The 114612-nt window shown below is 58.7% G+C and carries 109 protein-coding genes, 1 tRNA gene, 5 pseudogenes and 1 riboswitch (1 of these 116 only partly in view); of the genes and pseudogenes, 65 read left to right on the top strand and 50 right to left on the bottom strand.

All coding sequences use genetic code 11. From position 1 onward, the window contains the following. On the bottom strand, positions 1–168 hold the 5' end (the start) of the coding sequence (locus tag ACTJKS_RS19160; RefSeq protein WP_262949116.1) for a fatty acid--CoA ligase. It extends 1515 nt beyond the left edge of the window; 168 of the gene's 1683 nt are visible here — the first part of the coding sequence; its start codon is at positions 166–168; its stop codon lies off the left edge, out of view. A 147-nt stretch (positions 169–315) separates the two neighbouring features. Continuing rightward, a complete protein-coding gene (locus ACTJKS_RS19155) occupies positions 316–1500 on the bottom strand; it encodes an MFS transporter (RefSeq protein ID WP_108183758.1) in 1185 nt (394 codons plus the stop codon). A gap of 100 nt (positions 1501–1600) precedes the next feature. On the opposite strand from ACTJKS_RS19155, the gene ACTJKS_RS19150 reads away from it, so the two are divergent. After that, a complete protein-coding gene (locus tag ACTJKS_RS19150) occupies positions 1601–2365 on the top strand; it encodes an AraC family transcriptional regulator (RefSeq protein ID WP_108183759.1) in 765 nt (254 codons plus the stop codon). A gap of 117 nt (positions 2366–2482) precedes the next feature. Here ACTJKS_RS19150 and ACTJKS_RS19145 read toward each other — a convergent pair whose 3' ends face one another. Continuing rightward, on the bottom strand, positions 2483–3112 hold the full coding sequence (locus ACTJKS_RS19145) for a LysE family translocator (RefSeq protein ID WP_041072405.1): 630 nt from the start codon (positions 3110–3112) through the stop codon (positions 2483–2485). 243 nt (positions 3113–3355) lie between these two features. Between ACTJKS_RS19145 and ACTJKS_RS19140 the strand changes: the two genes are divergently transcribed. From ACTJKS_RS19140 to ACTJKS_RS19130, 3 genes are all read left to right on the top strand, one after another. After that, positions 3356–4321, top strand: a complete 966-nt coding sequence (locus tag ACTJKS_RS19140) for a 2-hydroxyacid dehydrogenase (RefSeq protein ID WP_262949117.1) — start codon at positions 3356–3358, stop codon at positions 4319–4321. Between the two features lie 33 nt (positions 4322–4354). Continuing rightward, complete coding sequence (locus ACTJKS_RS19135) at positions 4355–5353, top strand: class I SAM-dependent methyltransferase (protein ID WP_003228088.1); 999 nt, start codon at positions 4355–4357, stop codon at positions 5351–5353. A 39-nt stretch (positions 5354–5392) separates the two neighbouring features. Next, a riboswitch (yybP-ykoY riboswitch) is annotated at positions 5393–5532 on the top strand. 72 nt (positions 5533–5604) lie between these two features. Continuing rightward, positions 5605–6189, top strand: a complete 585-nt coding sequence (locus ACTJKS_RS19130; protein ID WP_108183761.1) for a TMEM165/GDT1 family protein — start codon at positions 5605–5607, stop codon at positions 6187–6189. 123 nt (positions 6190–6312) lie between these two features. On the opposite strand, the gene ACTJKS_RS19125 is transcribed toward ACTJKS_RS19130, so the two are convergent. Further along, on the bottom strand, positions 6313–7131 hold the full coding sequence (locus tag ACTJKS_RS19125; protein ID WP_025109318.1) for a M48 family metallopeptidase: 819 nt from the start codon (positions 7129–7131) through the stop codon (positions 6313–6315). Between the two features lie 185 nt (positions 7132–7316). Here ACTJKS_RS19125 and ACTJKS_RS19120 point away from each other — a divergent pair. Beyond that, positions 7317–8681: pseudogene (locus tag ACTJKS_RS19120) on the top strand (HAMP domain-containing protein); the annotation flags it as partial. Between the two features lie 336 nt (positions 8682–9017). After that, a pseudogene (locus ACTJKS_RS19115) lies at positions 9018–9536 on the top strand (methyl-accepting chemotaxis protein); the annotation flags it as partial. An 87-nt stretch (positions 9537–9623) separates the two neighbouring features. Here ACTJKS_RS19115 and ACTJKS_RS19110 read toward each other — a convergent pair. The 3 genes from ACTJKS_RS19110 to ACTJKS_RS19100 are packed head-to-tail and all read right to left on the bottom strand — an operon-like array spanning position 9624 to position 10736. Continuing rightward, positions 9624–10247 (bottom strand): SOS response-associated peptidase, encoded by a 624-nt coding sequence (locus tag ACTJKS_RS19110; protein ID WP_108183763.1) that lies wholly within the window; start codon positions 10245–10247, stop codon positions 9624–9626. Positions 10248–10283: 36 nt separating this feature from the next. Continuing rightward, positions 10284–10544: a putative signal transducing protein gene (locus ACTJKS_RS19105; protein WP_003228093.1), complete on the bottom strand. Its 261-nt coding sequence runs from the start codon at positions 10542–10544 to the stop codon at positions 10284–10286. Between the two features lie 9 nt (positions 10545–10553). Then, positions 10554–10736 carry a CPXCG motif-containing cysteine-rich protein gene (locus ACTJKS_RS19100; RefSeq protein WP_108183764.1) on the bottom strand — a complete coding sequence of 61 codons (183 nt, stop codon included), beginning with the start codon at positions 10734–10736 and terminating at the stop codon, positions 10554–10556. 142 nt (positions 10737–10878) lie between these two features. Here ACTJKS_RS19100 and ACTJKS_RS19095 point away from each other — a divergent pair, with 142 nt between their 5' ends. Beyond that, positions 10879–12042, top strand: a complete 1164-nt coding sequence (locus ACTJKS_RS19095; RefSeq protein WP_262949119.1) for a 1-acyl-sn-glycerol-3-phosphate acyltransferase — start codon at positions 10879–10881, stop codon at positions 12040–12042. 88 nt (positions 12043–12130) lie between these two features. Here ACTJKS_RS19095 and ACTJKS_RS19090 read toward each other — a convergent pair whose 3' ends face one another. Next, positions 12131–12409, bottom strand: a complete 279-nt coding sequence (locus ACTJKS_RS19090) for a hypothetical protein (protein ID WP_198760052.1) — start codon at positions 12407–12409, stop codon at positions 12131–12133. Between the two features lie 194 nt (positions 12410–12603). Here ACTJKS_RS19090 and ACTJKS_RS19085 point away from each other — a divergent pair, with 194 nt between their 5' ends. Then, positions 12604–12810: a hypothetical protein gene (locus ACTJKS_RS19085; protein ID WP_047296561.1), complete on the top strand. Its 207-nt coding sequence runs from the start codon at positions 12604–12606 to the stop codon at positions 12808–12810. A 178-nt stretch (positions 12811–12988) separates the two neighbouring features. Here the strand turns inward: ACTJKS_RS19085 and ACTJKS_RS19080 are convergent, their stop codons facing one another. After that, on the bottom strand, positions 12989–13573 hold the full coding sequence (locus ACTJKS_RS19080) for a YajG family lipoprotein (protein WP_025109324.1): 585 nt from the start codon (positions 13571–13573) through the stop codon (positions 12989–12991). A gap of 203 nt (positions 13574–13776) precedes the next feature. On the opposite strand from ACTJKS_RS19080, the gene ACTJKS_RS19075 reads away from it, so the two are divergent. Together ACTJKS_RS19075 and mqo are read left to right on the top strand one after the other, a co-directional pair. Further along, positions 13777–14010, top strand: coding sequence for a hypothetical protein (locus tag ACTJKS_RS19075; RefSeq protein WP_262949120.1), 234 nt, complete (start codon positions 13777–13779; stop codon positions 14008–14010). A 707-nt stretch (positions 14011–14717) separates the two neighbouring features. Beyond that, positions 14718–16226 carry a malate dehydrogenase (quinone) gene (gene mqo / locus ACTJKS_RS19070; protein WP_041072424.1) on the top strand — a complete coding sequence of 503 codons (1509 nt, stop codon included), beginning with the start codon at positions 14718–14720 and terminating at the stop codon, positions 16224–16226. Between the two features lie 160 nt (positions 16227–16386). Here mqo and ACTJKS_RS19065 read toward each other — a convergent pair whose 3' ends face one another. The 3 genes from ACTJKS_RS19065 to ACTJKS_RS19055 form a co-directional block, all read right to left on the bottom strand. After that, the gene (locus ACTJKS_RS19065) at positions 16387–16674 is read right to left on the bottom strand and encodes a PA4642 family protein (protein ID WP_041072426.1); all 288 of its coding nucleotides are present in this window, start codon (positions 16672–16674) and stop codon (positions 16387–16389) included. A gap of 63 nt (positions 16675–16737) precedes the next feature. Continuing rightward, complete coding sequence (locus ACTJKS_RS19060; protein ID WP_262949121.1) at positions 16738–17223, bottom strand: hypothetical protein; 486 nt, start codon at positions 17221–17223, stop codon at positions 16738–16740. Positions 17224–17358: 135 nt separating this feature from the next. Next, positions 17359–17916, bottom strand: a complete 558-nt coding sequence (locus ACTJKS_RS19055; RefSeq protein WP_041072430.1) for a hypoxanthine-guanine phosphoribosyltransferase — start codon at positions 17914–17916, stop codon at positions 17359–17361. 162 nt (positions 17917–18078) lie between these two features. Here ACTJKS_RS19055 and upp point away from each other — a divergent pair, with 162 nt between their 5' ends. Next, complete coding sequence (gene upp, locus ACTJKS_RS19050; RefSeq protein ID WP_041072432.1) at positions 18079–18717, top strand: uracil phosphoribosyltransferase; 639 nt, start codon at positions 18079–18081, stop codon at positions 18715–18717. 2 nt (positions 18718–18719) lie between these two features. Continuing rightward, complete coding sequence (locus tag ACTJKS_RS19045) at positions 18720–19994, top strand: uracil-xanthine permease family protein (protein WP_007951684.1); 1275 nt, start codon at positions 18720–18722, stop codon at positions 19992–19994. A gap of 111 nt (positions 19995–20105) precedes the next feature. Here the strand turns inward: ACTJKS_RS19045 and hemH are convergent, their stop codons facing one another. Both hemH and ACTJKS_RS19035 read right to left on the bottom strand, forming a co-directional pair. Beyond that, positions 20106–21131, bottom strand: coding sequence for a ferrochelatase (hemH, locus tag ACTJKS_RS19040; protein ID WP_086791609.1), 1026 nt, complete (start codon positions 21129–21131; stop codon positions 20106–20108). 13 nt (positions 21132–21144) lie between these two features. Beyond that, entirely contained in the window at positions 21145–22047 is a 903-nt protein-coding gene (locus tag ACTJKS_RS19035) for a TIGR01777 family oxidoreductase (protein WP_086791607.1), read from the bottom strand. A gap of 197 nt (positions 22048–22244) precedes the next feature. On the opposite strand from ACTJKS_RS19035, the gene ACTJKS_RS19030 reads away from it, so the two are divergent. From ACTJKS_RS19030 to ACTJKS_RS18975, 12 genes are all read left to right on the top strand, one after another. Then, entirely contained in the window at positions 22245–23231 is a 987-nt protein-coding gene (locus tag ACTJKS_RS19030) for an NAD(P)/FAD-dependent oxidoreductase (RefSeq protein WP_041072440.1), read from the top strand. Further along, positions 23228–23443, top strand: a complete 216-nt coding sequence (locus ACTJKS_RS19025) for a TIGR02450 family Trp-rich protein (RefSeq protein ID WP_108183771.1) — start codon at positions 23228–23230, stop codon at positions 23441–23443. Before ACTJKS_RS19030 ends, ACTJKS_RS19025 begins: the two co-directional genes overlap by 4 nt. A gap of 166 nt (positions 23444–23609) precedes the next feature. Beyond that, positions 23610–24572: a YbgA family protein gene (locus ACTJKS_RS19020; protein ID WP_262949122.1), complete on the top strand. Its 963-nt coding sequence runs from the start codon at positions 23610–23612 to the stop codon at positions 24570–24572. Continuing rightward, the gene (locus tag ACTJKS_RS19015; protein ID WP_041072446.1) at positions 24572–25513 is read left to right on the top strand and encodes a MerR family transcriptional regulator; all 942 of its coding nucleotides are present in this window, start codon (positions 24572–24574) and stop codon (positions 25511–25513) included. Before ACTJKS_RS19020 ends, ACTJKS_RS19015 begins: the two co-directional genes overlap by 1 nt. A gap of 11 nt (positions 25514–25524) precedes the next feature. Then, a complete protein-coding gene (gene phrB, locus ACTJKS_RS19010) occupies positions 25525–26970 on the top strand; it encodes a deoxyribodipyrimidine photo-lyase (protein ID WP_198758712.1) in 1446 nt (481 codons plus the stop codon). After that, entirely contained in the window at positions 26963–27385 is a 423-nt protein-coding gene (locus ACTJKS_RS19005) for a nuclear transport factor 2 family protein (RefSeq protein WP_041072450.1), read from the top strand. The genes phrB and ACTJKS_RS19005 overlap by 8 nt, the downstream gene beginning before the upstream one ends. Next, the gene (locus ACTJKS_RS19000) at positions 27382–28164 is read left to right on the top strand and encodes an SDR family NAD(P)-dependent oxidoreductase (RefSeq protein ID WP_108183774.1); all 783 of its coding nucleotides are present in this window, start codon (positions 27382–27384) and stop codon (positions 28162–28164) included. The genes ACTJKS_RS19005 and ACTJKS_RS19000 overlap by 4 nt, the downstream gene beginning before the upstream one ends. Then, positions 28161–29408, top strand: coding sequence for an NAD(P)/FAD-dependent oxidoreductase (locus tag ACTJKS_RS18995; protein ID WP_198758713.1), 1248 nt, complete (start codon positions 28161–28163; stop codon positions 29406–29408). Before ACTJKS_RS19000 ends, ACTJKS_RS18995 begins: the two co-directional genes overlap by 4 nt. Then, complete coding sequence (locus ACTJKS_RS18990; protein WP_262949123.1) at positions 29405–30220, top strand: DUF1365 domain-containing protein; 816 nt, start codon at positions 29405–29407, stop codon at positions 30218–30220. The genes ACTJKS_RS18995 and ACTJKS_RS18990 overlap by 4 nt, the downstream gene beginning before the upstream one ends. After that, the gene (locus ACTJKS_RS18985; protein ID WP_262949124.1) at positions 30207–31472 is read left to right on the top strand and encodes an SAM-dependent methyltransferase; all 1266 of its coding nucleotides are present in this window, start codon (positions 30207–30209) and stop codon (positions 31470–31472) included. Before ACTJKS_RS18990 ends, ACTJKS_RS18985 begins: the two co-directional genes overlap by 14 nt. After that, positions 31465–31956, top strand: a complete 492-nt coding sequence (locus ACTJKS_RS18980) for a DUF2878 domain-containing protein (RefSeq protein ID WP_086791601.1) — start codon at positions 31465–31467, stop codon at positions 31954–31956. The genes ACTJKS_RS18985 and ACTJKS_RS18980 overlap by 8 nt, the downstream gene beginning before the upstream one ends. 53 nt (positions 31957–32009) lie before the next feature. Then, positions 32010–32315, top strand: a complete 306-nt coding sequence (locus ACTJKS_RS18975) for a YkgJ family cysteine cluster protein (RefSeq protein WP_041072462.1) — start codon at positions 32010–32012, stop codon at positions 32313–32315. A gap of 90 nt (positions 32316–32405) precedes the next feature. Here the strand turns inward: ACTJKS_RS18975 and ACTJKS_RS18970 are convergent, their stop codons facing one another. The 6 genes from ACTJKS_RS18970 to hemA form a co-directional block, all read right to left on the bottom strand. Then, positions 32406–32924 (bottom strand): acyloxyacyl hydrolase, encoded by a 519-nt coding sequence (locus ACTJKS_RS18970; RefSeq protein WP_027612230.1) that lies wholly within the window; start codon positions 32922–32924, stop codon positions 32406–32408. Positions 32925–33036: 112 nt separating this feature from the next. Beyond that, positions 33037–33828 (bottom strand): glutamate racemase, encoded by a 792-nt coding sequence (gene murI / locus ACTJKS_RS18965; RefSeq protein WP_262949125.1) that lies wholly within the window; start codon positions 33826–33828, stop codon positions 33037–33039. Next, a complete protein-coding gene (locus tag ACTJKS_RS18960) occupies positions 33821–34576 on the bottom strand; it encodes a molybdopterin-synthase adenylyltransferase MoeB (protein WP_262949126.1) in 756 nt (251 codons plus the stop codon). The genes murI and ACTJKS_RS18960 overlap by 8 nt, the downstream gene beginning before the upstream one ends. Further along, positions 34570–35400 carry a peptide chain release factor N(5)-glutamine methyltransferase gene (prmC, locus tag ACTJKS_RS18955; protein WP_262949127.1) on the bottom strand — a complete coding sequence of 277 codons (831 nt, stop codon included), beginning with the start codon at positions 35398–35400 and terminating at the stop codon, positions 34570–34572. Before prmC ends, ACTJKS_RS18960 begins: the two co-directional genes overlap by 7 nt. Continuing rightward, the gene (prfA, locus tag ACTJKS_RS18950) at positions 35401–36483 is read right to left on the bottom strand and encodes a peptide chain release factor 1 (protein ID WP_262949128.1); all 1083 of its coding nucleotides are present in this window, start codon (positions 36481–36483) and stop codon (positions 35401–35403) included. After that, on the bottom strand, positions 36480–37766 hold the full coding sequence (gene hemA, locus ACTJKS_RS18945) for a glutamyl-tRNA reductase (RefSeq protein WP_007967653.1): 1287 nt from the start codon (positions 37764–37766) through the stop codon (positions 36480–36482). Before hemA ends, prfA begins: the two co-directional genes overlap by 4 nt. Positions 37767–37948: 182 nt before the next feature. On the opposite strand from hemA, the gene ACTJKS_RS18940 reads away from it, so the two are divergent. From ACTJKS_RS18940 to ACTJKS_RS18885, 12 genes are all read left to right on the top strand, one after another. Beyond that, a complete protein-coding gene (locus ACTJKS_RS18940) occupies positions 37949–39673 on the top strand; it encodes a tetratricopeptide repeat protein (protein WP_262949129.1) in 1725 nt (574 codons plus the stop codon). Between the two features lie 3 nt (positions 39674–39676). Next, positions 39677–40294, top strand: coding sequence for a lipoprotein insertase outer membrane protein LolB (lolB, locus tag ACTJKS_RS18935; RefSeq protein WP_041072477.1), 618 nt, complete (start codon positions 39677–39679; stop codon positions 40292–40294). A gap of 3 nt (positions 40295–40297) precedes the next feature. Then, positions 40298–41149, top strand: coding sequence for a 4-(cytidine 5'-diphospho)-2-C-methyl-D-erythritol kinase (gene ispE / locus ACTJKS_RS18930; RefSeq protein WP_003228157.1), 852 nt, complete (start codon positions 40298–40300; stop codon positions 41147–41149). Between the two features lie 37 nt (positions 41150–41186). Continuing rightward, positions 41187–41261: transfer RNA gene (locus ACTJKS_RS18925), tRNA-Gln, on the top strand. Positions 41262–41306: 45 nt separating this feature from the next. Beyond that, entirely contained in the window at positions 41307–42248 is a 942-nt protein-coding gene (locus ACTJKS_RS18920) for a ribose-phosphate pyrophosphokinase (RefSeq protein WP_003171603.1), read from the top strand. A gap of 141 nt (positions 42249–42389) precedes the next feature. Next, positions 42390–42992, top strand: a complete 603-nt coding sequence (locus ACTJKS_RS18915) for a 50S ribosomal protein L25/general stress protein Ctc (protein WP_007967646.1) — start codon at positions 42390–42392, stop codon at positions 42990–42992. A gap of 169 nt (positions 42993–43161) precedes the next feature. Next, complete coding sequence (gene pth, locus ACTJKS_RS18910) at positions 43162–43746, top strand: aminoacyl-tRNA hydrolase (RefSeq protein ID WP_108183779.1); 585 nt, start codon at positions 43162–43164, stop codon at positions 43744–43746. Positions 43747–43768: 22 nt separating this feature from the next. Next, the gene (gene ychF / locus ACTJKS_RS18905) at positions 43769–44869 is read left to right on the top strand and encodes a redox-regulated ATPase YchF (protein ID WP_041072487.1); all 1101 of its coding nucleotides are present in this window, start codon (positions 43769–43771) and stop codon (positions 44867–44869) included. A 121-nt stretch (positions 44870–44990) separates the two neighbouring features. Then, a complete protein-coding gene (locus tag ACTJKS_RS18900; RefSeq protein WP_440828968.1) occupies positions 44991–46253 on the top strand; it encodes a tyrosine-type recombinase/integrase in 1263 nt (420 codons plus the stop codon). Further along, positions 46246–47973 carry a site-specific integrase gene (locus ACTJKS_RS18895; RefSeq protein ID WP_440815738.1) on the top strand — a complete coding sequence of 576 codons (1728 nt, stop codon included), beginning with the start codon at positions 46246–46248 and terminating at the stop codon, positions 47971–47973. The genes ACTJKS_RS18900 and ACTJKS_RS18895 overlap by 8 nt, the downstream gene beginning before the upstream one ends. Continuing rightward, positions 47934–50009, top strand: a complete 2076-nt coding sequence (locus ACTJKS_RS18890; protein WP_440828967.1) for a hypothetical protein — start codon at positions 47934–47936, stop codon at positions 50007–50009. The genes ACTJKS_RS18895 and ACTJKS_RS18890 overlap by 40 nt, the downstream gene beginning before the upstream one ends. Beyond that, positions 49993–50424, top strand: a complete 432-nt coding sequence (locus ACTJKS_RS18885) for a hypothetical protein (RefSeq protein WP_440815742.1) — start codon at positions 49993–49995, stop codon at positions 50422–50424. Before ACTJKS_RS18890 ends, ACTJKS_RS18885 begins: the two co-directional genes overlap by 17 nt. Before the next feature lie 184 nt (positions 50425–50608). Here ACTJKS_RS18885 and ACTJKS_RS18880 read toward each other — a convergent pair whose 3' ends face one another. Then, entirely contained in the window at positions 50609–50827 is a 219-nt protein-coding gene (locus ACTJKS_RS18880) for a helix-turn-helix domain-containing protein (protein ID WP_440815745.1), read from the bottom strand. A gap of 102 nt (positions 50828–50929) precedes the next feature. On the opposite strand from ACTJKS_RS18880, the gene ACTJKS_RS18875 reads away from it, so the two are divergent. The 3 genes and pseudogenes from ACTJKS_RS18875 to ACTJKS_RS18865 all read left to right on the top strand — a co-directional run. Further along, positions 50930–51499, top strand: a complete 570-nt coding sequence (locus tag ACTJKS_RS18875) for a hypothetical protein (protein ID WP_182387397.1) — start codon at positions 50930–50932, stop codon at positions 51497–51499. After that, on the top strand, positions 51496–52881 hold the full coding sequence (locus ACTJKS_RS18870; RefSeq protein WP_440815747.1) for a DEAD/DEAH box helicase: 1386 nt from the start codon (positions 51496–51498) through the stop codon (positions 52879–52881). The genes ACTJKS_RS18875 and ACTJKS_RS18870 overlap by 4 nt, the downstream gene beginning before the upstream one ends. A 960-nt stretch (positions 52882–53841) precedes the next feature. Beyond that, positions 53842–54054, top strand: a pseudogene (locus tag ACTJKS_RS18865) (transposase); the annotation flags it as partial. A 62-nt stretch (positions 54055–54116) separates the two neighbouring features. On the opposite strand, the pseudogene ACTJKS_RS18860 reads toward ACTJKS_RS18865, so the two are convergent. The 9 genes and pseudogenes from ACTJKS_RS18860 to ACTJKS_RS18820 form a co-directional block, all read right to left on the bottom strand. Next, a pseudogene (locus ACTJKS_RS18860) lies at positions 54117–54311 on the bottom strand (hypothetical protein); the annotation flags it as partial. Positions 54312–54460: 149 nt separating this feature from the next. Next, positions 54461–54826 (bottom strand): winged helix-turn-helix domain-containing protein, encoded by a 366-nt coding sequence (locus ACTJKS_RS18855; protein WP_440828971.1) that lies wholly within the window; start codon positions 54824–54826, stop codon positions 54461–54463. A gap of 205 nt (positions 54827–55031) precedes the next feature. Continuing rightward, entirely contained in the window at positions 55032–55664 is a 633-nt protein-coding gene (grxB, locus tag ACTJKS_RS18850; protein ID WP_440815751.1) for a glutaredoxin 2, read from the bottom strand. A gap of 39 nt (positions 55665–55703) precedes the next feature. Beyond that, positions 55704–56456, bottom strand: a complete 753-nt coding sequence (locus ACTJKS_RS18845; RefSeq protein WP_440815754.1) for an SDR family NAD(P)-dependent oxidoreductase — start codon at positions 56454–56456, stop codon at positions 55704–55706. A 59-nt stretch (positions 56457–56515) separates the two neighbouring features. Beyond that, positions 56516–58546: a pyrroloquinoline quinone-dependent dehydrogenase gene (locus tag ACTJKS_RS18840; RefSeq protein WP_440815756.1), complete on the bottom strand. Its 2031-nt coding sequence runs from the start codon at positions 58544–58546 to the stop codon at positions 56516–56518. 11 nt (positions 58547–58557) lie between these two features. After that, complete coding sequence (locus tag ACTJKS_RS18835; RefSeq protein ID WP_440815759.1) at positions 58558–58956, bottom strand: glucose dehydrogenase; 399 nt, start codon at positions 58954–58956, stop codon at positions 58558–58560. A 30-nt stretch (positions 58957–58986) separates the two neighbouring features. Further along, positions 58987–60285 (bottom strand): MFS transporter, encoded by a 1299-nt coding sequence (locus ACTJKS_RS18830; protein ID WP_440815762.1) that lies wholly within the window; start codon positions 60283–60285, stop codon positions 58987–58989. 131 nt (positions 60286–60416) lie between these two features. Further along, positions 60417–61418, bottom strand: coding sequence for a transketolase family protein (locus tag ACTJKS_RS18825; protein ID WP_440815765.1), 1002 nt, complete (start codon positions 61416–61418; stop codon positions 60417–60419). Beyond that, a complete protein-coding gene (locus tag ACTJKS_RS18820; protein WP_440815767.1) occupies positions 61415–62272 on the bottom strand; it encodes a transketolase in 858 nt (285 codons plus the stop codon). Before ACTJKS_RS18820 ends, ACTJKS_RS18825 begins: the two co-directional genes overlap by 4 nt. 149 nt (positions 62273–62421) lie before the next feature. Here ACTJKS_RS18820 and ACTJKS_RS18815 point away from each other — a divergent pair, with 149 nt between their 5' ends. Then, entirely contained in the window at positions 62422–63306 is an 885-nt protein-coding gene (locus tag ACTJKS_RS18815; RefSeq protein ID WP_427603546.1) for a LysR substrate-binding domain-containing protein, read from the top strand. A gap of 126 nt (positions 63307–63432) precedes the next feature. Here the strand turns inward: ACTJKS_RS18815 and ACTJKS_RS18810 are convergent, their stop codons facing one another. From ACTJKS_RS18810 to ACTJKS_RS18800, 3 genes are all read right to left on the bottom strand, one after another. After that, a complete protein-coding gene (locus ACTJKS_RS18810; protein ID WP_440815771.1) occupies positions 63433–64869 on the bottom strand; it encodes an alanine/glycine:cation symporter family protein in 1437 nt (478 codons plus the stop codon). 81 nt (positions 64870–64950) lie between these two features. Next, positions 64951–65760, bottom strand: a complete 810-nt coding sequence (locus ACTJKS_RS18805; RefSeq protein WP_440815773.1) for an alpha/beta fold hydrolase — start codon at positions 65758–65760, stop codon at positions 64951–64953. Positions 65761–65849: 89 nt separating this feature from the next. Continuing rightward, positions 65850–66749 (bottom strand): LysR substrate-binding domain-containing protein, encoded by a 900-nt coding sequence (locus ACTJKS_RS18800; RefSeq protein WP_440815776.1) that lies wholly within the window; start codon positions 66747–66749, stop codon positions 65850–65852. Positions 66750–66856: 107 nt separating this feature from the next. Here ACTJKS_RS18800 and ACTJKS_RS18795 point away from each other — a divergent pair, with 107 nt between their 5' ends. The 4 genes from ACTJKS_RS18795 to ACTJKS_RS18780 are packed head-to-tail and all read left to right on the top strand — an operon-like array spanning position 66857 to position 70017. Then, positions 66857–67519, top strand: a complete 663-nt coding sequence (locus ACTJKS_RS18795) for an RraA family protein (protein WP_440815778.1) — start codon at positions 66857–66859, stop codon at positions 67517–67519. A 1-nt stretch (position 67520) separates the two neighbouring features. After that, positions 67521–68186, top strand: coding sequence for an RraA family protein (locus ACTJKS_RS18790; RefSeq protein WP_045154596.1), 666 nt, complete (start codon positions 67521–67523; stop codon positions 68184–68186). After that, complete coding sequence (locus ACTJKS_RS18785) at positions 68183–68812, top strand: RraA family protein (RefSeq protein WP_440815781.1); 630 nt, start codon at positions 68183–68185, stop codon at positions 68810–68812. Before ACTJKS_RS18790 ends, ACTJKS_RS18785 begins: the two co-directional genes overlap by 4 nt. Further along, positions 68809–70017, top strand: a complete 1209-nt coding sequence (locus ACTJKS_RS18780) for a pyridoxal phosphate-dependent aminotransferase (protein ID WP_440815783.1) — start codon at positions 68809–68811, stop codon at positions 70015–70017. The genes ACTJKS_RS18785 and ACTJKS_RS18780 overlap by 4 nt, the downstream gene beginning before the upstream one ends. A gap of 246 nt (positions 70018–70263) precedes the next feature. Here ACTJKS_RS18780 and ACTJKS_RS18775 read toward each other — a convergent pair whose 3' ends face one another. Then, positions 70264–71829 (bottom strand): IclR family transcriptional regulator domain-containing protein, encoded by a 1566-nt coding sequence (locus ACTJKS_RS18775; protein WP_440815786.1) that lies wholly within the window; start codon positions 71827–71829, stop codon positions 70264–70266. 173 nt (positions 71830–72002) lie between these two features. Here ACTJKS_RS18775 and ACTJKS_RS18770 point away from each other — a divergent pair, with 173 nt between their 5' ends. The 10 genes from ACTJKS_RS18770 to ACTJKS_RS18725 all read left to right on the top strand — a co-directional run bounded on the left by ACTJKS_RS18770 (position 72003) and on the right by ACTJKS_RS18725 (position 81625). Next, positions 72003–72809: a ribonuclease activity regulator RraA gene (locus ACTJKS_RS18770; protein WP_440815789.1), complete on the top strand. Its 807-nt coding sequence runs from the start codon at positions 72003–72005 to the stop codon at positions 72807–72809. A 3-nt stretch (positions 72810–72812) separates the two neighbouring features. Next, complete coding sequence (locus tag ACTJKS_RS18765; RefSeq protein ID WP_440815792.1) at positions 72813–73259, top strand: nuclear transport factor 2 family protein; 447 nt, start codon at positions 72813–72815, stop codon at positions 73257–73259. A 60-nt stretch (positions 73260–73319) separates the two neighbouring features. Beyond that, entirely contained in the window at positions 73320–74726 is a 1407-nt protein-coding gene (locus tag ACTJKS_RS18760) for an aldehyde dehydrogenase (NADP(+)) (protein WP_440815795.1), read from the top strand. 13 nt (positions 74727–74739) lie between these two features. Continuing rightward, positions 74740–75033, top strand: a complete 294-nt coding sequence (locus tag ACTJKS_RS18755) for a Dabb family protein (RefSeq protein WP_427603527.1) — start codon at positions 74740–74742, stop codon at positions 75031–75033. 84 nt (positions 75034–75117) lie between these two features. Next, a complete protein-coding gene (locus ACTJKS_RS18750) occupies positions 75118–76407 on the top strand; it encodes an MFS transporter (RefSeq protein WP_427603525.1) in 1290 nt (429 codons plus the stop codon). A gap of 33 nt (positions 76408–76440) precedes the next feature. Then, on the top strand, positions 76441–77250 hold the full coding sequence (locus ACTJKS_RS18745; protein WP_440815800.1) for an NAD-dependent epimerase/dehydratase family protein: 810 nt from the start codon (positions 76441–76443) through the stop codon (positions 77248–77250). Then, on the top strand, positions 77247–78335 hold the full coding sequence (locus tag ACTJKS_RS18740) for a mandelate racemase/muconate lactonizing enzyme family protein (protein ID WP_440815803.1): 1089 nt from the start codon (positions 77247–77249) through the stop codon (positions 78333–78335). Before ACTJKS_RS18745 ends, ACTJKS_RS18740 begins: the two co-directional genes overlap by 4 nt. Before the next feature lie 82 nt (positions 78336–78417). After that, complete coding sequence (locus ACTJKS_RS18735) at positions 78418–79287, top strand: aldose 1-epimerase (protein ID WP_440815806.1); 870 nt, start codon at positions 78418–78420, stop codon at positions 79285–79287. An 87-nt stretch (positions 79288–79374) separates the two neighbouring features. After that, positions 79375–80607 carry an OprD family porin gene (locus tag ACTJKS_RS18730; protein ID WP_440828966.1) on the top strand — a complete coding sequence of 411 codons (1233 nt, stop codon included), beginning with the start codon at positions 79375–79377 and terminating at the stop codon, positions 80605–80607. A 115-nt stretch (positions 80608–80722) separates the two neighbouring features. Further along, complete coding sequence (locus tag ACTJKS_RS18725; protein ID WP_440815812.1) at positions 80723–81625, top strand: alpha/beta hydrolase; 903 nt, start codon at positions 80723–80725, stop codon at positions 81623–81625. Between the two features lie 15 nt (positions 81626–81640). On the opposite strand, the gene ACTJKS_RS18720 is transcribed toward ACTJKS_RS18725, so the two are convergent. After that, positions 81641–82669 carry a LacI family DNA-binding transcriptional regulator gene (locus ACTJKS_RS18720; protein WP_440815815.1) on the bottom strand — a complete coding sequence of 343 codons (1029 nt, stop codon included), beginning with the start codon at positions 82667–82669 and terminating at the stop codon, positions 81641–81643. 282 nt (positions 82670–82951) lie between these two features. Between ACTJKS_RS18720 and ACTJKS_RS18715 the strand changes: the two genes are divergently transcribed. From ACTJKS_RS18715 to ACTJKS_RS18700, 4 genes are all read left to right on the top strand, one after another. Continuing rightward, complete coding sequence (locus ACTJKS_RS18715) at positions 82952–84337, top strand: MFS transporter (protein ID WP_440828965.1); 1386 nt, start codon at positions 82952–82954, stop codon at positions 84335–84337. A 16-nt stretch (positions 84338–84353) separates the two neighbouring features. Beyond that, positions 84354–85541 (top strand): L-talarate/galactarate dehydratase, encoded by a 1188-nt coding sequence (locus ACTJKS_RS18710; RefSeq protein ID WP_440815820.1) that lies wholly within the window; start codon positions 84354–84356, stop codon positions 85539–85541. Positions 85542–85605: 64 nt separating this feature from the next. Next, positions 85606–87138: a UxaA family hydrolase gene (locus ACTJKS_RS18705; protein ID WP_440815823.1), complete on the top strand. Its 1533-nt coding sequence runs from the start codon at positions 85606–85608 to the stop codon at positions 87136–87138. A 161-nt stretch (positions 87139–87299) separates the two neighbouring features. Next, positions 87300–88544, top strand: coding sequence for an OprD family porin (locus ACTJKS_RS18700; RefSeq protein ID WP_440815825.1), 1245 nt, complete (start codon positions 87300–87302; stop codon positions 88542–88544). A gap of 326 nt (positions 88545–88870) precedes the next feature. Here the strand turns inward: ACTJKS_RS18700 and ACTJKS_RS18695 are convergent, their stop codons facing one another. Then, positions 88871–90190 carry a 2-hydroxycarboxylate transporter family protein gene (locus ACTJKS_RS18695; RefSeq protein ID WP_440815827.1) on the bottom strand — a complete coding sequence of 440 codons (1320 nt, stop codon included), beginning with the start codon at positions 90188–90190 and terminating at the stop codon, positions 88871–88873. Between the two features lie 122 nt (positions 90191–90312). Here ACTJKS_RS18695 and ACTJKS_RS18690 point away from each other — a divergent pair, with 122 nt between their 5' ends. Continuing rightward, positions 90313–91230 carry a LysR substrate-binding domain-containing protein gene (locus ACTJKS_RS18690; protein WP_045154730.1) on the top strand — a complete coding sequence of 306 codons (918 nt, stop codon included), beginning with the start codon at positions 90313–90315 and terminating at the stop codon, positions 91228–91230. 19 nt (positions 91231–91249) lie between these two features. On the opposite strand, the gene ACTJKS_RS18685 is transcribed toward ACTJKS_RS18690, so the two are convergent. From ACTJKS_RS18685 to ACTJKS_RS18640, 10 genes are all read right to left on the bottom strand, one after another. Beyond that, positions 91250–91945 (bottom strand): RraA family protein, encoded by a 696-nt coding sequence (locus tag ACTJKS_RS18685; RefSeq protein WP_045154616.1) that lies wholly within the window; start codon positions 91943–91945, stop codon positions 91250–91252. A gap of 55 nt (positions 91946–92000) precedes the next feature. Then, positions 92001–92615: a 3-isopropylmalate dehydratase small subunit gene (gene leuD, locus ACTJKS_RS18680; RefSeq protein WP_440828970.1), complete on the bottom strand. Its 615-nt coding sequence runs from the start codon at positions 92613–92615 to the stop codon at positions 92001–92003. Further along, positions 92612–94033 carry a 3-isopropylmalate dehydratase large subunit gene (gene leuC / locus ACTJKS_RS18675; RefSeq protein WP_440815832.1) on the bottom strand — a complete coding sequence of 474 codons (1422 nt, stop codon included), beginning with the start codon at positions 94031–94033 and terminating at the stop codon, positions 92612–92614. The genes leuD and leuC overlap by 4 nt, the downstream gene beginning before the upstream one ends. 143 nt (positions 94034–94176) lie before the next feature. Beyond that, the gene (locus ACTJKS_RS18670; protein ID WP_440815834.1) at positions 94177–94923 is read right to left on the bottom strand and encodes a sulfite exporter TauE/SafE family protein; all 747 of its coding nucleotides are present in this window, start codon (positions 94921–94923) and stop codon (positions 94177–94179) included. A 310-nt stretch (positions 94924–95233) separates the two neighbouring features. Beyond that, a complete protein-coding gene (locus ACTJKS_RS18665) occupies positions 95234–97072 on the bottom strand; it encodes an MOSC domain-containing protein (RefSeq protein WP_440815837.1) in 1839 nt (612 codons plus the stop codon). A 125-nt stretch (positions 97073–97197) separates the two neighbouring features. Next, entirely contained in the window at positions 97198–98688 is a 1491-nt protein-coding gene (locus ACTJKS_RS18660) for an aldehyde dehydrogenase (RefSeq protein WP_440815840.1), read from the bottom strand. 13 nt (positions 98689–98701) lie between these two features. Continuing rightward, positions 98702–99595, bottom strand: a complete 894-nt coding sequence (locus ACTJKS_RS18655) for a dihydrodipicolinate synthase family protein (RefSeq protein WP_440815842.1) — start codon at positions 99593–99595, stop codon at positions 98702–98704. 71 nt (positions 99596–99666) lie between these two features. After that, the gene (locus ACTJKS_RS18650; protein ID WP_054884802.1) at positions 99667–100995 is read right to left on the bottom strand and encodes an MFS transporter; all 1329 of its coding nucleotides are present in this window, start codon (positions 100993–100995) and stop codon (positions 99667–99669) included. A gap of 185 nt (positions 100996–101180) precedes the next feature. Next, positions 101181–102500 carry an NAD(P)/FAD-dependent oxidoreductase gene (locus ACTJKS_RS18645; RefSeq protein ID WP_440815844.1) on the bottom strand — a complete coding sequence of 440 codons (1320 nt, stop codon included), beginning with the start codon at positions 102498–102500 and terminating at the stop codon, positions 101181–101183. A gap of 94 nt (positions 102501–102594) precedes the next feature. Then, a complete protein-coding gene (locus ACTJKS_RS18640) occupies positions 102595–103317 on the bottom strand; it encodes a GntR family transcriptional regulator (RefSeq protein WP_054884850.1) in 723 nt (240 codons plus the stop codon). A gap of 339 nt (positions 103318–103656) precedes the next feature. Between ACTJKS_RS18640 and ACTJKS_RS18635 the strand changes: the two genes are divergently transcribed. The 6 genes from ACTJKS_RS18635 (at position 103657) to ACTJKS_RS18610 (ending at position 109313) form a co-directional block, all read left to right on the top strand. Next, on the top strand, positions 103657–104349 hold the full coding sequence (locus tag ACTJKS_RS18635; RefSeq protein WP_440815847.1) for a GntR family transcriptional regulator: 693 nt from the start codon (positions 103657–103659) through the stop codon (positions 104347–104349). Positions 104350–104474: 125 nt separating this feature from the next. After that, entirely contained in the window at positions 104475–105326 is an 852-nt protein-coding gene (locus ACTJKS_RS18630; protein WP_172224969.1) for a glycine betaine ABC transporter substrate-binding protein, read from the top strand. Between the two features lie 74 nt (positions 105327–105400). Next, complete coding sequence (locus ACTJKS_RS18625) at positions 105401–106513, top strand: quaternary amine ABC transporter ATP-binding protein (protein WP_440815851.1); 1113 nt, start codon at positions 105401–105403, stop codon at positions 106511–106513. Next, positions 106510–107367, top strand: coding sequence for an ABC transporter permease (locus ACTJKS_RS18620; protein WP_440815853.1), 858 nt, complete (start codon positions 106510–106512; stop codon positions 107365–107367). The genes ACTJKS_RS18625 and ACTJKS_RS18620 overlap by 4 nt, the downstream gene beginning before the upstream one ends. After that, positions 107354–108205, top strand: a complete 852-nt coding sequence (locus tag ACTJKS_RS18615; protein WP_440815856.1) for an ABC transporter permease — start codon at positions 107354–107356, stop codon at positions 108203–108205. The genes ACTJKS_RS18620 and ACTJKS_RS18615 overlap by 14 nt, the downstream gene beginning before the upstream one ends. A 67-nt stretch (positions 108206–108272) precedes the next feature. Continuing rightward, complete coding sequence (locus ACTJKS_RS18610; protein WP_397462299.1) at positions 108273–109313, top strand: GlxA family transcriptional regulator; 1041 nt, start codon at positions 108273–108275, stop codon at positions 109311–109313. Between the two features lie 43 nt (positions 109314–109356). On the opposite strand, the gene gabP is transcribed toward ACTJKS_RS18610, so the two are convergent. From gabP to ACTJKS_RS18590, 4 genes and pseudogenes are all read right to left on the bottom strand, one after another. Continuing rightward, positions 109357–110763: a GABA permease gene (gene gabP, locus ACTJKS_RS18605; RefSeq protein WP_440828964.1), complete on the bottom strand. Its 1407-nt coding sequence runs from the start codon at positions 110761–110763 to the stop codon at positions 109357–109359. Positions 110764–110908: 145 nt separating this feature from the next. After that, complete coding sequence (locus ACTJKS_RS18600) at positions 110909–111811, bottom strand: DMT family transporter (RefSeq protein ID WP_440815862.1); 903 nt, start codon at positions 111809–111811, stop codon at positions 110909–110911. A gap of 620 nt (positions 111812–112431) precedes the next feature. Beyond that, a pseudogene (locus ACTJKS_RS18595) lies at positions 112432–112764 on the bottom strand (IS3 family transposase); the annotation flags it as partial. 448 nt (positions 112765–113212) lie between these two features. Then, the gene (locus ACTJKS_RS18590; RefSeq protein WP_041072489.1) at positions 113213–114430 is read right to left on the bottom strand and encodes an MFS transporter; all 1218 of its coding nucleotides are present in this window, start codon (positions 114428–114430) and stop codon (positions 113213–113215) included. Positions 114431–114612 lie beyond the last annotated feature (182 nt).

Here is a 114612-nt window from a genome sequence, read left to right as displayed (position 1 = left end):
CAGCCGCGCAACCCGCTCGATCAGGGTCGGATAGCTGTAGCGCAACTGGTCTCGGTAGATGATCTCGCGGGTTTTCTCGTAACGGGCGCCGGACATCAGCAGCCGTTTGATCAGCAATGGATACTGGTAGGCCCCATCGGCCGGGGGAATGACGCGAGTCTGCAACATATGAATCCCTTTTCTGGCTGCACGGTGTTGGCGTTGAGAGCATTACTCTAGAGCCGTTATACCCCAGCCAAATCAGCCGAAGGAATGATTTGCACAGCCGTACAAATGCTAGCCTTGCGCCAGCATTTGCCGGTATTTCAGCGCCGATCAGGCCGTTTGCCCTACAGCCGCTTCGGAAGGCGTCCGTGGGAAAACCAGCGCAGCAAGGAAGGTCAATGCGCCGAAACCCGCCAGAATCAAGTAAAGCCCTACGAAACCATGACGCGGCTCGACATAGGCAATCAGCGGAATCGCTGTCGCACTGGCGCCGAACGACAGGCAGTAACGCAGGGCGAAGACCCGTGACTGCCACTGCGGCGCGACAAAATTGGCGACCATCGAGTCGTTCACCGTGACCTGACCGAACACCACGAACATGAACGCCGCACCGAGCACGATCACCGCCCAGCCATCGACATGGGCCATGCCGTACAGCAGCGGCGCCTGAAACAGCGTCAGCACGAGAAACGGCCATTTCAGACTGATCCGGTGCAGCACTTGACCGATGCTCAACTGCGCCACCGCACCGAAGGCATACGCCAGGCTGACCACCACGCCGAGGGTTTGCGGCGAGGCGAACAAGTCATGCAGACGTTCCTGAAACAGCTTCGGGTAGGTCATGGTGGTGGCGTTGAACACCACGCCGCCGGTGGCCGTCGCCAGTGCCAGCACACCAAACACCATGAGCATCGAAATCCGCTGCCCGGCAGCGCCCTTCAGTGCGGTGTGTGGACGCTGCGGGATCGGCTCTTCACGCACCTGCAAGGCAAAGCCGATTCCCAGCATGATCGCCACCACCCCCGGTAAGACAAAGGCCGACCGCCAGCCGAACCGCGCCACCAGCAACCCGGTGATCAGCGCCGAGAACGCCACGCCGAGGTTGCCCCACATGCCATTGATGCCGATCTCCCGCCCGCGATTCTGCGCGTAGGCCACCAGCATCGCGGTGCCCACCGGGTGGTAGATCGCGGCGAAAATGCCGATCAGGGTCAACCCGATCACCAGCATCGTCGGGCTGGTGCTCAGCCCGGTGAAGATTGCCGAGGCGCCGATGCCGAAGAAAAACACCAGCATCATCTGCCGCCGACTCCAGTGATCGCCCAGCCAGCCGGCCGGTAACGAACAGGCGCCAAAGGCAATGAACCCACCCAGGGACAGACCGATCAGCGCGGCGTAGTCGAGACCAAAGGCCTGGGTCATGCCGAGCACGGCGGCGGGGAAAATCAGCATGAACATGTGATCGATCACATGGGCAGCATTGACGTAGCGGATCACGTTTCGAGATTGATTCATGGCGGCACGCTTGTGTTTGTTATGGGCGGATTGTTGTCAGCGGCTTTATGCTAAGTTGGCGAAAAAGCGCATACCTGCCAACCAGGTCATCGAATCCGACATGTTGATCAGCCACTTCGAACACGGCCCGGTGAGCGCCTATCCCCGGGATTATCTGGACGGTGAACACCAGCCGCTGCACCTGCACCACGAGGCGCAGTTGCTGTATGCCGTCCGAGGGATCATGCGGGTGGTCACCGACCTCGGTGCCTGGGTGATTCCGCCAAGCCGCGCAGTGTGGATTCCGCCGCAAGTCGCGCACGAGATATTCATGTCCGGCGATGTGCAGATGCGCTCGCTGTTCATCGCCCCCGAGCTGTCACCGGCCAGCCTGCAACAGTGCTGCGTGCTGGCGGTGACGCCGCTGCTGCGCGAGCTGATCCTGCGCGCCGTACAAGGCCCGCCGCACGCGGACAATCCGCTGATCCAGCAGTTGATGCTGGAAGAGCTCGCCAGCCTGGAAAACCTGCCGCTGCACATTCCAATGCCCACCGACCGACGCCTGCAGAACATCTGTCTGGCGTTGCTGCACACCCCGGATCACCCCAACACCCTGGAAGACTGGGCGCAGCAGGTCGGCGCCAGCTCACGCACTCTGGCGCGGCTGTTCCAGCGACAATTGAAGATGAGTTTCAACGCCTGGCGCCAGCAACTGCGCCTGATGGAAGCGCTGCCGCGCCTGCTCGCCGGGGACAGCGTGCAGCGCGTGGCGCGAGATCTGGGGTACGGCAGCGCGCGGGCGTTCAGCGCGATGTTTCGCCGGTTGCTTGGGGAGAATCCCCGGGAGTACCTGAATAATCTGAGCAAACTCAGCGAGCTTGTGTAAGGCCCTGTGGGAGCGAGCCTGCTCGCGAAAGCGGTCTTTCAGCCACCAGTAATGTCGACTGATCCAACGCATTCGCGAGCAGGCTCGCTCCCACAGTTTTAAGTCGCGGTTCTGAGATCAATGCATCTCGGTAAACGCGATTTTCACGCCGAGAGCGATCAGCACCGCGCCCATGGTGCGGTCGAACCAATGGCCCATGCGGGCAAAACCGGCACGTACACGTTGCTGACTGAACAGCATCGCCACCAGACAGAACCAGGTCGCAGTCGCCACCGCCAGGTAAACCCCGTACCCGGCCTGCACCGCCAGCGGGGTGTGCGGGTTGATCACCACGGTGAACAGTGAGAGGAAAAACAGCGTGGCTTTCGGGTTCAGGCCATTGGTGACGAAGCCCGAAGTGAAGGCGCCACGCGCGGTACGCACGCCAGCTTCCTTGTGCAGGTCATCGGTAACGGTTTTCGCCGGCTGCGCGCGCAAGGCTTTGAAGCCGATGTACAGCAGGTACGCGGCGGCGGCCCATTTCAAGGCGTTGAACAGCACGATCGACTGCGACACGATCAGGCCGATGCCCAGCAGCGAATAACCCACATGCAGGAAAATCGCCGTGCCCACACCCAGCGCGGTCCAGGTGCCGGCGCGACGACCATGGGTCACGCTCTCGCGCACCACCACGGCAAAGTCCGGGCCGGGGCTGGCCACGGCCAGCAGGTGGATCAGGGCAACGGTCAAGAACTCGGTCCAGTACATGGGGGCTCCTCTTGGGGTGATCATCAGCTTGAACACATCGCCTGAATGCTTTTCCCCTGTGGGAGCGAGCCTGCTCGCGAATGGCGTTGTGTCAGGCAACCTTAATTGGCCTGACACTCCCTCTTCGCGAGCAAGCCCGCTCCCACAGATTTTGTGAGTACCTCAGGCACCGCGTAACGTTTTGTTTCATCTGGTAGGCTCGGCAGATTACGCCTTCCGTTCCAAGCACAAAAGGTACAGTTGATGACGAACCCGCGCCGCGCCGTATTCCTCGATCACCCGTCTCTGGATCTCGGCGATCTCGACCTCAGCCCGTTGCGCGCCTGCTTCAGCGACCTGCAACTGTTCGCCCAGACTGCGCCTGATCAAGTCGCCGAACGCCTGAACGGTGCCCGCGTGGCGATCACCAACAAGATCCGCATCGACGCCGCTGCGATGGCCGCCAATCCGGATCTGCAACTGATCCTGATCACCGCCACCGGCACCAACAACGTCGATCTGGACGCGGCCCGCGCCCACGGCATTACCGTGTGCAACTGTCAGGGTTACGGCACGCCGTCGGTGGCGCAGCACACGATCATGTTGCTGCTCAACCTCGCCACCCGCCTCGCGGATTATCAAAAAGCCGTCGGCGATGGTCGCTGGCAGCAAGCCAGACAGTTCTGCCTGCTGGACTACCCGATCGTCGAACTGGAGGGCAAAACCCTCGGTCTGCTCGGTCATGGCGAACTCGGCGGCGCGGTCGCAAGGCTGGCCGAAGCGTTTGGCATGCGTGTATTGCTCGGGCAGATTCCCGGCCGCCCGGCACGCCCGGATCGTCTGCCCCTGAACGAATTGCTGCCGCAGATCGACGCCCTGACCCTGCACTGCCCGCTCAACGAACACACCCGGCACTTCATCGCGGCCCGCGAGCTGGCGTTGATGAAACCCGGCGCCTTTGTGGTCAACACCGCTCGCGGTGGTTTGATCGACGAGCAAGCCTTGGCCGATGCCCTGCGCAACGGTCACCTCGGCGGTGCGGCGACCGATGTGCTCAGTGTCGAACCGCCGGTCAACGGCAATCCGCTGCTGGCGGGCGATATTCCACGGCTGATCGTCACTCCGCACAACGCCTGGGGCAGTCGCGAAGCGCGGCAACGCATCGTCGGCCAATTGACCGAAAACGCCCAGGCGTTCTTCAGCGGTACAGCGCTGCGGGTCGTCAATTGATAAACTGCGGCACTTTTTTTCCAAGGAGCAGTTATGGATCCGCGCAGTGAAGTACTGCTTCGTCAGGCCGAGTTATTCCAGGGTTCGCTGTTGCTGGCCGGGTTGCCTGCCGACGATTTGCTCGGGCGTTTGCCGAATGCGTTCGGCTGGTGCTGGCACGCCGGCGATCAGGCCGCACTCGATGCACGTTTCGAAGGTCGCAGCCATTTCGGCGTAAACGTGCCGGAGCGCGAGTTCGACAGCGCCGTGGTGTTTTTGCCCAAGTCCAAGGACCTGACCGACTACATCCTCAACGCGGTGGCCGCACGTCTGCCCGGGCGCGAAGTGTTTCTGGTCGGGGAAAAACGCAGCGGAATCGAGGGTGCATCCAAGCAGCTCAACCCGTTTGGCAAACCGCGCAAACTCGACAGCGCCCGTCACTGCCAACTGTGGCAAGTGACCGTGGCCAATGCGCCGGAAGCCAAATCGCTGGAAAGCCTGGCGCAGACGTACGAGCTGCCACTGGCCGAAGGCCCGCTTAAAGTGATCAGCCTGCCCGGTGTGTTCAGTCATGGCCGACTGGATCGTGGCAGCGCCCTGCTGCTGGAGCATCTGGACAAACTGCCGAGCGGTCATCTGCTGGATTTCGGTTGTGGCGCCGGGGTTTTGGGCGCGGCGGTCAAACGGCGTTATCCGCACAATCAGGTGACCCTGCTCGACGTCGATGCCTTCGCCGCCGCCAGCAGTCGTCTTACTTTGGCGGCCAACGGTCTGGAAGCCGAAGTGCTGACCGGTGACGGCATCGATGCTGCACCCATGGGTTTGAACGCGATTCTGAGCAACCCGCCGTTCCATGTCGGGGTGCATACGGATTATTTCGCTACTGAGAACTTGCTGCGAAAAGCAGCCAAACATCTGAAAAACGGCGGCGAACTGCGCTTGGTTGCGAACAGCTTCCTGAAGTATCAGCCATTGATCGAAGAGCATCTGGGCGTGTGTGCGATCAAGGCCGAAGGCAATGGTTTCCGGATTTACCGGGCCAAGCGCGGCTGAAAATTAGCACTTGCCGAATGGATTCTGCCTAGGCAGAATCCGCTCCGTCCTAGGGGAGTAGTCTCCCACGAGCGCCACGCTCGTCCGGCATACGTCAACATACTTGATCCTCAGATCATGGCGTATGCGACCTCAGCGTCCGCACCAGACGGATCGCAGGGTTTGACAAGACCTATGACACGCACACCTTACCCGGGGCGGGAAGGCTGTACGTGTCATAGCCGTGTCGACCCGCCCCTTAGGAAATCCTGATGCTGGACTCGTTACTCGTTCCCACCGCAATCGTTGCCTTGGCCGAAATCGGCGACAAGACGCAACTGCTCGCGCTGATTCTCGCCGCTCGCTTTCGCAAACCCTGGCCGATCATTGCCGGCATCGTCGCCGCGACCCTGGCCAACCACGCAGCAGCCGGTGCGGTAGGCGCCTGGTTCGGCAGCTTCTTCTCCGACGCGGTGTTGCACTGGATTCTTGCCGCGAGCTTCGCCGCCACTGCACTGTGGACGCTGGTCCCGGACAAGATGGATGACGATGAAGCCAGCACCGCGCGCAAGTTCGGGCCATTCCTGACCACGCTGATCGCGTTCTTCCTGGCGGAAATCGGTGACAAGACCCAGATCGCCACCGTGATGCTGGCGGCGCAATACCCTGAGCTGTGGCTGGTGATTATCGGCACCACGGCAGGCATGCTGATCGCCAACGTGCCGGTGGTATTGGCGGGTAACTTTGCTGCGGAGAAATTGCCACTGACGTTGATCCGTCGCCTGGCGGCCTCGGCGTTCTTCATCCTGGCAATCGTCGCGGTATACAAAGCGATGCAGAGCAGTGGCTGGATTTAAACCCGTAAGTCGGTAGACCGAGTTATCGTTCTTCGCGAGCAGGCTCGCTCCCACAGTGGAATGCATTCCAAAGGTGGGAGCGAGCCTGCTCGCGAAGGGGCCATCAGCCTTGCGGCAAAACCATCAGGATTTAGGGGCTTTCTCGTACAACGGCATGACCTTCGGAATTGCCGCCTGCAACGAAGCGATCCGGCTGGACGAGGCCGGGTGAGTGCTCATGAATTCCGGCGGTGCGCCTTCCGAGGCCTTGCTCATCTTGTTCCACAAGGTGATCGCGGCATTCGGGTTGTAGCCGGCGCGGGCGGCCAGTTCGAGGCCGATCAGGTCGGCCTCGTTTTCATTGGCGCGGCTGTTGGGCAAGGTCATGCCGTAGTTGGCCACGGTGTCGGCCAGCGCCAGGCTGTCCTGGCCCAGACCGAACAGCGCACCAGCACCCTGCTTGGCCATTTCAATGCCATAAGCCTTGGACATCGCTTCACGACCATGCTCGCGCAGGGCGTGAGCGATTTCGTGGCCCATGACTGCGGCGATTTCATCGTCGGTCAGCTTCAGGCTGTCGATCAGCCCGGTGTAGAAAATGATCTTGCCGCCAGGGCCGCAGTTGGCGTTGAGCTCATCGCTCTTGATCAGGTTGACTTCCCATTGCCACTGCGCGGCATCCGGGCGGAAATTCGGCGCCTGAGCGATCAGCCGGTTGGCAATTGCCTGAACCCGCTTGGCCTCCGGGCTGGTCTTGTCCAGCACGCCTTTGCTCGACGCCTCGCCGACGGTCTTCTGATAGGACTGGGCATACATCTGGTCGACCTCTTGCGAGGACAGCATGCTGAACATGTACTGCTTGCGCTCCACGCCCACGGCTCCGCCGCTGGTGGTGTTGACCGACTGACAACCGGCCAGCAACAGCGCTGCGCTCAGTGCACTTACAACCAATGTCTTGTTCATTCAAAAGCTCCCTGAAAACCTGCCGCGTATCGTAGGGGGTGAATTGTATCGGCGCCAGATACAACAGACGTGTTGCAGCGTCTTTCGGAAGTTTCCCACGACTGCTGTCGTAAAAAATTCACAGCAACCGGCCTGCCTGCTGCCGCTGCGTCGCGCACCGATCCGTTTGCGACATCACCCGCCGAATGTTCCGCTCGCCACTCATGGCGCAATGCCTGCTGCCGATACAACAACGCAGACGTCCTCTTGCGTGCGGAGCTCCCATGAAGTTCAAGTCGATCCAGTTTTCCGTCGCCGCCCTGGCTGGCGCCATCGTCCTCAGCGTGGTCGCCGCGCTGGTGCTGTACGCGCTGTTTTCCGGCGCCCGCACTCAAGACATGGTGCAACAGCGCACCCAGGCACAGTTCGAGCAGGTCATCGAACAGCGCCTGACCTCGCTGGCGCAGACCCAGGTCAGCCAGATCCAGCGCGAACTCGAAGCGCCGCTGCTGATTGCCGGCGGACTGGTGCGGGTCAATGCGCTGCTCGGCACACCGGGCGCCGACGGCCAGCCGCGACTGAGCATCAGCCGCGAGCAATTGATCAGCCTGATCAAGGAAAACGTCGAGCAGAACCCGAAAATTCTCGGCACCTACATCGGCTGGGAAAAGAACGCACTGGATCACAATGACGCGGCCTACGTCGGCAGCGCCGTGATCGGTATCGACCCTGCCAACGGACGCTTCCTGCCGTGGTGGTTCCACAATACCGACGGCAGTCTGGGCGTGGACAAACTGGCCGATGTCGACGATCAGAAAACCCTGTCCACCGGGGTGCGCGCCAGTGAGTATTACCTCTGTTCCAAGGAAACCAAAAAACCCTGCGTGATCGATCCGGCGCCGTACAAGGTCGGCGACAAGTTCGTGATGCTCGCCTCGTTCATTGAACCGATCATGCTCAACGGCGCATTCCAGGGCATCGTCGGCGCCGACCTGTCGGTGAACTTCATTCAGGACATGCTTCTCGCCGCCAACCAGAAGCTGTACAGCGGCGCCGGGCAAATGGCCCTGATCGGCGGTAACGGGCGGATCGTGGCCTACACCCAGGACCCGAGCAAATTCGGTGAAAAGGTCAGCGACATTCTCGACGCCGAACAGATTGCCAACATGGCCAATCTCAAACGCGGCGAAGTCACCTACTCCGTCAACAAGGACAAGGGCCGTATCGAGTTGTACCTGCCATTCGGCATCGGCCAGACCGACGCGCGCTGGACCCTGATGCTGCAACTGCCGCTGAATGCGGTAATGGCCGATCTGCAGAAACTTCAGGCCGACCTCGATGCCCAGCGCAAATCCGACACCTTCGGCATGGCCATGGTCGGTCTGATCATCGCCGGCATCGGCCTGCTGGTGATCTGGCTGGTGGGCCACGGCATCGCCCGCCCCCTGAAGCAGATGGTCGCCATGCTCGATGACATTGCCAAAGGTGAAGGTGATCTGACCCGCCGCCTGAGCAGTGATCGCAGCGATGAACTCGGCTCGATTGCCAAAGGCTTCAACACCTTCCTCGCCAAGTTGCAGGCGATGATCACGCAGGTGGTGACCTCGGTGCAGAGCGTCAGCGATTCCTCCGAACACACGGCCGACATCGCCATTCGCACCAACATCGGCATTCAGAAACAAATGGCCGAGATCGATCAGGTCGCCACTGCCGTGCAGGAAATGACCGCCACTGCGCAAGACGTGGCGCGCAACGCCACCCAGGCGGCGCAAGCCGCCAGCCATGCGGATCAGGCCGCTGGCCAGGGCATGCAGATCGTCCGTGATACCTCGAATTCGATTGGTGCGCTGGCGCTGGAAATCGGCAAAGCCGTGGGCGTGGTGCAGACCCTGGCCAAGGACAGTGAAAAGATCAACGCGATCCTGACTGCCATTCGCGGGATCGCCGAGCAGACCAACCTGCTGGCGCTGAACGCCGCGATCGAAGCGGCGCGTGCCGGCGAACAGGGGCGCGGCTTTGCCGTGGTGGCGGACGAGGTGCGCAATCTGGCGCAGAAGACCCAGAAGGCCACCGAAGAAATCCAGAGCATGATCCAGCAACTGCAACAGGGCACCCGCGACGTGGTGCGGGTCATGGAGGACAGCCAGAACCGCACCGACGAAAGCGTGCAGCACGCGGCGAAAGCCGCCGAGGCGCTGGAGACGATTACTCAGGCGGTGTCGGTGATCAACGACATGAACACGCAGATCGCCAGTGCCGCTGAAGAGCAAAGCGCCGTCGCGGATGACATCAACCGCAATGTGATCAATATCGGTCAGGTGGCCAATGAAGTGGCGGGCGGTGCGGATGAGTCGAGTTCGGCGAGTGCCGGCCTGACCAAACTGGCGGAGCAGCAGCGGCGCTTGATCAATCAGTTCAAGGTTTAACAGCAAGGTCAAAAGATCGCAGCCTGCGGCAGCTCCTACAGGATCGATGCAGGAGCTGCCGCAGGCTGCGATCTTTTCGCTTTCACATCAACCCGGGGTCAGACACTCCGGCCCATTGAGCTTCGGATCATTCACCAGATTCGCCAGCACCCGCTCGCGCAATGCCGCCGGCTCACTGGCGAGCACGCCCTGCAGCACATGCAGCGGCGTCGCAGGATCGAGCCAGGCCGCCTGCCCCGCCTCATCGAGAATCAACGGTCGGCGCTGACTGGCCGCCGGCTGCGTGATGACGGCGGTGCTCAGCCACACCTGCTCCTGCACCGGATACGCCTCCCAGATCGCCGCGAAAAACAGCGATGAACCCTCACCCGGCGTCAGCCAGTACGGGCGCTTGCGCAGATTACCGCGCCATTCGTAGAAACCGTTGGCCGGCAGCAGGCAACGACGCAGGCGCAGCGCTTCACGGAACATCGGCTGTTCGGCGACCGTTTCCGCCCGGGCATGCGCCGGGGTTTTCGACAGATCGGTCAGCCACGGCGGCGTCAGCCCCCAACGGGCGCGAGCCAGCGTGCGTTGGCCGTCGGCCTCGGCGCGCAGCATCAACACCGAATCATTGGGAGAAATATTCCACTGCGCCTGCTGATCGGCGGGAAATCCGGGCAGGGCCGCGAAGTCGCGGTTCCAGCGAAACAGGGCATAACGTCCACACATGGGGCAACACGACTCAGCAATAAAACGAACGTCAGCCTAACAGACCAGCGTCCCGGGGAAGCTCTCCGGTTCATCGCCGGGCAGCGGCAGCGCGGCATTGTACGCGGTGATCAGCTCGCGGGCGTATTCGGCCTGATCGTTTTCGACCGACAACCCCAGCAGGCCAAAAATCGGCAACTCCCCCGTGCCGCCGAGCAGATCCCGGCCCACCAGGTGCGCCTCGATGCCTTCGCTGGCGAGCATGCCCTTGAGCATCTCGCCTTCCATCAGGTTTTCCGGCTCGTAGATTCGCTGCATGGGCGCCCCTCATTCGTTTTCACTGAACACTTCCAGAAACCAGTCCTCGCCATGCACCTGCAGGACAAAGGTGATCGGTCGACAACACACCTGACAGTCCTCGATGTAGGTCTGATCGCCGTCAGACAAGTCCACTGTTGTCTCGACCTCTTCACCACAATACGGACATTCATACAGTGCGCTTTCCAGCATCGCGGTCTCCCAGGTGACTTGTGCGTATAATCGCCGGTCTATTTGCAGGGCTATTTTTGTCTGGCTACTTTTTCAGACCGTGCCCCGTCGGTTTTCGATCAAAACCTTTACTTACCCTAGCCGTTTCCAACAAGAGAGCATGATGGGCGAATTCGATGCCATCCGACCTTACGACGACAGCGAAGTACCTGTGGTACTGGCAAGACTGCTCGGCGACAAGGCGTTTCTAGATATCCTCACCCACTTCCGCTTCCCGCGTTTTGCCGGTGCCTTCGGCTGGATGCTCAAACCACTTATAGCCCATCGGTTGCGTCGTGAGTTCGCCAGCGTGACCTCGGTGGCGACGTTGCAGGACAAGATCGAGTCCTACGTCGACCACACCATCGAGCGCGCCACCGACGGCGTGACCTACACGGGTGTCGAGCAATTCAAGTCCGGCAGCGCTTATCTGTTTATCGCCAACCACCGCGACATCGTGATGGACCCGGCTTTCGTCAACTATGCGGTGTACCACGCCGGCCTGCCGACGCCGCGCATCGCAATCGGCGACAACCTGCTGCAAAAGCCTTTTGTCAGCGATCTGATGCGCCTGAACAAGAGCTTCATCGTGCACCGTTCGATCACCGGGCGCCGCGAGAAGATGGCGGCGTATCAATTGCTGTCAGCGTACATCAACCACTCGATCCGCAACGATTGCGCCTCGATCTGGATCGCGCAGGCCGAAGGCCGGGCCAAGGACGGCGACGACCGTACCGAGTCGGCGATCCTCAAGATGTTCCACATGAGCCGCAAGGACGAGCCGTTCGGCGAAGTGATCCAGTCGCTGAACCTGACCCCGGTGTCGATCAGTTACGAATACGACCCGTGCGACCAGGCCAAGGCCCGCGAGCTGTATATCCGCGCCACCACCGGCACCTACGCCAAGGCACCGGGCGAGGATGACGTGAGCATCGCCAAGGGCATTACGGGCTACAAGGGCCGGGTGCACGTGAACTTCGCCGCGCCAATCACCGAGCTGTTCGAAGACACCAAGCAATTGGCGGTCGAGATGGACAAGCAGATTCTCGGTGGTTATCGCCTGTTCCCGGTGCATTACCTGGCATACGCGCAGTGGGCCGATGCCGATCCGCAACTGAACGTGCCGAAGGCTGCCGAAGTGTTCCCCGCCGACGAACTGGCCAAGGCGCAGGAAGAATGGCAGAGCCGTCTGGACGCCTGCCCTGAGGAGCACCGTCCTTATCTGGTGCTGCAATATGCGACGCCGGTGCGAAATCAGTACCGAGTGAAGGCCGGGTTACCGTTGTAAAACAAAAGCAAGATCAAAAGATCGCAGCCTGCAGCAGCTCCTACACCAATCTCCTGTAGGAGCTGCCGAAGGCTGCGATCTTTTGCTTTCAGAAGCGGGTGCTGATCCAGGAGACGATCAGGGCCAGGCCGAGGCAGGCAAAACCGAAGCGGTAGAAAAAGCGGTTCATGCGCAAGGTCGCCCAATCCAGAATCGGTTCGGCATTCGGTTGGGCCTGGCGCTGAGCGGCGATGCTGGCCATGGCGCGTTGTTCACGACGGCGAGTCGCATGCAGCAGCCAACTGCCCGGGAAAGCCAGAGCCAGCGCCAGCAGGTTGATCAATTTGGCGGGATGGGTGGTAAACAGCGTCATCAAGTGCAGCGACATCACAGACCTCGGAACTGAATCGGTGTGGCAGGCGCCCGATCGACGACCGCGGCGCGGATTCTACCGAAACACTCCGCCACCGCCCTACCCTTTGCGACAAATAACCTGACAATCGACCGATGGCTGTCTTGTGTCACGGCATCGTCATTTACATCGGCCACCATGCGCGCCTCGAAACACACATGGAACGCGACATGCTTCACGCCGAAAACCAGGATCGCCTGTACCTCATCACCCCGTCCGACGAACAACAAAGCCTCGTCGGCAGTCTCGCCTTCAATGTTCAGGATCGCCACTGGCTGGTGTATTGCGCCCTCGGCGGGCATCAACATGCGGATTTGCCGGAGACTGACCTGCTGACGGGCGTGAGCGTGCTCGACTTCTATTCACAAGCTGCCTGACCCACATCGTCCTCTGCAGGAGCTGCCGCAGGCTGCGATCTTTTGATGTTGTTTTAAAAATCAAAGTCAAAAGATCGCAGCCTTCGGTAGCTCCTACAGGGGATTAGCGTCGTCCTGCAGGCATGAAAAAGCCCGGTGCCATCACTGGCACCGGGCTTTTTCACATCAGCTGAACAGCTTATTCGGCGAGGATCTGACCCACGGTCGGGTCCTTGAACAGGCGAGTCAAGGCGTCGCTCAACACGTCGCTGACCAGCTTGGTGTTGGTTTCCTGGTTCGGCGCCATGCCGAAACGCTGGTCCAGCGAAGCGCCGTAGCGGCCGCTGTAACGACGGTTGCCGCTCTGCACGTCGGAACGGAAGGTCGCGCCGATGGTGGCCTCGGTCACGTACATGCCTTCTTTCGGCGACTGGTACTTGAGCTCGGTCAGGGTCACAGTCAGTTGCGGCGCATTCATCGCGTTGCTGGTCGGGGTAAAGCCGAGCAGACGCACGGCGGCTTCAGCCTGGGCCTGCAACTTCGGCAGGATCTGCTCACGCTGTACAGTGATGGCACTGGTTTCCGGGTACAGGCCGCCACGGGTGCCGAGGGTTGGCGACGGACGACCGTCAACCACGCGCACCACCACTTGCTGGCCATGGCCGACCGGGGCCAACTGCGTGGTCAGCTTCGGTTCCGGGCTCAGTTGTTGCGGGCTGTGGGCGCAGCCAACCAGGGTCAAACTGGTCACAGTGATCAAACCGAACAACAGGCGTTGCAACATGCTCTTTTCTCCAGAATCAGGCACAAACAGGCCGGCAGTATAGCGGTGGGCCACTGCGGGTCACCAGCACTCGACAGTGAATACTCAAATGTCTGACCCAGCCGTGAGAATGCGGTTCCTGTCACAGATTATTCACCGCCCATACACCTTGGCGTCACGGCCGCCTGGCAAGCTTCAAACCAGTCCCCAACAAGGTACTTGCCATGCGTTATCTGATCTCGTTGTTCGCGCCACGTCCGCTGCACCGCAGCTTCGCCCTGCTGGATCGCAACGGTCACTGCCAGGCCTTCAAACAGTGCAGCCTCAAGCCAATGGGTGACGGCTGGGTGGAAATCGAAGAAATCCGCCTCAACTGGTTGCACCAGCCGCTGCCCGCCAGCGCCCTGGTCACCGAGCAACAACCTCGCGCACGTGCCCAGGCGATGTTGAGCATCTGACCGGATGCCTAATAAAAGTCATTAAACTCGACCAACTGCCCGCATTTCTTCGATACAATCTCCCCCCGATTATAAGGACGTCTCCTGATCGGGCCCCGCAACACCGGCAATGCCCTGCATTCGCCATCAAAATCGCCCACAGAGAGCCGCCCACACAGATCGAGTGAAGTTGGCGCGCTTGCCTGTTCTTCCGGCAAAACCCCGCTTTTCGCGAATCTGCAGAGCTGTCATATGCTCGGCCACCGCGTTGTTTTGCCTTTGCGGGCACGGTGCCAGGCCTGGACAGCCCTTTTTTGAGGTTCACGTCTTCAAAAGAGCGTGAAAAAAACGGGTTTTCACAACTTCACAAGAGTGTGGCGAGCAAATGAATAGTTTTGCGTCTGAACATGCACCATTAGCGTCTGTAACAGCCCAACGACACAGGACCGGGGATACCTCGAACATCGGAGCCTGAAGCCTGTCCGCTACGGATTTGGTTGCACAAAACGGATGTCTCGACCATAAGTCGAATTGCCAGCCACGCGCTGAAATGAGTTCATGCAACTCTTGAAGCCAGGCCGCATGCATCCGTCGAAGTTGCGAAAAATTGCGAAGATTCGGACATGACGAACCTGACCATGGGTTATCCGGGGCGCAACTGACCTGCCCCGCCACGCCCTGGCAGCCATGCCGACAATTTGGTGCTGCAGATTTTGGAGACGCGTTAAATGGCGCATAACGAAGCAGTCGACGTAGTTCTGGTTGGGGCCGGCATCATGAGTGCCACCCTGGCAGTACTGCTCAAAGAACTCGACCCGACGATCAAGCTGGAAGTCGTCGAGTTGATGGATTCCGGGGCCGCGGAGAGTTCCAACCCGTGGAACAACGCCGGTACCGGCCACGCCGGCCTGTGCGAGCTGAACTACACGCCGCAGGCCGCCGACGGCAGCGTCGACATCAAGAAAGCCGTGCACATCAACACCCAGTTCGAAGTGTCCAAGCAGTTCTGGTCGTACCTGACCAAAAAAGGCACCTTCGGCTCGTGCAAGTCCTTCATCAGCCCGGTGCCGCACCTGAGCTTCGTCCAGGGTGACAAAGGCGTGTCGTTCCTCAAGGAACGCTTCAACGTGCTGCACAAGCACCACGCCTTCGCCGACATGGAATACACCGAAGACAAGGCCAAGATGGCCGAGTGGATGCCGCTGATGATGCCGGGCCGTTCGCCGGACGAAGTCCTGGCCGCGACCCGCGTGATGAACGGCACCGACGTCAACTTCGGCGCCCTGACCAATCAGTTGCTCAAGCACCTGACCAGCGCACCGGACACCCAGGTCAAATACTGCAAGCGCGTGACCGGCCTCAAGCGTAATGGCGCCGGCTGGACCGTCAGCATCAAGGACGTCAACAGCGGCAACAGCCGTGAAGTCGATGCCAAATTCGTCTTCCTCGGCGCCGGTGGCGCGGCCCTGCCGCTGCTGCAGGCTTCGGGCATCGAGGAAAGCAAAGGTTTCGGCGGCTTCCCGATCAGTGGCCAGTGGCTGCGCTGCGATAACCCGGAAGTGGTCAAGCACCACCAGGCCAAGGTCTACAGCCAGGCCGCGGTGGGTTCGCCACCCATGTCCGTGCCACACCTGGACACCCGCGTGGTCGACGGCAAGAAATCCCTGCTGTTCGGACCATACGCCGGCTTCACCACCAAGTTCCTCAAGCACGGCTCCTTCATGGACCTGCCGCTGTCGGTTCGCGCCGGCAACATCGGGCCGATGCTGGCAGTGGCGAAAAACAACATGGACCTGACCAAGTACCTGGTCAGCGAAGTGATGCAATCGATGGAGCAGCGTCTGGACTCCCTGCGCCGCTTCTACCCGGAGGCGAAAGCCGAAGACTGGCGCCTGGAAGTGGCCGGCCAACGGGTACAGATCATCAAGAAGGACCCGAAAAAGGGCGGCATCCTGCAATTCGGTACCGAGCTGGTCGCGGCCAAGGACGGCTCCCTCGCCGCCCTGCTCGGCGCTTCGCCAGGCGCTTCGGTGACCGTTTCGATCATGCTCGAGCTGATCGAGAAATGCTTCCCGGCCAAGGCCAAGGGTGAGTGGGCAGCCAAACTGGCGGAGATCTTCCCGGCCCGTGAAAAGGTTCTGGAAACCGATGCTGCGCTGTATCGCAAGATCAACACGCAGAACAACATCGCCCTGGAACTGGTTGAAGAAAGCAGCGAGACCCCAAGCTTCGCTTGATCTTGCGACATGAAAAACGCCCCGTACTCAGTGAGTGCGGGGCGTTTTTTATAGCCCTGAAAAACAAAAGATCGCAGCCTTCGGCAGCTCCTACAGGGTAAACACAAATCCAGTGTAGGAGCTGCCGAAGGCTGCGATCTTTTGATCTTGTCTTTTGATCTTAACCGCGAGCCTTGTCGATCAGCTCGATGTACTCGGCCGCGTTACGCTGGTCCTTGATCAGATCAACAAACGTCTGGCCCTGTTCATCCTTGCCATCAACGTCGTAACCGGCAGCCACGAAGAACGTCAGGAAGCGTTCGAAATCGTCGATGCGCAAACCACGATAGGCCTTGATCAGTTTGTGCAGCGACGGCGAAGTGGCGTCGACCGGCTCAAAATCGAGGAACAGCTTGATCTGCTCATCGCCGATCTCGTCACCAATCACCTGTTTCTTATCTTTACGCATTGCCGACTCCAGCTCGCAGACATTACACGGGGCGGGCAGTTTACCCCTGCCCAGCCACAAGGCTCAACGCGCACGAACGGCCCCGGTGTGCAGATCGGCCCAGATGTGGCCGTTGGCGTAACTGAGGAACTGTACATACACGGTGTCGTTGCGCAGCAGATCGACCACCACCCGGTATTGAGTCAGCGGGTAGAACAGGGTCAGGGTCTTGCTCTTGTCGTCATAAACCGGTTTTTTCAGGCTTTTGCTTTCGCCATCGAAATTGACCAGCACCTGGGTGATGGTTGCGCCCTTGTTCAGCGACTTGCCCTTGAGGCGGATCATCAGCGGTGAGGTCACCGGAATCGGCTGCTGATTGGACTGGCGTTGCGCACCGACCACCACCGAATAATCGGTGACCTGCAGCAGTTGTTGCTGCTCGGGTTCGGCATCACGCAGGGTCAGGTCGTCCGGCGGTAGAAACTGACTGTGCATCGGCGCCGGGGCGGCGGCCAGAGGCAGGCTGAGGGTCAGCAACAGGGCGGCAAAGCTGCGGATCAAGAGGCGCATGACAGGCTCCGGGGGCGGGGCCGAGCACTCTAGCATGGGATTAAAAGCAAAAGATCGCAGCCTTCGGCAGCTCCTACAGGGTGTACATCAATCCCCCTGTAGGAGCTGCCGAAGGCTGCGATCTTTTGATCTTGCTTACATGCCTTTAACGGCAAAGATCCCGTTGGCGTTACGCCAGTAGCCTTTGTAGTCCATGCCGTAACCGAAGATGTAGCGGTCAACGCACGGCAGGCCGACGAAGTCTGCCTTCAGGTCAGGACGTGCCTTGCGGTCGTGGTCCTTGTCGATCAGCACGGCGGTGTGCACTTTGCGCGCGCCGGCGTGTTTGCAGAAGTCGATGATCGCGCCCAGGGTGTGACCTTCGTCGAGGATGTCGTCGATGATCAGCACGTCGCGGTCGATGAACGAGACTTCCGGCTTGGCTTTCCAGAACAGGTCGCCGCCGCTGGTTTCGTTGCGATAACGGGTGGCGTGCAGGTAGGAGGCTTCCAGCGGGAACTGCAGATGAGTCAGCAGTTTGCCGGAGAAGATCAGGCCGCCGTTCATCACGCAGAACACCACCGGGTTGCTGTCGGCCAGTTGTTCGTTGATGTGTGCACCGACGCGGGCGATGGCGGCCTCGACTTCAGCTTCGGTGTACAGGCAGTCAGCCTCTCGCATGATTTGACGGATATGCTCGAGATCAGCGGACATGGCGCTCTCCAGGGGTGGCGGAATTGGAAAAGCGGGCAAAGGTACGCATCCCGCGAGGTCGAATCAAGCGTTAATGGACTAACGTACTCAATGTCCTATAGGACATCACCCTCGGATAGATTAATCTAGGCCGGTTTTTTTGCCCGCCGCCGGAGTTTTTCCATGCCCATCCTCGAGATCCGCCATCCGCTGATCCGCCATAAACTCGGCCTGATGCGCCGCGCTGACATCAGCACCAAGAATTTCCGTGAGCTTGCTCAGGAAGTCGGCGCCCTGTTGACCTATGAAGCTACCAAAGACCTGCCCCTGGAAACCTACGATATTCCAGGTTGGTGCGGCACCGTGTCGGTGGAGAAAATCGCCGGCAAGAAGATCACCGTCGTGCCGATCCTGCGCGCCGGCATCGGCATGCTCGAAGGCGTGCTGAGTCTGATCCCGGGTGCCAAGGTTTCCGCAGTGGGCGTCGCCCGCAACGAAGAAACCCTGCAAGCGCACACCTACCTGGAAAAACTGGTTCCGGAAATCGACGAACGGTTGGCGATGATCATCGACCCGATGCTCGCCACCGGCAGCTCCATGGTCGCGACCATCGACCTGCTGAAGAAAGCCGGCTGCAAGGACATCCGCGCAATGGTGCTGGTCGCCGCGCCGGAAGGCATTGCTGCCGTAGAAAAGGCTCACCCGGACGTGACCATCTACACCGCGTCCATCGATGAGCGCTTGAACGAGCACGGTTACATCATCCCTGGGCTTGGCGACGCCGGTGACAAGATCTTCGGCACCAAGCAGAAGGACGCGTAAACATGCAGCAAGAGTTCAACGATCCGCTCTGGCGCACGGTGCTGTCCGGTGCCCAGATGCTGTTCGTGGCTTTCGGCGCCCTGGTGCTGATGCCGCTGATCACGGGTCTTGACCCGAACGTGGCACTGTTTACCGCAGGTCTGGGGACGATCCTGTTCCAGATCGTCACCGGGCGTCAGGTGCCGGTGTTCCTCGCGTCGAGCTTTGCCTTCATCACTCCGATCATTCTCGCCAAGGGCCAGTTCGGCCTCGCCGCGACCATGGGCGGCGTGATGGCGGCCGGTTTCGTCTATACCTTCCTCGGCCTTGCCGTGAAGATCAAAGGCACCGGTTTCATTGACCGTCTGCTGCCACCGGTAGTGATTGGTCCGGTGATCATTTCCATCGGCCTGGCCATGGCGCCGATTGCCGCGAACATGGCAATGGGCAAGGCGGGTGATGGTTCCGAGCTGATCCATTACCAGACCGCGATGATGATCTCGATGCCGGCGCTGCTGACCACGTTGATCGTGGCGGTGTTCGGTAAAGGCATCTTCCGTCTGGTGCCGATCATTTCCGGGGTGCTGGTCGGTTTTGCCATGTCGTTTTATTTCGGCGTGGTCGATACCGCGAAGATTGCTGCCGCGCCATGGTTCGCCCTGCCGCACTTCACGGCACCCGAGTTCAACTGGCAGGCGATCCTGTTCATCGTTCCGGTGGCGCTGGCGCCGGCCATCGAACACATCGGCGGCGTCATTGCCGTGGGCAGCGTGACCGGTCGTGATTATCTGAAGAAGCCGGGCCTGCATCGCACCTTGCTGGGTGACGGCATCGCTACCACGGCCGCCGGCCTGTTTGGCGGCCCACCGAACACCACCTATGCCGAAGTGACCGGCGCGGTGATGCTGACCAAGAACTACAACCCGAAAATCATGACCTGGGCGGCGATCTTCGCCATCACGCTGGCGTTCATCGGCAAGTTCGGCGCGCTGCTGCAAAGCATTCCAGTGCCGGTGATGGGCGGAATTCTGTGCCTGCTGTTCGGCTCGATTGCCGCGGTGGGGATGAACACCCTGATCCGCCACAAGATCGATCTGGGCGAAGCGCGCAATCTGGTGATCGTCTCGGTGACTCTGGTGTTCGGTATCGGCGGTGTGCTGGTCGGCACCGGCACTGGCCCCGACGACTTCGGCCTCAAAGGCATCGCGCTGTGCGCGGTGGTGGCGATTGCGCTGAACCTGATCCTGCCGGGCAATGACAGCTGGAAGCACAAGAAGGCGGATGAGCCGCTGATCTAAGGCTTTAGATCTTTATTGTCTGACAGATAGCTTTCGCGAGCAGGCTCGCTCCCACATTGATCTTCGGTGCGCTGAAGATCCCCTGTGGGAGCGAGCCTGCTCGCGATGCTTTCAGAGGGCCAACGGCGCTCTCTCGCACAGGGTTGCCAACGCCTTCGCCCATTGCGGGTCGTCATTCAGGCACGGCACCAGCACCAACTCCTCGCCCCCCGCTTCGCGGAACTGTTCCTGGCCGCGATCACCAATCTCTTCCAGCGTCTCGATGCAATCGGCGACAAACGCCGGGCACATCACCAGAATCTTTTTCACGCCGCTTTTCGCCAGCTCATCCAGCCGCGCCTCGGTGTAGGGTTCGATCCACTTCGCCCGCCCCAGACGCGACTGAAACGACACCGACCATTTGCCATCGGCAATGCCCGCACGCCTGGCGAACTCGGAGGCGGTGCGTAGGCACTGGGCGCGGTAACAGGTGGCCAGTACAGCCGGCGAGGCATTCTTGCAGCAGTCTTCGTTTTTGAGGCAGTGATTGCCCGTCGGATCGAGCTTGGTCAGGTGCCGCTCTGGCAAGCCATGGAAGCTCAGCAGCAAGTGATCGTAGTCCTGCTGCAAGTGCGGTTGGGCACTGGCGACCAGTGCATCGAGGTATTCCGGCTGATCGTAAAACGGTTGCAGCACCGACAGTTTCACGTCGAGCTTGTTCTCGCGAATCACCCGCTTGGCTTCTTCGATCACCGTGGTGGTGGTGCTGTCGGCGAACTGTGGATAAAGCGGCGCCAGCGTAATGCGCTTGTGCCCGGCGGCGACCAGTTGCAGCAATTTCGTTTCAATCGACGGCTCGCCGTAACGCATGGCCAGCTCCACCGGGCCATGGGTCCACCGGGTGGTCATCTGCTGCTGCAGACGACGGCTCAGCACCACCAGCGGCGACCCCTCCTCCCACCAGATCGACGCGTAGGCATGGGCCGATTGTTCGGGGCGCTTGATCAGGATCAGCGACACCAACAGCCGCCGCACCGGCCACGGCAGGTCGATCACGTACGGGTCCATCAGAAATTGATTGAGGTAGCTGCGTACATCGGCCACCGAAGTGGAGGCCGGGGAGCCCAGGTTGACCAGAAGCAAGGCGTGATCGGTCATGCATCGTCCTATTTCAAAGGCGGCCGGAGAGATCATCCAGAGCCGCGCGCAAATCCGTGAACTGGAAAGTGAAACCCGCTTCCAGCAAGCGTGCCGGCATGGCGCGTTGGCCACCCAGCAACAGCAAAGACATTTCGCCAAGCCCGACCTTCAGCGCCAGGGCCGGCATCGGCATGAACGCCGGACGGTGCAGCACGCTGCCCAGCGTCTTGGCAAACTCGCGATTGCGCACCGGTTTCGGTGCGCAGGCATTATAAGGACCGCTCGCCTGATCGCGGTGCAGAAGAAAATCAATCAGGGCGATTTGATCATCAATATGAATCCATGGCATCCACTGCCGACCATTGCCCAAAGGCCCGCCCAGCCCAAGCTTGAACGGCAGCAACAGCCGTGACAAAAAGCCGCCCTCGGCTGATAGCACCAGCCCGGTTCGTACCAGCACCACGCGCACGCCCAATGCTTCGGCACGCTGCGCGGTTTCCTCCCAGGCAATGCACAACTGGCTGGCAAAATCGTCGATCACCGGCGGTGAGTCCTCGGTCAGCTCGCGCTCACCGCCGTCACCGTACCAACCGACTGCAGAACCGGAAATCAACAACGCCGGTTTCTGTTGTCGTGTTTCCAGCCACGCCAGCAGGGTTTCGGTCAGGGTGATGCGGCTGCTCCACAACAACGCTTTGCGCCGATGGGTCCATGGCCGATCCGCGATCGGTGCTCCAGCCAGATTGACGATTGCATCCAGTGGCTCGTTGCCGAAGTCTTCGAGACGGGCAATACCACGCACCTGCGCACCGCAGATCTGCGCGACCTTCTCCGGACGCCGACTCCACACCGTCAGTTGATGGCCTTGCCTGGACCAATACTGACAGAGCTGACGTCCGATCAAACCAGTACCGCCGGTCAGCAATATGCGCATGACATCTTCCTCGCGTGGCGTTTTACCCGGATCACTAGTCTATTTTTATAAGCAGGGATCTTTTCTATCGGGCAGGCTCTATTGTTTAACCATAGGCCAAGCTGTCAGAACGAGAACGCTAGAAGTTATACCAAAAAACAAAATTGTACAGGTTTCATTGACGGCGTAGTCTGTACAGAAAGGTAAACGAGGCCCCTATGACTGTACCTATCGCAATCATCGGCACCGGCATCGCCGGACTCTCCGCCGCGCAGGCGCTGACAGAGACCGGACACACCGTCCAGCTCTTCGACAAAAGCCGCGGCAGCGGCGGGCGCATGTCGAGCAAACGCAGCGACGCCGGCTCTCTGGACATGGGCGCGCAATATTTCACCGCCCGCGACCGGCGTTTCGTCACCGAGGTGCAACGCTGGCAAAGCCAGGGCTGGGTCGCCGAATGGCAACCGCAGCTCTACACCTGTCAGGGCGGGCAATTGAATCTGTCGCCGGACGAGCAGACCCGTTGGGTCGGCACGCCGCGCATGAGCGCCATCACCCGCGGCTTGCTCAATGGCCTGGAAGTGCACTTTGCCTGCCGCATCACCGAGGTGTTTCGCGGCGAAGAACATTGGCATCTGCAGGACGCCGAAGGCTTCACCCATGGCCCCTTCAGCCACGTGGTGATCGCCACCCCGGCGCCGCAAGCCACCGCATTGCTGGCCGCCGCACCGAAACTCGCCGGCGCGGCCGCCGGGGTGAAAATGGACCCGACCTGGGCCGTCGCCCTCGCCTTCGATACGCCACTGGACACACCGATCGAAGGTTGCTTTGTGCAGGACAGCCCGCTCGACTGGCTGGCACGCAACCGCAGCAAACCGGGACGTGACACGACGTGCGACACCTGGGTGCTGCACGCCAGCAGCGCCTGGAGCCGGCAACACATCGACCTGCCCAAGGAAGCGGTGATCGAGCAACTGCACGGTGCCTTCGCCGAACTGCTGCACAGCGCCATGCCCGCGCCGACCTTCAGCCTCGCCCACCGCTGGCTCTACGCGCGCCCTGCGACCGGCCACGAATGGGGCACGCTGGCCGACGCCGATCTGGGCCTGTATGCCTGCGGCGACTGGTGCCTGTCGGGGCGCGTCGAGGGGGCCTGGCTCAGCGGCCAGGAAGCTGCACGCCGTTTGCACGAACACCTGCAATGAACCGCATCAATCCGCAAAAGCTGCTGCTCTCGAAGTGGACGGCAGCCCACCCGCAAAACCGTGAAAAGCATTTTCTGGTCACCGAGCTGTTCCGTGATGAGGAAGGTACGGTGCTGGAGATCGAGTTGCAGGCAGTTCTGACGCAGCGCAGCGAAAGGCTTGATTGGCAGCGCCTGAAAATGTCGACTGAATGGCTCCAGGGCTGGAAGTAAACACTACCCCCTGATCCGTCGCCTTCGCGAGCAAGCCCGCTCCCACAGTTGACAGCGTTAAACTGAAAAACTTATACAAATGAGTTGACTTGTACACGCATGAATCTATGCTGAGGAAAAGTTGTACAGAAATAAATACCTGTACAGGAATAGATTCGAGGTGTGCATGTCCGATCTTTCTGCTTTGCGGCCCAAAATCGCCATCAGCGCCTGCCTGATGGGCGCCGAAGTGCGCTACAACGGCGGGCACAAGGAATCGCGGCTGTGCAGCCGCACCCTCGCCGAGCATTTCGAATTCGTCCCGGTTTGTCCTGAAGTCGCGATTGGCCTGGGCATTCCTCGCGAGCCGATCCGCCTGGTCGGGGATCCGGACGCTCCTGAAGCGGTCGGCACCGTCAACCCGCAAATCAATGTCACCGAACCACTGGCAGCCTACGGGCAGAAAATGGCCGGCGAGCTCAATGACATCTGCGGCTATATCTTTATGCAGCAGTCGCCTTCGTGCGGTCTGGAGCGGGTCAAGGTCTATCACGCCAACGGCGCGCCGGTGAACGGCGGTGGCCGTGGCATCTACGCTCAGGCGTTCTGTGCGCAGCACCCTGATCTGCCGGTAGAAGAAGCCGGACGCCTGAACGATCCAGTGCTGCGGGAAAACTTCATCACCCGCGTACTCGCCTACAGCGCCTGGCAACAAGTGCTCAAACAAGGCTTGAGCCGCCGCGCACTGACCGAATTCCACTCGCGCTACAAATACCTGTTGATGGCGCACAACCCTGAGCAATACAAAGCCTTGGGCAAATTGCTGGGCAACATGGCTCAGACCAATCCGGTCGAACTCGGCCCGCGCTATTTCAGCGAGTTGATGAGCGCGTTGAAGAAATGTGCCACCCGCCGCACCCACAGCAACGTCCTGCAGCACATCAGCGGCTATCTGAAACAGGCGATCAGCCCTGAAGACAAACAGGAAATGCAGCATGTGATCGGCCAGTACCGTCACGGCATCGTACCGCTGGTGGTGCCGCTGACCTTGCTCAAGCATCATTTTCGCCAACACCCGGATCCGTACATCGCGCAACAGGTGTACCTGCAGCCGCATCCGGAAAACCTCAGCCTGCGAAACGCCATTTGATGAACGACACACTCGACAGCAGCGCCCGGGAAGACCTCGGTGCGGACTTCAAGAAAGCCCTCGACGAGGGCTGGCTGCCCATCCGCGAAGTGGCGCGGCAGACCGGCGTCAACGCCATTACCCTGCGCGCCTGGGAGCGCCGTTACGGGTTGATCGTGCCGCAGCGCACGCCCAAGGGCCATCGCCTGTATTCCAGCGAACATGTGCAACGCATCCTGACTATTCTGACCTGGCTCAACCGAGGCGTGGCGGTCAGTCAGGTCAAACCGTTGCTCGACGCGCCGCAAGCTTTTACCGAGACGGTGGAGAACGACTGGCAACGACAGCGTCAGTCCTTGCTCGGCGCCGTCATCCAGCTCAATGAGCGCAATCTCGACGACAGCATCAACCAGGCCATGGCCCTGTACCCACCACGCACGCTGTGCGAGCAATTACTCCTGCCGCTGCTGGCCGAACTCGAACAGCGCTGGCAAGGACAGTTCGGTGCGCAGATGGAGCGTGTGTTCTTTTATTCGTGGTTGCGCAGCAAATTCGGCGCGCGCATCTACCATAACAATCGGCAATTGCACGCTGCACCGCTGCTGCTGATCAATCACTCGGACCTGGCGCTGGAACCACACCTGTGGCTCTGCGCGTGGCTGATCAGCAGTGCCGACTGCCCGGTACAAGTGTTCGACTGGCCTCTTCCGGCCGGAGAACTGGCGCTGGCGGTCGATCACCTGCAAGCGCGAGGAGTGCTGCTGTATTCCAGCAAGGCAATGAACCTGGCGCAGCTGCCGAAACTGCTGAACGGCATCAGCGCGGCAAAAATGCTCGTCGGACCAACGGTATGCATCCACCAGACCGAGTTGTCCGTAAGAACCCTTGAGATCGCTGATTTGATCCTGGCCGAAGATTCGCTCTCGGCCCACCAGGTACTCGTTCAGCGTGGGCTGATTTAATGGAAACCGCGATGCAATTGATCTGGCTGCGCAGCGACTTGCGCCAACATGACAACACCGCCCTCGCGGCCGCCGCTGCGCGCGGCCCGACGGTTGCCGTGTATCTGTTGAGCCCGCAGCAATGGCTGGAACATGACGACGCGGCGTGCAAGATCGACTTCTGGTTGCGCAACCTGCGTGAGTTGAGTGCCAGCCTTGGTGCGCTGAATATCCCGTTGCTGCTGCGCACTGCCGACCATTGGGATCAGGCCCCGGCGGTGTTGCTTGAGCTTTGCCGGCAACTGAACGTGGAAACCGTGCACGCCAATGAAGAATACGGCGTCCACGAAAGCCAGCGCGACGCCGCAGTCGCCGCGACCCTGAAGACCAGAGGCATTGCTTTTCACAGCTACCTCGACCAACTGCTGTTCAGGCCCGGCACGGTACTGACCAAAACCGAAACTTACTTTCAGGTGTTCAGCCAGTTCCGCAAGGTTTGCTATGAGCGCCTGCATCGCTCGGTGCCAGCGTTGGTAAAAGCTCCCGGCAAGCAAGCGAAGCTGAATATCGACAGCGATCCTGTTCCGGCCTCAATCAAAGGTTTTGCAGCACCGAGCGAGTCATTGCGCGCCCTTTGGCCGGCCGGCGAGCAGGAAGCCCGACGCCGTCTCGACACCTTCGCCGACGCGCAAATCGACTACTACCAGAGCGAACGCGACTTCCCGGCCAAACCCGGCACCAGTCAACTTTCCGCGTACCTCGCCGCCGGAGTGATTTCGCCACGCCAATGCCTGCATGCGGCCCTGCAAAGCAATCAGGGCGAGTTCGACAGTGGCAAGGTCGGCGCGGTGACCTGGATCAACGAGCTGCTATGGCGCGAGTTCTACAAACACATTCTGGTCGGCTACCCACGGGTTTCGCGCCACCGCGCGTTTCGCCTGGAAACCGAGGCCCTGGCCTGGCGTGATGCGCCGGACGATCTGGCCGCGTGGCAAGAAGCGCGCACCGGTTTGCCGATCATCGATGCGGCCATGCGCCAATTGCTGGAAACCGGCTGGATGCACAACCGCCTTCGGATGGTGGTGGCGATGTTCCTGACCAAAAACCTGTTGATCGACTGGCGTGAGGGCGAGCGCTTTTTCATGCGTCACCTGATCGACGGCGACCTGGCAGCGAACAACGGCGGCTGGCAATGGAGCGCTTCGACCGGCACTGATTCGGCACCGTACTTCCGTATTTTCAACCCGATCAGCCAATCGGAAAAATTCGACAGCGAAGGCCTGTTCATCAAGCACTGGCTGCCTGAACTGGCCGGCCTGAACAAGAAGGAAGTACACAACCCGGCCAGCGCCGGCGGACTGTTCGGCGTGGCGGATTATCCGGCGCCGATCGTCAATCTGGGGGCCTCGCGCGAACGCGCGCTGGCGGCCTTCAAGAACCTGCCGGCGCGTTCGTCCATGGAAGATGCCCATGAGTGAATTCCTGCGCCGCTTCGCCCGTCAGTTCGCCGAGTTGAACAAAGACAACTTGCAACGCCTGAGCGACCTGTACAGCGAGGACATTCACTTCACCGATCCGCTGCATGAAGTGCAGGGGCTCAAGCAACTGCGCAACTACTTCAGCGAGCTCTACGCCAACGTCAGCGAATTGCGCTTCGACTTTCACGGTTTCGACCAGATCGCTGACGGCGAAGGCTACCTGCGCTGGGTCATGAGTTACCGCCACCCACGCCTAGCGGGTGGCCAGTTGATTCGCGTCTCCGGGTGTTCACACCTACTGTGGCGCGACAAGGTTTATCGCCACCGGGATTATTTCGATGCCGGGGCCATGCTGTATGAACATTTACCCGTATTGGGCCGGGTGATCGCCTGGCTGAAAAGGAGAATGGGATGAGTCGTACACCTCCACGGCGGTATTGGCTGACCGGTGCCAGCAGCGGCATCGGCGCAGCGCTGGCCGAAGAGATTCTGAAAAGCGGCGCGCATCTGGCGGTCAGCTCGCGTCAGGTGGCACCGCTCAAAGTGCTGTCGCAACGCTATCCGGGGCAAGTGCTGGTGGTGGCGGGCGATCTGACCAACAGTCAGACCGTGCGCGAAATCGGTCAGCAGATCGAACAGGCCTGGGGTTCACTGGACAGCGTGATTCTCAATGCCGGCACCTGCGAATACGTAGACGCCCGACAGTTCGATGCCTCGATCATCGAACACGTAGTGCGCACCAACCTGCTCGCCAGCAGTTACTGCATCGAAGCCGCCCTGCCGTTGCTGCGCAAAGGCACCGCGCCGCATCTGGTCGGGATGGCCAGCTCCGTGACCTACCTGCCGCTACCCCGGGCCGAAGCCTATGGCGCATCGAAGGCCGGGCTGCGTTACCTGTTTGAATCGCTGCGTATCGACCTGGCGGTCGAGGGCATCGACGTCACGATCATCAGCCCGGGCTTTGTCGAAACGCCACTCACCGCAAAGAACGACTTCCCGATGCCGTTGAGCTGGCCTGTGGATAAAGCCGCGCGGCATATCTTCAGCCATCTCGATAACCGGCCTCTGGAAATCGCTTTTCCGGCACTGTTCATGGCGGCACTGTGGCCCCTGTCGAAACTGCCGGCGCGCCTGCAACTGGCGATCGGCAAGCGCATGGTGCGCAGCAACCCACCGCTGCGAGACCCGATATGAAGATTGCCATTGTCGGCAGCGGAATCGCCGGCCTGACCTGCGCCTACCTGCTCAATCGCCGACACGACGTCACGGTGTTCGAGGCCAGCGACTGGGTGGGCGGCCACACGCACACCGTGCAGGTAACCGTCGACGGCCGCGAATACCACGTAGACACCGGTTTCATCGTGTTCAACGACTGGACCTACCCGAATTTCATTCGTTTGCTCGGCCAGCTCGGGGTGTCGTTCAAACCGACCGAAATGAGCTTTTCGGTGACCGACCCGGATTCCGGTCTGGAATACAACGGCAACAACCTCAACAGCCTCTTCGCCCAGCGCAGCAACCTGCTGTCACCGGGGTTCTGGGGGATGTTGCGCGACATCCTGCGTTTCAATAAAGAAGCCCAGCGCGACCTCGCCGAACAGCGGATCGCCGCCGACACCACCCTCGACGATTACCTCAAGGCTGGCGGTTATGGTGAACGTTTCATCCTGCACTACATCGTGCCGATGGGCTCGGCGATCTGGTCGATGCCGATGGCCGAGATGCTCAATTTTCCGCTGCAATTCTTCGTGCGCTTCTTCAAGAACCATGGCCTGTTGTCAGTCAGTGATCGCCCGCAATGGCAAGTGATCGAGGGCGGCTCAAGTGCCTATCTCGCGCCGCTGACGGCTGCATTCAAGGACAAGATCCGCCTCAGTTGCCCAGTGACCCGTATCGACCGCGACGAGCACGGCGTGGTTATCCACAGCCCGGCCGGCATCGAGCGTTTCGACAAGGTCGTGCTCGCCTGCCACAGCGATCAGGCCCTGCAACTGCTGGGCACGCCGAGCCAGGCGGAACGCTCGATCCTCGGCGCCCTGCCCTATGCCGATAACGAAGTCGTGCTGCATACCGATACCCGCTTGCTGCCCTCGCGCAAGCTGGCGTGGGCCAGCTGGAACTATCGCTTGAGCGGCGCCGGCCATACACACGCGGCCGTCACTTACGACATGAACATCCTGCAGGGTATTCACAGCGAAACCACTTTTTGCGTCAGCCTCAATCAGAGCGCCGGCATCAGCCCGTTCAAAGTGCTGGCCAAATACACTTACGCCCACCCGCAATTCAGCCTCGCGGCGGTCGCGGCGCAGAACCGCTGGGCCGAAATCGACGGTCAGCAGCACACCCACTACTGCGGCGCTTACTGGGCCAACGGTTTTCATGAAGACGGCGTGGTCAGCGCATTGCGCGTGGCCGCCGCGTTCGGGGAAAGCTTATGAACAGCGCCCTGTACAGCGGCTGGATCGGCCATCGACGCTTTGCACCCAGACGCCACGAATTCCGCTACCGGATCGGTCTGCTGTACCTCGATCTGGCCGAACAGGACGCCGTGTTCGAACTGTCGCCGTTTGCCAGCCGCAGCCGTTTTGCGCCGTTTTCGTTTCGCGAGACCGATTACCTGAAAACCTTTACCGGCAGCGGCATGCGCCTGATCGACGCGGTGCGCCAGCAGGTCGCAGGCGCCCTTGGCTATCAGCCGCAAGGTTCGGTCTGCCTGCTGACCCAGCCGCGCAGTTGGGGTCTGGCGTTCAATCCGGTGAGTTTCTTTTATTGTCACGAAGCCGACGGGCAACTGGCGGCGATTCTTTGCGAAGTGACCAACACGCCGTGGCGCGAACGTTATCACTACGTTTTGCCCGCCCGCACGCCGACCCACTTGCAAGACTTTCATCAGCATTTCGCCGTGGCCAAGGCCTTTCATGTTTCGCCGTTCCTGCCGCGCGATCTGGAGTACCGCATGAGTTTCAGCCCGGCCGCGCAAAACCTCGGCGTGCACATGGCCGACTGGCAGGGCGACCTCAAGCTGTTCGACGCCACGCTGAACTTGCAGCGCGAGCCCCTTGATCGCCGCAGCCTGCACCGCTACTTGCGGCGTTTTCCGTGGATGACCGCGAAAACCTGTCTGGCCATTTATTGGCAAGCCCTGCGCCTGTTGCTCAAACGCGCGCCGATTTTTGCTCATCAGGCTGCCGACGGCAGCTTCCAAATCGCCACTGTGCCTCCCAAGGAGCACCGCCATGAAATCCTCTAGCCTGACTGTCAGTCGCTTCAGCACCAACGGCTTGACCGGCTCGCTGCTGCGGCGCGGCGTATTGCGGCAACTGAGCCGACTCAAACACGGGCAGTTGTTGGTGGTCGAGGACGGCGAACGCCTGATGTTCGGTACGCCGGGCAGCCACCTGCTCGGTGAAATCCATGTCCAGGATGCAGCAGTGTGGGGCATGGTCGCCGGCAACGGCTCGATCGGTGCCGGCGAAGCGTTTATCCACGGTTACTGGAGTTCGCCGGACCTGACCGCGGTGGTGCGCGTGTTCGTCAGCAACCTCGACGTACTCGACGCCATGGAACGCGGCCTGGCTCGCCTCAGCCGGCCACTGGTGCAAGGCCTGCACTGGCTCAACCGCAACACGCGCAAGGGCTCGCAGAAAAACATCGCCGCGCACTATGACCTGGGCAACGATCTGTTCGAACAGTTTCTCGACCCGACCATGATGTATTCAGCCGCACAGTTCTTCACGCCCGAGGACAGCCTGGAACAGGCTCAACTGAACAAGCTGGAACGGATCTGCCAGAAGCTCGCGCTCCAACCCGAAGACCACCTGCTGGAGATCGGCACCGGCTGGGGCAGCATGGCGCTCTATGCTGCGCAGCATTACGGTTGCCGCGTCACCACCACGACCCTGTCGAAAGAGCAGTACGCGTTTACCGCCAAGCGCATTGAAGCCCTGGGGTTGCAGGATCGGGTGACGCTGCTGCTCAAGGATTACCGCGACCTCACCGGCGAGTACGACAAACTGGTGTCGATCGAAATGATCGAAGCGGTCGGCCATCGCTTCCTGCCGACCTACTTCAAACAATGCGCGCACTTGCTCAAGAGCAACGGCCTGATGCTGTTGCAGGCAATCACTATCCGCGAGCAGCGCTACGAACAGGCCAAGCGCGGCGTCGACTTCATCCAGCGCTACATCTTCCCCGGCGGCGCCCTGCCCTGCGTGCAAAAGATGCTTGAAGTGGTCAGCCGCGAGACCGACATGAACCTGTTGCACATGGAAGACTTCGGCCTGCACTACGCCCGTACCCTGCGCCTGTGGCACGAAAACTTCCGCCGCGCCCATGGCCGTTTGAGCGAATTGGGTTACGACGATTACTTCCTGCGGCTGTGGGAGTTTTACTTGTGCTACTGCGAAGGCGGGTTTCTGGAGCGCACCATCGGCACGGCGCAATTGCTGCTGGCGAAACCGGCGGCCATGCCGGCGCCGTTGCTCGGGCGCTTCGATGCTTGAGCGAGTGGCCAATGCTGTGCTGTTTCAGGTCGGCTGGCTGGCCTGTGTCATCGGCGGCAACAGTCTGTGGCTGCTGCTGGCGCTGGCGGTGCTGGTGATTCACCTGGGCTGGATCAGCAGTTGGGCGGCGGAAGGTCGCCTGATCCTCAGCGTGGTGATTGTCGGCACGGCGGTAGACAGCCTGTTGCGGGCTGCCGGGGTGTTCGAATTCCAGGATCTGTCGCCGCTGATTCCGCTGTGGCTGATGCTGCTCTGGGCCTTGCTCGCCACCACGTTGCGTCATTGCCTGCAATGGAGCGCCCGTCCCTGGTGGCTGGCCAGCGCACTCGGTGCAGTGGGCGGCGCCGTATCCTATTACGGCGGCGGACATCTGGCCGGCGTGCGATTCCCCTACGGTGAAGTGCCGACCCTGATCGGCATCGGCCTGCTGTGGGCCCTGCTGTTTCCGTTGTTGCATGCCATGGCGCGGCGCTTGAGCCACTGAGCGTCTGTCAGACCTTTCACACGATACCCGGCGGCTGCCTTACACTGCCCGGCATGAAAACCATTCCCCACCAGCAAATCACCGAGCCAGCGGTCACCTGTTCGACCTGCGCAGCGTGCTGCTGCCAGCTTGAAGTGATGCTGATCACCGACACCGGCGTGCCTGAGCGCTTTATCGATACCGATGAGTGGGGCGGTGAAGTCATGCTGCGTCTGGACGACGGTTGGTGCGCGGCGCTGGATCGCGACAGCATGATGTGCACGATTTACGAAAGACGTCCGCTGATCTGTCGCGAGTTCGAGATGGGTGCACCGGAGTGCATTGAAGAACGCAAAGGCATTGCCACGGCCTACCGTTGATTAGATGCAAAAAGATCGCAGCCTGCGGCAGCTCCTACAGGNTGGGTTTTCCTGTAGGAGCTGCCGCAGGCTGCGATCTTTTGATCTTGCTTACAGCGGCATCGTGTAATGCAGCGCGTAACTTTCTACACCGTCGTTGCTGCTGGCCAGGCCGGCGTTGGAATAGTGCGTCGCTCGGATCCCGACTTCATGCCCGCCATTGAAGCGCAGGCCAAAACCGATGCGGTCTTCGAACTGGAAAGAGCCGCCGATGTTGTTGCTTTCATATTTGGTGTTGGAGAACGCTGCGACACCAATGCCCGCTTCAACATACGGCTTGACCGACTGACCGGCAAACTCGTAAACGAACACCGGCGAGAACGACAGGCTGTTGTTGCTGGAAGTCTTGTCACCCTCCCAATACGTGTAGGCACCGCTCCAGTAACCGGTCAGGCGACCGACGTCACTTTGCAGCCAGCTCTTGTCCCAATCGAAATTCATGCCCAGGCGATACGTCATTGTCGAATCGCTGGTCGCACCCACTGCAAACTCAACGCCTGCCGCTTGTGCGGTAATACTTTGCCCCATCAGTGCAGCCGCAATCGCGGCCAAGCAGAATAGTCGCTTCACTTTGAAACTTCCTTTTCCGGAACGATCGTTTGGTTTTTTAGTAAACCCAGCGGTATAGAAATCAGCGCTTGAGCAGAAGTTCAGCTGACTTTTTAGATATTTCACATTTTTTTTACAAGGTGAATTTTTCGACGTCGCCGGCTGCCTGGCCCAACAGGGGCAGGATTTTGCGAAAGGACGCCGGATCGGCGCTGGTCCAGAATCTGACTGGTTGGTTCGGTCCGTTGGCGAGCAACTCACGCTCGGCCAACAGCCGCTGCAACTGGCGGGCAACGGCGGCACCGGTGTCGATCAGGCTGATGCTTTCGGGGAGCATCGACTTGAGCATCGGTTTGAGAAACGGGTAGTGGGTGCAGCCGAGGATGATCGTGTCGCAACCATTGGCCAGCAGCGGCTCGACATAGTGCTGGAGCAATGCGCGCAGCTCGGCGCTGTGCAGATCGCCGCTTTCAATCAGCTCGACCAGGCCGGGGCACGGCTGGGTGATGACGCGCACGTCGGTGGCGAAACGATCGAGCAACGCGGCGAACTTGGCGCTCTGCAACGTGCCGGTGGTGGCAAGTACGCCAACCACACCGCTACGGGTCGCGGCAGCAGCAGGTTTGACCGCAGGCTCCATGCCGACAATCGGCCACTCGGGGAAATCCCGGCGCAGATCGGCAACAGCGGCCACCGTCGCGGTGTTGCAGGCAATCACCAGGGCCTTGGCACCCTGCTCGCGGAAAAAACCGGCCATCACCTTGCAGCGCTGGCGGATGAACTCAGGGGATTTCTCGCCGTAGGGAATGTGCCCGCAATCAGCGAAGTACAGCAGTGACTCATGGGGCAGCAACCCCTGAATCTCGGCCAGTACCGACAAGCCGCCGACACCGGAATCGAACACCGCGATCGGTGCCTCACGCATCGTGCGATCCGCAGACGCTGCAGCCCGGATCGCGCTTGACCCGCAGCTCACGAAAGCGCGAACCCAAGGCATCGATCAGCAGCAAGCGGCCTACCAGTGGTTCGCCGAAACCGACCAGCACTTTCAAGGCTTCTAGCGCCTGAAGACTGCCGACCAGGCCCACCAGTGGCCCGACCACACCGGCCTCGCTGCACGTCAGTTCGGCTTCGCTGCCATGCCCGTACAGGCAGTGGTAGCACGGACTTTCCGGGCGACGCGGGTCGAACACCGCCAACTGCCCTTCCAGACGAATCGCCGCGCCGCTGACCAGCGGCTTGCGCGCGGCCACGCACGCGGCGTTGACTGCTTCGCGGGTGGAGAAGTTATCAGAGCAGTCGAGCACCAGATCCACCGCGGACACGGCGGCGGCCAGGGAATCCTCGTCCAGTGCCTGACGATGAGGCACCAGTTGAATCTCGGGATTTATCGCGCTCAGGCGCTTGAGCGCCGAGTCGACCTTGCTCATGCCGACGCTGTCGGTGTCATGAATGATCTGGCGCTGCAGGTTGGTCAGGTCGACCGTGTCGAAATCCGCCAAATGCAACTCACCGACACCGGCCGCTGCCAGATACAGCGCGACCGGCGCACCGAGGCCGCCGAGGCCGACGATCAGCACGCGGCTGTCTTTGAGCTTCAGTTGCCCATCGATGTCGATGTGTTGCAGCAGAATCTGCCGGCTGTAGCGCAGCAATTCCTGATCATTCAGCACGGCAGGCGCCCCAGGCTGATCCGTTGATGGCCGCCCAGATCGGTGCGGCTGTGGACTTGTTCAAAACCGCGAGTGAGCAGCAGATCACGCACGGCTTCGGCTTGATCATAGCCGTGTTCGAGCATCAGCCAGCCGCCGGCTTCCAGATGATCCGGGGCCTGGGCGACGATCAGGCGCAGATCGTCGAGCCCGTCCACACCGGCGACCAGCGCACTGGCCGGTTCGAAGCGCACGTCGCCCTCGACCAGATGCGGGTCGGCAGCGGCGATGTAGGGCGGGTTGCTGATGATCAGATCGAAGCGCTGGCCTTGGAGGGCGCTGAACCAGTGGCTGCTCAGCACCGTGGCGTTGTTCAGGCTCAGGCGCTGGCGGTTGCGTTCGGCCAGGGCCACGGCTTCCAGCACGCGATCCACCGCCGTGACTTGCCACGCCGGGCGTTCGCTGGCCAGGGCCAAGGCAATCGCGCCGCTGCCGGTGCCCAGATCAAGCACTTTCGCCGGCGTTGCCGCCAGCAACTCCAGCGCGGCTTCGACCAGCAGTTCGGTGTCCGGGCGCGGAATCAGCGTGTGCGGCGCGACTTCCAGATCGAGTTTCCAGAAACCCTGCTGACCGAGGATGTAGGCCACCGGCTCGCCACTTCGACGCCGTTGCAGGTACTCGGTAAAAATCAGCACCGCTTCGCTGGGTACGATGCGCTCAGGCCAGGTGTGCAGGAAGCTTCGCGATTTGCCCAGTGCCGCTGACAGGAGCAATTCGGCATCCAGGCGCGCCGTTGGCGAATCCGGCAGTTCGGCGGCACGCAGCAGACTGGCAATGATGGTCATTTATTCACCTATCGCTGCAAGCTGGTCGGCCTGGTATTCGGCCAGCAAAGGCTCGATCACCGCTTCAACGCCACCGGCGAGGATTTCATCCAGGGAGTACAGGGTCAGGTTGACGCGATGGTCGGTGACCCGGCCCTGAGCAAAGTTGTAAGTACGAATACGCTCGGAACGGTCGCCGGAACCGACCAGCAGCTTACGCTCGCTGGCAATCGCATTGGCCGCTGCGGCGGTCTGCTGGTCGTTGAGCTTGGCCGACAGCCAGGCCATCGCCCGCGCGCGGTTCTTGTGCTGGGAACGTTCTTCCTGGCACTCGACGACGGTGCCGGTCGGTATGTGCGTGATGCGGATCGCCGAGTCGGTGGTGTTGACGTGCTGACCACCGGCCCCGGAGGAGCGGTAAGTGTCGACACGCAGATCCGCCGGGTTGATCTCGATGGCTTCCCGCTCGTCCGGCTCGGGCAACACCGCCACGGTGCAGGCCGAGGTGTGGATACGGCCCTGGGATTCGGTGGCGGGTACACGCTGTACGCGGTGCGCGCCGGACTCGAATTTCAGCTTGCCGTAAACGTTGTCGCCTTCAATGCGGGCGATGACTTCTTTATAGCCACCATGCTCGCCTTCGTTTTCCGAAAGGATCTCCACGCGCCAGCCACGCCGTTCGGCGTAACGCGAGTACATGCGAAACAGATCGCCGGAGAAGATCGCCGCTTCGTCGCCACCGGTACCGGCGCGGATTTCGAGAAAGACGTTACGCCCGTCATTGGGATCCTTGGGCAGCAACATGCGCTGCAGATCATCTTCCAGTCTGATCAGCAATTCCTTGGCTTCGCGGACTTCTTCCACGGCCATTTCACGCATGTCCGGGTCGCTGTCCTTGAGCAGCGCCTGGGCGCCTTCAAGATCACTTTGTACGCCGAGCAGCTTTTTATAGCCTTGTACCACCGACTCGAGTTCGGCGTACTCCTTGGAATAAGCGCGGAATTTGGCCTGGTCGGCAATGACTTCGCCGTCGCCGAGCAGCGCGGTCAGTTCCTCGAAACGGTCCTGGAGGGTGTCCAGCTTGTTGAGCAGTGACGCTTTCATTGCGGTTTTTTATCCGAAAAACTATCCGGTGAGCCCTCGAGGGCGAAGAGTTCCTGGGCCATGGCCAGCGCATCGAGGCGGCCTTCGGCAGAAAGCTTTTTCAACTGCACGCTGGGCGCATGCAGCAGTTTATTGGTCAGGCCACGGGCCAGTTGCCCGAGCACGTCTTCGGCGTTGCCGCCGTTGGCCAGCAGGCGCAGGGCTTTTTGCAGCTCCTCGTCGCGCAGACGTTCACTCTGTTGCCGATAGGCCTTGAGCACATCGACGGCCGCCAGCTCGCGCAGGCGCACCATGAAATCGTCGGCGCCGACCGAGACCATCTCTTCCGCCGCCTGGGCTGCGCCCTGCCGACTCTTGAGGTTCTCGGCAACCACTTCGTGCAGATCGTCGACGCTGTACAGGTAAACGTCGTCGAGTTCGCCGACTTCCGGCTCGATGTCGCGGGGTACGGCGATGTCGACCATGAAGATCGGCTTGTGCTTGCGCTGCTTCAGCGCGCTTTCGACGGCGCCTTTACCGAGGATCGGCAACTGGCTGGCGGTCGAACTGATCACGATATCGCTGCGCACCAGTTCTGCCGGAATGTCCGATAGCAGCACCGCATGCGCGCCGAACTGCTCGGCCAGCAGGCTGGCACGTTCCAGCGTACGGTTGGCGACCACGATGCGCTTGACCCCCAGCTCGTGCAAATGGCGGGCGACCAGCGTGATGGTCTCGCCGGCGCCGATCAACAGAGCCTGGCTGCGCTGCAAGTCACTGAAAATCTGTTTGGCCAGGCTGACGGCGGCAAACGCCACGGACACCGGGTTTTCACCGATGGCGGTGTCGGTACGCACTTGCTTGGCGGCGTTGAACGTCGCTTGAAACAGTCGCCCCAGCAGCGGGCCGATGGTGCCCGCCTCACGTGCCACGGCGTAGGCCGATTTCATCTGGCCGAGGATCTGCGGTTCGCCCAGCACCAGCGAGTCGAGCCCGGAGGCGACGCGCATCATGTGACGAACTGCCGCATCATCTTCATGCACATAAGCACTCGCGCGCAGCTCATCGAGGCTTAAATGGTGATAATCGGCCAGCCAGCGCAGAACCAGATCAGCGGAAATCTGATCCTGTTCTATATAAAGCTCACTGCGATTGCAGGTGGAGAGGATCGCAGCTTCGCGGCTGTCGGTGAGTCGGCAGAGCTGCTGCAAGGCCTCCACCAGCTGCTCAGGGGTAAAGGCCACGCGCTCGCGGACGTCTACTGAAGCAGTCTTGTGGTTAATACCGAGTGCAAGGAAGGCCATTCAAGGTCGCTGATGGTGACGTGAAGCCGGCAATTGTCCTACTTCGTCAGATTCAGAACAACTACCGCTGACTATTGTCCCAATTGTCGGCCACTATAAAGGCCACATTCGAGACTCGGTTATGTTTGACCGAAGGCTTGTGTCATGATGATCCGACCGCAGGTTAGTCGTCCTTCTCCTATATGAATAGATCTTCCGCGTTGCTCCTTGCTTTTGTCTTCCTCAGCGGCTGCCAGGCCATGGCACCCGTTTCGCCGGACGGTACCCCGCCGGTCGAAGACACCACGCCCGCGCCTGAAAAACCCAAGGTTTACAGCTCGTTCAGCGAGGAAACCGTCTTCAGCCTGCTGAGCGCCGAACTCGCCGGCCAGCGCAATCGTTTCGACATTGCCCTGGACAACTACGTGACCCAGGCGATCAATACCCAGGATCCGGGGGTTTCCGAGCGCGCGTTCCGCATCGCCGAATACCTCGGTGCCGACCAGCCTGCGCTGGATACCGCACTGATCTGGGCAAAAAACGCCCCGGACGACCTCGAAGCGCAGCGCGCCGCTGCCGTGCAGCTGGCCCGCGCCGGGCGTTACGACGACTCCATGGTCTACATGGAAAAAGTTCTGCAAGGCAAGGGCGACACTCATTTCGACTTCCTCGCACTGTCGGCGGCCGATACCGATCAGGAAACCCGCAACGGTCTGATGAAAAGTTTCGACCGTCTGCTGCAACGCCACCCGAAGAACGGTCAGCTGATTTTCGGCAAGGCCCTGTTGCTGCAACAGGACGGCGACAATAAAGCCGCCCTGAGCCTGCTCGAAGACAATCCGCCGGAAGAAGGCGAGATTGCTCCGATCCTGTTGCGCGCGCGCCTGCTGCAAACCCTGAATCGTGGCGACGAAGCCCTGCCACTGCTGCGCAAAAGCATCAAGAAATACCCGGACGACAAGCGCCTGCGCCTGACGTATGCGCGCACCCTGGTCGAACAGGACCGGATGGACGACGCCAAAGTCGAGTTCTCCACCCTGGTTCAGCAATACCCCGAAGACGATGAACTGCGTTACTCGCTGGCATTGGTCTGCCTGGAAGCCAAGGCCTGGGACGAGGCCAAGGGCTACCTGGAAGACCTGATTGCCCGGGAAAGCCACGTCGATTCGGCGCACCTGAACCTCGGCCGCATTGCTGAAGAGCGCAACGATCCACAGGGCGCACTGATCGAATACGCCCAGGTCGGCCCGGGCAATGACTATCTGCCGGCGCAACTGCGTCAGGCCGACATCCTCATGAACAACGGCAAGACCGCCGAAGCCCAGAGCAAACTGGCGGCCGAGCGCGATGCCCAGCCGGATTACGCGATCCAGCTGTATCTGATCGAATCCGAAACCCTGTCGGCCAACAAACAGGACGACAAGGCCTGGAAAACGCTGGATAAAGCCTTGCAGCAATACCCGGACGATCTGAATCTGCTCTACACCCGCGCCATGCTCGCGGAAAAACGCGATGACTTGGCGCAGATGGAAAAAGACCTGCGCCTGATCATCAAGCGCGACCCGGACAACGCCATGGCGCTCAATGCGCTGGGCTACACCCTGTCCGATCGCACCACCCGCTACGCTGAAGCCAAGGCCCTGATCGAACAGGCGCACCAGATCAATCCGGAAGACCCGGCGGTACTCGACAGCCTCGGCTGGGTGAATTTCCGCATGGGCAATCTGGACGACGCCGAGAAGTATCTGCGTCAGGCGCTCGAGCGCTTCCCGGACCACGAAGTCGCCGCGCACCTGGGCGAAGTCCTGTGGGTCAAGGGCAATCAGCGCGAAGCCAAACAAGTCTGGGGCAAATTCCTCAAGGATCAGCCCGACAGCACCATCCTGCGCAGCACCATCAAGCGCCTGACCGGATCCGAGACTCTTTAACTCATGTTTTTGCGCCACGTTATTGTTTTCAGCTTCATCGCCCTGCTCGCCGGTTGCGCGGGCTTCGGTGCCCGCGAGTCGGTCGAGGGCCACGGCAGTCCGGCTCAGTGGGCCGCAAACAAACAACAGCTGACCGGCCTCGACGGCTGGCAGATCGACGGCAAGATCGGCATCCGCGCACCGAAAGATTCCGGTAGCGGCACGCTGTTCTGGCTGCAACGCCAGGACTATTACGACATTCGTCTGTCCGGCCCGCTGGGTCGTGGCGCGGCGCGTCTGACCGGGCGTCCGGGCAAGGTCTCGCTGGAAGTCGCCAATCAGGGCCGCTATGACGCCGAGTCACCGGAAGCGCTGCTCGAAGAGCAACTGGGCTGGAAGTTGCCCGTGTCGAATCTGGCCTGGTGGGTTCGTGGCCTGCCGGCACCCAGCAGCAAAAGCCGTCTGACCCTGGATAACGACAGTCGCCTGGCCAATCTGGAACAGGACGGCTGGAAGGTCGAGTACCTCAGCTACGCCGAGCAGAATGGTTACTGGCTGCCCGAGCGGATCAAACTGCATGGCACCGATCTGGACGTGACGCTGGTGATCAAAACCTGGCAACCGCGTAAATTGGGGCAATAATCCATGACTGCTCCACGTCTGACGCTGCCGTCGCCGGCCAAGCTCAATCTGATGCTGCACATTCTCGGGCGCCGTGCAGACGGTTATCACGAACTGCAGACGCTGTTTCAGTTTGTCGATTACGGCGACGAAATCACCTTCGCCGTGCGCGATGACGGCGTGATTCAGCTGCACACCGAATTCGCTGGCGTGCCCCACGACAGCAACCTGATCGTGCGCGCGGCGAAAATGCTTCAGCAACAGTCCGGCTGCACATTGGGCATCGACATCTGGATCGACAAGGTGCTGCCCATGGGCGGCGGCATCGGCGGCGGCAGCTCGAACGCGGCCACTACCCTGCTCGGTCTCAATCACCTGTGGCAACTGGGCTGGGATGAAGATCGCCTCGCAGCACTGGGCCTTTCGCTCGGCGCTGACGTGCCGGTTTTCGTTCGTGGTCACGCGGCATTTGCCGAAGGCGTGGGCGAAAAACTGACCCCGGTCGACCCCGAAGAACCGTGGTATCTGGTGCTCGTGCCGCAAGTCTCTGTAAGTACGGCAGAAATTTTTTCCGATCCTTTGTTGACACGTAACACGCCGCCCATTAAAGTGCGCCCCGTTCCCGAGGGAAACAGTCGAAATGACTGCTTGCCGGTGGTTGCAAGGCGTTATCCAGAGGTACGTAACGCATTGGATTTGTTAGGTAAATTTACCGAAGCAAAACTCACCGGAACTGGAAGTTGTGTGTTTGGGGGCTTCCCAAGCAAAGCTGAAGCTGATAAAGTCTCGGCCCTTCTTACAGAGACCCTTACAGGGTTTGTAGCAAAAGGAAGCAACGTTTCGATGTTGCATCGCAAGCTGCAAAGTCTGCTCTAAAAGGAATCAAGTGCCAGGCACTTGAAGCAACAGATACAGGGGCGTCGCCAAGCGGTAAGGCAGCAGGTTTTGATCCTGCCATGCGTTGGTTCGAATCCAGCCGCCCCTGCCATTTTCTATACTCATCCAGGTTACCCTCAGCCTCTAGGTACTGCGCGTGTCCAAGATGATGGTCTTTACGGGGAACGCTAACCCCGATCTGGCTCGGCGTGTTGTACGTCAGCTGCATATCCCTCTCGGTGACATCTCTGTCGGCAAGTTTTCCGACGGCGAAATTACTGCCGAGATCAATGAAAACGTTCGCGGTAAAGACGTTTTCATTATTCAGCCGACTTGCGCCCCGACCAACGATAACCTGATGGAACTGGTAGTGATGGCTGATGCCTTCCGCCGCTCCTCGGCTACTCGTATCACTGCTGTTATTCCTTATTTTGGTTATGCCCGTCAGGATCGCCGTCCGCGTTCCGCACGTGTGGCTATCAGCGCGAAAGTCGTTGCTGACATGCTTACCGTAGTCGGCATCGACCGTGTGCTCACGGTTGATCTGCATGCTGACCAGATTCAGGGCTTCTTCGATATTCCGGTAGATAACATCTACGGTTCCCCGGTTCTGGTGGATGATATTGAAGATCAGCGCTTCGAAAACCTGATGATCGTGTCCCCGGACATTGGTGGCGTCGTGCGTGCACGTGCCGTTGCCAAATCCCTGGGCGTGGATCTCGGGATCATCGACAAACGCCGTGAGAAAGCCAATCACTCTGAAGTGATGCATATCATCGGTGATGTCGAAGGGCGTACCTGCATTCTGGTCGATGACATGGTCGATACCGCCGGCACTCTGTGCCACGCGGCCAAGGCCTTGAAAGAGCATGGCGCAGCCAAGGTCTTTGCCTACTGCACACACCCTGTGCTGTCGGGTCGGGCCATCGAGAATATCGAAAATTCCGTGCTGGACGAGCTGGTGGTGACTAACACCATCCCGCTGTCCGCTGCAGCACAAGCCTGTGCACGTATCCGTCAACTGGATATCGCACCGGTTGTTGCCGAAGCGGTTCGCCGCATCAGCAATGAAGAATCGATCAGCGCGATGTTCCGTTAAGGGCCCTGCCCTTCTCGAAATGTCTCGTTGACGAAAAGCGCCCCGCCCCGGCATACCTGTCGGGGCGGGGCTTTTTTGCCCATACCGTGTTTGGCGCTGGTCGCAAACGCCGCTCGGTCATGGCTATTTTGGAGATACAAAATGAACGATTTTACTCTGAATGCTGAAGTGCGTTCCGACCTGGGGAAAGGTGCGAGCCGCCGCCTGCGTCGTCTCGCCGCTCTGGTTCCAGCTGTTGTTTACGGTGGCGACAAAGCCCCTGAATCCATCAGCATGCTGGCCAAAGAAGTTGCCAAACTGCTCGAAAACGAAGCGGCTTACAGCCACATCATCGAGCTGAACGTTGGTGGCAAGAAACAAAACGTCGTGATCAAGGCACTGCAACGTCACCCGGCCAAAGGCCACGTGATGCACGCTGACTTCGTACGCGTTGTCGCTGGCCAGAAACTGACCGCTATCGTTCCTGTGCACTTCATCAACGAAGCTGCTCCAGTGAAGAAAGGCGGCGAAATCTCGCACGTTGTTGCCGAGATCGAAGTTTCCTGCCTGCCAAAAGACCTGCCTGAGTTCATCGAAGTCGACCTGGCTAACGCTGAAATCGGCACCATCGTTCACCTGTCGGACCTCAAAGCTCCTAAAGGTGTCGAGTTCGTTGCTCTGGCACACGGCGATGACAAGGCAGTAGCCAACGTCCACGCTCCACGTGTTGCTCCAGAAGCTACCGAAGAAGGCGCAGCAGAGTAATTTCACTCTGTTCGTCGGAGTGAGTGAAACATCGCGGACTGGAACGTAGCGAGAAAGCGGGCGGGAACGCGGAGTTTACATTCATGGTAAATGAGCAATTTTCGTCCACTTTCGCCGCCTTCACTGATCGCGGCGATGTCAACCACCACTCCAAGGAAGGGCCCCTATCGTGACTGCCATCAAACTGATCGTTGGCCTGGGAAATCCAGGCGCTGAATACGAACAGACCCGGCATAACGCAGGGGCCCTTTTTGTTGAGCGCATCGCTGCCGCACAAGGTGTGAACCTTGTGGCCGATCGCAAATATTTCGGCCTGACCGGGCGCTACTCGTATCAGGGTCAGGATGTTCGTCTGCTGATTCCCACCACCTACATGAACCGCAGCGGCCAGGCCGTGGCGGCACTCGCCGGTTTCTTCCGCATCAAGCCTGAAGAAATCCTGGTGGCGCACGACGAACTCGACCTGCCTCCTGGCGTCGCCAAGCTCAAGCAGGGCGGCGGCCATGGCGGTCACAACGGGTTGCGCGACATCATCGCGCAACTGGGCAATCAGAATACGTTCTACCGCCTGCGGCTTGGCATCGGCCACCCGGGCGTCGCCAGTATGGTTTCAAATTTCGTCCTGGGTCGTGCGCCACGCGCCGAACAGGAAAAACTCGATGCCAGCATCGACTTTGCCCTCGGCGTGCTGCCGGATATCCTCGCCGGTGAATGGAACCGCGCGATGAAAAACCTGCACAGCCAGAAGGCCTGACTCTAATCCGAGGGGAAACACCATGGGATTCAATTGCGGCATCGTCGGCCTGCCTAACGTCGGCAAGTCCACCCTGTTCAACGCCCTGACCAAATCCGGTATCGCGGCCGAGAACTTCCCCTTCTGCACCATCGAGCCGAACAGCGGCATCGTGCCGATGCCGGATCCGCGTCTGGACGCTCTGGCGGCCATCGTCAATCCGAAACGCATCCTGCCGACCACCATGGAATTCGTCGACATCGCAGGCCTGGTGGCCGGCGCCTCGAAAGGTGAAGGTCTGGGCAACAAGTTCCTGGCCAACATCCGTGAAACCGACGCCATCGCTCACGTGGTGCGCTGCTTCGAAGACGACAACGTGATTCACGTGTCCAACAGCGTCAACCCGAAGCGCGACATCGAAATCATCGACCTGGAACTGATCTTCGCCGACCTCGACAGCTGCGAGAAGCAACTGCAGAAAGTCGCGCGCAATGCCAAGGGTGGTGACAAGGACGCAGTGGCTCAGAAAGCCCTGCTGGAGCAATTGATCCCTCACTTCACCGAAGGCAAGCCTGCGCGCAGCCTGATGAAGAACATGAGCGCCGACGAGAAGGCGATCATCAAGGGCTTCCACCTGCTGACCACCAAACCGGTCATGTACATCGCCAACGTCGCTGAAGACGGTTTCGAGAACAACCCGCACCTGGACGTGGTCAAGGCCATCGCCGAAGAAGAAGGCGCCATGGTGGTTCCGGTGTGCAACAAGATCGAAGCGGAAATCGCCGAGCTCGAAGACGGCGAAGAGAAAGACATGTTCCTCGAGGCCCTGGGCCTGGAAGAGCCTGGCCTGAACCGCGTGATCCGTGCCGGCTACGAAATGCTGCACCTGCAGACTTACTTCACCGCCGGCGTCGAAGAAGTCCGCGCCTGGACCGTCCGCGTCGGTGCCACCGCACCCCAAGCTGCCGGCGTGATCCACACCGACTTCGAGAAAGGCTTCATCCGCGCCGAAGTCATCGCCTACAACGACTTCATCCAGTACAAGGGCGAAGCCGGTGCCAAGGAAGCCGGTAAATGGCGCCTGGAAGGCAAGGACTACATCGTCAAGGACGGCGACGTGATGCACTTCCGCTTTAACGTCTAGTACGACCCCATTGACATCCACCCTTTGTGTGCCAGCCTATGGACATGCATTGAGGTTGTGATTTGCTCACGCAGGGCTAGGGCTGCAATTGCCTTTGCTCAACCGCGAGATGGGGGTGTCAATGGCATATCTAGAGCACGTGGACTTCAAGCCTTGGCGCGAAGCCCACGTAGGTGATGAGTTTGAGTGGGAGCACGATAGGCTCGCGCGAAGCATCCCGCGTCTACCGCAAATCTTTTGGGAGAGCGGACCAAGCTGGGCCGAAGTGAACCTTTGGGCGCTAGAGACGCTTACCAATCACAACCGCGACATTGAGACCGTGAAAAGCTTGATGAAGCACTTGCGGTCATATGCGTGCTTCCTTGAGAAAAACGAGCTTGATTGGCGGCACTTTCCCCTTCGCAGGTCTGAACGCGCTGTTGTTCGCTTCCGTGGCCATTTAATTCACCAAATTGAAACAGGGACCCTAGCGTCAAGCACTGCGCGAGCACGCATGAATGCGGTCGTACAGTTTTATCGATTCGCGGCTGAACACGATTTTATCAGTACGAACACGCCGATGTGGCGTGAACGCCCCATCTTAATTCGTTACCACGACACACACGGTTTCAGACGTGCGCTCACCCGCATGTCGACGGATCTCGCTATCCCAAATCGCCGAGCGCCAGGGGACCGCCTAGAAGATGGTCTGCTCCCCCTAAGCGATACGCATATGACGGAGCTCCTTGAGTTCACAGCAAATGAGGAGACCGAAGAACTCCATCTGATGCTTACCATCGGCTGCTTTACCGGCGCACGTCTTCGTACTATCTCCACGCTGCGAATTGAAAATTTGGAGCAGGCCCAGCCCGACCCTTTCATTGATGGCCTTTTCTTGATCAAGGTTGGGCCCGGGACACAAGTTTCTACCAAGTTCAATGTAGAGGGTTATCTTACTTTCCCAAAGATCCTTCTCGATGAACTGAAGCGCTACGCATATTCAACAGCGCGGCTTAAGAGAGAAGCGAAAGCCTCTAGTCCTTACCGGTCGGTGCTCTTCCTAACTTCACGGGGAAAACCGTATAGCAATAGTACAATAGGCACATTAATGACGGGCTTGCGAAATAAGGCCCGGCGCGCAAATTTGCAGTTTATAGCTCGCTTCAAGTTCCATCAGACCCGAGCCACCTACGGAACATGGCTGATGAAATTGGCCCTCAGTGTTACAACGACTGCGGCTGCAATTGAGTTTGTTAAGAGCGCGATGCTTCACAAACACGAATCGACGACGTTCAAATATGTAAAGTTTCTTGAAAGTACAAAGGGCAAAGAAGAGGTAGCACAAGCTTTTCACGAAGCGTTTACTGGTCTCCGGAGCCGAAGCTGGGACGACTTCAATGCATGAAACTATTCAATTACCAAATTTGTCGTTTCCGGACGTCATTATAGGCACTCGCGAAACCCCATGGGACCTCACTTATCTGCTGTACTACGGCGGGGCAAAAGCCACGACCTGGCAAGTAACCCGCATGATAGCAAATGGAGCACTTGGGCAGCCTCTACGCGAACGGTTTGATCTCGTAGAAAAGATACACGAGGCAATCAATGCCAAACTGATAGCCGGTGGAAGTGCATATACTGCGCAGAACGAAATTCGTTATATTAGGAATATGTTCATTTGGGCTGAGGACAAAGGACACTCACTCGTAACTGAGTCGATTCAGCAAATCTATTTAGATTGGACAGACTCACTGGTACATAGGCACCAGATAATCAAGGATATGAGTCAAGTCTCCGCCTACACAATAGGCGTAGGTGCGGGCAATGTACTTGACGCTGTCTTAGATCGAAAGATACCGCTATTTTCAATGAGCCGCTTACGCCTGCCAAAACAGCGAAAAACAGCATTGGGTGTCAATGCCGAAAAGCAGAACCTCGAAGATACCTTTGCGTTTGGGCAGTTTCTGCAGGACATCTGCGATTCGCTATCGGCTGAAGTAGTTTTGAAATCTCCTCTTCCCATTCGCATACCCCTCCGCTACGGAAACGAGTTGGTTGAATGGTCGGGCTTTAACAACCCAGCATTTGCTGAACGGCATTTGGAGGCTTACAATTATGGCCCACCCACTCCCGACCGAGAAATTGCTCTTAAGTATTTTCGGGCCTGGGAAGCGGATGGTACTCTTCGTACTCGCTACCCAATAGCCAATCGAAGAATTGAAGCAGAGCTGCTGATGTTCATTGCGCAGACCGGCATAAACTTCACCCAGGCGCACAAATTAAAGCTACGCCAATTCACTTACTCTAGCCATCTCGATGGCTATCAAGTAAGAGACAGAAAGGCACGACGACATGGCGAAGTACTTTTCGAAGTCTTTAAAGAGTACAAGCCTCATTTTGAAAGGTACCTCGATTGGCGTCGGCTGCTATTTCCTGGCTCAGATTCCATTTTTCCCTTCATTCGAAGTGGTGGCCGAGCCCTCCAAAAGCACCCGCAATTTTATCTCAGAGCCGCCTGCAAAAAAATAGGGCTCAACTTCGTCCCGCCTCAGAGTTTACGAAATACTCGCGTAAATTGGCTTCTTCGCCGCTCTGGTGATGCAGACCTGACAGCATCAATGGCGCAACACCATAAAAAAACTCTACTTACCACCTACGAACGCCCTAGTCAGCAACGAGCAATGGGCGAAATCATTCGGTTTTGGTCTGAGCACGATCCAACAGTTATTTGCACAACGCCTGCTGGCCCCGGTCTATGCGACGGTATATCAGTTCAGTTGGAGTCCGCGCCCAAAGATGCTCCAACACCAGATTGCATCAGACCGTCAGGTTGCATGTGGTGTGAACATCACCGCGACATCGATACGATCGACTATCTTTGGTCATTAGCCTCTTTTCGACATCTGAAAATCATAGAGGTCTCAAAATGGACACCTCCGCGGCACGAAAAAGAAGTTCATCCTGCACAACTTGTTATTGACCGAATATCGGAAAAGCTTTGCTGGCTCGGCGAATCCAACAAAAAGCGCAAGGCTTGGCTAGAAGAAGTATTAGCTCGCGTCGAAGAAGGATTTTATCATCCAGAGTGGACAAGAAGAATTATGGTTGTGGAGGACACCTTTTGAAAGTCTCGCTCGAAATTTTCGGATCCAGCTGCGACTGGCTGACTCCGAATAATCGGTCTTTTCGCCCTCCTAGCTGGCCACCACCACGGGAGTGGGTTGTCAGCGAAGATCGCGACGGGAAAATTCTTTCACGTTGGGGTGATTCCGTTTGGGATATATCTCCGTGGGCTGGGAAATCGATGATTCTAGATTTTGGCGACGACCTCAAAAATCGTAGAGCCAAGAAATTAGACGTAGCTAACGCAGACTTGCTTCGTGTGATAACCACGTGGCGCATGTGGGGAGTGAAGTCCTGCCGCTCAGCAAACGGACTGAAGGGAGTGTTCCTGGCAATACGTCGCTTAATCTCGCTATGTAGTGACAATCGCATTGTAGCGACTGAGTTAATGCGCTTTCCTAAGGTGTTCGAGCAGTTTCCTGGTATCATTCCACCAAGCGAGCATAAATCAACCATACTAGAACTTCATCGGCTGTGGGACGCTCGGGAACACCTGGGTTTTTACCTCGTAGACCCAGAAGGGATTAAGCGGCTCGCGGCTACAAGTCCAAAATTCGAAACCGAGCAAACAGCGTACATTCCGCCCCGCATTTGGACTTATCAGGTTGAACGGCTGAAAGCATGCCTAGACGATTATCTTGCTCATCAGAGAGAAATCGAAGATTGTTTTCACTTCTGTGTTGACGCCTATGCTAAAAATTCGGGCTCTCTGGAAGCCGCTTTTACGGAGCGCAGAAGCAATACTTTGCCGTTTTGGTCACCAGAGCGCCCTGGGAGAGGCTCTAAGGCAGGATACGTGTATCATGGCCGCTTTTCTTTAACTGCCGAGCGATTCGGAATTGCAGAGCTAATTGAGAAATGGGTTTCCATCCCCTCCACTGGCATGGAAATTAGAAACTTATCCGCCTATATGTCTCTGGTCCAGAATGCTGGACTTGCCTACATTACAAATTTCACCCTTCAGCGCACTACCGAAGCGTCATCTTTACGTGCAGACTGCTTGATTTGGGAGCTGGACGAGAAACTTGGTCGAATACCAATAATTTGCGGCGAAACTACTAAAACAGACGCGGACAGCGATGCTAGGTGGCCTACAACCCCAAGCGTTGAAGTAGCAGTGAAAGCAATGAGCTCCATCGCCCACCTTCGAATGAGATGTACAGCGGCTGATCCATACTCACGCCCAACAGACGCGGACATTAAGAACCCCTATCTCTTTGGCAAAGCAACCGAACCGTGGAGTACGTCTAGCAGCAATAGCAGATCCAAACCATACTCTGTACGAATACACGTCCTTTCATTTAGTGCACTTCAAAAGCGTTTCGAGCGGCTGTTCGACGAGAACATACTTCGAATAACTGAAGCAGACTTACGAATCGCCAAGACGCTGACACCAAACCTAAGCGAGATTTTTTCTGTAGGACGCGCCTGGCCTTTAGCTTGGCACCAGTTACGACGTACTGGTGCGGTGAATATGTTCGCCAGTGGCTTGCTCTCTGATTCGAGCCTGCAGTTTCAGATGAAGCACGCATCAAGACTGATGCCATTGTATTACGGTCGCGGCTACACAAAGCTACTGCTCAACGAAGAGGTTGAGGCCATGATCGTTGGAGCTATGTATGATGCTATGGCAAATAAAATACTAGCTGCTGTTGGAGATCGGTTTGTGTCTCCAATTGGAAATGAGCGAAAGCAGACGGTCTTGGTCAATTTGGTCAGCGACAAAGATGCCAGTGCGCTAGCCGCTGCTGGGCGTCGTGGTCAAATTTTTTTCCGAGAAATGCGCGTCGGTGCTTGCACCCACCGAGGCACTTGCCCTTATGGGGGAATCGAATCGATTTCACGTTGCACTGGCGGCGACGGAAACGCACCGTGTGCTGACGTACTTTACGACCGCGACAAGGCTCAAAACATCGAAGCGGAGCTGCGGTTAATCGATCAAGAACTGGCAATTGCTGCCGTCAATAGCCCCCGTCATAGGGCGCTATTGGCTGAGCGCAAAGGCTTGGAGAATTATCTGAATGTCGTCAGAAGCTGAATGCCTAACCGCCGAACAACGCTTTCGACTAGCGTTTGAACGCCTGAAGGCCAATAAGCCTAATGTTTTAAATCCTGGTAGCGTTGTATCGCAGAACAACGTAGCCAGGGAAGCTGAATGCGATCCTAGCGCACTGCGAAAGTCCAGGTTTCCGTCCTTAATCCGAGAAATTCAGGCTTACATTGAAATCAACATGCAGGATCGCCCTTCCAAGAGGAAAGAGCTTCTCCGGCAACGAGGCCTGCGGGCCGATATGAAGAAGCGCCTGGAAGAAGTGATAGCGCAGCGAGACGTTGCCCAATCACAGCTGATTAGTGCACAACGGAGGGTGATTGAGCTAACCTTTGAGTTGCAATCAGTCAAAGAACAGTTGATGACCTTTCAATCGGTTTCGACATTGAAGCTACAGGAGTAACAGTCGTATGACGTTGGAAGCTCAACAGAGCGTACTACTCGCCTCCAAAGCTTTTAGACGGCGAGTAGCCAAAGCATGAAAGAAAGCTCCTAGCGTTGCGGGTCAATAATTTAGCCGGCTCAGCATTGTGAATGTGCACTTAACTGAGCGATCCTAGAACTGAGTCACTACATCAATCAGCTGCTTAGCAGGGCAAACGCGGCATTAGAGTATGAGGTTGGCACTTGAGTTGGACGGCTATTTTGTAAAGCTTTTCAACGGTGAGGTTGACCTCACCTCTCTCGATCCTTCCCATATAGCTACGATCTATCGCACAGGCGAATGCGAGAGCGTCCTGAGACAACCCGATCAATATCCTCCTCTCACGGATTTTCTGTCCGAGATCCTTTGCCAGCCCTTGCATAACCGCCTCGATTGACCAAGGCGGCACTATCGGTCGTTTACCTGACAGCAAGCGACGGATTATAATCCGCATTTCGCCCGATTCGGCTTTATGGGTGCCTGCATGAAACCTGCGACATTTAAGCTAGACAGGCATGTCTTCAAGCTGCTCAAGGATGGCGATTTCGAGCAATTTTCGATCCGCTCGATGAGGCTTGGCTATGCCAGCCTCTTGGACGTCCAGATTAACGACGTTGAGCTGTGGCGATATATCTACGACCAAGTCCAACGCCTCAAACGCGTGGGATGGGTCAAGCACGATCCGATCAGGCGTAAGCGCGACCAGATTTTTCATGTGATGGAGATGCCTGAAACCATCACCCTCTTACTGGTTGATCATCGTTTCCCAAATGAACAGAGTGACACCCCAAGCGTGATCCCCCCCAAAACGCAGTTACACCAGCGGCACAACGATTGCCCTACGCAAAGGCTTGAGTCACTGGCGAAGGAAATCCGCCTGGACATGCTCACAGCTCTAGGCGAGGCCGAGCGCTATAAACAGCTTTTTACTGAGATGCCGGCACTAAAGGTCCGAGTTGAAGATGACTACATTGACGCGCGAGATCGCAGCTCGAAGCTTTTGGGACACCTTCGTGCAATCGAAAAAACGTTGAAGCTGCTGGTCACCGTATGAAGGATCTGCGTGTATGGCAAAGCGCTTGCGTTGCTGCAGCGCTGGAGCGGTATCGGCACTCATCACATTTTTTTTGTCAAGCTACACCTGGCTCTGGCAAAAGCCGGATGGCTGCAGAAGTCGCGAAGCGGTTATTGGACGCCGAGGCTATTGATCTTGTTCTTTGCTTTGCCCCATCTTGCCAAGTGGTTGCAGGATTGGAGCAGACATTCGCTCACGTAATGGGTCGACCGTTTGACGGCCGCTTGGGGTCGGTGGGGGTCGCAAATACCTATCAAGCAATGGGTCATCAGTCAGCCTCTTTTTGGCAGCTGCTCGATGACTATCGTGTTTTTGCAGTATTCGACGAGATCCACCATTGCGCTGGGCATGATCCGCTTTTAAGCAATTCTTGGGGCCAGATCATCCTTCAACGGTTGCAGGACCAGGCGGCTTTCACTCTCGCCCTCTCCGGAACTCCTTGGCGCTCTGATGACAAAGCGATTGCTTTGGCTCGATATTCCGACCCTGAAGGCCGCCTCGTTTGTGATTTTCGATACGGTCTGAAGGAAGCAGTCGCAGACAACGTCTGCCGATCTCCAAGAATAGTGGTCATCGATAATGGCGCGGTGAAACTCACCGAGCTAGTTGACGACTCGCCGATCGTGACAGTTTATCCAAGCATCGCTCAACTATTGAATGAGTCCCCAGTATCATTTGAGGACTTGCTCACCCATCGCGACATGGTCGAGAAGGTCATTGATCTTGGGCGTAGCCGATTGGATGAGGTGCGTTGCAGGATTCCCGATGCGGGTGGACTGGTAGTCTCCACAAACATTAGGCATGCCAACCAGGTCGCCCGGATACTTAAATCACGCGGCGAGGATTGCTTAGTAGTCACTACGCGCACTCCGGGAGCACACGAGCTAATAGATGACTTTAGAAGTGGGAAAGGTAAGTGGATTGTCGCGGTCGGTATGATCAGCGAAGGCACAGATATTCCTCGCTTGCAGGTGTGCTGCTACCTGAGCCGCATTCGAACCGAACTTCATTATCGCCAAGTTCTGGGCAGAGTGCTGAGGCGAACAGGAAACAAGGATAATGAGGCGTGGCTCTACGTTCTTGCGGAGCCTTCTTTAGTCCAGTTCTCACAGCGAGTGGCTGAAGACTTACCGGATGACCTGGCTGTATTGGATTATGCGCAGCTTCTCCGTTTTGATGCCGCGGGTTCCACTGTCCATGAGGATTCTGTGGAGCAGCCAGTCAATTGCCTGCTTGATATTCAGGTGCTCAAGACCTCCGCAGCTTCAGATGAAGTAACTCAGGGGGCATTGTCAGAAGAAAGCATATTCCGAATGGAACTTTCCACGGGGTTCCGAACAGAAATTCTGTCTATCTACTAACGGATGATCAAGTACGCAGCTATATATTTTTCGCATGTAGTCCGTGGGTGGTAAATCCGAGTGATTAGGCTAACTTATCTGAGGATGGATAAGCCCCGGATTCATGGCTGTTTGAGTCAGGAGCAACGTTGTTTCATGCTAAGAGTTTCTAGCGTAAGCCATCTTGCCGGACTCGTTCTAGGAAACTCAAACCTCGCTCATCAATGGCTCGTTCAAGAAGCCTGGGGGCTTGGACGTCGTGTGCCTCGCTGCGTTGCGTCGACCACCGATGGCTTCTTACATTTGCTAGATTTCTTGTACCGGATCGATCATGGAGTTTATTGCTGACTGCAGGGTAAATATCATGATATCAAATCAAAGCAATCTCATTATCTTTAACATCTAAGCATAAAATAGGTATGATCGATAACATAGACTTACAGCCTTCTGGCCATCTACCTCCAATCTTCTATTCATGCTGGACAACAGTACTAAAGGCGGTTGACGCCAGGTACGATGTTCGTGGGTCCATGCTTAGTCCACTTGTTAAACAGTGCTTAGAAAATCGCGCTAAAGTGCCTCAATCTCAACGCGCCCTGTACGAGCGCTTCGTCCAGAAGGAAGCTCTAGCGTACACGGAGTGCATTACAGCCCTGTTGTTATTCGGTCGGGCAGGCCGATTTTCACCGAGTGAATACCGTTACGCCGCCGTTGAAAGCTGTTTAAGAGCAGCAGTCATCTGAAACACCACCTTGAATTTCAGGATCCCGAGTAGTGTGGTCCTTCTTCGCATCAGTAACTGGACTCTGGATCTTTGACCTCAGTTTTTGTGCTGAAAGCGGCGTGGCACGGATTTGCGGACAAACGTGGATCGCGTCGCGGATCACAGCAGTGGTCGGGTTACGAGAATTGTGAGCTTGAATCGCCCCTGGTTTCCTAGACACCTCCAAGCCTCATAGTGAGGCCCAAATACGAGGTGCCATGAGTCGTCAGCGATACCCCGAAGAATTCAAGATCGAAGCGGTCAAGCAAGTGACCGAAAAAGGCAAACCTGTGGCCGATGTCGCCCAGCGCCTGGGCATGTCTGTGCACAGACTCTACGCCTGGATCAAGGTCTACAGCAAGCCCCAAGAGCAGCGTCAGCAAGATGACGATCAGCACACTGAACTTCGCAAGCTACGCGCTGAACTCAAGTGCTGCTCCAGTAGAGTATGAGAAACGCTATTTCCTGAGCTTGGAGAGTGTCTAGGAAACCCGGGGCGATTCAGAGCGCCTGAAGATTGCCGCTGTCTTGCCTTTTCTTGGGCCAGTTCTATCCCGGCTACTACTGGTGCACCATCCATCCTTGCGGTGAGGATCGGCCATCCACCGTCGCCAACGATTGCGATGGGACACGGCCATCCATGCTGGGCTGGAGTTAGATAATTAAAACTGTCGCACTGAAAGACCAAATTCCGGGCCTTGCAGCCTCGATTGGAGAAAGTGTAAAACTGTCGCGAATGCTCAAAAAGCGATTTCAGGCTGATGGTGTAGAGAATTAAATCTGTCGCAGTCAACAACGGCGCGGCATTGAGAGCCGTTTGAGCGAGGGCCACATCGTTCATCCTATTGAATGGCCTGCGCCTCCTACAAACGCACTGGACAGAGACCAGCGCAACTGCCGACATCTGTGACCAGCGCTGACGTTGTTCAGCGAGCGTAGGCTAATCCCCCTGCCACGATGCGTTTTGATTTCGAACGGTGCATGCACGGCCGCAAGGGCTTTTCGCAAGTAGCAGATCTGGACGTCTATGATTTTGGTACCCGGGTTAAAATCATATCCCCAAACCTCCGTCAGTATGGTTTGGCGATTCACCACCTGTTCCCCGTACCGAATCAGAAGCGCCAGGAGCCGGCATGGCGTTGGCTTCAGCTGAAATTGGCGATCATGAACACGCACCACGTTTTGCTGAATGTATAAAAACATCATTGTCCCGCAGGCGGCGGTCAACTCCAACTTCTCGACGGTATTGGTCGTAGTGCTTTGGCTGTAAGACATGGTGAGTAGACACCTTCAACAGTGAGACTAGCAGCTGCCGAGTGAGCAAAACCCAATGCGCAGGCACATATCATCAGCGCGTCAGCATGGTGATTTGCCAACTGCAGGCTACGAAACCGCCGGATTGGTTCGATCACCGGCTCTGCTCGAACAGCAAAGGCACACCGCATTCTTGGCTAAGGCGGTCCATGTAAGCACGCACCGCGTCAGGGAAAGTGACGGCACGAACGATGGACAGCGAGCGCAGCACCGGCCAAAGCGTGATGTCGTTGATCCCGATGACCTTTCTGGTGTCCAACAACGGCACCAAAGCCTCCAGCATGGGCTCGATTTGCCCCTCCAACATTGGAGTGATGTTTCGCAATTCATCCAAATTTCCAAAGGCATGCTCCTCACGCAGCCGGTAGGCTTGTCGTGCAGCCAGCGTGGCAACTTCTGCGAAGTCACCTTCGACGAAGCGGGGGATGAAGAGCTTGAGCGCGGTCGGCCAGACCTCTTTAACCCAAGCGTCCAATGCCTCGCTTTGGGGAGCGACGAGTATCGGTGTGCCAATGGCATCGACATAGCGCACGATGTCCAGACTCTCGCCCATATGGGTCCCGTCATCCTTTTCCAAGATAGGGACCGCCTTCTTCCCGATCAGTCGCTTAGGTGTCTCGGCGTCACCCTCCATGATGACCTGTAGATCAACGGGAAGGCCTTTGAGGCCAAAGATCATCCGCGCCCGCGTGCAAAACGGGCAGTGTTCGTAGATATAGAGTTTCATCACGCTCCTCCACGTTGAATAGCATTGAGGCCGTTTGGCTCAGAATTGCACCGACCGTGTGAGACCACCGTCCACAAGCAGGTTCGTACCGGTTGTAAAGCTGGCGGCCGGGCTGGCGAGAAACACGACTGCCTTCGCCACCTCTTCTGGCGTGGCCATGCGACCCATTGGATTTTCGGCCAGGCAAGTCGCGAAGGTTTCCGGCTGATCGCGCTCGATGTCGCCCCACACGCCATCTGCGAAGTACACATTGCCAGGGGAAACGGAATTGACCCGGATCCCTTCGCTCGCATGCCGTGCCGACAAGGTTTTGCCGTAATGCAGCAAGGCAGCCTTCAGGATGCCGTAGGGCTCGGCGAACATATCGACTTCGCGCCCGGAGACGCTGGAGATCAGCACTACCGAGGCAGCTGCCGATTGGCGCAATGCCGGCAGGGCGGCCTTGACCATGGCGGCACTGCCCAGCAGGTCGGTGTCGAATGCACGGCGCCAGGTACCAAGATCATCGCCGCCGGCCAATGCACTGACGTTAGGCACCACGATATCCAACCCACCCATCTGCTCGGCAGCCGAGGTAACCCACGCCGCCACCTGCTCAGGCTGGGTGACATCCACGGCCGTGCCGAACGCCCGCGGGCCGAATTCAGCGCCAGCGCGTTCAACACCCACTGTACCGCGCGCGCAGAATGCTACTTGCGCACCTTCCTGAAGAAAAAGCTCAACGATCGCTCGCCCAATGCCTCGCGATGCACCGCTGACCAGCACGCGTTTATCCTTCAAGCCCAAGTCCATGGTCCATCTCCTCTAGCAGTTGTTGCTGCGACGGGGCACGGCGTGCCCCGTCGCCCGGATTACTTGCGCAGCTTGTACGCAATGATTTCGTCGCTGGTTCCGGTTTCCATGAAGGCATGGCCGGAGGCCGACACGAGCACGTACTGCTCGCCGTTCACCTCGTAGGAAATCGGGTTGGCCTGAGCACCGACGTCCAGAACGTCCTCCCACAGCACCTCACCGGTGGCGGTGTCGATCGCTCGGAACAGGTTGTCGGTGGCCGCGCCGACGAAGGTCAAGCCGCCAGCGGTGACCACGGTGCCGCCGTTGTTAGGCAGGCCGATGTTGAGCGGCAGGTGCGAAGGAATGCCGAACGGGCCATTGCGACGCGCGGTGCCCAGCGGCTCATCCCAGACGGTCTTGCCGGTGTCCAGGCTTACTGCGCGAATGCCACCGTAGGGAGGGGCCGAGCACGGCACACCGGTACCCCAGTTCCGCCAACCCGCATTCACGCTGATTGCATAGGGAGCGTTGACCTGTGGATAGACAGAAGCGCCCCCTTCACCCTTGCCCGACTTGCTACCGGCCTTGTTGAGTGAAGTCTCGTCAGGCTTTGGCGCGTAGATTGGCTTGAGCCCCATCTGCTCAGCCTTATCCCGCGGGATCAGCTGGTTGAGGTTCGGGATATCGTTGTAGTTGGCGATGATCAGTCGGCGCACCGGGTCAATCGCAACCGAGCCCCAGTCCGAGCCACCGTTGTAGCCCGGGTACTGAATCCAAGGACGATCTACCGAAGGCGGCGTCAGGTAGCCCTCGTAGTTAGCCTGACGGAACTGGATGCGGCACATCAGCTGGTCCAGCGGCGAGAAGCCCCACATGTCAGCTTCGGTCTTGGGCGCCTTGCGCAGGGTGTGCCACTCGGAAGTCGGCTGGGTGTCGGACAGGTATTTGGGCTCGACCGAACCGCCCTTGGGCGCCTTGACCTCGCCAATCGGAGTCAAAGGTTCACCCGTAGCGCGGTTGAGGATGTAGATGTCACCCTGCTTGGTTGGCAACAGCACCGCTGGCACCGGCTTTCCGTCCTTCCCTGGGAAGTCGAGCATGGTCGGCTGGCTGCCCAGGTCGTAATCCCAGACGTCGTGACGAATGGCCTGGAAGTGCCAAACATCCTTGCCCGTTTTGACGTCGACCGCGACCAACGAGTCGGAGTATTTGTTCTCCGCTTCGCTACGGTTAGAGCCGTAATAGTCGATAGACGAGTTGCTGATCGGCAGATAGACGTAGCCGAGCTTTTCGTCACCCACCGCTGCTGTCCACATGTTCGGTGTGCCGCGAGTGTAGGTGCTGCCCTCGGCAGGGCCATGGACATTGTCCTGGTTACCCAGATCCCAAGCCCACGACATTTTTCCGGTGACAGCGTCAAAGCCGCGAATCACCCCCGATGGTGCATCTTCGTCCTGGCCGTCGCGGATCTGCGCGCCGGTCACGACAACGCCATTGACGATCGCGGGCGGCGCTGTGACGGCATACCAGCCAGGGACCTTCTTGCCCAAGCCTTCCCAGAGATCGACCGAACCGTTCTGACCGAAGTCTTGGCATGGTTCCCCGGTGTGCAGGTCAACGGCGATCAGCCTTGCATCCAGCGTGGCTTCCACCACACGGCTGCGGCATTGGGCAGTTTCCGGCAGTTGTGGAGCGGTGTAGACCGCCACCCCACGGCAAGCTGCGGCATGGGGAATGGCCTGGTCCGCTACTCCCGGGTCATGACGCCAGTTTTCTTTACCGCTGGCAGCATCGATCGAGATCATGATGTTCTTAGCCGAACACATCAGCAGGTCGTTGCCCACCTTGATTGGCGTGGTTTCCGGTGAATAGCGGCTGCCGGGGTTTGGCAGATCTCGGGTGTGGTAGACAAAAGCACGCTCAAGGCGCTCGACGTTTGCTGGCGTGATCTGCTTGAGTGGGCTGAAGCGCTGGGCGTTGTGATCGCCACCGTAGAATGGCCAGTCACTGCCAACTTGCGGAACACCCTCAGCCTGAGCGAATTGCACCTGCACGGCGCAAGAAATGGCGAGAGCAAGCGCGCCCCCACGTTTGACGGTAGTAAACATGACGAACCTCGTTACACAGCAGTGCGGGTGGCGCGGCGCAGCGCCGGCGACAGAGTCAGGATCAAAAGCAGGATCACAGTCATGGCCACCAGCCGAGGCACTAGCCCCCACCAATTGAGGCCGACTTCCCACAGGGCCCAGATCACTGTCAGCCCCCATATCACCGCGAACAGGTGGATGGCGCTGCGTCGCTGCCGCCAGAGCAAGGCGGCGGTTAGCACACAACCAGCACCTGCCAGGCCGTAGTACCAGCTACCGCCCAAGCCCATCAGCCACACCCCACCGCCGAACAGAGCCATGCCAAACAGCCCAAGAGTCAAGGCCAGGACGACTGTTGCGAACCGCCACTTCCTGCTGAGACCAGGCTGCGCCTGGTCGTTGTTGCGGGACACATCACTACGTTGATTCATGACGCTACAGCTTCCTTCATTACAAGTAATTCAAGCCACCGCCTGGTTGCCTGGAGCGGCAAAGCCGATCGGTCGACGGGTACAGAACATCGAGAGCATCGCGCCGATCACCAACAGGGCACCGACCACGACGAACGCCAAGGCGAAACTGCCCGATCCAGCCACCACGTAGCCGGTCACGATGGGCGCCAACAGACCGAACAGGTTGCCGATCGCGGTGATGAAACCTGCGGCGGTACCGACATCGTCCTCAGAGCGCACCAGGTCGTTGACCAGCGAGAGGTTCAGGGAGATCGCCGAAGCGCAGGTGGCTAGCGACAGGGTGATCACGAAGAGAATCGCCCAGGTACTGTCGATCGCGGGGACCAGGAAGATCACCGAGGACGCCAGCAGCACGCTGGCGACTACCATGCGGCGCTGGCCGGTTTCAGCGGCACCAGGGCGCATCGCCTTGTCGCTCAGACGACCGATGACGATGGCGAGCACGGCCGCACCCAGATAGGGGATGGCGGTGTAGAAGCCACTCGACATCACGGTCAGGCCCTTCTCGGCCTGTAGGTAGCTCGGCAGCCAGGTGAGGAAAAAATAGGTGGCATATACCGCGCAGCCGTGCGACAGAGCAATTGCCCACATGCTGCTGGAGCGGGCCAGACCCTTGAGCCCGAGAGAAAATGGCTGCGCAGCGCTGCTGGTGGAAGTGACGCTGCCCTGAGCGATCTCTGCGCGCTCGGCATCGTCCAGCCAAGGGGCCTTGGCGGGGTGGTTGTACCACTTCAACCAGGCGGCCAACCAGATAAAGCCCAGAGCGCCAGCCACCACGAATGCGATTCGCCAGCCAAACGCACTGATCAGCCAGCCAAACCCAATGGCGCCGATGGCGGGTCCGACAAGGCTGCCGCTATGGAAGACTGCGGTGGCCATGCCGCGCTCTTTGAGCGGCATCCATTCCCGAATGACCCTGGCACCGGCGGGGTAAGTGGTGGCTTCGCCCATGCCCATGATGAGCCGACAGCTGAGCAACGAGATGAACCCTGTCGACAAGGCCGTGCAGGCGGTTGCCACCGACCAGACGCCGATCCCGTAGCCGTTGACCTTTTTCGGGCCAAAACGACCCACCAGGTAGCCCATGGGAATCAGGGCCAGGAAGTAGAGCCAGACGAACGATGAGAAAAGGTAGCCCATCGCGACCGGTGAGATATCGAACTCTTCCTTGAGCACTTTGGACGCCACCGAAAGAGACACTCGGTCAACGTAGTTGATCAACGTCAGGGTAAAGAGAAACGCGTAGATCCAAACGCGCTTCTTTTTCAACAGGGTGTCTTTATGCATCGCCATCACCTTGTATTTATTGGGACGATCCAGGGACGAGTGCTCGACGTTCCGGCAAAGAGGCTACTCACGATCCCCGGGCAGCGGGCACTCGATCGTGAGCAACCATCGCGCGGTTGCTGAGCGTTCGGTCAACCCAGCCAACGCTGGATATTCGCAACCATGACTTCTTTGGAAATCCCGTAGCGGTCGTGCAGGGTCGGCAGTGCGCCCGCGTCCAGGAATTGGTCAGGCAGTGCCACATGGCGCACTTCGGGCTGCACGCGGGCTTGCAGCAACGCCATGGCAATGGCTTCACCCAAACCGCCAATCTGGGTGTGGTTCTCCGCGATCACCACAAGCCGGCCGTCGCGTCGGCACTGCTCGACGATGGTCTGGACGTCCAGCGGCTTGATCGTGGGGACGTGTAGCACGGCCGTATCAATCGTGCTCTTGGCCAGTTCTTCAGCCACTTCCAGGGCACGCATGGTCATCAGGCCCGAGGCGATGATCAGCACGTCCTTGCCATCGCGCAGGAGCTTGGCCTTGCCCAGTTCGAACTTGTAGTCGTACTCGTCGAGAAGCAGCGGAACACGTCCGCGCGGGAGGCGCATGTACACGGGGCCGTTGTGCTCTGCAATAGCCGCCACACACTGTTCGGTTTCCAGTGCATCGCAGGGGTCGATGACCATCATCTGGGGGATCGCCCGCATCATCGCGAGGTCTTCGGTCGCCTGGTGACTCGGACCATAACCGGTGGTCAAGCCCGGCAGCGCTGCGCAAATCTTCACGTTGAGGTTTTCTTCGGCGATCACTTGGTGAATGAAGTCATAGGCGCGTCGCGTGGCAAACACTGCATAGGTAGTGGCGAACGGCACGAAGCCTTCCTTCGCCATGCCCCCGGCCGCCGCCATGAGCAGCTGTTCAGCCATGCCCATCTGGAGGAAGCGCTCAGGGTAGCGTTGGGCGAAGATGTGCAGATCAGTGTATTTCGCGAGGTCTGCCGTCATGCCTACGATCCGGGGATCTTTCTGACCGGCTTTCACCAAAGCGTGGCCAAACGGCGCAGATGTAGTGCGTTGCCCCTCGCTGGCAATGGAGGCGATCATGGACGACGTGGTGAGCTTCGGCTTTGCTTGGGAAGCGGCAGTCATTGGTGGCTCCTTGGCGCGTGGATCTCATCGAGGTCTGCAAGTGCTTGCTGCCATTCCTGGGGCTCGACCCGGATGAAATGGTTCTTGTCACGCTGCTCCAGGAACGGCACGCCTTTACCCATCAATGTGTCGAAGAGGATCACCCGCGGCTTGTCGCCAGGAACCGCCCGCGCGGTATCAAAGGCATTGATCACCTCCTGCAGGTTGTTGCCGTCGACGCGCTGTACGTGCCACCCGAAAGCAGCCCATTTATCGACCAGAGGCTCGAACTGCAGGATGTCGTGGGAAGGGCCGTCGGCCTGCTGGCGGTTGATGTCCACCAGGTTGATCAGGTTGCCCAACCGGTGGTGAGCTGCCGACATGGCAGCCTCCCACACCGCGCCTTCATCCAACTCGCCATCGGACATCGAGTTGTACACGAACGCCTTGTTGCCCTTTAGGCGCAATCCCAGCGCCTGACCCACCGCGATTGCCAGCCCCTGGCCCAGCGAGCCACCGGAGATTTCCATGCCGGGTGTATAGGTGGCCATGCCAGACATCGGCAGCCGACTATCGTCGGAGCCATAGGTTTCCAGCTCTTCTTCCGGAAGCACTCCCGCCTCCAGCAAAGCGGCGTACAAGGCTATGGCGTAGTGTCCGTGGGACAGCAAGAAGCGATCTCGCCCCTCCCATTCAGGTTGATCGGGACGAATGTTCATAGCGTGGCAGTAGGCAACAGCCAGGACGTCTGCCCAGCCCAGCGCCTGGCCGACGTAGCCTTGGCCCTGGACCTCACCCATGCGCAGCGCAAAGCGCCGGATCCGCCAGGCGTGCGCCGACATTTGGGCAAAGTGCTCATTGAGACCCTCGGTCATATTGTTCTCCATTGGTGACCAGCGATTCGGCGTCACTGATGTAGAGGATTCATCAGTAAACATCGAATTGAGTAACCCGCTGATGTTCATGTAAAACTAATGAGCCGACAAAAGGTTTTAATTCGTTAACAAATGAACTGGATTCATCAATGAAAGTGTTAAAACGGTTGCCTCTATCAGCCCTGAGGGTTTTCGAAGCGGCAGGCCGGACGTGCTCATTCGTGGAGGCTGCAAAAGAGCTCGACCTCTCGCCCAGTGCGGTGAGTCATGCGATCCGAAAACTGGAAGCCGCCGCCGAAATTACGCTGTTCGTCCGCAACACCAGGCACACGGCGTTGACTGCGGAAGGTGCAATGCTGCTTGATCACGTCCAACGCGGCTTCGAAGAGATGAGTCGGGGTTTGGCCATCGCGACCAACGAACCGGCGCTGCCCCTGCGCTTACATACCGCGCCTACCTTTGCCAGCCAGTGGCTAGTTCCGCGCCTGGCGGGCTTCTTGAGAGACCACCCAGGCATCGACCTGCGCATCTCCGCTAGCACGGATTACGCGCTGTTCGACAATGACGATTTCGACCTCGATATCGTTTATGGCGAGCCCAGGCCGTCCTCTCATGAAAAGACGCCGCTGCGCATCGAAGAGCTGACGCCACTTTGCAGCCCTGAGGTTGCCAAGTCCTTGCGCTCCGTACAGGACCTGTACTCTCATTTTTTGATCCAGAGCGATGGGCAGGCGGTGCAATGGAAAGGCTGGTTTGCAGCAAACGGTATGCAAGCGCCCCAATCCTATGGTCTGGCGTTCGACCGCAGCTCCATGGGGATTGCCGCAGCGGCAGGTGGCCTGGGAGTAGTCCTTGAATCAGATTTGGTAGCGGAACAAGAGCTGGCCAGTGGACGCCTGGTCCGTCCACTGCGTGAGGTGAGCCACAGCGTCCGGTACGTGGGCCATTACCTGGTGCATCCTCGCCGCCCCACGCAACCTCACGCTGTAACTCAATTCAAAGAATGGCTGTTCAAGGAACTCGCTGTGAACTGATCGGCAATCGCGGACCGTAACTGGCAGTGGTGATGGACTCTCTAGCTCACTACTATATTGGGGCGCTCAGGCAACAAAAGACAGTTAGCTCATTGTCGCTGTCCTTTCGCCCCTCCAGGATAACTCTCAACGATGACCCGGCACTATCGCTGGATTCCCTACAGACGTAGTCGCTGATGCTGTCCAGATACTATTGTCGATATTGACGTCGTCGAACGCGCTTGGAGTCAGGACGGGCTCAGCTATGCCCGCCTTGCGTTGGTTGTCGTAATCGGCTAGCAACCGGAGCCCAACATTACACAGCAATGTGAGCGCGATCAGGTTCACCAACGCAGATAGCGTCATAGTGATGTCGGCGAAGGCGAACACGGTCGAAAGGTCCTCCACCGACCCCCATAGGATCAGCGCTAAAACAAGCGCACGATAGCCCAAGAGCATCTTGCAATTATCTCCCAAGATAAACTTCAAGTTGTTCTCGCCGAGGTAGTAGTTGTAGAGAATCGAGGTAAATACAAACAAGGCCAATGCGGCGCTTATGAAAATGCGCCCCCAGTCGCCAACCACCGCCGCCAACGAGTTCTGAGTCAGTACCAGGCCGTCACCTGCAAACCCGGCGGTGTAAAAACCCGAGAGTAGGATCAGCAGTGCAGTGCAGGTGCAAATCACGAACGTGTCGAAAAACACACTGAATGCTTGCACTACGCCTTGAGAAACAGGGTGCTTGACCTCAGCAACAGCCGCGACGTTGGGTGCGCTGCCCAAACCGGCCTCGTTGGCAAACACTCCCCGCTTGACGCCCATAACAATGGCGCTACCAATAAAGCCGCCAAAGGCCTGGTCCAAACCAAAGGCACTGTTGATGATGGTCATCAGCATTGTTGGCACGTGATCAAACTGCAGAATTATTACGTAGAGGGTTACCGCGATGTAGGCCAGCGTTTTGACTGGTACCAACAGATCCGCCACTTTGGCGATACGCTTGATGCCACCTACGAAGACCAGGCCCAGCACGACGGCCAGAACAATGCCTGAATAGGTGGGATTGACGCCAAAGGCATTCTGGAGGGAATGGGTCACGGCATGGGATTGCAGCCCATTGAAGGAAAAACCGAAGGTGACGATGAGTAGCGTGGCCATCAGCACGCCGAGCCAGCGCTTATTCAAACCGTGCTCTATATAGAAGGATGGGCCTCCGTAGAACTGGCCGCTAGCGTCTTTACGCTTGTATAACTGAGCCAGACTGCACTCCATCAGCGTTGTAGCCATACCCACCAAGGCAGTGACCCACATCCAGAAGACGGCACCAGGCCCGCCAAGGGTAACAGCCACACCGACGCCGGCAATGTTGCCCGCACCTACTCGTCCCGCCAGGCTAAGCATCAGGGCCTGGAATGAGCTGATTTGTGTCGAACTGCTGGTGAGGCTGTCTTTAAATACCTTGAACATGTGCAGAAAATAGCGAAGCTGCACAAAGCGAGTCTTGATTGTGAAATAGGCGCCCAATCCAACGACCAGGACGATGAGCAGCTTTCCCGAAAGAAAACCGTTGATGGCTTCGAGCATGGCGCAACCTCATTGTTATTTTATTGGGTAGTGCGGAGCTTCACGCGGCCGGAAGAACCGCGTGGAAATTTGTAGATCTGCCTAGGCGAGGTCTTGTAGAGCTTTGATCCGCTTCCACATAAGTACAGGGTTCGAATACATGGGGAAGTGACCGCAATCAGGAATGCACGCCAAGTGCACACCTTTTGCCGCAATGTCCTTGAGGTAGGAAAGGTGAGAGTTGGTTTCCCCATACATGTATTGGCGCGGGAAGGGCAGCGACAGAAATTTTTCCATCAACAGACCATTGTCCGACAAATCCACCATTGACTCGAAAATGCCGCGCACCGCACCGGTACGTACTTTGTGCGCCAAACTAGCGGCATACAGCGCGCTCGCAGGGTCGGATGCCAATCGAGTGCGTTCGATAAAGTCGCGGAAGAATCGCGCATCATCGTCACGGCGGTGATGATGAATTTGACGGCTGAGGAAGCAGTCCTCAGGGGCGATGTTACCTTCGATGTCGACGAAACTCAGCACGCGCGAAGGATCCCCATGAGCCAAGATCAGACTGGTCAATCCGCCCATGGAGTGGCCTACCAAGTGGAAAGTATCGACCTCAAAATACTTGAGTACGGCCTGTGCGGTTTTCACAAGGAATGGAATATTGATGCGCGAGAGGTCGCTGCATTCGGTCTCACCGCAGCCTGGAGCATCGTAGGCAATGAAGGGATGTCCATCGAAAGCAGGCTGCAGCGTGATATCGGCGTAGTCCTCTTTGGTAGAGCCGAAACCGTGAAGGAACAGGATGGGCGCTTTAGGCCCACGGCGGTGAATCACCGCCAGTTCGAGCTGTACACCGTCGATGTTCAGCGGAATTTTTTCGTGGGTGAAGCGAGCTGGATGGGACACGAATGAGCTCCTGTGACAGACATCCTCAATGTTGAGCTCGCCAGATGATTTGTAAAATACGAAGCCACGAACCCTGTCATATGCCTAGCCTATGACAACAAGGTTTGCTTCGCTTGATCGATCATGGCATCCACGAGCGGATGCTTATGCTCGCTGTGCCACGCCATGGCAGTAGTCACCACTTTCACCTCCGGGAACAGAGGCCGAATGAGTACGTTTTTGGGCGCGAGCTTGCCCATCGAGGTGGGAACAAGGGCAATGCCTTGGCCGCAGCTGACGAAGGCAACTTGTGACGAGACCGAGCGAACTTGATGCACGATCCGCGGGGCGAAGCCGCTGGCTTTGCACTGTCCGACCAGATAGTCGAAATAAACAGGGCTCACATCGCGTGAAGCCATTACCAAGGTTTCATCGGCGAGGGACTTGAGAGAGATGGAATCACTCGCGGACAAAGGGTGATCGTTAGGGAGCGCTACTGCCAGTCGATCCTCGGACAACGGTAGAGATTGCAAGTGCCGACCGAGGTTGCCCTCAAGGCGTGCGAAGGCGATGTCGATATCGCCGCCCTCAAGAGCGGGGATAGCCTCCGCGCTATCGATCTCTCGAACCGATACCGTGATCAGTGGATGGTCCTGCTTGAACCGCTCGATCAGCGGGGGCAGTACATCGATCATTGCCGAAGTAATTGCCCCAATGGTCACTACGCCAGCGTGGCCGGCCACGGCCTCATGCACCGCAAGCTCCAATCGTTCCAGCTGATCAGCAAACTTTCGTACGGCGGGGAGAATGGCGGCTCCCGCAGCGGTCAGTTGAGCGCCTCGGCGAGATCTAGTGAATAGTTGAACCCGTAAGGACTGCTCCAGCGCCTGTATCTGCTCGGTCAACGGTGGCTGCGACATGCCCAGTCGCTTGGCTGCGCGGCTGAAGTTCTGGTCCTCGGCAACTGCCAGGAATAGCCAGAGGTGGCGTATCAAGCGAAAGTTGATCACAGCGCTCTTCCATAGGTTTGGGGTATGATAAGCTTAGCTTCTTCGTAATATACGTATCAAATCTCGGCGCAGATACTCAAGCCTCACCTAAAAGAGGCCTGAAACCGATGAGCTTGAAAGCCCCGCTTGATCGCCTGGCTGCGCTCGATACCAACACGGTGTCGGACGCGCTGGACTTCCTCCAGCTGCCTGGTGCCACCAACGGCCTGATGCCGCTATGGGACTGTCCGAAGATTGTTGGCCGAGCCAGCACTGTTCAGTTGGGGCCCAAGCAGGATGTGTCACCCACCGTTCACCTGATCACCCCAGTAGTGGAGCAGATCACCACCGATGACCGCGTGCTGGTAATCGCGGGCGGCGTCGATGGTATCTCCAGTTGGGGAGACATCCTGGCAAACGCCGCCCAGCGCAAAGGTATTCGTGGCTCGATCATCGACGGTTTCAGCCGTGACATCCGCGGCAGCGCGGACATCGGCTATCCAGTCTTCGGTCGCGGCGTGACCATGATCAGCGCCCGTAACCGGCTCATCCAGATCGACGCAGCAGTAAAAGTTCGCATGGCGGGCGTCGAGGTAGAGGAAGGCGACTACGTGATCGCCGACGAATGCGGCACCGTTTTTGTCCCGGCCCACGCTATCGACCAGGTGCTTGAGCTGGCCGAGCGTATCGATCGCCGCCAGGCCGGCATGGTCGATGCCGTCCGTTCGGGCCGCTCGGTCGAGGAAGTGATGCACGACACGCAATTCGAAGCCATCAGGGTGGAGCACTGACATGAGCCTTTCCGATAAAGACATTGTTGCCTTGTTCGAAGGCCTGGATACCCCAGGTGTGTCCGATGCGATGGACAAGCTAGGCCTTCCAGGCCAAGCATTTGGTGTCGCACCACTGGCCAACTACAGCCAGGTTGTGGTCGGCCCGGCCTTCACCGTTCAGTATGTGAGTGCGAGCACACCGCCCGGCACTGTCGGCGACTTCATTGATGACGTAGCACCAGGCGACGTTGTGGTCATTGCCAACGAAGGTCGTACCGATTGCACGGTGTGGGGCGACATCATGACTCAGTACGCCTTGGCCCGCGGTATCGCCGGCACTGTCATTGATGGGGTCTGTCGCGATGTGAACAAGGCACTGGGCGAAGGCTACCCGCTTTTCAGCAAGGGCCGCTTCATGCGTACCGGCAAGGACCGCGTGGAAGTCGTGGCCGTCAACCAGCCGGTATCGGTTGGCCAAGCCCGAGTTTGTGCCCGCGACATCGTCGTGGCTGACGCCAATGGTGTCGTCATCGTCCCGCGTGATCGTGCCCAGGAAGTCGCTGAAACGGCACGTCGTATCGAACACGTCGAAGCGAAGATCCGCGAACAGATCGCCACTGGCAAGAGCCTCAAAGAAGCCCGTGCCACTCTCGGTTACCACACCCTGCAGAGCAAACAACCATGAGCCTTCCACACGACTATCAGAACATCGCAAAAGTCCTCGGCAGCTCCACCCTGTACGAGGCCTCTGGGCTGCCGTGCGCGGTCGATCGCGAAATTCGCGCTGTCTGGAGAGGCGCGTTCATCGCGGCACCAGCATACCCCCTGCAATGCTCGCCAGGTGACAACTTGGGTCTGCACCTGGCTGTGGCGAAAGCGCCGCGCGGTAGCGTCTTGGTCTGTGATACTGCCGACTTCGTTGCCGGCTATTGGGGTGAAGTGCTTACCGTGGCGGCCGAAGCCGCTGGCATCGTTGGCTTAGTAATCAATGGCGGCGTACGCGATATCGCCGCGCTTGAAGCGCATGGCTTTCCGGTTTTTGCTCGAGGCATCTCCGTCAAAGGTACCGTCAAGGCGACCACGCCCTCCGTTGGCAGACCTTTCTACTTTAGCGGGGCGCACGTTAGCGCCGGCGACCTTGTGGTTGCGGACGAGGATGGCGTGATCATCATTCCCGCCGATGCAGTTGAGTGCACGCTGCGCGAGGGCCAAAAACGCGCTGACAAAGAGGCGGAGTTTTTTGCAAAGTTGCGTGAAGGTCACACCACCCTGGACTTGATGGGTCTTTCCCTCCCGGAGGAACACGCGTGAGCTTGGAAACGCTGAACCGTCGCCTGGAGGCTGCCAAGCCTTCAGCGACTTACAAGATCATCGACCGCGTTGCTGCACGTCGTGCAGAAGGGGCGAAGATCATCTCTCTCTGTGCGGGCGAGCCTGACTTCGATACTCCAGAACACATCCGTGCCGCAGCCATCAGTGCGATCAATAATGGCCACACCCGCTACACCCAAGTCGCTGGCCTTCGCGCGCTGCGTGAAGCCATCGCCCGTAAGTACCGGCGCGAGAACGGCCTTGATGTAAACTGGCAAGACACGCTGGTCTGCAGTGGAGGTAAGCAGGTCATCTTTAACGCCTTGGCCGCGACCCTCAACGAAGGCGACGAGGTGGTGATCCCTGCTCCTTACTGGGTCAGCTATCCGGAAATGGTGGCGTTGTGCGGGGGCGAGTCACGGATCGTTACCTGTGGCGCCGAGTCGAGCTTTAAGCTCACACCAAAAGCATTGGCCGGAGCAATCGGGCCGAAGACTCGATGGCTCATTCTGAATTCGCCGTCCAACCCCACGGGAGCGGTGTATGATCACTACGAACTGAAAGCCTTGGCTGAGGTATTGCTCAATCATCCGCAAGTCCTGATTTTGGCGGACGACATCTATGAGCATTTGATCTTCGACGGTCGTGATTTCCTTACACTCGCCCAGGTTGAGCCCAGACTTTCTGAACGGACGCTGACCATGAACGGCGTATCGAAGGCCTACGCCATGACAGGCTGGCGGATCGGGTTTGCCTCTGGGCCTCGCTGGTTGCTCGATGCGATGGAAAAGTTGCAGGGTCAGCAGACCTCGGGGGCGTGTTCCATCTCGCAACATGCGGCAGTCGCTGCGCTGGACGGTCCGAAAGACTTCATCGCCCAAAGCCGCGAAGTGTTCCAACGGCGTCGAGATTTCATGGTCGAGCTGCTCAACCAGGCGCCGGGCATCAGTTGCGAAGTTCCAGGCGGAGCCTTCTACGCCTTTGCCAATTGTACCGGTCTGATCGGCAAGCGCTCGCCGGACGGCCGTGATCTCGTTGACGACGAGGCTGTCGCGTTGGCATTGCTTGAAGAGGCCAACGTGGCAGTCGTGCAAGGTAGTGCATTTGGACTTCCAGGCTACCTGCGTATTGCCTACGCTCTGGATGATGAATCGTTACGAACGGCGTGCCAGGCTATTCAGAAGTTCTGCGAGGACGCACTGTAAAGAACACGTCTCGCTATGGCCGTCGTCTGGGAAGAGTGACTTCGGCCATGGTCGCCTACAGCTGATCGAGTTGAACTTGCAATTAGCCAGTGTCAGCTACGCCGCCATGGTAACTCTAGATTCCAGCACCCTAGCTTATGGAAGCGCGAATGAAGTACGTAGAACTAATCGGTGGTAAGGTCCACCGATAAACGTTCAAAAGAACAAAAAGTTAGAAGGGCCCTTGAGTTCTGCAACCAACAGGAGCTATGTCTGCAATCGCAGCAGGCATCCCGAGGATGGAGCGCTGCTGAGCACCTCCAGCTTGAGCGCATGTCGAGCACTGGTGATGTAAAGGGTGTTGCCTTCCGGCCCCCCGAAGCACAGGTCAGTAGGCGCGGGTACCGGTAAACCGATCATTCGATCGAGGTTTCCGTCGGCATCGAAGCGCGCCAAGCTCCAGCCGTCCATCTGGGTCGTCCAGACCCCACCGTCGCTGTCCAAGGCCAAACCGCCCAGGCTGCCCCCTCCTCTGGGCAGCGAAGCCAAGCGGCGTATCGCCGTGCTGCCGCTATGCAAGAGCAGAATATCGCCGGCGTCCGGTGCCAGAGCATAGAGCGCGTCTCCGCTGGCATCCCAACGGAAAGCACTGATTGGCTCAGGCAGAGACCAGCCGTTTCGCAGCTCACCTTCGGCACTGAGTTCCCCGATCACACAGCCATGGGTACTTCGGGCACACGCCCACAGCGCGCCGGATGGATGGGTCGCCAGGGCCAGTAGCCGACTTCCTAGCAGATCCTGCCGTGGGTGCTCATTCCCTTCCCAGTCGATCAGCGACCACCCCCCAGTCTGCGCAACGAGCAGACCCTCTGGATGCAATTCCATCGCCCGCACCGGCAGATCCAGACGGGTCAGCAATCGGCTGTTCTGTCCGTCCCAGCAGTGGATGGCAGGTGCCAAAGTGTCGGCCCAGTAGAGCATTTGCCGGCCGGCATGCCAGCGCGGAAACGCGCCATGGAAGGCCCAAGGTCCCGGAAGCACGCTGAGCTCCTCGGCATGATGCGGCGCAGTATCGGGACGTAGCTGCTCGCCAACCCGGCGGGCCGCATCGGCGAGCTCAGGGCCCAGTAAAGTCAGGCGCTCCAAGGTCAGCCTATAGGCCGGTCCCGCCACGCTCAGTGCCCCGCGGACGTGTCCCTGCTTATCGATGATCGGCGCGGCCACACAACGAATACCGAGACGGATTTCTTCGTCATCGAGGGCATAGCCACGTGCCTGGGTGATCTGCAACTCAGCCAGCAACCTGCGGCGGTCGGTAATGGTCAGCGGCGTCAGCGGGGCCAGGACTAGGCCTTTGAGAATTTCATCGCGTGCAGCCGCCGGCAGCGCGGACAGAATCGCCTTGCCTTGTCCCGTACAGTACACCGGCTTGCCCTGACCAAGGCTCGCTGCAGAGCGCTGGGTGTGGGCACCTTCACACCGCTCTAGCGAGAGCACCTGATTGCCGTCCAGCACGGCGAGGTACGACGTTTCCCCCGTGAGGTCACGCAGTGCTCGCAGTTCCGCGCTGGCAGCAGCGACCAGATCTGGCTCGAGGTAAGCATTGCGCACCATTTCCAGGTAGTTGAAGCCGAGCCTGTAAACCTTGCGGGTAGGGTCGCGACGGATCATGCCGCGCTCTACCAGGGTGGCGAGGATGCGGTACAGCGTTGTGCGAGGCAAAGGCACCAACTCGGCCAGTTGGGCCTGGTTGATGCCTGTAACGCTACTCCCAATGGCCTGGAGGACATCCAGCGCTTTTTCCAGTGCGGCCGTACCTTCACCCGTTTTCATTGTGTTTTCCCACCTATTGGAACTCGGCTATCACCACCGAGATTCTGCCCATTTTTCACCCAATTTTCTGCAATAGAATCGGTCGCATCAGGGCTACCAGCAGTTAGAAATTCCACATATTGGGACTTGGTATCGACCTGTTATCGAACAAAAACATGAGGAGATGTTGAAGCATGTCAGTCATCCACAATTACGCCGATGCCCATGAAAGCGTCTCCGGCAAACAGGTCGAAGTCAGCGATGAAGTGCTGGCCAAGCTTGCCACCTGCAGCAGCGGCTCGCTGACCACTCAGCTGTTCAAGCGCGGCTTTCGTCAGCCCGCACTGGTCGGCCTGCGTTGCATGACCCGTGACGTCAAGCCGTTTGCTGGACGCGCCTTCACCATGCGCTTCATCCCCGCCCGTGAAGACATCGACACCTATTCCACCATGACCACCAAGCCTAACGACGACAACCTGCAGTGGGTCGGCGTTGAGCAGATCAAACCCGGTGACGTGCTGGTCATCGACAGCCGCAACGACCCGGCCGCCGCTTCGGCCGGCAACATCCTGGTAACTCGCCTGCTGGCTCGCGGCGCCAAGGGCATCGTTACCGACGGCGCCCTTCGTGACGGCAGCGAAATCGCCGCCATGAACCTGCCGGCCTACGCTCGCGAAATCACTGCCACCACCCGCATCTCTTACCACCACGTGGCCGACCTGCAGGTTCCGGTCGGTTGTGCCGGCGTTGCTGTGTACCCAGGCGACATCATCGTTGGCGATGCCGATGGCCTGACCGTGGTGCCAGCGCACCTGGCCGAGGAGCTGGCCGAAGTGTGCACCGTGCAGGACGACATTGAAGGCTATCTGGCCATGCGCATCGCCGCCGGCGAAGCACTGTGGGGGGTTTACCCACCGAGTCCGACATCGGTTTCCGACTACCACGCCTGGGTCGCCGCTGGCCGTCCGGCCATTCCCTCGATCATCGACAAGAAGGACTAAGCCATGACTGAGCACAAGCACGCGCAACTGATCCGCCGCTACTTCGACGCCTGCAACGAGGGCGATTACGACAAGCTGGTGTCGTGCTTCACCCCGGACGCGGTGCACTACTTCCCTGCCGGGCTGCCGGAAGTGCCGTGGCGCACAGCTGACACTATCGCCCGCAAATGGGTGTGGTGCGTAGAGAACCTGGGCTCGCAGTGGACCATCGAGAAGATCCTGGTCAGCCATGACTGCAACGAAGCGGTCATCGAGTGGACCCACTGGAAGAGCAAGCTTGGCACCGCCCTGCGCGGGGACGAATGGTACGTGTTTGACGAAAAGTCCGGGCTGATCAAAGAGATCCGCGCCTACTACGCCTCGCCGGCAGACAAGGAAGTGGTGATCAACGAGCTGGTGGACTTTGACTACCAAGGCCGCGGCTACCACCTGGAACCGAAAGCACGCTGAAGCTGCCGGCCCTGTACGGATCAACCCGCGCAGGGCCACAGCGCATTTCGAGGAGTAAGCATGACCACTCAACAAGATCCCACCCTGAACGCGCTTGATGCAGTCGTGGCCAAAGCGGCTGCAGCTGCCGACTTCTGGGCTGACTCCAGCGCAGAACAACGCGCCAAGCTGCTGCGCGGCCTGGCCGAGGCATTGGAAAGCCAACAGGCGGAATTGGTCGCCATCGCCGACCGTGAAAGCGGCTTGGGTGAGGTGCGCCTGAACGGTGAAGTCGCGCGTACTGCCTTCCAGCTGCGCGGCTTCGCCAGCGAAGTGGAAGCCGGTGTGCCGTACCGCCAAGTGGACGATCAAGCCGTCGCGGGTGCTCCGCCTGTTGGTCGCCCGCGTCTGACCCGCACTCAACGCCCACTGGGCCCAGTGGCGATGTTCTCGGCAAGCAACTTCCCGTTCGCCTTCTCGGTACTCGGTGGTGATACCGCTTCCGCGCTGGCGGCTGGCTGCCCGGTTGTGATCAAACCGCATTCCGGCCACCCGGAGCTTTCCCGCGCGGTATTCACCCTGGCCGCTGGTGTAGTGCGTTCGCAAGGCTTGCCAGAGGGTCTGTTGACCCTGGCTGAAGCGCCCAACCGCTCGGCCGGCAAGTACCTGGTACAACACCCATCAATCGCCGCCGTGGCATTCACTGGCTCGTATCAGGGCGGCAAAGCCCTGTGGCAGGCGGCCAATGAGCGCGAGCGCCCGGTACCGTTCTTCGGTGAGCTGGGTTCGATCAACCCACTGGTGGCATTGCCATCGGCACTGGAGAAAGACAGCGCGAACCTGGCCAAGGTACTGGCTGGCTCCATCACCCTGGGTTGCGGCCAGTTCTGCACCAGCCCTGGGGTAATCGTGCTGCTGGACTCGCCTCACAGCCAACGCTTCATCGGCGAACTGGCCGAAGCCATTGCGCCGATTGCCACCCACCGTATGCTGACTCCAGGTATGCAGCAGGGCTTCGAAGCGGCCGCTACCACCGTGGCTGCCAATGCCTCTGCGGTCTTCGCGCCCCATGCCGATGGCGCCGGTCCGGCACCACGCCTGTTTGCCACTGACGCTGCGTCGTTCATCGCCAACGCCCACCTGCGCGAGGAAATGTTCGGCCCGGCGGCACTGATCGTCACCGCGCAATCCGTGGCTCAGGCAGCCGATGTGCTCGACGCCGTGGGCGGCACGCTAACCACCACCCTGTGGGGCCTGGAGGTCGACACCCAAGAAAATCGCCAACTGCTGAACGCTGCCCAGCGTGTTTCCGGGCGCGTCCTGTTCGCCGGCGTACCGACTGGTGTCGCCGTATGCCATGCCCAGCAGCACGGTGGCCCGTGGCCTGCGTCCACAGCACCACAAACCACCTCGGTTGGCTTCGCCGCGATCGAGCGCTTCCTGCGTCCGGTCGCGTTGCAGGACGCGCCGAGCTGGGTCCTGGGCTGAGGAGAACATAGCGATGATGCGACATATCGTGATGTTTCGCCGCCTGCCCGGTGTCGACGCGCAACCTGAACGGGAAGCGGACCTGGTAGGCCGGATGCGAGACCTCACCCAGGAAATCGACTTCATCCGCGACTGGCGCGTCGCCGCCAACGAACTGGATCGACCGATCTGCTGGGACTACATCCTCGAATCCAGCTTCGACGATGCCGACGCGGTTCAGCGGTACCTGCCACACCCTGCGCACCAGGCTCTGGTCGCCGATCTCAAGCAGTACTTCGAATGGGTGGCAGTGGATTACAGCGTCTAAGCAGTACCAATAGCCTGGCCCCCTGATGGGCCAGGCGTCATAACAAAAAAGATCCGGCATCACAGGTGCTGGACGGAGTCATACATGAACAAGAAAAAGAACTACCGCTGGACGATCCTGACCATGCTTTTCCTGGCCATGATCATCAACTATGTCGATCGCGCTGCCCTCTCGATCGCCATGCCGTTCATTACGCAGGAATACCACCTCACCCCCGCTGAAAAGGGCATGATCTTCAGTAGTTTCTTCTTCGGCTATGCGCTGTTCTGTTTCGTCGGCGGCTACCTGGCCGACCGCTTCGGCCCCAAGAAGGTACTGACCTGGTCGATGAGCTTCTGGTCTGTGCTCTGCGGTTCCACCGCCCTGGCCTTTAACTTCTGGTCGCTGCTGATTGTGCGTGCGCTCTTCGGTGTCGGCGAAGGACCGGTCTCCACCACCGCGAACAAGACCGTCAACAGCTGGTTCCCGATCAAGGAGCGTGCTCGCGCCATTGGCATCAACCAGGCGGGTGGCCCGCTGGGCGGCGCCCTGGCAGGCCCGATCGTCGGCTTCCTCGCCCTTTGGCTGGGTTGGCGTGTGGCCTTTGTGGTGATCGCCGCAGTCGGTGTGCTCTGGGCTATTGCCTGGTACCGCATGGCAGCCTCCACACCTAAAGAACACCCGCTGGTCACTCCAGAAGAGCTGGAACTGATCAACGAGGGCCGTGAAGCGCCGGTTACCGCCGTCGCAGACGCACCCCGCACGCCGGTTCTGCAGATTATTCTGCAGCGTTCGGTCCTGGTCACCGGCGTTTCGCTGTTCTGCTACAACTACATCCTCTATTTCTTCATGACCTGGTTCCCCAGCTACCTGATCGACGCCAAAGGTATTGATCTCAAATCCATGAGCATCGTCACCGCACTGCCTTGGCTGGTAGGTACTGTCGGCTTCGTTTGCGGCGGGCTGCTGATCGACTGGGTGTTCAAGCGCACTGGCAAGCAGCTGTTCTCGCGCAAAGTGGTACTGGTCAGTTGCCTGCTGGTGGCGGCCGTGTGCATCGGCCTGACCGGCCAGGTTGAGAGCGTGACCAGCACCGTTGCAGTCATGACCGTGGCCATTGGCTTCCTAATGCTCACCGCGCCGGCCTACTGGTCGCTGATCCAGGATGCCGTGCCGGACCATCAGGTCGGTACCGCCGGTGGCTTCATGCACGGTCTGGCCAACCTGTCGGGCATCGTCGCACCAACCGTGACCGGCTTCATCATCGAGTCGACCGGGACCTACAGCAGCGGCTTCGGCCTTGCAGCAGGACTGGGGGTGGTTGGTGCACTGATCGTGGCTGTGTTCGTTGGCCAGAGACCGGCCAAGCAGCCCAGCGCTATCGCAACAGCCTGAATCAAACGCTCCTACGTTTTCCGGGAATACACCATGCCTACTCTTCTTGTCACCGGCGCTGCCGGTATCGTCGGAACCGCGTTGCGCCCCTACCTGCGCGAGCGCTTCAGCCTCCGACTGCTGGACCGCCGGCCGGTCAGCGACTTGGCCACCAATGAAACCGAGTTGGTGGGCGACCTGACCGACCCAGCCTTTGTCCGTCAGGCTTGCGAGGGTGTTAACGCGGTGCTGCACCTGGCGTGTGCCCACGGCACCGATATCCAGTTCCAGTCCACGGTCGAGCCGAACTACCACGCAACCCTGTACCTGCTCGAAGCCGCTCAGCGCGCCGGTGCCAGGCGCTTCGTGTTCGCCAGCAGCCACCATGTGCTGGGTCAGTACCACAGCCAAGCCGCCGAACACTTCGATGACCACCCTGTGGCACCTGACAGCTACTATGCGCTGAGCAAGGTATTCGGGGAAGCAGCCTGCGCCACGTTCTCCCAACGCAGCGAGTTGGCCACCTTCGTCGTGCGTATAGGCAACGCCGATGCCAAGGTCAGCGACGCTCGCCGCCTGCGCCTGTGGACCAGTGCCCGCGACCTGGCGCAACTGGTGCTGATCGGCCTGGAACACCCTGAGGTACGCCACGAGATTGTCTATGGAGTGTCCGAATGCCCACAGGCGTTCTTCCACAACCAGCGTGCCCGTGCCTTGGGTTACCGGCCACAGGACAATGCAGCCGAGCACCTAGCTGACAACTTCCTCGCCTATGACGCTATGGCACCGGTTGGTTCGGGCCGTGACCACGTCGGTGGGGCCTATGCCGGTGTTGCCCTGGCCAGCGTCCTGGAGCAAGCATGAAGATCGTCCGGATCGATACTCAGATCGTCGAGATTCCGTTCCATGACGGCGGTCGCGGCGTGGGCGGCACGCCTTCAGCTTGGCGCACACTGGAGAACGTGTTGGTGCGGGTCGAGGACGAGCAAGGCAATGTGGGCTGGGGTGAGGCCTTCGGCTACTTCGTCGCCGATGCCACCAAAGCCCTGATCGATCGGCTGGTAGCCCCCCAGGTGCTGGGTCGGGAGATCACCGATATTCCGGCGCTGAACCTTGAGCTGCAGCAGCGTCTGCACTTGTTTGGCCGCTATGGCGTGACGATGTTCGCTATCTCCGGTATCGACATCGCCCTGTGGGACCTGGCGGCCCGCCGCCAGCGCCTGCCGTTGCACCGGCTACTCGGTCAGGCTCACCGCGAACAGGTACCGGCCTATGCCAGCCTGGTACGCTACGGCGACGACAAGGTGGCGCCGGCCACCTGTGAAAAAGCACTTGAACTGGGCTTCAGCGACATCAAGCTGCACGAGGCCACCTTGCATGACATCGGTGCCTGTCGCCGCGCCGTGGGCGACAGCATTCCATTGTCCACCGACGTCAACTGCTCCTGGACGATCGAGGGTATCCGAGACTGGCTGCCAGCCCTGGCAGACCTGAAGCTGGCCTGGCTGGAAGAGCCAATCTTCCCGCCAGAGGACTTCGCAGCCCTGGCTGGCCTGCGCGGACAAGGCGTGGACATCTCCGCCGGTGAGAACTGGTGTACTGCGGTGCAGTTCGAGCAGGCCCTGGGGGCGGGCGCGGTGGATTCCATCCAGCCCAGCGTGACCAAGGTTGGCGGCATTTCCGAGTGCCTGCGCATTGATCGCCTGGCCGAACAACATGAGGCGGTGATACTGCCGCACTGCCCGTACTTCGGCCCAGGCCTGATCGCCACATTGCACATGGCTGCCGTGCAAAAGCGTGTACCGCAGGTGGAGTACCTGTTCGTAGAGCCGGCCGCGTGGCTGTATCCGGTGGAGCAACTGCGCCAGGGTAAACAGCTGCAGATTCCTGAAGGACCGGGGCTGGGTCTGGACATTGACCTGCAAGTAGCCGAGCGCTACCGCCGCTAACAACCCTTTACATCCCCCACCGCCGTGCGTTGGCACGGTGGCTGGGGCTCTGCATGCCCGAAAAAGGGTATTGGAGGTCACAATGCACACTGTGGTCCTGAGCAACGCTACCTGGTCGCTGAGCGTTTTACCGGATTGGGGTGGGCGTATCGCTCACCTGACCGCCGATGGGCTCGACATCCTGCTGCCAATTACAACCAACCAGTTCGACCCGCTGGACTGGCCACGCGCAGGCGCCTACCCACTGATGCCGTACTCCAACCGCATCCGCAATGCGCGCCTGCAGTTCGCTGGCAATGAGCACCAACTTCCTGCTCACCCGGCCGCCATTCCTCACACCCTGCACGGCGTGACCCATACCCAACCCTGGCAAGTGGTGACGGCCGAAAAGGATCTGCTGGTTATCACCTGTGATTACCAAGGCGAGCACTGGCCATGGGCGTTTCGCGCCGAGCAGCATTTCGTTCTCGAAGGCAACCGCCTGCGCATCGCTTTGGTGCTGACCAACTTGGGTGACACGCCAATGCCCGGCGGCCTTGGGTTACACCCGTACTTCAAGCGCCACCCCGGCATGAGGGCGCACTACCGCGTCGGGCGCGAATGGCAGATCGATGCGCAGTACCTCGCCACTGGCGAGTACCAGGATCACTCCAACGATTGGTCCATCGAAGCGGATAGCCGCGATGCCCTCGCACACTACCAGTCGCGCTGGGATGGCCTGCTGGCACTTGAGTACCCCAACGCTCGGCTTGAGCTTCAAGCCTCGCAGCCATTGACCCATTTCGTCGCATTTGCACCGGCCGACAGCGCCTATCTGTGCCTGGAGCCGGTGTCGCACCTGACTGACGCCTTCAACCAGCCGCGCGACAGCTGGACCGAAACCGGCACCCATGAACTCGCCCCCTCTCAGCGAATGGAGGCGACCCTCGATTTCACCTGGCAACACCGCTGACGCAACACCCGACAGACCTATAAGAAGAGAACAACAACAATGAAATACTCCTCCACTGGAGCGTGCTTCGCTCGCGCTGCAAAACCCTTGTCCCTGCTGATCGGGCTCGGTCCACTCTGTGCTCAGGCGGCGTTTCTGGAAGACAGCAAGGCCAACCTGACCTTCCGCAACTTCTACTACAACCACGACCTGCGCGACTCGACCAAGCCGGCCCAGTCGAAGCTGGAGGAATGGGCCCAAGGCTTCATCCTCAAAGGCGAATCGGGCTACACCGACACGACTATCGGGGTGGGCGTGGATGTCTACGCAGGCCTGGGCCTGAAGCTCGACTCGTCGCCTTCGCGCAGCGGCTCCGGGCTGCTGCCGGGCGCTTACAACCGCGCAGGCGGGCCTCGCAATGCCGACCCACGCTCAGTGGACGATTACTCCGAGGCCACGGCGGCGGTCAAACTCAAGTACTCGAAGTCAGAGTTCAAGATCGGCGGGCTATTCCCAAAGATTCCGCTGGTCAGTTCGGGGGATGGTCGACTGCTGCCTCAGTTCTTCGAGGGCGCCATGCTCGATTTTCGCGAACTCGACAACCTCGACATCGGCCTAGGCCAGATGCGCCGGGTCAACCAGCGCGAGTTTGCAGGCGCTCGCGATATTCAGGTGGGCAACTACTACAGCGTGTTCAGCGATCGCTTCGACTACCTTGGTGGTACCTGGCGCGCGACACCGCAGACGTCCCTGGGCCTGTGGACAGGTCGTCTTGCTGACGTCTATCAGCAGACCCTCTACACCGGTACCCACACGATCAAGGCCGGGGACTGGAACCTGGCGGGGACTCTCAACTACCTCGACACCGGCGAGTCCGGAAGTGAAAAGGCCGGCCAACTCGATAGCCGTATGTCATCGGCCATGCTGAGCGCGAATCTCAAGGCCCAGACATTCCGCATCGGCTACCAGTACAACGCCGGTGACAGTGCCTTGCCGTTCATCCACGACACCGACTTGCCGGGAGTACCCAACGCTGTGCAGGTGTTGCGATTCGACCGCGCTCAGGAGCGCTCCTGGCAAGCCCGTTACGACCTCGACTTCGCCGCCCTTGGCGTGCCCGGTCTGACTGCGTTTGCTCGCTACGTGAAGGGTGACAACTTCAAGGTGGCCGGTGAAGACGCCAGCGAATGGGAACGCAACCTGGACATCTCCTACGTAATCCAGAGCGGGCCGCTGAAAAACGTCGCGTTCCGGTGGCGCAACGTCCAGTTGCAAGGTGACGCCACCGGCCGCCGCGATGAGAACCGCGTGATCATCGCCTACACCCTGCCGCTGTTCTGATCCTTGCTTTACCGGGCACCGGCTCTGCCGGTGCCATTCACCGTAAAGCCCTGCAGGGGCGCTCTACTAAACACAATCGGAGAAAGCACCTGTGCACCAATCACTTGATCCTGCGATGCAGGCCTACATCAACGACAGCAAGCGCTTTACCCCCATAGACAGCACCTTGCAGGCCAGGCGCGCAGCGTTCTTGCAGGCCTGCCGCCATTGCACGCCTCCCGCGCCGAAGGGCTGGCGTATCACTGATATCGAGATTGAGGGCCTGCGCCTGCGCTGCTACCAGCCAGATTCCGAGCCCCCAGAGGGCGGCTGGCCGACACTGCTGTACTTGCATGGCGGTGGCTGGGACTTGGGCGACCTCGACACCCACGACTGGTTCGCCCATGCCCTTGCGGGTCGAATCCACTTAGCCATCGTCGCAGTTGAGTATCGGCTGGCCCCTGAGCACCCCTATCCAGCACCACTACACGATTGCCAGAAAGCCTGGGCGGCGCTGCGCAACGGATCAGTCGACGCGCGCCTTAGCCGTACCCAACTGATGGTTGCCGGTGACAGCGCCGGCGGCACCTTGGCGGCAGGGCTGTGCCGGGCGCTCCACCGCAAGGGTCAGCCTCAGCCCCTCGGCCAGTTACTGGTGTACCCGGTGCTCACCGCTCGCCAACACCTGCCGTCAATGCAGGTGCATGCCGAGGCGCCAATGATGACCGTGGCCGGGCTGAAGCAATCGTTGCATGGCTTCTTGCCCAACGAGGCCGACCGTAACGACCCGTGCGCGATGCCACTGGAAACCGATGATTTTGCTGGGCTGGCACCTGCGCTGGTGCTAACGGCGCGAATAGACCCACTCTGCGACCACGGCATCGCCTATGCCGCTGCGCTTACCGCCCACGGTGTACCGGCCGAGGTGTGGATAGGAGAAGGAATGGTGCATTCCAGCTTACGCGCATTCGGCGTAGCGGAAGTCGAGCGGGCTTGGGACCGCATGGCAGGACAACTGCGCCAGTGGGCGGGCATCTGAAGGCGCTCCACGGACTCAGGTGCTTTCCCGCACGACCAGGCTGAAGCCGACGTCTTCCACCTGCTCACCGCGAGCCAAGGTGCCATCCATGCGTTGCAGCAACAGCTCGGCGGTGCGCAAGCCGATGCGCCCGCCATCAATGTTCACTGTGCTCAACCTCGGATGGGTATGAGCGGCGAACTCCAAATCACCGAAGCCCATCACTGCCAAATCGTGAGGGATGCGCAGGCCCTGAGCAACGGCTTCGGCCATGGCGCCCTGGGCCAGCAAGTCGATACTGCAGATCACCGCGTCCAACGACACCTTCGCCTCAAGCAGACGGGCCATGGCCTGGCGGCCGTGCCCCATGTTCACTGGCGCGGCCTCTACCTCACAGGCGACAATCTCAACCCCGGCCTGCTCGAGCGTGGAGATGCAGGCCTGACGGCGGCGCGCAGCGCGATCGTCGTCGCTCCACAGCAGACCGACCCGGCGGTAACCACGCTCGACGACATGTGAGGCCATAGCCTGGCCAACGGCTTCGTGTGAAAAGCCCACAACCGTGTCGATGGGTGCTGATGTCAGCTCCCACGTCTCCACCACCGGGGTACCCCGTGCGATCAGCTTCGCGCGCGCGGCTTCGCTTCGCAGTCGTCGGGTCAGCACGATTCCGTCGGGGCGACGGGCGAGGATGGTATCGATCAGCTCCGATTCATGGTTCTCGCCCAGATCCGACTGGCTCAGCAGCAGTTGGTAGCGCGCGGCTGCCAGGCGCTTGCCCAGCTCGGTAACGGTGTCGACGAATGCCCGGTTGGCGATGTTCGGCACGACCACGATGACCAATCGGCTGCGCTGGGACACCAGGGCCCCGGCGAGCAAGTTGGGGACGTAGCCGGTCTTGCGAATGGCGTTGCGCACTTTCTTCTGGGTTTTTTCCGACACCAGCTCAGGTCGATTGATCACCCGGGAAACGGTGATCGGCGAAACCTTGGCCATCTTCGCCACATCATTGAGGGTGGCAGTGACCGGTTTCAGACCGGTGGTGACAACGGGTGTTTCCAGCATGTGAAGCCTCAAGCCAGGCGGGTTGACCATGTTCGCCGATTCTACCGGAACGGCACGGTTTTTCCTGCCCCACCCCCACATTCCCAGATCATGGGAATTTAGCTGAAACAGCGATTTGCAACCCGCGCATAATAGGGCCTAGGATAAATGACAGCGCTGTCATTTGATAACGCTGTCATTGGTCGGAACAGCTCTCCAGCAGGGCTGCGAGCTGCCAGAATTCGAAGCAGGTGCCGGTGCAAGGCCCTGCACGACGCCAATAAAAACAATGAGGCAACCGCGATGCACAACCACGACACCTACGCCGCCGGGCCTGCCCCCGGCGCCGTGGCCGCGTCCAGCACGGCCACCCGCTACCGCTACCTGATCCTGGCCCTGATCACCATGGTCCTGGCGCTGAGCAGCGGCGACCGCGCCGCCCTGTCGGTGGCCGGCTCCGACATGGGTAAGGAGCTCGGTATCACCTCGGTAGAAATGGGCTACCTGTTTTCCATCTTCAGCTGGGCCTACGTGATCTTCCTGATCCCGTCCGGCTGGCTGGCCGACCGCTTCGGTTCGAAGAAAACCATGGTCCTGGCCATCTGCATCTGGTCGGTGTTCACGGTGGGCATGGGGCTGGTTCACTACACCGCATTGATCGTCCCGTTGCTGCTGGCTTTGCGCTTCCTGCTGGGGGTGGCCGAGGCGCCTGTAGGCCCAGCTTCCACCCGTGTTATCGCAGCGTGGTTTCCATCGACTGAACGGGGCATGGCAGGCGCCATTTTCAACAGCGCCCAGTACATCTCACTGGCCTTCTTCACCCCGTTCATGGGCTGGCTCTGCTACGCCTTCGGTTGGCAGTACGTGTTCATCGTCATGGGCTTTGCCGGATTCGGTGTCGCGGCAGTCTGGTGGAAGAACTACTACCTGCCGGTCAAGCATCCCAAGATGAATGCCGAGGAGCTCGACTACCTGCACAAAGGCGAAGCCCTGGTCGACCTCGAAGGGCTAGCGGCGCAGCCGAAAGACAAGCGCAGCAGCTCTCTGGCCAACATTGGTGTGCTGTTTAAAAGCCGCATGCTGGTAGGCATGTTCATCAGCCAGTACTGCGTCAGTGCCGTCACCTGGTTCTACGTCACCTGGTTCCCGATCTACCTGGTCAAGGAGCGTGGCTTCGACATCCTGCAGGCCGGCCTGGTGGCGTCGATACCGGCGCTGTGTGGGCTGATCGGCGCGGTGTCGTCGGGCTTCTTCTCCGACTACCTGTTGCGCCGCACCAAATCCCTGAGCATCGCCCGCAAAACCCCAATCATCACCGGCGTGCTGCTGAGCTCGACCATGATGCTGTGCAACTATGTCGACGCCCAGTGGCTGGTGATCGCGGTGATGAGCCTGGCGTTCTTCGGCAAGGGCTTTGGCAACCTCGGTTTCAGCGTCGTGGCCGACACCGCCCCCCGCGAAATGATCGGCATGACCGGCGGCGTGTTCAATGCCCTGGGCAACACCGCTGGCATCGTCACTCCGGTGGTGATCGGCTACCTGCTGCATTCCAGCGGCTCGTTCAACAGCGCACTCATCTATGTCGGCGCCCACGGCCTGCTGGCGGCGTTCTCCTACCTGGTGATCGTCGGCCGCATCCAGCGCCTGCAACTGTCCGACTTGACCGGCAAACCTTCCCACGCTCAGTGATTCAGAGGACGACTCCATGATCGAAAGCAACGTCTACATCGACCCGAAAATCGCCGCCCTGCAACCTGGACCAGCCACCACCGACAGTATTGCCTGGATCAAGCTGTCGTACACCGTGCTGCCCTTGGGCGCGCCGATCAGTGACGCCAAGGTGCTGACCGGGCGGCAGAAGCCGCTGACCGAAATCGCCTTCATTTTTGCCGAGATCCGCACCCGCGAAGGGCACGAAGGCATCGGTTTCGGCTACTCCAAGCGCGCCGGGGGCCCCGGCATGTACGCCCATGCCCAGGAAATCGCCTCTACTTTGCTGGGCGAAGACCCCAACGACATCGCCAAGCTCTACAGCAAGCTGCTGTGGGCCGGCGCCTCAATGGGCCGCAGCGGGCTGACCACCCAAGCCATCGCCCCGTTCGACATCGCCCTGTGGGACCTGAAAGCCAAGCGCGCCGGCCTGCCGCTGGCCAAACTACTTGGCGCCCACCGGGACTCGGTGCAGTGCTACAACACCTCTGGCGGATACCTGTCGACGCCGTTGGAGAAGGTGCTGGAAAACGTGCAGACCTCTCGTGGCAACGGCATCGGTGGGATCAAGATCAAGGTGGGCCAGCCAGACACCAGCATCGACTTCAAGCGTGTGCAAGCGGTGCGTGAACAACTGGGCGAGGGCTTCCCGCTGATGGTCGACGCCAACCAGCAATGGGACCGCGTCACTGCCCATCGCTTCTGCCGCAAGCTCGAAAAGTTCGACCTGACCTGGATCGAAGAGCCGCTGGACAGTGCCGATGTCGAGGGCCATGCCGCTCTAGCTGCGTCGCTGGACACCGCCATCGCCACCGGCGAGATGCTCACTAGCTTCAACGAGCATGCCCAGCTGATCACCGCCAACGCCTGCGACTTCGTCCAGCCCGATGCGCCACGTGTGGGCGGCATCACGCCGTTCCTGCAGATCATGAACCTAGCCAGCTTCAAGGGCCTGAAGCTCGCGCCACATTTCGCCATGGAGATCCACCTGCACCTGGCCGCTGCCTACCCCGAAGAGCCGTGGCTGGAACACTTCGAATGGCTCGAGCCGATGTTCAACGAGCGCCTGGAGCTGCGCGACGGCCGCATGTGGGTGCCAAACCGCCCAGGGCTGGGCTTCTCCCTCAGTGAACAGGCCCTGGCTTGGACCCAGCACAGCATCGAGTTCGGCAAACGCCCCTGAGCAAGCCACTGCGGTGGTGCCTCTGCCGCCACCGCCGTGTATGACATACCCATAGGAAAACACCATGATTCACCGTGAAGTGAGCCCCGTCATTCGCCTCGATGCCGCTGACAACGTCGTTGTCGCGCGCGTTGAAATCCCCGCCGGCACCGCCATCCCCAGTGAGGGCGTGACTACTCAGCAGCCCGTGCCGCTGGGGCACAAGATAGCCGCTCAACTGATCGCCAAGGGCGAGCCGGTACTCAAGTACAACACGGTGATCGGCTATGCCGCGGAGGATTTGCCGCCGGGCACCTGGATGCACAGCCACAACATCGCCTTCGGTGAAACCGACCGCGACTATCGCTACGGCCTGGACTACGTGCCCACCGACATGCTCCCGCCAGAGCAGCGGGCCACGTTCCAAGGCATTGTGCGGGAAGACGGTCGAGTGGCCACCCGTAACTACCTGGGCGTCTTCGTGGTCGGTAACTGCGGCGCCACTGTGGCGCGCAAAATCGCCAACCACTTCGACGAGCGCCGCCTGGCCGGTTTTCCGCACATCGACGGCGTGGTGCCTTATGTGCACGAAATCGGCTGCGGCATGGAAATGACCGGTGAGCCGATGGACCTGCTGCGCCGCACCATCGGCGGCTACATCAAGCACCCCAACACCGTTGGTGCGGTGGTGATCGCTCTGGGCTGCGAGCGCAACAACATCCATGGCTTCTTCGAGCAGGAAGGTCTGGTGGAAGGCGACATGCTGAAAAAACTGGTGATCCAGGACGTCGGCGGGGTGAAGAGCGCTACCGACCACGGCATCGCTCTGATCGAAGGTATGCTGCTCAAGGCCGACGCGGCCAGGCGGCAGCCGGTGTCGGCCGAGCATCTGATGATCGGCATGCAGTGCGGTGGCTCGGATGGTTTCTCCGGTCTTTCGGCAAACCCAGCGTTGGGCGCAGCGGTGAATATTCTGGTGCGCCATGGCGGTACCGCGATCCTTTCGGAAACCTCCGAGATCTTCGGTGTTGAACACACCCTGACGGCACGCGCCGCGACACCTGAAGTGGGTCGCAAGCTGATCGAGCGCATCGAGTGGTGGCTGGAATACAACCGCGGGCGCGACACCCAGATTAACGGCCGGGTCAGCCCCGGCAACAACGCCGGTGGTTTGGCCAACGTACTCGAGAAGTCGCTGGGTGGCGCCAAGAAAGGCGGCAATGCCCCGCTGATGGATGTCTACGAGTACGCGCACCTAGTGAAGACCCACGGCTTGGTGTTCATGGACACACCCGGCTACGACCCAGTCTCGGCCACGGGCCAAATCGCGGGCGGCGCGAACATGATCGCCTTCACCACCGGCCGCGGCTCTTGCTTCGGTTCGGTGCCGGCACCGACTTTCAAGCTGGCCAGCAACTCGCCCATGTATCAGCGCATGAGCGACGACATGGACATCAACTGCGGTCAGATCATCGATGGTGACAAAACCATCTCTGAGATGGGGCAGGAAATCTTCGAACGGCTGCTAGCCCACGCTTCCGGCGAGCCCACCAAGAGCGAGCTTAACGGTCTGGGCGAAGATGAGTTCTGCCCATGGCAGATTGGCGTGCTCGCCTGAGCCCGCCCCTCAATTTCAGCGTCGACTCGCTGCTGCTCTACATGGAATCCCAAACCCACCGACGTCTTGGGCAGCGGGTGCTGTAGCGCAGTCTGCTGAGTAGTTGAAGGCTCCACAAACAAAGAAACGGCCCGCCGAGAGGCTGGCCGAACGGACAAGTCATGCACAAAAACAACAAAATTTTGCCTGCCGTTTCACTGCTGTTTTTCACCCTCCCAGCCCACGCTGAAGGGTTCCTCGAGGACAGCCAAGCCACCGTTAAGGCACAGAATTTCTACCTCAACCGCGATTTTCGGGAGGATTCAGGTATCTCCAAGCGCGAGGAATGGGCACAGGGTTTCATCCTCGATTTTCGCTCCGGCTATACGCCGGGCACTCTCGGCTTCGGTGTAGATGCCCTGGGCATGCTTGGCCTCAAGCTCGACTCCTCACCCGGCCGCAGCGGCACCGGCCTGCTGCCGGTCGGCGACGATGGCCGCGCACCGGACCAGTACAGCAAGTTCGGCCTGACCGCCAAAGCCCGCCTTTCCAAAACCGAGCTGAAGATCGGCACCCAGCTACTCAAATACCCGACCATCGCCTCCAGCACCGGGAGGATTCTGCCGCAAACCTTCCAGGGCGGCGTGCTGACCTGGAAGGAATTGGATGCACTGACCATCACGTACGCACAGATCGACCGCACCACCCGGCGTGACTACTCGCACAGCGAAGCCATGAGCCTGGTCAATAAGAACCGGCGCTTCAGCGGCACGCCCGAGGCCGATGACTTTCGCATGGGTGGGGTGGATTACGTGGTTAACTCCAACATGAGCCTGAGCTACCAGTACGGAGAGCTGGACGACATATACGGTCAGAACTACTTCGGCCTGCTCGGAAGCACGGCAGTGGGGCCAGGTAAACTGGCCTTGGATGCGCGGTACTTCATCAGCGACGACAAGGGTGATGCGCTGGCGGGCCGGGTAGATAACCGTACGCTGAATGTGCTGGTCACCTACAGTCAAACTGGCCACACGATTGGCGTTGCCTACCAAGGGCTCTCCGGCTCAACGGCCATGCCCTACTTGATCGGCACCGACGCCTACCTCACCAACTACATGATGGCCGCCGACTTCATGGAGACGGGTGAGCGGATCTGGCAACTGCGCTATGCCTATGACTTTGCCGCCTTGGGCGTACCCGGCCTGACCTTCTCGACACGATACAACCATGCCGATCACGCCAGTCCGGCTACCTTCGCTGGCGAGGGGCGTGAATGGGAGCGAGACACTGATCTGGGATACACCATCCAGTCAGGCCCTCTGAAGAACGTCAACGTGCTGTGGCGCAACGCCGCGCTGCGCTCGAACTACCAACGCGACATCGACGAGAACAGGATGATCATCAGTTACACGCTGCCTCTGTTCTGATCCCCAAGTCATGTATGAGGAGTAACCGCCGATTATTGGCGGTGTGGCTGGCAACGCAGGTTGCTGGCCTTTTTTTTAGTTCTTCACGGAATCCCGGGGGAAGACAGAAACAAGAATGCCGGTTAGATGGATGATGTTTCCGCGAGCAAATACATCAATATTCGCGCATGACCAAACGTCGGATGCACTTTTGCTGCCAGCGAAGGATTCATCCATGACTCAAAGCAGCAAAAAAGCTCCCTTCCTTTCTCCCCCGAGTGCGTGGCAAAGGGGAACTGGAAGGGAGCGAAGAGGTAGTGGGTTGTTCAGCGAACCCGCGCTGCTGGTCAGTGCCAGAGCCCCAGCAGGATCGTGGCGCCGATGACTGTTGCAGCTCCACCGATACGGGTCGAGATTTGGGCGAACGGCATCAGAGACATACGGTTGCAGGCAGAAAGAATTGCAACATCACCTGTACCGCCCAATCCACTGTGGCAGCTCGTGACGATGGCTGATTCGATGGGATACATTTTCAACATATTACCCACCAGGAAACCAGCCAGCGCCATCGAGACGACGACCGAGACGCAGACCATCACATAGCCAAACGAGAACACACTTGCCACGCTCTCCAATGGCACATAGAGCATTCCAAGGCCAATCATGGTTGGCCAGATGAACACAGTCGAGACCAGTTTGTAGAAGCGCTTGCTGCCTTTTTCCAAGCGATCAGGCAGTATGCGCAGGTATTTGAACAGTACAGCAACTACGATCATCATGACCGGACCGGGGATGTGCACCAGTTTCTCCAGCAGTCCGCCCAGCACAAAGAACGAGCAGATCAGGAGAACACCGGCCCCCATGTAGCGGAAGTCGATTTCTTTGTCCTCTTCCTCTTCCACCTTGAATTTATCGTTCTCTTCCTTGGCGCGAATCAGCATGCCGTCACCATTCAGATGAGGCTTGCGAACAGCCAGTCGTGCAAGCACGCCTGCGCAGATGATCGCAACTATATTACCTACAACGGCGGCGGGGACAAGTTGCGCTACGAATTGTTCAGGGGTCCCACCCAGAATATGAGCATAGGCGAGCGAGAGAGGCAAAATACCTTCACCGATACCACCGCCGATAATGGGTACGATGATGTAAAAGAGTGTGTGATGGACGCTGTACCCGAAACAAACACCCACTACGATACCCGCTAGGATCGCAGCAGCAGTACCTGCAACCAGTGGTACGAACATGCGAATCATCCCTTGAACAAGGACAGTGCGGTTCATGCCCAAGATGCTGCCAACTACTAGGCTCGCAATTACAAAGTAGAGAAAATTCGCATCTTTCATCAGCATCTTCGTGGCATCGATGGAGTTGCTGCCGAAGAAGCCGTGAAACACAAGGATGGATGGGAGCAAAAGGCAGAGAATTGCACCGCCGCCAATATCTCTCAGGATTGGGAGACGCTGGCCGATCTGTCCGAGGAGCATGCCAAGAGTCATGATCACGGCTAACCCGCCGATCATTGTTTTCGGTAACAGTCCAAAATGGGCTGACATGAAGACAATCAGCGTAATCCCGAGAAAATACGGAAAAGGTATGACGCCAATCTCGTATTGCAAGAGCGCGCTGAGTCTGCTTCTTTTGTCAGAGGCAAGGGTAACGGTGGTCATGCGCAGGTCCTCAATTATTTTTGTGTGAGGAGAATTAAAATCCGCCCGGTTCACGGTTTTCCGAGGCTGGGCACATGGTATCCTTTGCCGAACAGTAGAAAAATACGAGTTTTATGAAGGCTATGAACACGATTCATGAAGAAACTCCCCTCCCGGAGGACCTCCGAGTCTTCCTTACGGTCATCCGCAAAGCTAGCTTTGGGGGGGCCGCGGCTGAGCTTCAGCAGTCTCCAGCCTATGTAAGTAAGCGAATCAAGATCTTAGAGGAAACGCTAGGAACGAAACTCATTCATAGGTCAACCCGGCGTATTGCTCTAACAGAGAGTGGCTTGCGGGCGGAGCAATGGGCCACCAGAATCCTCAATGACATTGATGATTTCATGAGCGACCTCAGCCAGGTGCGCAAAGCTCCTAGCGGACTCCTTCATATTTGCAGCAGTTTCGGTTTTGGACGTAATTACGTGGCTCCGGCGATTGCCGATTTGGCCGTTGAGTACCCAGACCTCGAAGTCCGTATGGATGTTTTTGATCGTGTCGTCGATATTGTTGCAGAAGGTTTCGATCTCGAGATACGTGTTGGAGACGACATTCCAGGTCAGCACATAAGTCGGCAGTTGGTCGCAAATCGACGGGTCATCTGCGCCACGCCTGAATACCTGGAAGAGCGAGGCGTGCCTAAGACAATTGAGGACTTGGCCCGCCATGACTGCTTGGTTCTGAAAGAGCGAAATAATAACTTCGGTGTGTGGCAACTGCGAGATGGCCAAAAGGATGTAACCGTTCGTGTGAACGGCCAGTTGTCATCCAATAATGGGGAAATTGTCTTGCAGTGGGCTCTGAAACATCGTGGTCTGTTACTGCGCTCGATGTGGGATGTGAAGCCACTACTTGAACAAGGTCGATTGGTGCAAGTGCTTCACGATTACAGTCAAAGCGCAAATGTTTGGGCTGTTTACCCCACCAGGTTAGCTGAATCTGGGAAGCTAAGAGCGTGTGTTGAATTTCTACAGGCATGGTTTATTCGGCTCAGGGCTGAATGAACCATGCTTGCGGTCATGGTTAAATAGGGCAACCCTTGCCACGCAGTATGTCGTCAAACCTGGACGGGTCGAGTTCACCAGATGCCACTGCTTTCAGAATGGCAGCCTCTCTGTCCAGAAGTTCCGTGCAACGGGCGTGTACCTTGGCTAGTTCGTCGGTCCTTACTGCAACAACACCGTCTGCGTCACCCACAATGAGATCACCAGGGTTTACCAACATACCGGCGCAAGCGATTGGAACATTAATTTCGCCGCCTCCATCAGTACTCGGTCCTCGATGGACATAACCGAGAGCATAAACCGGCAGCTCTCCGTCCAGCCACTCTTCTCGGTCCCGGATGGCGCCATTGATGACGACACCTGCAATACCCGCCTTGATGGCCATTGCGCGCATGATGCCGCCGATGACAGCTCTGCTCAGGTCCGCGCTACCATCGATAACCAACACATCGCCAGGGCGTGCCATCTGTATGGCCTTAAGCACGAATAAGTTATCACCAGGACGAACACGCACCGTTAACGCGGTGCCGCAGAGATGGCGCAGTCCATGATAGGGCTTTAAACCGAGGCCACCAGTGTTGCGACCAAGGCAATCGCTAACAATCGCTGACGGCATCCCTTGAAAGACTTCGTGCCAATCCTTCACCAGCGATGGCGCACATGGGTTGATCAAGTAGCCTGCGGGCCAGTCACCATGACTTGTCACATTCAACATTGCAGTAGCTCCTAAGCGGGAAACTAAAGCTCCCGCTCATCAGACTGGCGTCCTATCACGCCAGCCAAGGGTTGCTCTCAAGGTGCCGTGATTCGAACTCTCGAATCTGATCCTGACGTTGCAGAGTCGTACCGATAGCATCGAGACCCAACATCAGCGCTTCTTTGCGCAATGAATCGATATTGAAGGGGATGGCTCGACCGTCCATCAACAGAATATGTTGGGCCTCAAGGTCAATCGCGATGCAAGCGCTCCCGCTTTGACTCACAACCTGGCCAATTTCTTTGAGTTCGGCTGGCGAGAGCTGAATGGTCAGTACCCCATTACGCTGGCAGTTATCATAAAAAATGCCAGCAAAAGTAGTACCGATCAGGGCACGGACACCGAGCTGCTTCAAACCCCAAACGGCATGTTCACGGCTTGAGCCACATCCAAAGTTTGGCCCGACCACCAAGAACGCGGCCTTGTTCCACGGATCTTGGTTAAGAACAAAGTCAGGGTTCGGAGCGCCATCAGGGAGAAAGCGCAGATCGAAGAACACCCCCCGGTCCAAACCGCTACGGTCGATTCCCTTCAGGAATTGCTTAGGCATGATTACGTCAGTATCGACGTTGGCCGCGAGCAGTGGTGCCGCGTAGCCCTCGACATATTTGAAAGGTTCCATGCTCAGGCCTCCAACGCCAAAGAACGTACATCAACCAGGTGGCCAGTAACTGCGGCTGCGGCAACCATTGCAGGAGACATCAGGTGAGTGCGGGCCCCAGCACCTTGACGGCCTTCAAAGTTACGGTTCGTACTGGAAGCACACCGATCACCCGGACTCAGCACGTCATCGTTCATTGCCAAGCACATGGAACAGCCGGACTGACGCCATTCGAAACCAGCATCACGAAAGATCTGTGCCAACCCTTCAGTTTCGGCCTGGTCGCGTACCAAGGTGGAGCCAGGGACGATCATCGCACGCACACCATCCGCGACCTTACGCCCTTTAACGACCCGTGCAGCATCGCGCAAATCCTCAATTCGAGCGTTGGTGCAAGAGCCGATGAAGGCGTGACTGATTTGAATGCCTTCGAGAGCAGTGCCTGGTTGCAAATCCATGTAGCGCAGTGCGCGCTGTAAGTCCTGACGGAGGATGAGGTCAGGCTCTTGCATTGGGTCCGGGACGAGGCCGGTGATTGCGCCAGCTTGATCGGGGCTGGTTCCCCAAGTGACCATCGGTTGAAGATCCCCGACATGCATCCGGACCTCTTTATCAAATGTGGCCTCTGAATCTGTATAAAGTGTTTTCCACTTTTCGACTGCAGCGGTCCACTGGGCACCTTTGGGGGCACGTGGCTTGTTCTCGAGGTAGGCGAAAACTTTTTCATCAGGAGCCATGAAGGCGCCCCGCGCACCGGCCTCAACTGCCATATTGCAGATCGTCATCCGTGCTTCAACACTCAAAGCGGTGATAGCCGGCCCGGTGAACTCAATGGCATATCCGGTGGCGCCGGCAGCGCCGATCTGGCGGATGAGTTCCATGATGATGTCTTTGGATACCAACCCGGGTCCTGGGGTCCCCTCGACTGTCACACGCATCGTTTTGAGGCGCTTGTACACGAGGGTTTGAGTAGCCAGGAGATGCTCGATCTCTGACGTGCCAATGCCAAACCCGAACGCACCAAGCGCACCGTAGGTGGTGGTATGACTATCACCGGCAGCGACAACCATGCCAGGCAGGATGAAGCCTTGTTCGGGAGCGACAACGTGCTCAATGCCTTGGCGCTTGTCCAATACGTCGAAAAGTTCGATGCCGAAATCGCGGCAGTTCTGCTCAAAGTAATTGACCTGAAGAGCACCTCCAGCGTCCGGCATTTCCGAAATACGTTCTGGCGCTGTCGGGTTTACGTGGTCTACGACACACAGGGTTGCTGACGGTCTCCAGACCTTGCGACCGGCTTCACGCAGACCGCTGAAAGCCTGAGGGCTGGTGTATTCATTGGCGACTTGGCGATCAATGTAAAGGAGCACATGGCCCTGATCGTCCAGCTCACAAACGGTATGAGAGTCGATATGCTTCTGATAAAGCGATCTTGGGCTGTTCATCGCAAGTTCGTACCCTTTGTTATTGTTCAGGCCCGAAGGCATCACGGCCACTGCAAAACAGTGTCAACAACAGGATATCGATACGAGATCATGCATCAACTAGCGCTCAGTGGAGTATGCATTCACACTTCGTGAATTGAGCGCTAATGACGAAAGATGAGGAGCGCAGAACAACCCAGCAAAAATAGAGAGAACAGACCGCACAGTACTCTCTCTGGCGCAAGATACGCCCATTTCACGCCCCAGCTGACACTCAAGACGCCGCCCAACGCCATAGCTAATCCCATCGGCCAATCCACATGGCCTCCGTGCCCGTATGTGACAAGGGTAATCATCGTGCTTGGCAGAGCAAGAGAAAGAGCCATTCCTTGCGCGGCAACCTGGGTGAACCCAAATACGCTGGTCAAGACGGGTACGGCAACTACCGAGGCACCGACTCCAAAAAATCCCCCAAGAGCACCACAGGCTCCGCCTAATACTCCCAGGCGAGGTGAGGTGGAGTGCGTAAGGGCTTTCGGTACTGCAACCAGGCGGGCCCGGACCAAATTCAGGCATGCTAGGAAAATCATCAGAATGGAAAAGCCGAACTGAATGAGTTCGGGATTCGTAGTGGTCGCTAACTTAGCCCCTAGTCCAGCACTCACTAAACCCGCACCAGCGAGCGGCAAAACCAGCGAGTAATTTACGAGCGTGCGCTGTTGGTATCGCCAAAAAGCGAGAATCAGATTTGGCGCCATCATGACCAGAGCAGTGCCTTGGGCAAGCGTCTGAGTTTGATCAAAAAAAATTGTCATTATTGGGATAGCAATGAGCCCGCCACCAATCCCAAAAAAACCTCCCAAGGCTCCCATAGCAACACCAAATATAAAATCTATCAGCAGGGAGAACACGTGATTACCTATATGCTAGAGAGCAGCTAGTTAAAAGTACCCCCAACGAGTTGTCTGCTCAACAGCGGATGGTAAATTATCAGTCTACATTTCGTGAATGATGGAACCGGGATTGCGGCTGGTTAGGTCGACTAGCGAAATTCAGCTTATGACAAAACCTACCACCCCTGAAGTACAGCGATGAGGCTTGATTGGGCGTTTGGTACAAATCGTTCGGGCTGTTATGACCAGTCATCGTGTCCTCGCGTGCTAGCCCTGTGGTTAGGAGATCCCCTTTGAATGCACGGCGGACATATCCTTCACCCCTGTATCAACAATCAATGCTGATATCAGTCTCCGGTACGGACGTGCACAAGAGCGCATACCCGGATTTAGCGCTACCGACGTCAATCAGCGGAAGGATTTTCCCGTCCAATACGGCGCACTCACAGGTTTGGCATATGCCAGCCCGACAATGGGCAGGTAATACCAGCCCCTTGGCTTCTGCGAAGCTAAGGAGGGTTCCATCTGTGGGTTGCCATGAGGCAGTGACACCTGATCTGCTGAACGTGACCTGGAATGGCCCACATTCGGGGATTTTGCGCATTTCCACTGGACTGTCAGGGGTGGCGAAGCTGTCCATATGCAGCCGATCCACAGCGTTAGCTTGAACCACGCTGTCCTTTATCTGGCGCTGAAAGCCTTCAGGCCCGCAAACATGGATGGCAGCGCCACGCTCGGCAGCGTCGGTGACTAACGCGGATATATTCGGCCTGTAGTTGATCGCGCCTTCAATTTCACTGTTCCCCTCGGTCACATGCAGGGCGATAGCACCTTGGCTTAGCTGCCCTACCAGCTTGGTGACCTCAACCCACAGCGCTAAGTCGTCGCTGGATTTCACGGTGTGCACGACCCGTACAGGATGCGGGTAACGTGCTTGCACAAGTGCTGTGAGCTTGGTGATCGTCGGGGTTATGCCTATTCCTGCGGTAATGAAGAGATTGGCTGGAGCGTCCAGACTAAACGTAACTGGCCCTGAAGGACCAGTGAGATGCAGCCACCGCCCTGTTTTCAAAGCATGAATAGCTTGGGAGCCGGCACCACTCCCCTGCTTCACCGTGATGCGTACCCGATCATCCTCGACGCCTGACACGGTATAGCGGCGCCACGTGCCATCTGTTGTCAGATGGTGAACTGCGACATGCTGCCCAGCCACAAAGCTGTCTAGCGAGCCGAGCATGGCTACAGGATCTCGTAGCCATACCGAGCGAATACCCGGAGCTTCCTCAACAATCTCAACGACTTCTGCAGGACGCGGCCAGGTAGTCAACGCAGGTGCTCTTGGAACCTTGGCTGCAATTGCCAGCCTTTCGCCGTAATGCGCCTGCGTGCTTGAAATTCTGTCGCCAGGTTGCAGCGATCCTGCTTGCTCGACCTGTGCGTAGACGCCGCAATACATGTGACCGAAATGTCGGTTCAGTTGGGCGGGAATGTTCATGTCCAATTCGCCCGTCTGCGGGTTTACCGACGTCGCTCGGCAGCGCTTGATTGGCCGGATGATCGAGAGACGGGACTGACCAAAATCCACACCTTTGCCAAGCCATCCGATTTCGGAAAATGGTTCTGCATCGATATAGATGTTGCCTCGAAAACGCATGGGGTCGATCGTTACGCCCATGAGCGTAGACAGCGCCTGCACTGTCCTCACATTGATGATGGACAATGCCGAGTCGTCAAAATCCCAATGGCCGAGAAAATCGTTTCGATGAACAATGCGTGATTGCGCACCAAAAAATTCGGCCAGTAGTTCTGGATCTGTCAGCAAATCTCCACGAGGCACTGGCTGCTTAACATGGAGCGTCGCTGCGCCCAGGCTTTGGCCAGGCAGAAAATGAACAAGCGCTGGATTGGTCGTGAGTTGCTGATACGGGGCGGCCCCGGCCGTCGTCCCACTACGGGTAATGGCTACCGCACGGTCGCCTGGAAAACCTTTTCCGTATTCCAGCGAGACACTGTCCAGCCTTTCACCTTCGAAGCCCTTTATTGGATAGCGGAACAGCGAAACGACGTGAGCCATCTGACATGCCCTCTTCACAAATTCATAGGAATCACTCGAAGCCCAGCGTGACCTGACGGGGCTGAACTTTTCGATGCATGCAATGCCGATCACCCAGTCGCTCGTCACTGATGCAAAAAAGCCACTGCCCGGAGGGGCAGTGGCCGGGTCCGCACCGAACTCCGTCAGAACAGCGCGGGATCAGGACACAGGCAATTGCATCACCCGCGTCCCGCCAGTCACGAAGCGTTGATCCAGATGGTCTTCAGCTCCGTGTACTGATCATGGGCCCAGATGGACTTGTCCCGCCCACCGAAGCCAGACTCCTTGTAACCACCGAACGGCGTAGTCACATCCCCTTCGCCGAAGCAGTTGACCGTGACCACGCCCGCACGGATTTCCCGCGAAAGGCGCAGCGCGTTGCGCAGGCTGCCGGTGTAGGCCGAGGCGGCCAGGCCGTAAACGGTGTCGTTGGCCAATTCGATCGCCTCGTCGATGGTCTCGAAGCTGGTCACGCTCAGCACCGGGCCAAAGATTTCCTCGACGAACAGTTTGTTGTCGCGGCCAACGTTGTCGACGATGGTCGGTTGCACGAACACACCTTCCTCGGTTTCGCCGCCCTGAACGATGCTGAGTTTCTGCTCGGCCGCGTATTCCAGGTACGACTTCACCTTCTCGAAGTGCGACTTGCTGACCATGGCGCCCAGGCGGTTGTCCGGGTCGAGCGGGTCGCCCAGCTTCCAGTCTTTCAGGTGCTTGGCGATCAGGCTCAGCAGTTCGTCCTTCACGTCCTTGTGGACGATCAGGCGCGAGGAGGCGGAGCAGTTCTCACCCATGTTCCAGAACGCACCCGCGGTGACGAACTGGGCCACTTCGTCCAGGTCTTCGCAGTCGTTCATGACCACGGCCGGGTTCTTGCCACCCAGCTCCAGGACGATGCGCTTGAGGTTGGACTCGGCGGCGTATTTCAGGAACAGGCGACCGGTGTCGGTGGAACCGGTGAAGCTGACCATCGGGATGTCCATGTGGCGGCCAATGGCCTCACCCACTTCACGGCCACCGCCAGGCACCAGGTTGAACACGCCAGCCGGAATGCCCGCCTCGTGGGCCAGTTCGGCCACGCGCAGGGCGCTGAGGGTGGTTTCCTTGGCTGGCTTGACCACGATCGAGCAACCGGCGGCCAGCGACGGGGCGATCTTCCAGGCCAGCATCAGCAGCGGGAAGTTCCACGGCAGTACCAGGCCGACCACGCCGATGGCTTCACGCACCACCATGGTCACGGCGGCATTGCCGGTCGGCGCGGTGGCATCGTAGATCTTGTCGATCAGCTCGGCGTGCCAGCGGATGGTGTGGATGGTTTCCGGCACGTCGACGGTCTGGCACTCGCTGACCGGCTTGCCGCTGTCCAGCGCTTCCAGCACCGCCAGCTCGTGGGCGTTGTCTTCCAGCAACTGGGCGAACTTCTGCAGCACATGCTTGCGGTCGTTCGGCTGCATTTTCGACCAGGTGCCTTCCTCGAACACACGCTTGGCTGCTGCAACAGCGACGTTGACGTCGCTGACGTCGCAGGCGGCGACCTCGGCCAACTGCTTGCCGGTGGCCGGGTTGGTGGTGACGAAGGTGCGGCCAGAGATGGCGTCGCGGAATTCACCGTCGATGAACGCCTGGGTGCGCAGTTGCAGGTCGGCGGCGATGGCCGCGTATTGATCCTTGCTCAGCAATTCAGCCATTTTTCCAGCCTCCTTATTTGATCCGGGCGATGGTGGCTTTCAGCTCGGTGACCACGCGCTGCAGCTCTTGCTTCTCGGCTGCGTCCAGGTCGTACAGCGGCTTGCGCACGCCTCCGGTGCTCAGACCGTTGAGGGCGACGCCGTATTTGATCGACTGGACGAACTTGCCACCTTCGAGGAAGTCCATCAGCGGCATCATGGCGGCCATGATCTTGCGGCCCTTGTCGAAGTTCTTCTCGATCACGCAGGCCTCGTACAGGGCCACGTGCTCGCGCGGGATGAAGTTGGAGCCGGCGCAGACCCAGCTCTGGGCGCCCCAGGCGAAGAACTCCAGGGCCTGGTCGTCCCAGCCGCACGAAAGCTGGATGTTCGGGCGCTTGATGGCCAGGCGATGCAATTGGGCCATGTCACCGGAGCTTTCCTTGATGGCGACGATGTTCTTCACATCGGCCACGGCGTCGAAAAACTCTTCACCCATGCTTACGCTCATGCGGCCCGGGTAGTTGTAGAGCATGATCGGCAGGCCAGCGGCGGCATCGACGGCTTTGACGTGCAGGGCAATTTCCTGCTGGGTCGGCAACGCGTACGGCGGGGTACCGACCAACAGCGCATCGGCCTTGATTTCCTTGGCGTGCTGGGCGAAAGCCACGGCGTCTTCGGTGCGAATGCCACCGGTACCAACGATCAGCGGCAAACGACCATGGAGCACGTCCTTGGCCTGGGCAGCCAGTTCGATGCGTTCTTGAGTGGTGTGGGCATAGTATTCACCGGTCGAGCCGCCGATGATCACGCCGTGAATCTTCGATTCGACCAAGTACTCGAGCACTTCGGCGAAGGCCGCTTTGTCGATCGAGCCGTCCGCTGCCAGTGGAGTGATTGCCGGGGTGTAGATGCCTTCAAATTTCACGGTAGATTCTCCAAGGATACATTTGGTAGTGAAAGCCGCGACGCAACGCGCCGCGACGGCTGTGTTTCAGGTCAGGCGAGCGAGGCGGCCTGTTGCAGATTCATGGATCGGGTTTCGGGTGCCAGCGCGAAGGAGAACGCCAGGCCGACGAAAGTCACTGCGGCGGCGGCGTACATGGTCGCGCCGATTCCGTAGGTATCGAGGGCAATCGGGACCAACCAGGTTCCGACCGCGGCGCCGACCCGCGACATAGAGGTGCCCACACCCACCGCACCAGCGCGAATTTCGGTAGGGAAGAGTTCGTTGGGGTAAACAAGCTGCAGCACCTGGGCACCGCCGATAAACAGTGCATAGGCGCCGAACAAGGCCAGAATCAGCATTTCCGAACCGCTACTGAATGCGCCCAGGCCCAGCAACGCCAGTCCCGACCACAGGAAGCTGTGCAGCAGCGTGGTACGCCGGCCAAGCCCGTTGATCAGGCGTGTAGCAATGATGCAGCCGACTACGAATAGACAGGTGATGGCGACAGAGCCAATCGACGCCCACTCACCTTTGAGATTGAGCGCGCCCAGAACCTTCGGGGCGAAGGCATAGACGGCAAACACCGGAATAACCGAGCAGGTCCAGAACATGGTGACGAACAACATGCGTTTGCCATAGCCGGAGTGCAGCAGGCTGAGGAACGACAGTTTTCGCGTTTTAGGCTCTTCTGGCAGGTTGCGCAGAGAGAAATCACTGCCATATACACGCTTGATGATCTGCTCGGCCTCGGCGCTGCGGCCCTTGCTGATAAGCCAGCGTGGCGACTCAGGCGTACCAAGGCGCAACATGAACAAAACGCTACCGACTACTGCTGCACTGGCCAGGACCATGCGCCAGGCATCATCGCCACCGTGGTGAAGAATCGCTTCCCCGACCATGTAGGCCACAGCTGCGCCTGCGAACCACAGTACGGTGAGGGTGGCCAGGCGAGGCCCCCGATTCTTCTTGGGCAGGAACTCAACCAACAGCGAAGTGGCCACTGGATACTCAATGCCGACAGCGATGCCGATGGCAAAGCGCAACAGGAACAGTGCCAGCGCCGACTCGACCCAGAACTGCGCGACTGAGGACAGAACGAACAGGGTCGGCCCGACGAAGAAAACGCGTTTGCGACCAAAGCGATCGGTCAACCACCCGCCGAAGAAGCCACCGAAGAAAATGCCGATCAGCGCCGAGGCCGCAATCATGCCCTGCCAAAAGCTGGACAGGCCAAGCCCTGCGGACATCTGTGCCATGGCCACGCCAACGATGCTCAGCACATAGCCGTCAACAAACGATCCGCCGCCAGAGCGTACCGTCAGAAACTGATGAAAACGATTAATAGGTACATCTTCGATTGATACATTGGAATTTGTCATTGTTTTCTCCTGCCACGACCAAAGTGCAGCCTGTTTAAGGACGAACGGGTCCGCGAAGCTGAAAACCTTATTCAGCTCCGTCTCGTCGAAGTGCACTTCGACCCTAAACAGCACGCAATAGAAACCGCAGGCCAGGCCAATTAGTGCCCGGCTAATATCAATAAGTTATAGCGTCTTACATTAACTCAGCTTTCTTTTCCGGCGCGGTACTGTCCCCATTTCAGATTCAGGTTCAAACCCAGCGATACCAAGGGCGCCGGTGGGTTAGCGCACGGTCCTGGTGCCTGGCGAACAAAGTCGATCAGTTCATTCTTCTCACCGGCCAGCCAGTCAGCCAAAAGTTTGCCGGTAGCGGTGCCGCGAGTAACACCCAAACCATTGCAGCAAAGAGCACCATAAACGTTAGGCGCCAACTCCCCAAAATACCCCATGTGATTTCGCGACATCGCCAGTGCACCGCCCCAGGTATATTCGAAGGGCATGTCTGGCAGCATCGGGAAGCGCCGTTCGAAGGCGTCACGATGACGAACCACGAAGCGTTCGAGGTATTTGCGATTGGCACGGCCGTCGGGGTTGAAACTGAAACTGTTACGGATCAACAAACGGTTGTCTGGCGTGCGACGCACCGTGGTGCCGAATGGATCAGCGGGAATGACGCCCCAGTATGGCTTGCCGCCTAGCCTCGCCTGCTCCTCTTCGTTCATCGGACGGGTCAGGCTGGCATAAGTGAACACCGGCAGCATGCGGCCTTTCAGGAAGCCGAAACTCATGCCGAAAGCGTTGGTAGTGAGCACCAGCTTGTCAGCCGTGATTGAGCCATTGGCATGCTTGAGCACGGTTTTTGCGCCGTAGTCAATTTCAGTGATCGGCGTCTGCTCATACAGCGTGACATTCGGCGGCAGATTATCTGCCAACCCTTTTACCAACGCCGAGGGCTGAATAAGGGAAGTGCCCGGAGTGAACAGGGCCTTGCGGTAGAAATGAGTGCCGATATGCTCTGGAAGCTGAGCGGCGTCAATCATCTCGTACGGCTGATCGAGTTTGTCCAAGCCGCGCCGGTAGGCATCCAGTACGGCAATGCCGCGTGGCTCTACGGCCGCTTGGTACTTGCCACAATGCTTCATCTGGCAATCGATCTGATAGCGTTCTACCAGTTCCTTGAGGAATGACTGTCCGCTGAGATTGAGCTTCAGCGTGGTTCTGGCGATGGCAATGTCACCGATGTAGTCGTCGGCGCCGATGTCATGAGGCAGGTCGATGGCAAAACCAGCATTGCGCCCCGACGAACCGAACCCCACTTCCTGAGCTTCGAGCAGCACGACCTGGTCATCCGGAAAATTCAATGCCAGCTGGCGTGCAGCGGCTAATCCGGTAAAGCCAGCGCCGACCACAACCCAACGTGCGGCGGTGTGCCCGCGGTGCGGAGCTTTGATCTGCCGTCCTTTGCTCAGGTGGTACCAACCGCACGTGGTGTCGTCGGCGGGCAACGAGGTGATCTTTGTCATTTCAGGAACCAGATATTGTTGTTAGCGTCTGTTCCTCATCACGCCTCGCCAAACCCGGCATCCTGCCGGGTGTTGGCGCGCGGTGAGCATTACTTCATAAGGCCAGTGCCACTTCCATCCCTTGGGGCGCCGCGTATTCGGCCATGCGGCGACGCGACAACTCGAAGTGCTCGCGCACAAGCTGTCCGGCAGTTTCAGGATCTCGACGCTCGATGGCCTCGATCATTTGATCGTGCTGCTGGCAGGCGAGCTCTAGGTCGCGCTGCATGTCATCTGTGGTCGGGTGTCGATAGAAGATCTTGCCAAGCCTTGTGTGGTCGATAAGAAGGCGCCGCAGGCTTGGCAACAAGTAGTCGTTATGCGCCATCCGGCCGATCTCCAGATGGAAGGCATCGTTGTAGAGCACTCGGTTTTCCACATCGCGCTCTTCGATGGCCTGGCGGAACATCGCCTGAATGGCCTTGAGCCCCTCGATCTCACGCGCAGTTGCATGGGTAGCCGCCAGCTGGGTAGTCGCTATGTAGATCAATGGCGCTGCCAGGAAAAAGCTATGCAGAGAATCGTGGTTCATCGCAGCCACGCGAGGCGCGCGATTGGCTTCCAGTTCGATGTAGCCCTCTGCTGCGATTTGTCTCAGCAATTCGCGAACCGGCGGGCGTGACAGGCCGAACTCTTCACTCAAGGCCAGCTCATCGACCACCGCGCCAGGTGCCAGCTCCATGCTCAGGATGCGCCGGCGCAAGGCATCAGCAAGGACGCCCTTGCGGTCCAGCGGCACTTCACCGATCAGTGGATGAGCCTCAGCGGTTGCTTTCATGGCGGCTTTCTTGGTTTTCATATTGTTGTGTCTACAATTTGTATAATGAATATAGGGTTCGTTAGACAATGTGTCTACTGGTTTTTCGACCATCGGTAAAGCGTGATCACGATGGCTCGAAGCTCACATTTCTGTCCGCGACAATATCATGCCAACCCACGACCATAGCGGCGCCCAGCGCAGCCGCCGCAAAGGCTCATGGCCACTGGGTTCGCGGTATTCTTTCGAAATTATCTTGGTATACACAAAGAATACAATCGCATTGACGGGGCTCGGAACCCATGCCAGTCTGAATCAAACAGTGATCGCTCCGAGTTTTGGTGAACGGTGGGGGGTTCCATGAGAGGCGGCAAAAATGAGCTGTACGAGGATCTGAAAGGCCAGATTCTGACCATGGAGCTCAGCCCCGACCAATTGCTGGACGAGTTGGGGCTAAGCGAACGATACGGGCTATCGCGTACCCCTGTCCGAGAGGTGTTTCGCCGCCTGGCGGGTGAAGGCTATCTGGACATACAGGAACATCGTGGCGCCCGAGTGGCACCGATGAACCACAACACCTTGCGTAACTTTTTCCTGGTGGCGCCCATGGTTTATGCCGCTATCGGCCGACTTGCTGTTCAAAACTACAAGCCCGCTCAACTGCGCGACCTGCATGCCACCCAGGAGCGCTTTCGCACGGCGAGCCAAATTCGCGACCCTCGGGCGATGGTCGTTGAGAACAACCGCTTCCACGAGATCATGGGCGAGATGTCTGGCAACCCTTATCTCGAACCCAGTCTTGGTCGCCTGTTAATCGACCACGCACGTATCGGCCACACCTTCTTCCGCCCACGCAATAGCGACATGGAGCGCCACCTGTGCTTGGCCGTCGAGCATCACGACAGTTTCATTGAAGCTTTCAGCCGGCATGACGAAGGCGCGGTCGTCGATTTGGTGTTTGAACACTGGGAGCTGTCGCGCTGCAACATGCAGCTGTTTATCGCCCCGCAAAGCCTGGTTGAAGACGTTGCACGCGATGTCAACAGCGGCTGACAAGCGCCCGTAAGACAAGTATTGCATTACCGCCATGGACGGACGTTGGCCGACCATGGATGCACGCAGGTGAAATTCAACAAAAACAGGGCACAACGCCCAGCCACCACATGCAGGAGTTCAACATGAATCGTATCCGCAAGGCACTGTGCGCAATCGCGATGATCGGTTTAGGGCTGTGCCAGGCCCATGCCGAAGAAAAGGTCATCAACATGGGCACCTTATCCTGGGAAGACCTCACGCCCATCACCGGTATCACCAAGAAAGTACTGGAGGACGCCGGCTACACCGTCAAGGTGACTTCGTTCTCGGAGTGGGGCATCGCTTATGCGGCCCTGAGCAAGGGTGACGTGCAGATCCTCGCCTCGCAGATCGACTACGTGGCCCAGGATTTCTGGAACCGTAATAAGAGCCGCCTAGAAAAGATTTCGCCAGTTTCCCACGGGCTGTACCAGGCGATCGCTGTGCCCAAATACGTGCCAATCGACTCGATTGAGCAGCTCAACGAAAACGCCGACAAGTTCGGCAACAAGATCGTCGGTATTGAACCCGGCTCGGGCTTGATGAGCGACGCAGCCAAGGCAGTTAAAGCTTATGACCTGAAACTCAACCTGCTCGAAGGTAGCACAGCGGCCATGACCGCCGCGCTCAAATCGGCGGTCGATCGCAAGGAATGGGTAGCCGTGACCCTCTGGGAGCCGACTTGGATGGCCCTCAAATACGACACCAAATTCCTCAAGGATCCGAAAGGCGTATTCGCTCCAGCGCAAGGCTACTACTGGATTGGGCAGAAAGGCTTCTCAGCGGAGAACCCCCAGGCCCGTGAAGTAATCGCTAGCGTTTATGTACCGCTGGCGGACATCAGTGCGATCAACAGCGCAGTGAACGATGGCAAGACCATGGACCAAGCCGTGAAGGATTGGACCGACAGTCATGCCGATCTGCTCAAGCGCTGGGAAAACATCAAAAAATACTGACAGCAGCGTTTTACTTTTGCCACTGCCGAACTTGAAACAAGAACACACCAGAAAACTCTGGTTCGGGTGCACACATGAATACCACTGACGTTGTTGAAACACTGGTGGATTGCCGCGGTGTCTGGAAGATCTTCGGCGACCGCGCGCCTGCCGCTATGCAGGCCTACCGCGAGCGAGGCCTAACAAAAACTCAGATTCTTCAGGATTACGGCTGCGTGGTGGGCGTCTCCAATGTCGACCTGCAAGTACGTCGAGGAGAGATCTTCTGCATCATGGGCCTTTCTGGCAGTGGCAAGTCCACGCTGATCCGCCTGCTCAACCGCCTCATTGTCCCCACAAGTGGCGAAATTCTGGTTAAGGGTCGCGACATAGCACAACTGGACGCCGCAGCGCTGCGCGAGGTCCGTGCCAAACATATCGGCATGGTTTTTCAGAGCGTTGCCTTGCTGCCACATCGCACAGTGTTAGAAAACGCGGCCTTCGGCCTGGAAGTGCAAGGCCTGTCCAAGGGCAAACGCCATGAGGTGGCCGGACGCGCTTTGGCCAAGGTTGGGCTGAGCGATTGGGCCAACCGCTACCCCGCCGAATTGTCCGGCGGCATGCAACAGCGTGTCGGTCTTGCCCGGGCAATCGCTTCCGACCCTGAGGTGATACTCATGGACGAGCCGTTCAGCGCCCTGGACCCGCTAATCCGTCGGCAGCTGCAGGACGAGTTCAGGGAACTCACCAAGTCCCTGGGCAAATCCGCTGTGTTCATCACCCACGACCTCGAGGAGGCCATTCGCATCGGCGACCGTATCGCCATCATGAAAGATGGGGTGATCATCCAGGAAGGCACCGCCGAGGATATCGTGCTCAATCCGGCCGATGACTATGTAGCCGAATTCGTTGCAGGGATTTCACGCCTGCACTTGGTCAAAGCTCATTCCATAATGCAACCGCTGGCGGAATACAGTGCCCGCTACCCGCACGAAAATCCGGAGCAATTGCAATGTGCCGCCCCGGAGAGCGACCTGGATTCCCTGATCAACCTGTTGATTCGCTCGGGTCACGATGCAGTCGGCGTGCGTGAGAATGGAATGTTGCTGGGAGTGATAAGCCAGCGTGACTTGCTGCGCGCCGTTCAAGGTGTAAGAGATGACGAGGCCCCTATGCAGGCGCGCACGTCCGTGGGGGGTCTCGCATGAACCCCGAAGACTTTGCCTCTGCCTTCGATGAGCGCGTCGACAATGCCTTGATGTGGCTATCCGACAATGCCGCTGGCCTGTTCGACCTGTTCAACGACCTGCTCAAAGCCCTGTACCAGGCTGTCTACACGGTATTGGAGGTACCACCTTTCTATGCCGTGGCATTGGTGTTCGCACTTCTGGCATGGCGCCTGGCCGGGTGGCGCTTTTCGCTTGGCACCTTCTTGGCACTACTAATGTGCGCGCTGATGGGCTTGTGGCCGCAAACCATGATCACCCTGGCGTTGGTGCTTACCGCCACCAGCCTGGCGTTGATAATCGGTATTCCCTGTGGGGTAGCGGCCGGCCTTTCACCTGCAGTGAATCGCGTCTGTGACCCGGCCATGGACCTGATCCAGACATTACCGCCCTACATCTATCTGCTTCCTGCCATCGCACTGCTGGGCTACGGCACTGGTACAGCACTCGTGGCTACGGTCATCGTGGCCGTGCCGCCAGTGCTACGTCTCACCGCGCTAGGCATCCGCATGACACCAAAGGCGTTTCTGGAGTTGGGGAACGCAAGCGGTACTACCGGTTGGCAACAATTCGCCAAGATCCGCTTGCCGTTCGCCATGCCTAGCATCATGACAGGTATCAACCAAAGCCTGATGATGGCCTTCGGCATGGTGGTCATCGCAGGGATCGTCGGCTCTGGAGGGCTTGGAGAAGTAATCTACAGCGCCATCCGGACGCTGGACATCGCCCGCTCGATCAACGCCGCCATCGCCATCGTGATCCTCACCCTGATCCTCGATCGGCTGGCCCAGAGCGGCATCCGCACCGCCGAGGAGGCGCGTCATGGCGCTCACTGAAATGAACATCTCTCCCGGCGCCTACCTGGCGCCCCTGTTCGACTGGCTGAACACCAACATGCATGGGCTGTTCGCGGTCATAAGCCGCTTCGTCGAGACCATGCTAGGCGCGGTCGAGGCGCTGCTGTTATTGCCACCGGCTTACGCAATGATTGCCGGCGTATGCATTTTGACAGGGCTGTTCATCAACCTACGCACCGCTGGGCTTGCAGGTGTGCTGCTGGGCTTTTGCTGGCTCAGTGGTTTCTGGACCGCTTCCATGCAGACCATCGCCTTGGTGTCAGTGGCTGTACTGATTGCCGTTGCCGTGGCCTTCCCGCTGGGCATCCTTGCAGCTCGGGTAAAACGCTTCGACAACGCCTTGAGCCCGCTGCTGAACGTGATGCAGACCGTGCCGCCATGGGTGTACTTGATCCCGGCTGTGATCATCTTCAGCCTGGGCAAGGTGCCAGCGATCATGGCGACAATCGTTTATGGCATTCCGCCAATGCTGCGTCTGACCACGCTCGGCTTCCGCCAGGTACCCAAAGACTTGCTGGAGCTTGGCCAGGCCACCGGTGCAAAACCCCGCACCATCTTGTTCAAGATCGAGTTTCCCAGTGCCATGCCTACCCTGCTGGTTGGCCTCAATCAGTGCATCCTCATGTCGCTGGCCATGGTCGTTCTGGCCGGGTTGGTCGGTGCAGGCGGCCTGGGCGCCGAAGTTACCCGCGGCCTGACGCGCATGGAAATGGGGCTAGGCCTACGTGCGGGCTTGGCTATCGTCGCCGTGGCTCTATTACTCGACCGGCTCTCACGAGGCCTGCTCAGCCGTCGGGCTGGGCCACAACTTCAGTAAGGCCGGGAAAACACGGCGGGCCGTTCTGGCCCGCCACAACTTTTTGCATGATCAAAGAGAAACACCGTTGCGTCCAACTCGTAGCTTCAGTAATGCCCTGAATGGGCACAATTCACGTTTCACCCACTCGATCGAACAGCCCAGCCATCAACAAACGCGCGTGGGCTTTCTGTTGCTCGAGCACTTCTCGCTGTTGGCGTTTACTCAGGCCCTGGACACTCTGGTTACTGCCAATCTGATTCAGCCAGAAACCTGTGTGAGTACCACCTTCAGCTTGGACGGCCAGTCAGTAATCAGTGACCTGGGTATCGATATCTCTCCAGCAGCAGCATTGGAGAAAAGCCTCAAGCTACCCTTGGATTTGCTGATGGTTTGCGGTGGCCTGCGTACCGCGCTTGTAGCTTCCGCTGACTTGAGCGCATGTCTGCAGGGCCTGGCAAGAAAGGGAGTTGCATTGGCCGGACTGTGGAACGGCACCTGGTTCCTAGGGCAGTCGGGGTTGCTTGACGGCTACCGCTGCGCTGTTCATCCGGAGCACCGTGGGGCCGTAGCAGAAATCGCCCATCACAGTCACGTAAGCACAGACAGCTTCGTCGTCGACCGTGACCGCTTGAGCGCGGCGAGTCCTGCAGGCGCGTTTAACATGGTGCTTGAGTGGTTGGGGCAAAGAAGAGGCACGGCGTTGACCGATGGCGTTACCGCCATCCTGGCTTTCGAGGCGTCCCGCTACCGGCGCACTGTCCCGACCCCCCACACCAACATCAGTGAGCCGCTACGTGAAGCGATCAGCCTGATGGCCGCGAACATCGAAGAGCCCCTGAGCCAGGATCAGATAGCCGAATACGTAGGTCGCTCGAAGCGCCAGATCGGACGCTTGTTCCAGCATCAGCTGGGGACTACTCCTGTGCGCTACTATCTGGAGCTACGCATCACCGAAAGCCGACGGCTGCTGCAGTATTCCGACCTGCCTCTATTGGGCGTGGCCGTGGCATGCGGGTTCGTCTCTGCAAGCCACTTCAGCAAGTGCTATGCGTCGTTCTTCGGATACAGTCCTTCTAAAGAAAAACGCTTTGCCTGCGTGAAAAGCATGCAGCGCGAACCCAGTTGACGCAGAGCCCGCGCGCAGACGTTCTGCAAACGGGCTTTCCATGTCACGCAGCTTCTGTCGTCGACAGCGGCATCACCTGCCCATGGCGCCGGCTGTTGATCACACCTATTACCAAGATCACCAGGGCCAAGCCGATGGTTAGCGATACCTCCAATCGATGTTGGGGCATCACGAACATCACGCCCAAGGCGAAAATGATGAAGCTAATCACCCCATAGGTCAGCCATGGGTAGAGCCACATCTTGAAGGCAATAGCTTGGTGCTGCTTTTCTAGCACGGCTCGCATGCGTAGCTGGGAAAAAGCGATGGCGAGATATACCAGCAGAGCAATCGACCCCGAGCTGGCCAACAGAAATGCAAACACCTCGGAAGGAGCAAAGTAGTTGATGATGGTGGTCACCATTCCAATCAGTGTGCTGCCTATCACGGCAGTCCGAGGTACACCGGCTCGCGAAGTACGGCCTATGGAAACCGGTGCATCTCCGCGCTTGGCAAGAGAGAACAACATGCGCGAAGCGATGTAGATGGATGAGTTCAGACAGCTGGCCACCGCCACTAGCACCACAATGTCCACCATCAGCTTGGCATAGGGAATGTTCATGATCTCCAAAGCCCGTTGATAGGAACCATGAAGTGGCAGCAGCGGATCATTCCATGGCACCACCGATATAATGATGAAGATAGAAAGCAGGTAGAACACGCTTATCCGCCAGATCACCGAGCGTGTGGCCTTGGCGATATTTCGGGCGGGGTCGGCAGATTCGGAAGCGGCGATAGTGACCGCTTCGGTGCCGAGGTAGCTGAACATGGTGGTGAGCAGGGCACCAATGATGGCCGTCCAGCCATTGGGCATGAAACCACCATGGGCGCTCATCAGACTCGCCAGACCGCTGACCTCGCGTGCCGGCAGTGCCCCTGCCAGAGCGAATCCGCCAAGTGCGATGAAGGCAACGATCGCGATCACCTTGAGCATTGCGAACCAGAATTCGAACTCACCGTACTTGGCTACGCTGAACAGGTTTGTGGCGGTGAGCAGCACTGTCATCGACAACGCGAAGCACCAGGGTTGAACCCCGGGAAACCAGTTGTTGAGCACGACGCCGGCAGCAATCGCCTCGATCGGAATCACCAGCACCCAGAACCACCAATACAGCCAGCCAATGGTGAAACCGGCCCAGCGCCCGATTGCACGATCTGCATAAGTGGAAAAGGAACCGGTGTCAGGACTCGCCACCGCCATCTCGCCTAGCATGCGCATTACCAGCACTACGAGAGCGCCAGCAAGCGCATAGGCAATGATCGCTGCCGGACCTGCCGCAGCGATCGCTTGTCCGGAACCTACGAATAAACCCGCGCCGATCACTCCGGCAATCGACAACATAGTCACATGTCGAGGCTTGAATCCCTGCGCCAACTGATCGCTGGCTTTCCCAGACGTCGTCATAGTCATTATGTTCCCTGCTTTTGCTCTTGTTATGGGTAGGGTGCAGTGCCAGGGCACGTCACCGCTTAACCATAGAGAGCGAAAACAGGACTCAATTGACTGGTTCGGACACCAAATGGAGTGAGCCGGACATATCCCGGGCTACACAGCGTCAGTGAGATGATGGTTTGCAGCGGGCGCTCAACACAGTGGCCAGCACCACTAGCGCCGCCCCAGCACCCATGCGCAGTGAAGGCTGTTCGCCAAATATCCACCAAGCACAAGCGATGGCATACACAGGCTCCAGGGCGATGATCATCCCAGCCGTGCGCGCCTGCAGGCCATCCAGGCTCTTTACGAAAAGAAATTGCGAAAGCCCGGTACAGAAAACGCCCAGCAGCGCCAGGTTTACCCAGTCATCAGCCCGCAGGCTGGCAGTGGCGAGGTGGCTAAACGCAAAGGGGATCATCAGCGCTGCCACTACCACGTTCTGCCAAAACGCGATCTGCAGGGCGTTCATACCCCCTGTGTGGCGACGGTTAGCCACCGCCAGCAGTGCGAATGACAAGCCCGAAGCCAACCCCCAGACCAAACCGACAGTACCCTTGTCGAGCAGGTCGAATGAAGGAACCACCAACACCAGCCCAGCTGTCACCATCAGCAGCAGCAGGCCTTCGGTTCTAGCGATACGCTCGCGAAACAGCAGCAAGTCCACGAGAGCGATGAACGCGGGGAAGCTGGCGAAGCCGAGCGTAGCGACTGCTACGCCCCCCACTTTCACAGCAATGAAGAACGTAACCCAGTGGGCGGCCAATAAAGTGCCAGTGAGGCCAATGACCGGTAGATTGCGCCAGCTCAGGGCATCCAACAGACGAGTGCCCTTGAGGCCAGCAACAAACCCAAGGGCAATGAAGGCAAATGTCGCTCGGCCGAAAGTAATGACGCTGGCATCGGCGAGAATCAACGCCCCGAGGATACCGGTAAGCCCAAACAGCACCGCAGCGACGTGTGCGGCGAGCAAAACATTGCGATGACCGGTGGATACACCGGTGCTGGAAGCAGAAGTAGCGATCATGGCAGTCAAGTCTTCAATAAGCGCGCGAACGCGTTCCGCGCGGCGCGGCGCGGCGTTAGAAACGTAGTAAGTTCTATTTTTTTAGGAGTGCTACCGGATTGCCGGTGCAAGGGCGCCGCAGCATTGGAGTTGTAAGACGAGGCTGCTTACTCGAAAACTGCAACGGCTGGCCTATGGCGCGAGGCAAGCCGTTATGTGAATTATTGAAGGTAAAAAACTTGATCGACCGTTTGGGGAGGACAAGATCTTGTCTAAACCGGACGTGGAGCATGTCCTAAGTTGACATTGCCTAAGCGGCGCATGGTCCTGCCTGGAGCGTTCATGAACACCTAGGTTCACGCTGCTTCAGAGTTTTCTGTCTGCTCCAGGGCCCCGATACTGTCCGCCTCGGGACGTTTTCACTCCATCATCGAAGACAACCCGGTGTTTATGGACTGGATAATCGCACTGGCACATGCCTCCCAGACCCAATTATCTGAGGGATTTGGTACCTCGTGTCATTGCAACGTACAGGTCCTTAGCGTCAAGGGAGTCTGCGTCCAGGATGACCGCATGATCAAACTCCAGCCCCTTAACCAACAGTGTGGTCCCAATGAGCTTCTTGTGCCGGGTAGGTCAGGGTGGTTGGGCGAGGCCGCGGTTGGTTTTCCGCCATAAAAACCAGGTCGACGGCGATAGCCTGTTTACGAACGCAACCCCTATGCCTGCATCAAACGACCGAGTCGATTTCGCCCGCATGTCTCTCGCAGCTCACGTAGGTCATCATGAATTTTGCGGTAGCCGTACACGCCTCCGCTTTCGAGCCAAGCATGTTCGATCAAGCCAAGCAGACGATGACCTTCTTTTGCTCGGGCAGACTGAAGCTCGGCCAACCAGGCGTAGTAGCCGCTGGGATCCACCTTTAGGGTTTGGCAAAGGCGCCGCACCGGGTAATCCGTCGAGTGCTTCTGGAGTGGTCTACTAACCCCGAGCCATCCCATCCTGGCTCCAAGTCGAGCAGGCCCCGTATTTTGGACAGCAGGCTGTTTTTGAGAGTGTGGGCCGGACGGAAGTCGTAAAGCGGAAACTGATTGACCTTCGACTGTCCGCGTAGCGTGCTCTCCACCTGCCTACCACCCAACAGGTTTCGCGAGGCCCATGTGTAGGAGACGGTGAAGCAGTCAGTACTTTTCACCGTTCTCTGAACCGGCTAAAGCGAAATTCAGATTTTCTATGGACATTAGTTTTCCGCGACAAGTCCATACAAAACAATCAGTTAAATCAATGTCCATGACTGACAATTAGTCGGTATAGCCACAACGTGTAAGCGTTACGTCCAAGAAAAAGCCGCGTTTGATACGCGGCTTTTTTGTGCCTGAAATTTACTGCTGAACATATTTCCCCTGTGGGAGCGATGTGGGGTCAGGCCTTTTTAGTGCGTGGCAAGAAGATCGCCAGCACGCCAAACAACGGCAAAAACGAGCACAGGAAATACACGTACTCAATCCCGTGCACATCCGCCAGATGCCCGAGCAACGCCGCACCGATCCCGCCAAAACCGAACATCAAGCCGAAGAACACCCCGGCAATCATCCCGACATTACCCGGCACCAGTTCCTGCGCGTAAACCACAATCGCCGAGAACGCCGAGGCGAGGATGAAGCCGATCACCACACTGAGGACAGAGGTCCAGAACAGATCGACGTGCGGCATCAGCAAGGTGAACGGTGCCACGCCGAGGATCGAAAACCAGATCACCGCTTTACGCCCGATCTTGTCGCCAATCGGCCCGCCAAAGAACGTCCCCGCCGCCACCGCACCGAGAAACAGGAACAGGTGCAACTGCGAACTGGCCACCGACAGGTCAAACTTCTCGATCAGGTAGAAGGTGAAATAGCTGGTGAGGCTGGCCATGTAGAAATACTTGGAAAACACCAGCAAGCCGAGCACCACCAGCGCACTGATCACCCTGCCCTTCGACAGCCCGTGAGTCGCCGCCTGCCCGGCCTTGAGCTTGAACAGGTTCAAGTGATGGGCGTACCAGCGACTGATGCGGTACAGCACGAACAGCGCAAACACCGCGAACAGACCGAACCACGCCACGTTGCCCTGACCGAACGGAATGATGATCGCCGCCGCCAGCAACGGGCCGAATGCAGAGCCTGCGTTACCGCCGACCTGAAAGGTCGATTGCGCCAGACCAAAGCGTCCACCCGAGGCCAGCCGGGCAATTCGCGAGGCTTCGGGATGAAAGGTCGAGGAACCGATACCGATCAATGCCGCCGCCAGCAGAATCAATGGAAAACTGCCGACCACCGACATCATCACGATGCCGATCAGCGTGCAGATCGAGCCCGCCGGCAACAGCCACGGTTTTGGATGGCGGTCAGTGTGATAACCGACCCACGGCTGCAGCAGCGATGCGGTCAACTGGAAGGTCAGCGTGATCAGCCCGACCTGAGTGAAGCTCAAGCCATAGTTGGCTTTGAGCATCGGATAGATCGACGGCAGCACTGACTGAATCAGGTCGTTGATCAAATGCGCCAGCGCCACCGCGCCGATGATACGCATCACCAACGGGCTGCTTTGGGAAGGAGAGGACGCCGAGGCAGCGGCGGTCTGAGCGTTGCTGATAGCCATGGAAGTTTCCGTACAGCAGATGGGTGCACGCGGGCAGGTGCGTCAATGTGCCATTTTTCGGTGCACCAACGCCATCCCCTTAGCCAGCTAACTAATCAACCGAATAACAAACCAATCTCTGTAGGAGCTGCCGAAGGCTGCGATCTTTTGATCTTTGTTTTTAAGATCAAGATCAAGATCAA

This window comes from Pseudomonas sp. 22189, from assembly GCF_052045635.1.
Lineage (GTDB): Bacteria > Pseudomonadota > Gammaproteobacteria > Pseudomonadales > Pseudomonadaceae > Aquipseudomonas > Aquipseudomonas parakoreensis.
The sequence above is the reverse complement of the archived record's forward strand: the minus strand, read 5'-3'. Positions and strand labels throughout refer to the sequence as shown.

Excerpts from the sequence above, each read along its gene's own strand:
- ACTJKS_RS19155 (WP_108183758.1), bottom strand. The coding sequence starts at position 1,500 with ATGAATCAATCTCGAAACGTGATCCGCTACGTCAATGCTGCCCATGTG.
- ACTJKS_RS19150 (WP_108183759.1), top strand. The coding sequence starts at position 1,601 with ATGTTGATCAGCCACTTCGAACACGGCCCGGTGAGCGCCTATCCCCGG.
- ACTJKS_RS19145 (WP_041072405.1), bottom strand. The coding sequence starts at position 3,112 with ATGTACTGGACCGAGTTCTTGACCGTTGCCCTGATCCACCTGCTGGCC.
- ACTJKS_RS19140 (WP_262949117.1), top strand. The coding sequence starts at position 3,356 with ATGACGAACCCGCGCCGCGCCGTATTCCTCGATCACCCGTCTCTGGAT.
- ACTJKS_RS19135 (WP_003228088.1), top strand. The coding sequence starts at position 4,355 with ATGGATCCGCGCAGTGAAGTACTGCTTCGTCAGGCCGAGTTATTCCAG.
- ACTJKS_RS19130 (WP_108183761.1), top strand. The coding sequence starts at position 5,605 with ATGCTGGACTCGTTACTCGTTCCCACCGCAATCGTTGCCTTGGCCGAA.
- ACTJKS_RS19125 (WP_025109318.1), bottom strand. The coding sequence starts at position 7,131 with ATGAACAAGACATTGGTTGTAAGTGCACTGAGCGCAGCGCTGTTGCTG.
- ACTJKS_RS19110 (WP_108183763.1), bottom strand. The coding sequence starts at position 10,247 with ATGTGTGGACGTTATGCCCTGTTTCGCTGGAACCGCGACTTCGCGGCC.
- ACTJKS_RS19105 (WP_003228093.1), bottom strand. The coding sequence starts at position 10,544 with ATGCAGCGAATCTACGAGCCGGAAAACCTGATGGAAGGCGAGATGCTC.
- ACTJKS_RS19100 (WP_108183764.1), bottom strand. The coding sequence starts at position 10,736 with ATGCTGGAAAGCGCACTGTATGAATGTCCGTATTGTGGTGAAGAGGTC.
- ACTJKS_RS19095 (WP_262949119.1), top strand. The coding sequence starts at position 10,879 with ATGGGCGAATTCGATGCCATCCGACCTTACGACGACAGCGAAGTACCT.
- ACTJKS_RS19090 (WP_198760052.1), bottom strand. The coding sequence starts at position 12,409 with ATGTCGCTGCACTTGATGACGCTGTTTACCACCCATCCCGCCAAATTG.
- ACTJKS_RS19085 (WP_047296561.1), top strand. The coding sequence starts at position 12,604 with ATGCTTCACGCCGAAAACCAGGATCGCCTGTACCTCATCACCCCGTCC.
- ACTJKS_RS19080 (WP_025109324.1), bottom strand. The coding sequence starts at position 13,573 with ATGTTGCAACGCCTGTTGTTCGGTTTGATCACTGTGACCAGTTTGACC.
- ACTJKS_RS19075 (WP_262949120.1), top strand. The coding sequence starts at position 13,777 with ATGCGTTATCTGATCTCGTTGTTCGCGCCACGTCCGCTGCACCGCAGC.
- mqo (WP_041072424.1), top strand. The coding sequence starts at position 14,718 with ATGGCGCATAACGAAGCAGTCGACGTAGTTCTGGTTGGGGCCGGCATC.
- ACTJKS_RS19065 (WP_041072426.1), bottom strand. The coding sequence starts at position 16,674 with ATGCGTAAAGATAAGAAACAGGTGATTGGTGACGAGATCGGCGATGAG.
- ACTJKS_RS19060 (WP_262949121.1), bottom strand. The coding sequence starts at position 17,223 with ATGCGCCTCTTGATCCGCAGCTTTGCCGCCCTGTTGCTGACCCTCAGC.
- ACTJKS_RS19055 (WP_041072430.1), bottom strand. The coding sequence starts at position 17,916 with ATGTCCGCTGATCTCGAGCATATCCGTCAAATCATGCGAGAGGCTGAC.
- upp (WP_041072432.1), top strand. The coding sequence starts at position 18,079 with ATGCCCATCCTCGAGATCCGCCATCCGCTGATCCGCCATAAACTCGGC.
- ACTJKS_RS19045 (WP_007951684.1), top strand. The coding sequence starts at position 18,720 with ATGCAGCAAGAGTTCAACGATCCGCTCTGGCGCACGGTGCTGTCCGGT.
- hemH (WP_086791609.1), bottom strand. The coding sequence starts at position 21,131 with ATGACCGATCACGCCTTGCTTCTGGTCAACCTGGGCTCCCCGGCCTCC.
- ACTJKS_RS19035 (WP_086791607.1), bottom strand. The coding sequence starts at position 22,047 with ATGCGCATATTGCTGACCGGCGGTACTGGTTTGATCGGACGTCAGCTC.
- ACTJKS_RS19030 (WP_041072440.1), top strand. The coding sequence starts at position 22,245 with ATGACTGTACCTATCGCAATCATCGGCACCGGCATCGCCGGACTCTCC.
- ACTJKS_RS19025 (WP_108183771.1), top strand. The coding sequence starts at position 23,228 with ATGAACCGCATCAATCCGCAAAAGCTGCTGCTCTCGAAGTGGACGGCA.
- ACTJKS_RS19020 (WP_262949122.1), top strand. The coding sequence starts at position 23,610 with ATGTCCGATCTTTCTGCTTTGCGGCCCAAAATCGCCATCAGCGCCTGC.
- ACTJKS_RS19015 (WP_041072446.1), top strand. The coding sequence starts at position 24,572 with ATGAACGACACACTCGACAGCAGCGCCCGGGAAGACCTCGGTGCGGAC.
- phrB (WP_198758712.1), top strand. The coding sequence starts at position 25,525 with ATGCAATTGATCTGGCTGCGCAGCGACTTGCGCCAACATGACAACACC.
- ACTJKS_RS19005 (WP_041072450.1), top strand. The coding sequence starts at position 26,963 with ATGAGTGAATTCCTGCGCCGCTTCGCCCGTCAGTTCGCCGAGTTGAAC.
- ACTJKS_RS19000 (WP_108183774.1), top strand. The coding sequence starts at position 27,382 with ATGAGTCGTACACCTCCACGGCGGTATTGGCTGACCGGTGCCAGCAGC.
- ACTJKS_RS18995 (WP_198758713.1), top strand. The coding sequence starts at position 28,161 with ATGAAGATTGCCATTGTCGGCAGCGGAATCGCCGGCCTGACCTGCGCC.
- ACTJKS_RS18990 (WP_262949123.1), top strand. The coding sequence starts at position 29,405 with ATGAACAGCGCCCTGTACAGCGGCTGGATCGGCCATCGACGCTTTGCA.
- ACTJKS_RS18985 (WP_262949124.1), top strand. The coding sequence starts at position 30,207 with ATGAAATCCTCTAGCCTGACTGTCAGTCGCTTCAGCACCAACGGCTTG.
- ACTJKS_RS18980 (WP_086791601.1), top strand. The coding sequence starts at position 31,465 with ATGCTTGAGCGAGTGGCCAATGCTGTGCTGTTTCAGGTCGGCTGGCTG.
- ACTJKS_RS18975 (WP_041072462.1), top strand. The coding sequence starts at position 32,010 with ATGAAAACCATTCCCCACCAGCAAATCACCGAGCCAGCGGTCACCTGT.
- murI (WP_262949125.1), bottom strand. The coding sequence starts at position 33,828 with ATGCGTGAGGCACCGATCGCGGTGTTCGATTCCGGTGTCGGCGGCTTG.
- prmC (WP_262949127.1), bottom strand. The coding sequence starts at position 35,400 with ATGACCATCATTGCCAGTCTGCTGCGTGCCGCCGAACTGCCGGATTCG.
- prfA (WP_262949128.1), bottom strand. The coding sequence starts at position 36,483 with ATGAAAGCGTCACTGCTCAACAAGCTGGACACCCTCCAGGACCGTTTC.
- hemA (WP_007967653.1), bottom strand. The coding sequence starts at position 37,766 with ATGGCCTTCCTTGCACTCGGTATTAACCACAAGACTGCTTCAGTAGAC.
- ACTJKS_RS18940 (WP_262949129.1), top strand. The coding sequence starts at position 37,949 with ATGAATAGATCTTCCGCGTTGCTCCTTGCTTTTGTCTTCCTCAGCGGC.
- lolB (WP_041072477.1), top strand. The coding sequence starts at position 39,677 with ATGTTTTTGCGCCACGTTATTGTTTTCAGCTTCATCGCCCTGCTCGCC.
- ispE (WP_003228157.1), top strand. The coding sequence starts at position 40,298 with ATGACTGCTCCACGTCTGACGCTGCCGTCGCCGGCCAAGCTCAATCTG.
- ACTJKS_RS18915 (WP_007967646.1), top strand. The coding sequence starts at position 42,390 with ATGAACGATTTTACTCTGAATGCTGAAGTGCGTTCCGACCTGGGGAAA.
- ychF (WP_041072487.1), top strand. The coding sequence starts at position 43,769 with ATGGGATTCAATTGCGGCATCGTCGGCCTGCCTAACGTCGGCAAGTCC.
- ACTJKS_RS18900 (WP_440828968.1), top strand. The coding sequence starts at position 44,991 with ATGGCATATCTAGAGCACGTGGACTTCAAGCCTTGGCGCGAAGCCCAC.
- ACTJKS_RS18895 (WP_440815738.1), top strand. The coding sequence starts at position 46,246 with ATGCATGAAACTATTCAATTACCAAATTTGTCGTTTCCGGACGTCATT.
- ACTJKS_RS18885 (WP_440815742.1), top strand. The coding sequence starts at position 49,993 with ATGTCGTCAGAAGCTGAATGCCTAACCGCCGAACAACGCTTTCGACTA.
- ACTJKS_RS18880 (WP_440815745.1), bottom strand. The coding sequence starts at position 50,827 with ATGCAAGGGCTGGCAAAGGATCTCGGACAGAAAATCCGTGAGAGGAGG.
- ACTJKS_RS18875 (WP_182387397.1), top strand. The coding sequence starts at position 50,930 with ATGAAACCTGCGACATTTAAGCTAGACAGGCATGTCTTCAAGCTGCTC.
- ACTJKS_RS18870 (WP_440815747.1), top strand. The coding sequence starts at position 51,496 with ATGAAGGATCTGCGTGTATGGCAAAGCGCTTGCGTTGCTGCAGCGCTG.
- ACTJKS_RS18855 (WP_440828971.1), bottom strand. The coding sequence starts at position 54,826 with ATGTTTTTATACATTCAGCAAAACGTGGTGCGTGTTCATGATCGCCAA.
- grxB (WP_440815751.1), bottom strand. The coding sequence starts at position 55,664 with ATGAAACTCTATATCTACGAACACTGCCCGTTTTGCACGCGGGCGCGG.
- ACTJKS_RS18845 (WP_440815754.1), bottom strand. The coding sequence starts at position 56,456 with ATGGACTTGGGCTTGAAGGATAAACGCGTGCTGGTCAGCGGTGCATCG.
- ACTJKS_RS18840 (WP_440815756.1), bottom strand. The coding sequence starts at position 58,546 with ATGTTTACTACCGTCAAACGTGGGGGCGCGCTTGCTCTCGCCATTTCT.
- ACTJKS_RS18835 (WP_440815759.1), bottom strand. The coding sequence starts at position 58,956 with ATGAATCAACGTAGTGATGTGTCCCGCAACAACGACCAGGCGCAGCCT.
- ACTJKS_RS18830 (WP_440815762.1), bottom strand. The coding sequence starts at position 60,285 with ATGCATAAAGACACCCTGTTGAAAAAGAAGCGCGTTTGGATCTACGCG.
- ACTJKS_RS18825 (WP_440815765.1), bottom strand. The coding sequence starts at position 61,418 with ATGACTGCCGCTTCCCAAGCAAAGCCGAAGCTCACCACGTCGTCCATG.
- ACTJKS_RS18820 (WP_440815767.1), bottom strand. The coding sequence starts at position 62,272 with ATGACCGAGGGTCTCAATGAGCACTTTGCCCAAATGTCGGCGCACGCC.
- ACTJKS_RS18815 (WP_427603546.1), top strand. The coding sequence starts at position 62,422 with ATGAAAGTGTTAAAACGGTTGCCTCTATCAGCCCTGAGGGTTTTCGAA.
- ACTJKS_RS18810 (WP_440815771.1), bottom strand. The coding sequence starts at position 64,869 with ATGCTCGAAGCCATCAACGGTTTTCTTTCGGGAAAGCTGCTCATCGTC.
- ACTJKS_RS18795 (WP_440815778.1), top strand. The coding sequence starts at position 66,857 with ATGAGCTTGAAAGCCCCGCTTGATCGCCTGGCTGCGCTCGATACCAAC.
- ACTJKS_RS18790 (WP_045154596.1), top strand. The coding sequence starts at position 67,521 with ATGAGCCTTTCCGATAAAGACATTGTTGCCTTGTTCGAAGGCCTGGAT.
- ACTJKS_RS18785 (WP_440815781.1), top strand. The coding sequence starts at position 68,183 with ATGAGCCTTCCACACGACTATCAGAACATCGCAAAAGTCCTCGGCAGC.
- ACTJKS_RS18775 (WP_440815786.1), bottom strand. The coding sequence starts at position 71,829 with ATGAAAACGGGTGAAGGTACGGCCGCACTGGAAAAAGCGCTGGATGTC.
- ACTJKS_RS18770 (WP_440815789.1), top strand. The coding sequence starts at position 72,003 with ATGTCAGTCATCCACAATTACGCCGATGCCCATGAAAGCGTCTCCGGC.
- ACTJKS_RS18765 (WP_440815792.1), top strand. The coding sequence starts at position 72,813 with ATGACTGAGCACAAGCACGCGCAACTGATCCGCCGCTACTTCGACGCC.
- ACTJKS_RS18760 (WP_440815795.1), top strand. The coding sequence starts at position 73,320 with ATGACCACTCAACAAGATCCCACCCTGAACGCGCTTGATGCAGTCGTG.
- ACTJKS_RS18755 (WP_427603527.1), top strand. The coding sequence starts at position 74,740 with ATGATGCGACATATCGTGATGTTTCGCCGCCTGCCCGGTGTCGACGCG.
- ACTJKS_RS18750 (WP_427603525.1), top strand. The coding sequence starts at position 75,118 with ATGAACAAGAAAAAGAACTACCGCTGGACGATCCTGACCATGCTTTTC.
- ACTJKS_RS18745 (WP_440815800.1), top strand. The coding sequence starts at position 76,441 with ATGCCTACTCTTCTTGTCACCGGCGCTGCCGGTATCGTCGGAACCGCG.
- ACTJKS_RS18740 (WP_440815803.1), top strand. The coding sequence starts at position 77,247 with ATGAAGATCGTCCGGATCGATACTCAGATCGTCGAGATTCCGTTCCAT.
- ACTJKS_RS18735 (WP_440815806.1), top strand. The coding sequence starts at position 78,418 with ATGCACACTGTGGTCCTGAGCAACGCTACCTGGTCGCTGAGCGTTTTA.
- ACTJKS_RS18725 (WP_440815812.1), top strand. The coding sequence starts at position 80,723 with ATGCAGGCCTACATCAACGACAGCAAGCGCTTTACCCCCATAGACAGC.
- ACTJKS_RS18720 (WP_440815815.1), bottom strand. The coding sequence starts at position 82,669 with ATGCTGGAAACACCCGTTGTCACCACCGGTCTGAAACCGGTCACTGCC.
- ACTJKS_RS18715 (WP_440828965.1), top strand. The coding sequence starts at position 82,952 with ATGCACAACCACGACACCTACGCCGCCGGGCCTGCCCCCGGCGCCGTG.
- ACTJKS_RS18710 (WP_440815820.1), top strand. The coding sequence starts at position 84,354 with ATGATCGAAAGCAACGTCTACATCGACCCGAAAATCGCCGCCCTGCAA.
- ACTJKS_RS18705 (WP_440815823.1), top strand. The coding sequence starts at position 85,606 with ATGATTCACCGTGAAGTGAGCCCCGTCATTCGCCTCGATGCCGCTGAC.
- ACTJKS_RS18700 (WP_440815825.1), top strand. The coding sequence starts at position 87,300 with ATGCACAAAAACAACAAAATTTTGCCTGCCGTTTCACTGCTGTTTTTC.
- ACTJKS_RS18695 (WP_440815827.1), bottom strand. The coding sequence starts at position 90,190 with ATGACCACCGTTACCCTTGCCTCTGACAAAAGAAGCAGACTCAGCGCG.
- ACTJKS_RS18690 (WP_045154730.1), top strand. The coding sequence starts at position 90,313 with ATGAACACGATTCATGAAGAAACTCCCCTCCCGGAGGACCTCCGAGTC.
- ACTJKS_RS18685 (WP_045154616.1), bottom strand. The coding sequence starts at position 91,945 with ATGTTGAATGTGACAAGTCATGGTGACTGGCCCGCAGGCTACTTGATC.
- leuC (WP_440815832.1), bottom strand. The coding sequence starts at position 94,033 with ATGAACAGCCCAAGATCGCTTTATCAGAAGCATATCGACTCTCATACC.
- ACTJKS_RS18660 (WP_440815840.1), bottom strand. The coding sequence starts at position 98,688 with ATGGCTGAATTGCTGAGCAAGGATCAATACGCGGCCATCGCCGCCGAC.
- ACTJKS_RS18650 (WP_054884802.1), bottom strand. The coding sequence starts at position 100,995 with ATGACAAATTCCAATGTATCAATCGAAGATGTACCTATTAATCGTTTT.
- ACTJKS_RS18645 (WP_440815844.1), bottom strand. The coding sequence starts at position 102,500 with ATGACAAAGATCACCTCGTTGCCCGCCGACGACACCACGTGCGGTTGG.
- ACTJKS_RS18640 (WP_054884850.1), bottom strand. The coding sequence starts at position 103,317 with ATGAAAGCAACCGCTGAGGCTCATCCACTGATCGGTGAAGTGCCGCTG.
- ACTJKS_RS18635 (WP_440815847.1), top strand. The coding sequence starts at position 103,657 with ATGAGAGGCGGCAAAAATGAGCTGTACGAGGATCTGAAAGGCCAGATT.
- ACTJKS_RS18630 (WP_172224969.1), top strand. The coding sequence starts at position 104,475 with ATGAATCGTATCCGCAAGGCACTGTGCGCAATCGCGATGATCGGTTTA.
- ACTJKS_RS18625 (WP_440815851.1), top strand. The coding sequence starts at position 105,401 with ATGAATACCACTGACGTTGTTGAAACACTGGTGGATTGCCGCGGTGTC.
- ACTJKS_RS18620 (WP_440815853.1), top strand. The coding sequence starts at position 106,510 with ATGAACCCCGAAGACTTTGCCTCTGCCTTCGATGAGCGCGTCGACAAT.
- ACTJKS_RS18615 (WP_440815856.1), top strand. The coding sequence starts at position 107,354 with ATGGCGCTCACTGAAATGAACATCTCTCCCGGCGCCTACCTGGCGCCC.
- gabP (WP_440828964.1), bottom strand. The coding sequence starts at position 110,763 with ATGACTATGACGACGTCTGGGAAAGCCAGCGATCAGTTGGCGCAGGGA.
- ACTJKS_RS18600 (WP_440815862.1), bottom strand. The coding sequence starts at position 111,811 with ATGATCGCTACTTCTGCTTCCAGCACCGGTGTATCCACCGGTCATCGC.
- ACTJKS_RS18590 (WP_041072489.1), bottom strand. The coding sequence starts at position 114,430 with ATGGCTATCAGCAACGCTCAGACCGCCGCTGCCTCGGCGTCCTCTCCT.